Below are 112722 nucleotides of genomic sequence, written 5' to 3'. Positions count from 1 at the left end.
GGCGCCGCCGGCGTCCGGGTTCGCCCTCGGCGATCGAGCGTCGCAGCCGTTGAACCCCGCCCCGCGGCGGGGCTATCATCGATCCTGGTTGAGCCGGTATGACTCAACTAAATGTCAAAGGCACTGCTCATGTAGTTGAGGAGATGATGGACGTGGCCACGATGTTCACGCCGTTCAACGATTTCGACCGCCTCGCCGCCTCGCTGTTCGCCCGCCAGGGCCTGCGCGAGATGCCCATGGACCTCTACCGGGACGGCGACCGCTACATTCTGCGGGCCGATCTGCCGGGCATCGACCCGGAGAGCGTCGACGTCGACGTGGACGGCCAGCTGCTGACCATCCGGGCCGAGCGGAAGCTGCCCGAGGTCCGGGACGTCCAGTGGATCACCCGGGAGCGGCAGAGCTCCTCGTTCGTGCGCCAGCTCAACCTCGGCCAGGGCATTGACATCCAGGGCATCGCCGCGAGCTACGACAACGGCGTGCTCACGGTGACCATCCCGGTCTCCGCGCAGGCCAAGCCGCGCAAGATCCAGGTGGTCTCCGGCCAGGGCGAGCAGCAGGCCCTGGGCGAGGGCACGGAGGGCGACCGCGTGATCGGCGAGGGCGAGCTCGTCAACGGCACCCGCTCGACCCAGCCCACCGAGGGCTGATCTCGGCGGTCCCGGCGCGCGGGCGCCCGGGCACCGCCGCGGCCGCGGGCCCGTTCCTCCCGGGGAGCGGGCCTGCGGCCGTGTCCGGCGGCGTCCACGGGCGGGCGCCGGTCACCGGGGCGGGCGCGGGCTCGGGTATCTTGGCACCAGGACACACCGACCCGCATCCGTCGACACACATGGGAGACAGCCCGCACATGGCAAAGATCATCTACACCCGCACCGACGAGGCGCCCCTGCTCGCCACCTACTCCCTCAAGCCCGTCATCGAGGCCTACGCCTCGACCGCCGGCGTCGAGGTCGAGACCCGGGACATCTCCCTGGCCGGGCGCATCCTCGCGGCCTTCAGCGACCGGCTGCCCCAGGAGCAGCGGGTCGACGACGCCCTCGCCGAGCTGGGCGACCTGGCGAAGACGCCCGAGGCCAACATCATCAAGCTCCCCAACATCTCCGCCTCCGTGCCGCAGCTCAAGGCCGCGGTGCGGGAGCTGCAGGAGCAGGGCTTCGCGCTGCCGGACTACCCGGACGAGCCGGAGACCGACGAGCAGAAGGACGCCCGGGCCCGCTACGACAAGATCAAGGGCTCCGCCGTGAACCCGGTCCTGCGCGAGGGCAACTCCGACCGGCGCGCCCCCGCCTCGGTGAAGAGCTACGCCCGCAAGAACCCGCACCGGATGGGCGAGTGGTCCGCGGACTCCCGGACCAACGTGGCCACCATGGCCGCCGACGACTTCCGCGCCAACGAGAAGTCCGTGGTCGTCGACTCCGACGACACGCTCCGGATCCGCCTGGTGGGCGAGGACGGCAGCACCACGGTGCTCAAGGAGTCTGTGCCCGTCCTCGCCGGCGAGGTCGTCGACGCCACCGTGATGCGCGCCGCCGCCCTGGACGCCTTCCTCGCGGAGCAGGTCCAGCGGGCCAAGCAGGAGGGCGTGCTGTTCTCCGTGCACCTCAAGGCCACCATGATGAAGGTCTCCGACCCCATCATCTTCGGCCACGTGATCAAGGCGTTCTTCCCGGAGGTCTTCTCCGCCTACGGCGCCCAGCTGGAGGAGGCCGGCCTGTCCCCGAACAACGGGCTCGCCGCGATCCTCAACGGCCTCGACGCCCTCCCCGCCGACGTCCGCGAGGACGTGCGGACCGCGCTCGACAAGGGCCTCGCCGAGGGCCCGGAGCTGGCCATGGTGAACTCCGACAAGGGCATCACCAACCTGCACGTGCCCTCGGACATCATCGTGGACGCCTCGATGCCGGCCATGATCCGCTCCTCCGGGCACATGTGGGGCCCGGACGGCGAGGAGGCCGACACCCTGGCCGTGCTGCCGGACAGCTCCTACGCCGGGATCTACCAGGTCGTGATCGACGACTGCCGCGCCCACGGCGCCTTCGACCCGCGCACCATGGGCTCCGTCCCGAATGTAGGGCTCATGGCGATGAAGGCCGAGGAGTACGGCTCCCACGACAAGACGTTCGAGATCCCCGCGAAGGGCACCGTCCAGCTCGTCGACTCCTCCGGCGCCGTCCTGCTCGAGCACGAGGTCTTCCCCGGCGACATCTGGCGCGCCTGCCAGACCAAGGACGTCGCGATCCGGGACTGGGTCAAGCTGGCGGTGACCCGCGCCCGGGCCTCCGCGACGCCGGCCGTGTTCTGGCTGGACCGCACCCGCGCCCACGACACCAACCTCGTCGCCAAGGTCGAGCAGTACCTCGCGGAGCACGACACCGAGGGCCTGCAGATCGAGATCATGTCCCCCGTGGAGGCCACCGCCTTCTCCATCGAGCGGATCCGCCGCGGCGAGGACACCATCTCCGTCACCGGCAACGTGCTGCGCGACTACCTGACCGACCTGTTCCCCATCCTGGAGCTGGGCACCTCCGCGAAGATGCTCTCCGTGGTCCCGCTCATCAACGGCGGCGGCCTCTTCGAGACCGGCGCCGGCGGGTCCGCCCCCAAGCACGTCCAGCAGCTGGTCGAGGAGAACCACCTGCGCTGGGACAGCCTGGGCGAGTTCCTCGCCCTGGCCGCGAGCCTGGAGCACCTGGCCACCACGGCGGACAACGCCCGGGCCCGGATCCTCGGCGCGTGCCTGGACCGCGCCACCGGCACCTTCCTCGAGGAGAACAAGTCCCCGAGCCGGAAGGTCGGGGAGATCGACAACCGCGGCAGCCACTTCTACCTGGCCCTGTACTGGGCCCAGGAGCTGGCCGGCCAGGACGAGGACGCCGAGCTGGCCCAGGCCTTCACGTCCGTGGCGGAGCAGCTGGCCGCCCACGAGGACGCGATCAACGAGGAGCTGCTCTCCGTGCAGGGCCGCCCGGCGGACATCGGGGGGTACTACCGCCCGGACGACGCCAAGACGTCCGCGGTGATGCGCCCCTCCGAGACCCTCAACCGGGTGCTCGCCTCGCTGTCCGTGTGAGCCGGTCCCGCGCCGGACGCCCCCGGGCGGCCGGCGGGCACGGCAACGGCCGCACCCCTGAGGGGTGCGGCCGTTGCCGTGCCCGGCGCCGCCGCGCCGGGCGGCGGATCAGTGGAAGAAGTGCCGCGCCCCGGTGAAGTACATGGTCACGCCGGCGGCCTCGGCCGCGGCCACGACCTCCTCGTCCCGGATCGACCCGCCGGGCTGGACGACGGCGCGCACGCCGGCGTCGAGCAGCACCTGCAGCCCGTCCGCGAAGGGGAAGAACGCGTCCGACGCCGCCACGGACCCGTGCGCGCGCTCCGCGCCGTCCTCGCCGAGGCTGTTCGCGCGCTCGACGGAGAGTTTGCAGGAGTCCACCCGGTTGACCTGGCCCATGCCGATGCCCACCGAGGCGCCCTGCTCGGCGAGCAGGATCGCGTTGGACTTCACGGCCCGCAGCGCCTTCCACGCGAAGGCGAGGTCGGCCAGCGTCCGCTCGTCGGCCGGCGCCCCGGCGGCGAGGGTCCAGGCGGCGGGGTCGTCGCCGGCGGCGTCGAGCCGGTCGGCGACCTGGAGGAGGGCCCCGCCGGAGACCTGCCGGTACTCGAGGGCGTCGCGGGCGAAGCCCTCGGGCAGCTCGAGCAGGCGGATGTTCTTCCGGGCCTGCAGGATCTCCAGGGCCTCGGGCTCGAAGCCGGGGGCCACGACGACCTCCGTGAAGATGTCCTTGACCGTCTCCGCCATCGCCCGGGTCACCGTCCGGTTCGCAGCGATCACGCCGCCGTAGGCGGAGAGCGGGTCGCACGCGTGAGCCTTGCGGTGGGCGTCGGCGATGGGGTCCTCGGCGCCGGGGGTGGCCACCGCGATGCCGCACGGGTTGTTGTGCTTGACCACGGCCACGGCCGGCTCGTCGAAGTCGTAGGCGGCGCGCAGGGCGGCGTCGGCGTCCACGTAGTTGTTGTAGGACATCTCCTTGCCGTGCAGCTGGTCCGCCTGGGCGATGCCGGGGGCGGCCGCCTCGTCGACGTACAGGGCGCCCTTCTGGTGCGGGTTCTCGCCGTAGCGCAGGGAGGCGGAACGCTCGAGGGCCAGCCCCGCGTAGGGCGGCCAGAAGGCGGCGTCCTCGTCCTGCTCGAACTGCTGGGCCGTCCACGTGGCCACGGCCGTGTCGTAGGCGGCGGTGTGGGCGAAGGCCGCGGCGGCCAGCCGGCGCCGGGCCGCGAGGTCGAACCCGCCGGCGCCGGCGGCCTCGACCACCGCGCCGTAGGAGGCGGGGTCCACCACCACGGACACGGCCGCGTGGTTCTTCGCGGCCGCGCGCACCATGGAGGGGCCGCCGATGTCGATCTGCTCGACCACCTCGTCCTGGCCGGCCCCGGAGCGCACGGTGTCCACGAACGGGTAGAGGTTCACGACCACGAGGTCGAACGGCTCGATGCCCAGCTGCGCGAGCTGGTCCACGTGCTCCTGCTTGCGGCGGTCCGCGAGGATCCCGGCGTGCACGCGCGGGTGCAGGGTCTTCACCCGCCCGTCCAGGCACTCCTGGAAGCCGGTGACCTCGGAGACCTCGGTCACCGGCACGCCCGCCTCCGCGATCCGGCGCGCGGTCGAGCCGGTGGAGACGATGGCCACCCCGGCCTCGTGCAGACCGCGGGCCAGGTCGTCCAGTCCGGTCTTGTCGTAGACGGACACCAGGGCCCGTCGGATGGGCACGCGGTCAAGTCGGATGGGGCTCACAGATTCTCCAAGCGTCGGGATCGGGGCTGCCGGCGGACACCGCCGGGGACCATTTTACGGACCCGCGACGCGACGCCCCGCCGTGCCGCCCGACCGTGCTGCCCGACCGTGCTGGCGGCCCCGTCCGCGGGCGCCGCGCCCGGCGGCTCAGCGCGCCGGGACGGAGCGGGCGAGCAGGCCCAGGGTGTCCACGAGCAGCTCCCGCTCGGCGGCCTTGATCCGCTCGTGCAGGCGCTCCTGCGTGTCCTCCTCCTGCACCGGCACCGCCGCCTGGGCGAGGATCGGGCCGGCGTCGACGTCGGCCACGACCTCGTGGACGGTCACCCCGGTGACCTTGACCCCGTGGGCGAGGGCGTCCCGGACCGCGTGCGCCCCGGGGAAGGAGGGCAGCAGGGACGGGTGGGTGTTGACGATCCGGCCGCGGAACGCCTCGACGAACTCGGCGTCCACGATCCGCATGAACCCGGCGAAGAGCACCCGGTCGGGGGCGTGGGCGGCGACCGCCTCCTGCAGGGCCCGGTTCCACCGCGCCCGGTCGGGGTGGTCCGCGGGCCGGACGAGGAAGGTGGTGATCCCGGCCGCCTCCGCGCGCTCGAGCCCGCGGCAGGGCGTGTCCGCCCCCACGGCCGCGATCTCGACGTCGATCCGGCCCGCGCCGACGGCGTCGAGGACCGCCTGCAGGTTGGTGCCGGAACCGGAGACCATGACCACGATGCGCATGGGCTCGAGTCTAGTCGGGCCGCGCGGGGCGGTCCGGACGGTGCCCTAGAGTGGGGTGCATGACCCCTCCCCGCCCGCATCCCGAGCCGGCCCCCGCGGACGCCCGGCGTGCCGCCACGACCCGCACGGCGGGAGCCGCGCTGGTGTGCGCGGCGGTGGCCCTCGTGCTGGTGGGCTCCGGGCTGTGGCCGACGGTGGGCGGGCTCGTCGCCGCGGCGGCCGGGCTCGGCCTGGGCATCGCGGCGCTCGCGCGCTCGCGCGGCGCCGGCCGGCGTGCGCTGCTGGTGGTGAGCGCGGTCGCCGCGATCGTGCTGGGCGCCCTGGGCCTGGCCACCGGCGGGGCCCGGCTGCTGCTGTGGCCGGTGGCCGAGGCCTACCAGCAGTGCGTGTCCAGCACGCTGACCCTCTCGGGGACGGCGCAGTGCCAGCAGCAGCTCGAGGACGGGATCTGGAGCTATCTCTCCGGGGACCCCGGGGCCTCGGGAGGCGCCGCGGGCGCGTCCACGTCGAACGCCCCGACCGGCTCCGGGTCCTCCGCGTCGGCCACGCCGCGCCCCTGAGCCGCGCTGCCGCCCGCTCCTCCCGCCGGGCCGGCCGAGCGCATGGCCCGCCGCGCCGCGGCCTCGGCCCGGCGGCGCCGGCGGGCCTCCCGCCGGCCCGCCCGGCCGTGGTCCGCACCGGGCCCGTGGCCGGGCCCCGCTCCGGCGGCGCCCAGCGGCGCGAACGGCGGCTCCCGCTCCAGCCACGGGCCCACCAGGCAGCCCACCGCCGCCCCCACGGCGACCTCCGCCCCGAACCACAGCAGCACGTCCGGCCCGTCCGGGCCGATCACCGTGAGCCGGCCCAGCCCGAGCGAGCCCTGCGCCAGCAGGCTGAGCAGCATCGCCAGCACGCCGGCGACCGCGCCGACGAACAGCCCGGTCAGCAGCGTGGAGAGCGGGAAGGTGATCCAGCGGGCCGGCAGCCGGATGGCCATCCAGTCGTCGAGGTGGTTCTCGCCCTCCCGCACGAACCACCAGCCGGCGAGCACCCCGGCCAGGACCGGCAGCACGACCACGACCGCCGACCAGGACGGCAGCTCGCCGGGCGGCAGCGCGGCCAGGGCCGGGAGCAGCGGGACCGGCCCGGTCCGTGTGCCCAGCGGTGAGGCGTGCGTGCCCTCGCCCACCTCGAAGCCCGCGCCGGTGGCCCACGCGAGGGCGTAGACGGCGAGGTTCGGCAGGTAGCCCAGCTGCAGCCCCGTCAGGGCGGTGTCCCCCGGGGCCCCGGTGCCCAGCCGCTGGTAGACGTTGACCACGTCGTTCCAGTTCCACAGCAGCGCCGCGGCCAGCAGCGCCGCCCCGGCCCCGACCCCGGCGACGACCGCGACGAAGCCCGCCCGCAGCACCGCCCACACGTAGGAGCCGGCCCACCGCGAGTACTGGCTGGTCCGCTCGACCCACGCGGCGGCGTTGACGCCGATCAGCCCGGGCAGGGAGCGGGAGGCCCGGTACGCCCCGACGAACGCGCCCAGGGCCACCGGCACGAGGGGGAACACCGCGGCGGCGGCCGGCCCCGCCGAGACCTCTCCGGTCCCGAAGAGCAGCGCGGCCACGGCCCCCGCGGCGGAGTACACCGCGAGCCCGCTCAGGTACGGCTGCCAGAACTGCCCTTCCCAGCAGGCCCGGGCCAGCCGCCGGCCGGCGTGCCAGGCCAGTACGAAGGGCACGAGCGTCAGGCCCAGCGGGACGAGGGTGACGGCCCCGGTGGTCGCGGGCAGGCCGGCCCCGGGGTCCAGGGCCACCTGCAGCGGGGTGAGGTGGGCCAGCAGCCACACCTGGCCGGAGAGGACGAAGCTGCCGGTCAGCCCGAGCGAGTCGAAGCCGTCGGCGAGCCACACCATGAGCACGGTGAGCAGGATCAGCAGGTAGGAGACCACGGCCACGGAGCCGAGCTCCACCACGCCCTGCAGCCACAGCGGCATGGGCACGCCGCGGCGGTCGGCGGAGGGGGCGGGGGAGGAAGAGCCTTGGGAGTTCATCACCGTCCATCCTCCCACGCCGCCGGCGCCCGGGCCGAGGTTTCACGGGGCCTTCACCGGCGGGCCACGTGCCGATCCCCCCGCGGACGCCCGTGCCCGGAAGGCTCGGCGCCATGAGAGTCGCCGTGGTCGCCGAGCAGTTCCTCCCCCACCTCAACGGTGTCACCCACTCGGTCCTGCGGGTCGTCGAGCAGCTGGGCGCCCGGGGGCACGACGTGGTGGTCGTGGCGCCCTCCTACGCCCCCGCGCCGCTCGGGCGCCTGGCCGAGGACGTCGTCGAGGACCTCGACGGCGTGCCGGTGCACCGGCTGCCGGCCCTGCCGCTCACCGGCTATCCCGACGTGCGCGTGGCCGGCGGGACCGTGGCCCGGGTGCGCCGGCACCTGGAGCGGTTCCGCCCCGACGTCGTCCACGTCGCCTCCCCGTTCGTCCTGGGCCGGCGGGCGATCCTCGCGGCCCAGCAGCTCGGGGTGCCGGCCGTGGCCGTGTACCAGACGGACGTGCCCGGCTACACGGCGAAGTACGGGGCCCCCTTCCTCGAGCAGCTGCTGTGGGGGCACGTGCGGAGCATGCACAACGCCGCGACCCTGACCCTCGCCCCGTCCTCCTCGGCGGTGGGACAGCTCACCGCGCACGGGGTGCGCGACGTCCACCTGTGGCGGCGCGGGGTGGACACCGCCCGCTTCTGCCCGCGGCACCGCGACGAGCGGTGGCGGGCCGAGGTGGGGGGCGGCCGCCGGATCGTGGGCTACGTGGGCCGGATCGCCCCGGAGAAGCAGGTCGAGGACCTCGCCGCGGTCGCGGACCTGCCCGGCACCCGCCTCGTCGTCGTGGGCTCGGGACCGGAGGAGGAGGCGCTGCGGCGCCGCCTGCCGGGCGCGCACTTCACCGGCCGCCGCTCCGGGGCCGACCTCGCCCGCATCATGGCCTCCCTCGACGTGTTCGTGCACCCGGGCGAGTTCGAGACGTTCTGCCAGACCGTGCAGGAGGCCATGGCCTCCGGGGTGCCGGTGGTCGCCACGGGCCGGGGCGGCCCGGTGGACCTCGTCGACTCCTCCCGCACCGGCTGGCTCTATCCGCCCGGGGACCTCGCGGCGCTGCGCGGCCACGTGGCCGACCTGGTCGGCGACGAGGCCAAGCGGGCCGCCTTCGGGGCCGCCGCGCACGCCGCCGTGCAGGGGCGGACGTGGGACGTGCTGGTCGGGCAGCTGCTGGAGCACTACGACCGGGCCGTGGCGCTGGGCGCCCGCGCCCACGGTCCCCGCCACCGACGGACCGCCTGAGGCCTAGCCCCGGGCGGGGACCGCCTCCAGCACGGGAGCGCCCGTGCCGGCGTACCGTCCGGGCTCGGCGCTGAGCACCGTGAGCCCGTGCACCAGCGCGGTGGCGGCGGTCAGCCCGGCCACCGGATCGGCGGTCCCGGCGGCGCCGAGGGCGCCCCACGCCCTGCTCACGGCCGCGTCCACGGGCAGCACGCGGTCCGGGAAGCGCAGCTCCAGCTGCTCGGTCCACCGCGCCTCGTCGGGCCGGTCCGACAGCAGCTCCCCCAGCACCAGGGCGGACAGGAACAGCCGTCGGTGGCCGTGCCGGCGCAGGACCCCGGCGAGCTCGGGCGAGCGCTCCGGGGTGCGCACCCCGAGCAGCACGGATCGGTCCAGGAGCAGGTCCACGGGGTCGGTCCTCCGCCGGTCCTCAGGCCGCGGCGGCGAGGCGGCCGCGGGCGGGGGCCAGCAGGAAGTCCACGAACTCCGTGCGCGCCTGCACCACGCGGGCGTAGTCGTCGATGCTCATCGCCGCGCAGCCGAGCGCGGCCGGGGCGGCGGGACCGGGGGCCGGGCCGCCCGGGCGGGCGGCGACGATGGGAAGGGCGTCTGACATGACCGGGATCCTTCGGGCGCTCTTGCTCGCAGCGGGTGCCGCCACGGCGGCGATGCGAGCCGCTTCGTCATCCGAACCACCCGTGAACATGGGGTTGGTGCCCGGCCAAGTCGGAGCTTGTCGACCGGATCTCTTGAAGCTGCCCCCATTCAACCACATCGCCCCGGCCCGGTCCCGCCCGGCCGGGCGCGTGAGCCGGCATTCCCCGCCCCGTCACCGCGGCGACACCTCGCCGACACATCGCTGCGCTGGAATGGGCCCCGCGCACCCGGGCGAGCCCCGACATTACGGTTCGGTGACACCGGCCATGCCGGTCCTGTCGGTCTGTCGGAGGCGCGCGGTAGCCTGGAGCTGCTTCTCGAGATGCGGCGTCCGCGTGCTCGAACGGAGGGCGGACCGCCCTCCCGAGGGACCGCGGAGGGGCTCCGACCCGCTGCGCGCCAACCCGATGTTCCCGGGTGGATCGGATGACGAAGCGGCGGGCAACGACACCGGATGCCCGCAAGAACGTCAGGAGAAAACATGACCATGTCCGAAGAAAGAACACCCTCCACCGACCAGCGGGAGGAGTGGGTCGACGTCACCGTCACCGCCCTCCCCGATCTGCACCTCGTCCGGCTCACCTCGACCGACGGCGACGTGCAGGAGTACCTCAGCCCGGAGGCCGACGACCTCGCCGCCGCGGCGGAGCACGCTGCGGGCACCGCGCAATGGTGCGCGAAGTACCGCCAGCTCCTCGTCCCCGGCGCCCTGGCCGCGACCGGCCGGCACCCGTTCTTCAAGCTCCACCCCGCGTCCCTCCCGCTGTCGGCGTAGCCGGCGGGCGGGACACGGCGAAGGCCGCAGCCCGGCGGGCTGCGGCCTTCGCCGTGCGGTCGGCGCCCCCGCGGAACGGGTCCCGCGGGGGCAGCGCCTCACTCCAGCCCGTAGTCCCCGGGCGATCCCCAGCCCTCTCCCCCCGCCCCCTCGGCGGGGGCGTCCAGGTCCCACTCGGAGACCTCGAGCTCGAAGGGCACGGAGACGTCGAGCTCGGCGTCGGGGACCCGGTTCACCACGAAGGGGTCCTCCTCGTCCGGCGGGCGGGGCGGGACGGGACCGGTCATGCGCGCTCCTGCCGATTGCGGGGGTACGGCAGAACCGCCGCCGGGCGCAGGCCCGACGGCGGTTCTGGACGATCAACGGGCTCGTGGGCCCGGCGGAGCTAACGTCAGGAGATGACGGTGATGTTCGCGGCCTGGGGGCCCTTCGGGCCGTCCTGGGTCTCGAACTCGACGCGGTCGTTCTCGTTCAGGGAGCGGAAGCCGCTGGAGTTGATCGCGGAGAAGTGGGCGAAGACGTCCTTGGAGCCGTCCTCGGGGGTGATGAAGCCGAAGCCCTTGTCAGCGTTGAACCACTTGACGATACCGGTAGTCATGGTGAGACCTGATCTTTCGTGAGATGTACGTTTCCCGACGTTCGAGAAACACAGGAGTTGCGATGCGCGGAAAACGTCTTCTCAGAAAAACTGCTGCACCCGGATGGGCCGAACTGCTTGAAATACAAAAACGACAACCTCAACAACTCCGATCCACTCTACACGAGTTCCGGCGCCCCGCCACCCCCGCGGCGGCCGCCGCGGGGCGTTGCCGGGTCCGTGCCGCTCAGCCGGCCAGCAGCGCCTCGGCGACGTCCCGCAGCCGGGCCCGCTCCTGCTGGTCGGGGGCGAAGACGCCCGCGGCGTCGGCGAACCACACGCCGTCGGCCAGCAGCCGCACGGCCAGCAGCCGGCTCCGGTGCCCGGGGGGCAGGTCCTCGGGCAGGTCCACCCACGGCGTCACCCGTGCCACCCAGCGCTCCTTGAGCGTCGCGCGCAGCCGCTGGTCCGTGAGCATCACCAGATCCGTCTCGTCGACCTCCCCCGACAGGCACCAGTCCAGGTAGGCGCGCAGCCGCTCGTCGGCCGGCACCTGCTCCGGCGGGGCGCAGAGGCGGCGGGCCATCTGCGCGTCCCAGCCGTCCATCACCCGGTCCACCAGGGCCAGCATCAGGGCCTCCTTGGTGGGGAAGTGGTACATCACCCCGGGCTTGGTGAGGTCCGCCTGCCGCGCGGCCGACGCGAGGGAGACCGTGCCGCCGCTGCGGATGAGCTCGAGGGCGCCGTCGAGGATCCGCTCCCGGGAGGAATTGTTCATGGGAGGGACTTTACCAACCGGAAGGATGGTGTCACGATGTTGCGCACGGCCGGTGTGATCCGCAGCACCGCACCGGCCCACCACAGGAGGACGCCGTCCCACCCCGTCCGGTCCCCCCGGGACCGGTCACCGGGTGCGCTGCGCCCCGGACCACTCTCCACAGGAGGATCCGTCCCATGACCACTGCCGTGCACGACAGCACGTCCCGGAGTGATGCCCCCGCCGGCGCCCGGCGCCCCCGTCCGACCGTCAACCGGAGGGTGTTCGCCGGCTCGGCCGTCACCATCGTCCTGTTCTCCCTGTGGGCGATCCTCGCCCCCGACCAGGCGTCCGCGGCCATCAGCGCCGTGGTCGGCTGGATCGCGACCAACATGGGCTGGTTCTACGTCCTGACCGCCACCGTGGTGACGGTGTTCGTCCTGGTGGTGGCGTTCTCCCGCGAGGGGAGCATCAAGATGGGCCCCGACCACTCCAAGCCCCAGTACAACCTGTTCACCTGGACCGCGATGCTCTTCGCGGCCGGCATCGGCATCGACCTGCTGTTCTTCTCCGTGGCCGAGCCGGTCACCCAGTACTACGGCCCGCCCGCCGGGGACGGCGGCACGGCCGAGGCCACCCGCATGGCCGTGGTGTGGACGCTGTTCCACTACGGCGTCACGGGCTGGGCCATGTACGCCCTGATGGGCATGGCCTTCGGCTACTTCGCCTACCGGTGGAACATGCCCCTGAGCATCCGCTCGGCCCTCTATCCCCTGATCGGCAAGCGGGTGCAGGGACGCACGGGGGACGCCGTGGACATCGCGGCGCTGCTGGGGACGATCTTCGGCGTGGCCACCTCGCTGGGCATCGGCGTGGTGCAGCTAAACTACGGCCTGTACCTGCTGTTCGGGATCGAGGAGGGCGTCGCCGCGCAGATCGGGCTCATCGTCGTGGCCGTGGTGATGGCCACGGCCTCGTGCGTCTCGGGCGTGGACAAGGGCATCCGCCGGCTCTCCGAGCTCAACGTCCTCATGGCGGTGGCGCTGGTCGTCTGGGTGCTCCTCGCCGGCCGGACCTCGTTCCTGCTCGACGCCACGGTGCAGAACCTCGGCGACTACGTGGCCGCGCTGCCCGGGCTGACCCTGGACACCTTCGCCTACACCGGCGCGGCGGAGTGGATGGCGGGGTGGACCCTGTTCTTCTGGGCCTGGTGGATCGCCTGGGCGCCGTTCGTCGGGCTCTTCCTGGCCCGGATCTCCCGCGGGCGCACCCTGCGCGAGTTCGTGATCGCGACCCTGACCGTGCCGTTCCTGTTCATCCTCATCCTGGTCTCGGTCTTCGGCAACAGCGCCCTGGCGATCGTCACGGGAGGCGACGACGCCTTCGGCCAGGCCGCCATGAACACCCCCGAGCGGGCGTTCTACTCGCTGCTCGAGCAGTACCCCGGGGCGCCGGTGCTCATCGCGCTCGCCTCGCTCGCCGGGCTGCTGTTCTACGTCACCAGCGCCGACTCGGGCGCCCTGGTGATGTCCACGTTCACCTCGACCATCCAGGACCCCACCCAGGACGGGCCCAAGTGGCTGCGCGTCTTCTGGGCCGCGGCCACCGGTCTGCTGACCCTGGCGATGCTGCTCGTGGGCGGGGTCCCGACCCTGCAGGCGGCCACGCTGATCATCGGCCTGCCCTTCTCGATCGTGATGTACCTGATCATGATCGGGTTCTGGAAGGCGCTGCGCGCCGAGCGCTCCCAGCGCGAGGGGCGCAGCTCCACCCGCCGCTCCGCGGCCGCCTCCCGCATCCCCGGCCCGGACAGCCACTGGCGCCGCAGGCTCTCCCGGACCGGGTCGTTCCCGGGCCCCAAGGCCGTGCGCCGCTACGAGGACGAGGTGCTGGTGCCCGCGCTGACGGAGGTCGTCGAGGAGTTCCGGGCCCACGGGCGCGACGCCGGGCTGACCAGCTCGGTGGTCGGCTACCAGGACCTGTCCGAGCACACGCTGACCGTGCGCATGGGCGGGGACCGGGACTTCTGCTACCAGGTCTATCCGGTGGCCACCCCCGTGCCGGCCTTCGGCGGGCACCGCACCAACCCCGACTCGGACCTCTACTACCGCCTGGAGGTCTTCAACGAGACCGGCTCCCAGGGCACCGACGTCATGGACTGGTCCCACGAGCAGGTCATCAACGACGTCCTCGACAGCTGGGAGGCGCATCTGGCCTTCCTGAGCATCCACACCGGCCCGTCCGTCCTCCAGGACGGTGAGCAGGGCCACCCCGACTGGTCCACCGACATCCACGACGTGCCGACGGGGCAGCTCCCCGCGGTGCCGAAGGAGGCACACCCGTGAGCGAGACCCTGTTCATCGACGGACGCTGGGCGGCCGCCGCCGCCGGCGGCACCCGCACCATCGTCTGCCCCGCCGACGGCACCGAGGTCGGCGTCGTGGCCGAGGCCACGGCCGAGGACACCGAGCGCGCCATCGCCGCGGCCCGCCGCGCCTTCGACGACGGCCGCTGGTCCTCGGTGCCCGGCCCGCAGCGCGGGGACCTGCTGCTGCGGGTCGCCGCCCGCCTGCGCGAGCGCAAGGACGAGTTCGCCCGCGCCGAGTCCCTCGACACCGGCAAACGCCTGGTGGAGTCGGAGATCGACATGGACGACATCGCCGCCTGCTTCACGTGGTTCGGCAAGAACGCCGCCGAGCAGGCCGGCCGCGTCGTCGACGCCGGGGACCCGGCCGTGGTCTCCACGGTCGTCACCGAGCCGGTGGGCGTGTGCGGGATGATCACGCCCTGGAACTACCCGCTGCTGCAGGCGGCCTGGAAGATCGCCCCGGCGCTCGCCGCCGGGTGCACCTTCGTGCTCAAGCCCGCCGAGCTCACCCCGCACACGGCGATCCTGATGATGCAGGTCCTCCAGGAGGTCGGCCTGCCCGACGGCGTGGCGAACCTCGTGCTGGGCGCCGGCGCCGAGGCCGGCGCACCGCTGTCGAGCCACCCGGACGTGGACCTGGTCTCCTTCACCGGCGGGGTGCTCACCGGCCGGGCGGTCGCCGCCGCGGCCGCGCCCACCGTGAAGAAGATCGCCCTGGAGCTGGGCGGGAAGAACCCCAACGTGGTCTTCGCCGACGCCGACTTCGACGCCGCCGTGGACAACGCCCTCAACGGCGCGTTCGTGCACTCCGGCCAGGTCTGCTCCGCCGGGGCGCGGCTGGTGGTCGAGGAGTCGATCGCCGAGCGCTTCGTCGACGAGCTCGTCCGCCGCGCCGAGCGGATCCGGCTCGGCGGGCCCTTCGACGAGCAGGCCGAGACCGGCGCGCTGATCTCGGCCGCCCAGCGCGAGAAGGTGCACGCCTACGTCGAGCACGCCCGCGAGCAGGGCGCCCGGATCCGCACCGGCGGCGCGTTCGCCGCCGGGGCGTCCGCCGACGGCTCGCTGGACCTCGAGCAGGGCTTCTTCTACCGGCCCACGGTGATCGACCGCTGCACCCGCGAGATGGACTGCGTGCACGACGAGGCCTTCGGCCCCACCGTCACGGTCGAGACGTTCACGACCGAGGACGAGGCGGTCGCCATCGGCAACGACACCATCTACGGCCTCGCCGGGGCCGTGTGGACCTCCGACGCCGGACGCGCCCAGCGGGTCGCCGCCCGCCTGCGCCACGGCACGATCTGGATCAACGACTTCCACCCCTACCTGCCGCAGGCCGAGTGGGGCGGGATGAAGCAGTCCGGCATCGGCCGCGAGCTCGGCCCCACCGGCCTGGGCGAGTACCAGGAGCTCAAGCACGTCTACCAGAACACCGCCCCGGCCGTGACCGGCTGGTTCGCCGCGCACTGACCCGTGCCCGCCCCGGCGCCGTCGTCGCCCCTGGAGGACGACGGCGCCGCCGGGCCCGGGCACCCCTGAGACCACGAGACCCCGAGACGTCGAGGAGAGACATGAGCACGCCCAGCCCCACCCACGCCCCCGAGACCCCGCAGGAGTTCGACTACCTGGTCGTCGGCGGCGGCTCCGCCGGAGCCGTCGTCGCCGCGCGGCTCTCCGAGGACCCCGCCGTGACGGTCGGGCTCGTCGAGGCCGGCCCGCACGACCGGGGCATCGACGAGGTGCTCACCCTCAGCCGCTGGATGGAGCTGCTCGAGTCCGGCTACGACTGGGACTACCCGCTCGAGGAGCAGGAGAACGGCAACTCCTTCATGCGCATGGCCCGGGCCAAGGTGCTCGGCGGCTGCTCCTCCCACAACTCGTGCATCGCGTTCTGGGCCCCGGCCGAGGACCTCGACGAGTGGGAGGAGGTCCACGGCGCCGAGGGCTGGAACGCCGAGACCGCCTTCCGGCTCTACCAGAAGCTCGAGACCAACGACGACGAGGGCGCCCACCACGGCCACGACGGGCCCGTGCACCTCATGCAGATCCCCGACGCCGACCCCTGCGGCGTCGCGCTGCTGGAGGCCTGCGAGCAGGCCGGCATTCCCCGCACGCCGTTCAACACCGGCAAGACCGTGGTCGAGGGCGCGAACTTCTTCCAGATCAACCGCCGGCCCGACGGCACCCGCGCCTCGGCCTCGGTGTCCTACCTCCACCCCGCCGCGGACCGGGCGAACCTCACGGTCCTGCACTCCACCCAGGCCACGCGCGTGGTCGTGGAGGACGGCCGGGCCGTGGGCGTGGAGGTCGTCGACAACGCCTTCGGCACCGCGCGCACCGTGCGCGCCCGCCGGGAGGTGGTCGTCTCCGCCGGGGCCGTCGACACCCCCAAGCTGCTGATGCTCTCCGGGATCGGCCCCGCCGAGCACCTGCGCGAGGTCGGCGTGGACGTGCTCGTGGACTCCCCCGGCGTGGGCTCCCACCTGCAGGACCACCCCGAGGGCGTGATCCAGTGGGAGGCGAGGAAGCCGATGGTCACCGAGTCCACCCAGTGGTGGGAGGCCGGGATCTTCACCCGGATCGACCCCGACGGCGACCGGCCGGACCTGATGATGCACTACGGCTCCGTCAACTTCGACATGCACACCTACCGGCAGGGCTACCCCACCGCGGACAACGCCTTCTGCCTCACCCCCAACGTCACCCACGCCCGCTCCCGCGGCACCGTGCGGCTGCGCTCGCGGGACTTCCGGGACAAGCCGAAGGTCGACCCCCGGTACTTCACCGACCCCGAGGGCTACGACATGCGGATCATGACCGCCGGGATCCGCCGGGCCCGCGAGATCGTGGCGCAGTCCCCGCTGGCCGAGTGGGCCGGGCGGGAGCTGTTCCCGGGCGAGGACGTGCAGACGGACGAGGAGATCGCCGACTACGTGCGCCGCACCCACAACACCGTCTACCACCCGGCCGGCTCCTGCCGGATGGGCCCGGTGGACGACGCCATGTCCCCGCTCGACCCGCAGCTGCGGGTCAAGGGCGTGCGCGGGCTGCGGGTGGCCGACGCCTCGGTGATGCCGGAGCTGGTGACCGTCAACCCCAACATCACCGTCTACATGATCGGTGAGCGGGCCGCCGAGCTGATCGCCGCGGACGCCGTCGACCGGGCGGCCGCCGAGGACCGGGCGGCCGTGCCGACGGCCTAGCCGCGGACGGGAGCGGGCCCCGGGTCGTGAGACCCGGGGCCCGCCGCGCGGGAGCCGCTCAGCTCATCAGCTTGTCGACCAGCGCCTGGGCGAACTCCGGGGAGACGTCCCCGTAGTTCAGCGAGAAATCCTCGTCCACCTTCGCGGGCAGCAGCCCCGAGCACAGCACCGCGGCGCGGGCGTAGAGCCCGGCCAGCTCCGCCCCGATGGGCACGGACAGCAGCTCCAGCTCGGGGTCGTAGGAGACGATCGGCACCCCGGCCTGCCGGGCGGCGAGGTGCTTGCCGATCCCGGAGGCCACGAACCGCGCGTGGCCGGACTCGACGTCGGCCGGGGTGCGGAAGGCGTAGCGCGTCCGGTGGTGGTGGTTGATCCGGTACAGCCCCGGCCGGTTCCGGTCCTCGGTGGACTCCCAGGTGGCGTCCTCGGGCACGAACCGCTCGGCGACCCCGTTGTACTGCATCTCCGCGCGCCGCAGGTGCGCCTCGACCTCCGACAGCGGCGGCAGGGTCTCCAGCATCGCGGGCCCGGCGTCGAGCACCACGTCGCAGAAGCCCGCGGGCAGCGCCGCCTGCAGCCTCTCCAGGTCCACGTCCTGCAGCAGGGTCGTCCCGTGGTCCTCCGGGGAGAGCACCACCACGGAGGCCTCCTGCGCGGCGGCCGCCTCGGCCACCACGGACTCCTTCTCCGGCGTCCACCCGCCGGTGAGCAGCACGGAGCCGTCCACGAGCTGAGTGAGGGACGGCCCGCAGACCTGCCAGCGGCGCACGGTCCAGTGCTCGTCGCGGACCACCTCCAGGAAGCCCAGGGCCTGCAGGTGGCCCACGAACCACTCCTCGAACCGCTCCGAGTCCTCCAGCTGCCGGGCCAGGATCGACAGGCTGGAGCGCTTGCCCCCGCCCAGGAAGGTGAGGGCGTCGCGGAACGGCGCCCAGGACGTGGGGTACTCCCCCTCGTCGGGACCGATGAAGCGCAGCGCCTCCACGGACCCGGTGGAGGTGATCGCGGACGGCTTCGTGAGCCGCCCGGGATAGCGCTTCTGCAGCCCGCACTGGGCGCACTCCCCGAAGATCCAGGGCGCCTTCGCCTTCGGCTCCATGGCGGGCAGCACGATCCGGTGCCGGCCGGTGGCCAGGCAGGAGCGTCCCTCCGGCTCGGGCAGCACGTTGGTGCGCTCGAGCAGCAGCTGCCCCTCGGAGGAGTGCCAGCCAGGGGCACCCGGCACCTCGTGCGCCCCGGGCGCCGGGCGCGCGGGCAGGTTGTCGAAGGCGCCCTGCACGTAATGCTCGGGCAGCCGGCCCACGGTGGAGGCGGTGACCGGCCACAGCGGCTCGTCCGCCACGTGCACCATCTCCCCCTCGTAGCCGAGGGAGCGCTGGGTCAGGTAGAAGGACGAGTCCCGCAGCTTGAACTCCCGGCGCTGCCTGACCGTGCGCCCGGCCTTGAGCACCAGGGTGTAGTCGTTGGGCCGGAGCGTCCCGTCGGCCCGGGCCAGGGGCGTGCCCTGGAGGGAGATCTGGAACGGCGGCACCCGGGCCTCGGCCAGCTTCGCCTTCTCCAGCTTGAAGGAGTGCGGATTGCGCCACTCGCACTCCACGGTCAGTGGCACGTCGGAGTCCGAGGTGATCGTCACCTGCGGGGGCCGCTGCGTGGACCAGCGCACCACGTCGCCGGGGATGCGCAGCCCCCCGGAGAGGGTCACCGCCGGCACCAGCCGCGGCACGAGGCCGGAGAAGTTGTCGTTGGCGGTGAGCTCCGGGTTGCCCGCCCGCAGCACCTGCACGTCGTCGAACATCACCCAGCCCTCCGCGAGGCCGTGCGTGCCGGCCTCCACGAAGCGGTAGTCCGGGGACGCGGAGTCGTCGAGCACGCGCTTGATCTGGGCGATCCACTCCGGCTCGTCCCGGACCATGATCCGGCAGGGCCAGGCCGCGGGGATGTGGTCCACCGAGATGAAGGTGTCCGAGAACCCGTCCTTGGCGAAGACGACGACCGGCCGCGGATTGCGCTCAAAGCGCACGTCCCCGGCGCTGAGGCGCAGCGCCCCGCCGAGCAGCGTCCCCGGGTCCGTGCGGGCGGTGTAGGCCGACACGCCCAGGAAGGCGTCCCCGATGAAGGACAGGAACACGGTGCGGGGACCGGCGGTGGTCTCCAGCTCCACCTCCCGGCCGGACAGGAACCGCTTGGGCACCACGAAGCCGAGCTCGAACACAGGGTTGCCCACGTAGTCGGTGCTGTCCGTCAGGGACAGCGAGCACGACTTGACGGCGCTGCGGCCGGGGCCGCGGACGTGCGCGCGGACCTCGGCGCGGGCCTGCTCGCGGGACTGCTCCCACACGGCGAGCTCGGCCAGGGCGATCTCCAGTCCCGGCTCCCGGGTCAGCGGGTTCGCCCAGACCTGCTTCATGGCCTTCGAGGCCTTGGTCTCGGCCATGTCCAGCCAGAAGTCCAGGTAGACCCCCAGCTCGGCGGCGGAGAGGCCCTGGGCGGTGGTCATCCCCAAGTCCTCGAACATCCGGTGCAGCTGGCGGCGCTCCGCCTCCCCGAACATCGTCTGGGACAGCGCGAGCCCCACGGGCCGCTGGTTCACCGCGTAGGCCGTGGGCAGCCCGATCTCGCCGTCGCGCAGCTCCAGCCAGTAGCGCAGCGCGTCCCAGTACGCCTCGGTGTCCTTCTTGAACGAGGCCTCGAGGGCCTTGGCGTTGTCCGGGCCGGCCTGCAGCAGCACGGTCAGCGGCAGGAAGAAGGTCGAGACGGACTTGTTGCCCGTGCGCGCCGCGAGGGTGGACATGTGCCGCCCGGCGAGCGCGAACAGCGCCAGCAGCGCGACGACGGGCGGCGGCGGGATCTCCGCGATGGAGTCCAGGCTGCGGCGGGTGGCGCGGTACCACTGGCCGTTGAGGCGGTTGAAGACGTCGAACACGGAGCGCCGGCCGTCCCCGGTCACCAGCAGGGGGGTCACGGAGTCCGCGAGCGCCCGCAGCGCGGAGGGCCCGTCCAGCCCGCGCTCCTCGCCGATCGCGGCGAGGATCTTGTCGTCGAGGTCGAGGTAGATCAGCTCTCCCGCCCGCTCCGGGCCGAAGAAGGCCGCGCAGACGGCGTCGTTCCACCGGAGATAGGCGAGCTCCTCGGCACTGTCGGCAATGGCATGGTCTCCGAGGCGGAGCCCAGCAGTGTCGGGCACGAGTCCTCCGTCCGCGGCCGCACGTGGGGCCGCTGTCGTCGTTCGAGGGGTCGCCTCGATTATAGATAGCCCGCGGGGGGCCTCCGCACGCTCGTGGTTCGTCCGCGGGGGCGGATACGGTGGAGGGATGCACTCCCTCCCCGGTCCCCTCGTGGACGCCCGGCGGCTCGTGGCCGCCTCCGGGCCGGCCGTCTTCCAGCGCGGCCAGGAGTACTTCCGCGCCGGGCGCGTCCGGACGGTGCGGTGGTCCCCGGGCAGCCAGGGGGCGGGCAGCCTCTCCGCCGAGGTGGAGGGCTCGGGCTCCGTGTACAGCGTCACCGTGCGCGTGGGCACCGGGGGCGCCCCGGGGCCGGCGTGGTGCAGCTGCCCCGCCGGGGGCTTCTGCAAGCACGCCGTCGCCACGGTGCTGCGCCACAACTTCGAGACCGCCGTGCGCGCCCACCGGCCCGGCGGCGCCGCCGCGCCCTCCTCGCCCGGAGGCAGGGCCGCGACCACGACCGGCAGCACGACCGGGAGCGCGGCGTGGGGCGGCGCGGCGGCGGGCGGCCCGGCCACCGGCCCGGAGGAGCCCGCGGACTGGAAGGACGCCCTGGCCGAGATCCTCGGCGGGGCGGGACCGGCCGCCCCGGAGGACCCGTCCGGGGTGGCGCTGGAGTTCGACCTGCGCCGCGAGCCCTACCGCTACGTGCACGGCACGGGCCGCACCGGCTCCCCGTGGCACCTCTACGTGCGTCCGGTGCGCAGGGGCCGGCGGGGCCAGTGGATCAAGGGCGGCCTGGACTGGGAGACCGTCGGCGGGGAGCCCGGCGCCGGGCCGCTGAGCCCCGGCCAGGCGGACTGGTTCGACGAGCTCCGGGCGCTGAGCGCCACCCGCACCCCCTACGCGGTGCACGACCGGCACTGGATCCGCCTGGACTCCTACGCCTCCCCGCTGCTGTGGGGCATCCTCGCCCGGGCCGAGGACGCCGGGATCACCCTGGTCGGCCGGGAGCACGGGCTGCCGGTGACGGTCGAGGAACCGGGACGCTTCCACGTGGACGTCGTCCGCGGCCCCGGGGAGGACCTGCAGCTGCGGCCCACCGTGGACAGCGGCGGGCGCCGGATCGCCCTGGACACCGCCCGGATCATCGGCGACCCCGGGCACGGACTGTTCGCCCCGGACGGGGACCCCCGGGACGTCGCGGACACCGAGGACCTCAACGCCTTCCCGCTGCGCCTCGTGCCCCTGGCCACCCGGCTCACCCGGGAGCAGCGGCGCTTCCTCGACACCGCGGGCGGGCTGTCGATCCCCCCGGACGAGGTCGAGGAGTTCTTCGACCGCTACTTCCCCCGCCTGCACCGCAGCATGGACGTGGACAGCGGGGACGGGTCCATCGAGCTGCCGCAGGTCGCCGACCCCGAGCTGGTGCTCACCCTGGAGCACCAGGAGCTGACCATCCGCGCCCGGTGGGAGTGGGAGTACCAGAAGGGCCGAGACCGGGTCCGTCTGCCCTTCCGCCCGGTGGACCCCCTCGCCGACGAGCCGGTGCACCGCGAGTCCTCCTGGGAGACCGCCGTCACCGCCGCGGTCCGCCACCGCGCCCCGGGCGTGGACCTGCGCCGCTCCAGCTACGTGGCGGCGGACGCCCTGGTGCTCGTGCGGCAGTGGCTGCCCGCCCTGGAGCAGATCCCGGACCTGCGGATCGAGCACACCGGCGGGCGCCCGGCCTACCAGCAGATCACCGACCCGCCCACCATCACCGTCAGCACCGCCCCCACGGAGCGCCGCGACTGGTTCGACCTGGGGGTCACGGTCAAGGTGGGCGAGTTCTACATCTCCTTCGCCGACGTCTTCCGCGCCCTGGACCTCGGCCAGGACGTGATGCTCGCCCCGGACGGGTCGTGGTTCTCCCTGGACCGGCCCGAGTTCGACCGGCTGCGCGAGCTCATCGCCGAGGCCCGCGCCCTGCAGGAGACCCCCGAGGGCCCGCTGCGCATCCACCGCCACCAGGCCGGGCTGTGGGAGGAGTTCGAGGACCTCGCGGCCGAGACGGACCAGGCCGAGGCCTGGCGGGCGTCGGTGCGCTCCCTGCTGGAGCTCGGGACGGTCGAGGCGCCCGCCGTGCCCGCGTCCCTGCACGCCGAGCTGCGCCCCTACCAGCGCGACGGCTACGCCTGGCTGAGCGTGCTGTGGGACCACGGCCTCGGCGGGATCCTCGCCGACGACATGGGTCTGGGCAAGACGGTCCAGGCGATCGCCCTGATCTGCCGCGCCGTCGAGCGCGACCCGGACCTCCCGCCCTTCCTGGTGGTGGCGCCCACCTCCGTGGTCCCCAACTGGGTCGCCGAGATCCGCCGCTTCGCCCCGTCCCTCACGGCCGTGGGCGTGACCGACACCCAGGCCAAGGCCGGCACCGCGCTCGCGGACACGGCCGCCGGCGCCCACGTGGTCGTCACCTCGTACACGCTGCTGCGCCTGGACGAGAGCGCCTACCGGGGCATCCGCTGGGCGGGGGTGCTGCTCGACGAGGCGCAGTTCGTCAAGAACCCCAGGACCAAGGCGCACCGGGCGGTCCGGGACCTCGAGACCCCGTTCACGCTGGCGATCACGGGCACCCCGCTGGAGAACAGCCTCGTGGAGCTGTGGGCGCTGCTGTCCCTGACGGCGCCGGGCCTGTTCCCGTCGCGGCGGAAGTTCACCGAGACCTACCAGCGGCCCATCGAGCGCGGGGAGGACGCCGCGGCGCTGGCCCGCCTGCGCCGGCGGGTGAAGCCGCTCATGCTCCGGCGGACCAAGGAGTCCGTGGACCTGGACCTGCCGCCCAAGCTCGAGCAGACCATCGAGGTGGAGCTCTCCCCCGCCCACCGCCGGCTCTACGACACCCGGCTGCAGCGCGAGCGGCAGAAGGTCCTGGGGCTGCTGCGGGACCTGGACCGCAACCGGTTCACGATCTTCCAGTCCCTGACCACGCTGCGCCTGCTCAGCCTCGACGCGTCCCTCGTGGACCCCGAGGCGGAGGTGCCGTCGAGCAAGCTCGACCTGCTCTTCGAGCACCTGCCGGAGATCGTGGCCGAGGGCCACCGCCCGCTGGTGTTCAGCCAGTTCACGAGCTTCCTCAAGAAGGCCGCGGCCCGCCTGGACGAGCTGCGGATCCCCTACGCCTACCTGGACGGCTCGACGACCGACCGGGCGCGGGTGCTCGAGCGCTTCACCTCCGGGGAGGCGCCCGTGTTCCTGGTCAGCCTCAAGGCGGGCGGCTTCGGGCTGAACCTCACCCAGGCCGACTACTGCTTCCTGCTCGACCCGTGGTGGAACCCCGCCACGGAGGAGCAGGCCGTGGACCGCACCCACCGCATCGGCCAGCAGAAGAAGGTCATGGTCTACCGCCTCGTCGCCCGGGACACCATCGAGGAGAAGGTCATGGCCCTCAAGGAGCGCAAGGCCCGGCTGTTCACGGCCGTGCTGGACGACGACCGGATGTTCTCCAGCGCGCTCACGGCCGAGGACATCCGGGGGCTGATCGCGCCCTGACCTGCGGTTTTGCCCGCAGGAGCAGCGCCGTCATCCGCCGGTCACAATCCCCCGGGACGCCTGGGCGCCACCCTCCACCGACTAGGATCGGCAGTGCGCACCCTACCTTCCCGAGGGACGCCCCTCCCCGGTCTCCCCGACCGGGCGTCCGACGACCGACCGACCGACCGGAGGACCCTCCGTGCCCACTGCCGTGGCGGGCCTCGCAGCCTTCGTGCAGCGCTATGGCTCCCTGATCCGCGCCATGGCCGACCGCGGCATGACGCGCGGACAGGTGCGGATGCGCTTCCAGCTGCTGTTCCCGGAGGAGCCCACCGTCCTGCTGGACGCGGCGATCGCCGAGCTGGGCCAGCGCTTCCCGCAGGAGTCCGCGGCCCCCGAGGTCACCGACGGCGCCGTGGGCGCCGGCGTCTGGCTCGTCATGGCGCAGCACCTGGGCCTGGGCCCCGCCCGCGACTACGCCGCCCTGCACCTCAGCACCGTGGTGGTGCGCGACGTCACCGCGCTGCTCGCCGGCTCGGACCCCGACGGCACCCTGACGCAGCGGACCCTGGGGCTCATCGGCGCGGCCCAGCAGCACTGCGCCGCGGAGACCGCCGGCGGCCCCCTCAGCGCGCACGCCTACGAGCTCGCCCGGCTGAGCCTGTGCACGGACGCGAACTTCCTGTGCGGGATCGCCCACTACTGGCCCGTCCCCGAGCGCGTGGTCGCCCGGCGCCTGGGCGGTGGGCACTGGGACGCGGCGCTCGAGCGGATCGGCCTGCGGGCCGGCGCCGCGCCCGCCCCCGAGCACGTCTTCACGGAGGACGAGTACGCCGCGGCGGTGACGGCCTTCCTCTCCCACTGCCGCAGCACCGGCCACCACCCCACCACGGCCCGGTACGGCCGCTGGGTGGTCGAGCAGGAGGCCTCCAGCACCCGCCGGCCGTACTTCGACGGCGTCCGGCGGTTCTTCGGCTCCTGGGAGGAGGCCATGCGCTTCGCCTCGACCCGCCAGCCGGCCGGGGAGCCCGTCGGGGAGGGGTTCTCGGACACGCGGACCTGGTCCGACCTGGCCACCCCCGAGGCGCAGGAGATGCTGGGCCGCGCGGGGATCGGCGTGGTCGGCCCCGGCACGGCCTCCGCGGTCGTCGACGAGGACGTGTGGGAGGACCTGCGGCGGCTCATCGCCACCGTGCTCGCCCGGCTGCCCTGGAACGACTTCCTCGTGGTCGAGTACGAGCGCTGCGACGACCACTCGGAGGCCCCGGTCGCGTGGGCCGGGGTGGGGCCCCACGGCGTGGAGTGCTCCGTGGTCTCCGGCGGCCAGCTCACGCACGCGGCCTGGCCCGTGGACGCCACGTTCTTCCACGAGGACGAGTGGAACGAGCCCTCGGCGTGGAACCAGCCCTGGACGACCGGCCCGCTGGGCTTCCCGGAGGCGGCGCAGAAGCTGGTCGAGGGCCTGCGCTTCGGCTGGGGCTGCTCCGACCCCTACCGGTTCCACTGGGGGGTGGGCTCCTTCCCCGCCGAGAACCGGGAGGAGAGCTCCGTGATCGCCCCCGAGGGCCACCGGTGGCCGGCCCCGGACGCCGCGGACAGCATCGACTCCTGACCCGCCGGGGCCGGCGTCCCTTCGGTGCACCGAAACCGGGGGCCGGAGCCGCCGGTCTACACTCGTCGGGAAGCGAAGGGGAGTAGTTCCCGGGTGCCGCGCGCCCGTCGGTCTGCCGCCATCCCGGTCTCGACGAGGAGTCCCGGCAGCCCACCCGCCACGACGGGCGAACGAGACCTTCCGGACCACCTCCCGTCCCCGGCCGGGCCCCGCGCGCCGTGCGCCGCGACGGGCCCGAGGAAGGCCCCATGAGCCCCGAACAGACAGCCCCCTCCCCCGCTCCCGGGCAACGCCCTCCCCGGCCGGGGCCGCCGGAGCGCGGCCAGATCCGGCGCTGGCGCAAGTACCTCGCGGAGGAGCGGGCCGAGGCCCGCATCTACCGCCTGCTGGCCGCCCGCAGCACCGGCCGCGAGGCGGAGATCCTGCTCCGGGTCGCGGAGGCCGAGCAGCGCCACGCCGAGCACTGGGTGCGGCTGCTGGGCCCGCACGCCGCCACCGACGCCCGCCCGTCCCTGTACTCCCGGCTGCTGATCTTCCTCGCCTCCCACTTCGGCTCCGTCTTCGTCCTGGCCCTGCTCCAGCGCGCCGAGAGCCGCTCGCCCTACGACGGGGAGCAGGACGCGTCCGACGCCATGGCCGCCGACGAGGCGGTGCACGAGGAAATCGTCCGGGCGCTGGCCACCGAGGGCCGGCACAAGCTCTCCGGGAACTTCCGGGCGGCGGTGTTCGGCGCCAACGACGGCCTCGTCTCCAACCTCGCGCTGGTCATGGGCGTGGGCGCCACCGGCACGTCCCCCGCGATGGTGCTCTTCGCCGGGATCGCCGGGCTGCTCGCGGGGGCCCTGTCCATGGGGGCCGGGGAGTTCGTGTCCGTGCGCTCCCAGCGGGAGCTGCTCGACGCCTCCCAGCCGACCCAGGTGACCCTGCACGTCGCCCCGAACCTGGACCTGGACGCCAACGAGCTGGTGCTGATCTACCGCGCCCGGGGCATGAGCGAGGAGGCCGCCGAGCACCGGGCGGCGGAGCGCCTGGGCTTCTTCGAGTGCGACTGCGACCCGTCCCGCTCCTTCCAGGACCCGGCCGAGGACGAGCCCGTGCAGCGGGAGCACGTGGCCCTGGGCACGGACCTGGGGGCCGCGGCGTCGAGCTTCTGCTTCTTCGCCTCGGGCGCGGTCATCCCGATCCTGCCCTACCTCGTGGGCCTGACGGGGCTGCCCGCGATGGCCCTGGCGCTGGCGCTGGTCGGCCTCGCCCTGGTGGTGACCGGCGGGCTGGTCGGCCTGCTCTCCGGGGCCTCCCCCTGGAAGCGGGGTCTGCGCCAGCTGGCCATCGGCTACGGGGCCGCCCTGGCCACCTACGCCCTGGGCCTGCTGTTCAACACGACCGTGGCCTGAGCCACGCTCCGGGGTGCCGCGTCCTCGACCGCAGACCCCGGGCGCTGTCCCCACTTGAGCGGACAGCGCCGGGCGGGCCTCGGGCGGCCCGCGCCGGATGAAGTGCACGGACCTGCTGGTCAGGCGCGCATTCCCGCGGCGGCGCCCGGCCGGGAGGACGGGGCCGTGCTCCCCTGGCCGTCCGGCGGCCGGGCCGCGGGACGGCTTCCTGGAGATTTCCTGGGGACACCGGGTGCCGACACGGCGCCGGGTCGGATAAAGTTGCGATCGTGGTGAGAACCACAGCAATGGGGGAAATTGCGCGGGCACGACCGATTCGGACGCACTGGGGGGTGCACCGTCTCCGGCGCCCGCGCTCTGAAAGCCGCTCAGCCCACGGCTCTCCTCTGTTGAGGCGTGCAACGCCTGCCGATGGCCGCGGGTCCTCCGAAGCGAGGCGCATCTCTCCCCGCGCCGGGCGGACTCCTACCGCCCGTTCCCGCGGCCATCGGTCTACACCGCGCCGGCTCGGCTCCGAGCCCGTGGCGCCGCTCCCGCCGTCCCGCGCCTCCGGCCGCCCGGGCTAGGATCGTAGGGCCGCACCGGCCGACGCCGTGCCGTGCGGCCCACCACCCGCCCAGCACCGAGGAGCTCCGCCATGCCCGACCAGGTCCCGGGGACCGTCGAACACGTCCTGACCGTCCACTGCCCCGAGGCCCACGGGCTCGTCAGCGCCATCACGTCGAACCTGACGGAGCAGGGCTGCGACATCTTCGACGTCAAGCACTTCTCCGACCGCTTCACCGACGAGTTCTTCATCCGCTGCCACACCGTCAGCGAGGCCGGCACGGCCACCGTGGAGTCCCTGACGGAGGGCTTCGCCCCGGTGGCCGAGAGGCACGACATGCGGTTCCGCCTGGTCTCGGCGCAGCGCAGGACGCGGGTGCTCGTGCTGGTCTCCCGGTTCTCCCACTGCCTCACCGACCTGCTGCACCGCACCCGGATCGGCGAGCTGCCCATCGAGATCGTGGCCGTGGTCTCCAACCACCTCGACCACAAGAGCCTCGTCGAGTGGCACGACATCCCGTTCCACCACGTGCCCGTCACCGCGGAAACGAAGCCGCAGGCGGAGGCGAAGCTGCTCGGGCTGGTCGACCGCTACGACGTGGAGCTCGTGGTGCTGGCCCGCTACATGCAGGTCCTCTCGGACGAGCTGACCCGCGAGCTGTCGGGCCGGTGCATCAACATCCACCACTCGTTCCTGCCCTCGTTCAAGGGCGCCAAGCCCTACCACCAGGCCTACGCGCGCGGGGTGAAGATGGTGGGCGCCACCGCCCACTACGTGACCTCGGACCTCGACGAGGGCCCGATCATCGCCCAGCGCGTCATCCCCGTGGACCACGCCCACACCCCCGCGGACCTGGTGGCGGTCGGCCGCGACGCCGAGATGCAAGCCCTCTCGCGGGCCGTGCGGTGGCACGCCGAGGGGCGCGTGGTGCTCTCCGGCAACCGCACCATCGTCCTGGTCTGAGCGTGCGGACCCCGCCGCGGCCGCCGGGGTCCCGGTCCGGCCGCGGCGCCGGACCGGGACCCCGGCGGTCCTATCCGCCGCTGCGCACCGGGTCGACGGCCACCCGCACGGGGACCCCGGTGCGCAGCGACTCCTGCGCGGCGTCGGCCACCCGCGCGGCGGCCACGGCGTCCTCCGGGGGGCACGGATTGGGGCGGCGGCCCAGGACGAGCTCCACGAAGGCGACCATCTCCGCCCGGTAGGCCGCGGCGAAGCGCTCCGCAAAGGTCCGGTGCGGGGCCCCGGCGGGAAAGGCCACGCCCGGTTCCGCCGAGCGCACCGCGGTCCGGTCGTCCAGGCCCACGGCCAGCGAGGCCCGGGAGCCCTGGATCTCGAGCCGCACGTCGTGGCCCGCCCCGTTGTAGCGGCCGGCCGAGACCGTGCCCACGGTGCCGTCGTCGAACGTCACCACGGCGAGCGCCGAGTCCACGTCCCCGACGGCCCCGATGGCCGGATCGCCGTTGTTGGAGCCCTTGGCGTAGACCTCGACGATCTCGCGGCCGGTCAGCCAGCGCAGGATGTCGAAGTCGTGCACGGAGCAGTCGCGGAACAGCCCGCCCGACGCGGCGAGGAACTCCACCGGGGGCGGGGCCATGTCGCAGGTGACGGCGCGCAGGGAGTGGATCCAGCCCAGCTCGCCGGCGGCGAGGGCCTCGCGGGCGCGCAGGTAGCCGGCGTCGAAGCGGCGCTGGTGGCCGATCTGCACGGTTCCGCCCGCCGCCCGGACGTGCTCGAGCACGGGCAGCGAGTCCGCCACGTCCAGGGCCACGGGCTTCTCGCAGAACACCGGCACGCCCGCGTCCACGCCCGCCCGGATCAGCGCGGGATGGGTCGCCGTCCCGGTGGCCACGACCAGCCCGTCCACCCCGGACGCCAGCAGCTCCGGCACGGAGAGCACGAACCGGGCCCCCAGCCGCTCGGCCACCGAGCGGGCGTGCGCGGCGGCGACGTCGGTCAGCACCACCCGGAGGTCGATGCCCCGCGGGATCAGCTCCTGCCGGAGGGCGGCGAGGTGCTCGGCGTGCATGACGCCGATCCGGCCGACGCCGACGAGGCCGAGGGTGATCTGCTCCATGGTGCTCCTTCGTACAGGGCTTCGCGCCCGGCTCCGGTGCCGGGCGGTGGATCGGGGAGAGGGGCGGCCGGCCGGGCGGAACGGCACGGCCCGGCGGCCCGCCCCCACCCTGGGTGACAGCGGTCACAGATGTCAATAAAATGTATGGACATATTCACATCTCCACGTGGACAATGGACAGCAGCGCCATCCGTCCCCGCCCGGCCCACCCCTGGAGGCACCCCATGTCCGGCCCACTCCGTCTCACGGTCGACAAGTCCTCCCCCGTCCCGCTCTACCACCAGGTGGCGCAGGGGCTCGAGGACGCGATCCGCAGCGGGGAGCTCCCGCCCGGGACGAAGCTCGACAACGAGATCGACCTGGCGAACAGTCTCAACCTCTCCCGCCCCACCATGCGCAAGGCGATGGACCAGCTGGTCCGCGCCGGGCTGCTGGTGCGCAAGCGCGGGGTGGGCACCCAGGTGGTGGGCACTCAGGTGCGCCGCTCCCTCGAGCTGACGAGCCTGCACGAGGACCTCCGGCGCAGCGGCAGCGCGCCCAGCACCGACGTGCTGGACTTCGACGTGGTGCCCGCCGACGAGGAGGTGGCCCTGCAGCTGGGCCTGCAGGCCGGCGACGAGATCTACCACCTCGTGCGGCTGCGCTGCACGGACGGGGAGCCGCTCGCGCTCATGGAGAACTGGATCCCGCGCGCGCTGTGCGAGCTCGACCGGGATCGGCTGGCCGAGGAGGGGCTCTACTCCCTCATGCGCGGCCAGGGCGTCAACTTCCAGCTGGCCCACCAGCGGGTCGGCGCCGTCTCGGCCGACGCGTTCCAGGCGGAGCAGCTGCGCGTCGACCCCGGTTCCGCGCTCGTCAGCATGCACCGCACCGCCATGGACGACCTGGGCCGTCCCGTGGAGACCGGCCGGCACGTGTACCGGGCGGACAAGTACACCTTCGAGCTGACCCTCGTCCAGCGCTAGGCCCCCGTCCGCACGCCGCACGCCCGGGCCCCATTGCCGGGCCCGCGGCCGCCCCAGGAGCCCGGCCACGCACGCTCCGCCGCGAGCACGCGACGACCGGCCGGCACCCGACGGGCACCGACCGGCCGGCACCGACCGACCCGCACCGACCGACCCGCACCGACCGACGACACCGGAGGACACCGACCGCATGCGCACCGACAGCTCCCGCCCCGAATGGGTCCACCCCAAGGACTCCGCCGCCCAGGACGGCTGGTTCGTCTCCCTCGGCGGCCACGACTCCGCCGTCGAGGTCCCCGGCTGGGCCCACACGGGCCTGCGCGTGGCCGACCTCGGCCCCGGCGACCGGATCACCCTGGACGCCGCCGAGGAGGAGCGCATCGTGGTGCCCCTGGCCGGCAGCTTCACCGCCGAGAGCGGCGGCGAGACCTACGACCTCGGCGGGCGCCCCTCCGTCTTCTCCGGCCCCACCGACGTCCTCTACACCGGGACCCGCCGGGATCTCACCGTGTCCACCGCGACCGGGGGCCGGGTGGCCGTGGCCTCCGCCCCCGCGCGCGAGGAGTACCCGACCCGGCTGGTGGCCCGCGAGGAGATCCCGGTGGAGCTGCGCGGGGCGGGCACCTGCTCCCGGCAGGTGCACAACTTCGGCACGCCCGCGACGCTGGAGGCCGACCGGTTCATCGTGTGCGAGGTGCTCACGCCGGCGGGCAACTGGTCCTCCTACCCCCCGCACAAGCACGACGAGGAGAAGGACGGTGAGACGGCCCTCGAGGAGATCTACTACTTCGAGACGCAGCTCGCCGCCGGCATGCCCGCCGCGGGCGACGGCGGCCCGGACCCCATGGGCTACCAGCGGGTCTACGCCTCCGACGACCGGCCTATCGACGTGGCCGCGGAGGTGCGCTCGGGCGACGTGGTCCTGGTGCCCTACGGTTGGCACGGCCCGGCCATGGCGACCCCCGGCTACGACATGTACTACCTCAACGTCATGGCCGGTCCGGGCCGGGTGCGCGAGTGGCTGATCAGCGACGACCCGCACCACGGCTGGATCCGCCGGACCTGGGACGAGGCGGCGATCGACCCGCGCCTGCCCTTCGGCCGCTGAACCCGTCCGCGCCGCCGCCTCCGGGCGGGCGGGTCCGGTCCGGCCCGGGAGGCGAGGAGCCCGCCCGGCCGTGGAGCCGCCGGCTCGCGCTGCTCGTGGCGGCGGTGCTGTTCATGGAGCACCTCGACGGCACGATCCTCGTGACGGCGGCCCCGCGCATCGCGGCCGACCTCGGCGTGGGCAGCGCCGAGGTGGGTCTGGCGATGACCGTCTACCTCGTCACGGTGGCCACCTTCATCCCCGTGGGTGGGTGGCTGGCCGGCCGCTTCGGGGCCCGGCGGGTGTTCTACGCCTCCATCGCCGTCTTCACCCTCGCCTCCGTCCTGTGCGCGGCCAGCACGAGCCTGCCGGCGCTCGTGGCCGGACGGGCCCTGCAGGGAGCGGGCGGGGCCCTGATGGTCCCGGTGGGGCAGCTCGTGGTGCTGCGGGCCACGGACCGGCGGGACCTGCTGCGGGCGATCGCCTGGATCACGTGGCCGGCGCTGCTCGCGCCCGTGCTCGCCCCGCTCCTGGGCGGGCTGCTGACCTCCTGGGCGAGCTGGCACTGGATCTTCCTGGTCAACGTCCCCGTGGGGGTGGCGGCCCTGGCGGCGGCGCGGTGGCTCGTCCGCGATGGGGAGACCGAGCGGCGGCCCCTGGACGTGCCCGGGCTGCTGTGGGCCACGGTCACCGTGTGCGGGCTGGTGGCCGGTCTGCAGCTGGTCGCGGACCCGGGGTGGGCCCCCGCCGGGGCCGGGCTGCTGTGCGCGGCCGCGCTCACCGGGGTCGCAGGGGTCCGGTGGCTGCGGCGCAGCGCCCACCCGCTGCTGGACCTGCGGGTCTACCGGATCGCCGGCTACCGGGCGGCGAACTCCGGCGGTCTCGTCTACCGCGCGGTCGTCAGCTCGGTCCCGTTCCTGCTGCCGCTGCTGCTCCAGGACGGCTTCGGCCGCTCGCCCGTGGAGTCGGGGCTGCTGGTCACCGCGGTGTTCCTCGGCAACGTGGCCGTCAAGCCGGCCACCACACCGCTGCTGCGCCGGTTCGGCTTCCGCGCCGTCCTCCTCGGCTCCGTGGCCGGCGGCGCCGCCTGCGTCGCGGCGTTCCTGCTCCTCACCCCGGCGACGCCCCCGGGGCTCGCGGCCGCCCTGCTGCTGCTCAGCGGGGCGCTGCGCTCGGTCGGCTTCACCGCCTACAACTCCCTGCAGTTCGCCGACGTGGGCCCGGAGCAGCTCTCCTCGGCCAACACCCTGTCCGCCACCGGCGCGCAGCTGGCCACCGGTCTGGGGATCGCCGTGGGAGCGCTGCTCCTGCAGCTGGCCGCGAGCGCGGCGCCGGCCCTGCCCGCGGCCGGCGACCTGTTCCCGTACCGGGCGGCCTTCGCCGTCATGGCGGCCCTGCTCCTGGTTCCCCTGCTCGGTGCGCTGCGGCTCCCGCCCGGGACCGCCGCGCACGTCGCCGGGCGGCGCCCCCGCACGGCGGCGTCCCGGCGTGCGGGCTGACCGGGGGCCCGTGGCCCGCCGGGGCACCGGCACGCGGGACGCCCTCCCCCGTGCCGCACACGCTCGCCCCAGGACGCCCCGCCGCAGGAGCGCCCCTGTCCCGGGACGCTGCGCCGTGGCGAGGACCGGGTCAGCCCAGCACGCCCGCCGCCCGGGCGGCCTCCCGCAGGACGCCGGCGGCGACCTCCAGGCCCTCGACCCGGCCGAGGGAGACGTCCTCGTGCTCGATGTTGACGGCCATGTCCGGGTCGACCTCGTGCAGGGCGGTGAGGAACTGCGCCCAGTACGCGGTGTCGTGGCCGCGGCCCAGGGCCACAAAGTCCCACGCGGAGTCCTTCGGCCACTCGTTGGCCCACTCGTCGCCGCCGAGGTTCGTGCGCTCCTCCTCGGGGGAGAGCCGGCGGAAGCTGTTGTCCAGCACGCCGTGGAGCGCGGCGTTGCCGGGGTTGATCCGCACGTCCTTGGCCGCGGCGTGGAGGACCAGGGGGCCGAGCTCGCGCACCACGGCCACGGGGTCCATCTGCTGCCAGAACAGGTGCGAGGCGTCGAGCTCCACGCCCACGTGGGTGGCGCCGGTCAGCTCGATCAGCCGGCGCACGTCGGCGGTGTTGAACACGACGTTCTGCGGGTGCAGCTCCAGGGCCACCTTGACGCCGTGGTCGGCGGCCATCCGGTCGGTCTCCCGCCAGAAGTCGGCGACGATCCCCCACTGGTGGTCCAGCACGTCCAGGGCCGCGGAGTTCCAGGCGTTGACGATCCAGTTCGGCACCGTGGCCCCGGGCTCGCCGCCGGGCAGCCCGGACATGGTGACCACCCGGTCCTGGCCCAGCCGCTCGGCCAGGCGGATGGAGCGGCGGACGTCCTCGGCGTGCCGCTCGCCGATCTCGCGCCTGGGGTGCAGCGGATTGCCGTTGCAGTTCAGCCCGGCGATCGAGACCCCGGTGCCCTCGAAGAGGCCCAGGTAGTCGTCGCGGGCGGCGTCGCTGACGAGGATCTCGTCCATGTCCGGCACGTGCACGGCCGGCAGGAACCCCCCGGTGTTGAGCTCGATGCCCGTGAGGCCGAGGCCGGCGATCACCGTCAGGGCCTCGGGCAGGGGGCGGTCGTGCAGGACCGCGTTGTAGACGCCGAGCTTCACAGGACGACCTTCTTCCCGTCGTGGGCGGCCGACTCCACGGCGGCCTCCAGGATCTCCATGTTGTGCACGCCGTCGGCGAAGGAGGCGTTGCGCGGCAGCGAGACGGACTCGTCGAGACCGGCGACCTCCTCCAGGAAGGCGCGGGCCTGGTAGCCGAAGGCGTCGTTCTGGCCGAAGCCGACCCCCGGGGCGTCCATGGCCAGGCCGGCGCCGAGATAGGCGTGGCCGGGACCGAGGTTGACGGTGCGGTAGCCGTTGGTGGCCTCGGGGCCCTCGTGCAGGAACAGCTCGATCTCGGCCGGGCGGAGCTGGTTGAACCGGGCCGCGCCCTTCTCGCAGAACACCTCGAACGTCAGCGTGTTGGGGTGCCCGGCCGCCACCCGGGAGACCTCCAGGCTGCCGGCGCCCTGGGCGAACTCGGCGGAGAAGGCGGCGTAGTCGTCGTTCTCCACCGGCTCGTGGACGTCGCTGACCTCGACGATGTCGTGCCCGACCACTGCACCCAGGGGCAGAGGGCGTTCGGTGATGGTGGTGGCCAGCCGGCCGCCGGACACGGAAGCGATGTCACCGCAGAGGAACTCCGCGACGTAGGAGAGGTGGCTGCCGATGTCGGCCAGGGCACCGGTGCCGGGCCCGCCCTTGTAGCGCCAGCTCATGGGGGCCTGCGGGTTGCACCCGTAGTCGGTCCAGTAGCGGCCGCTGACGTGCAGCACCCTGCCCAGGGTGCCGTCCTGGATCAGCTCGCGGATGGCCGCGATGCCGGGGGTGCGGCGGAAGGTGAAGCCGATCCGGGCGACCGTGTCCGCCCGCTCGGCGGCCCGGGCCATGGCGCGGGCGTCGTCGAGGGTGTCGCTGAGCGGCTTCTCGCACAGCACGTGCTTGCCGGCCGCCAGCAGCCCTTCGACGACCTGGCGGTGGAAGCGGTTGGCGACCACGACGCTCACCACGTCGACGGCCGGGTCCTCGGCGACCGCCTCCCAGGAGCCGACCGCGCGCTCGTAGCCGTAGCGGCGGGCCACGTGGTCGCCGAGCTGCTCGTTGACGTCGCCGATGGCCACGTGGCGCAGCGGGGGCAGGACGGGGTCGTAGAGCGTGGGGGCCACGCGGTAGGCGGCCGCGTGGGCCTGGCCGGCCATGCCGGCACCGATGACGGCGACGCCGATGCTGTCGGGCACTGGTCTCTCCTGACGGGTCGAACGGATGGGGGTGGCGCTGCGGAGCGGGGTCGGACGGAGCCGGATCCGATTTTGGAGCGCTCCAAAAAGCGTAGGGGCGGCCCCGGAGCGCCGTCAAGAGATATGTCAGGACACATTCCGGCGGATAATGGGGCGATGACCTCCCGCCCGCACCGCGCCCCGACGATCTACGACGTCGCCCGGGCGGCCGGCGTCTCGAAGTCGCTGGTCTCCCTGGTCCTGCGCGGGTCCCCCAGCGTGTCGGAGGCCCGGCGCACCGCGGTGCTCGAGGCCATGGCGCGGCTGGACTACCGGCCCAGTCAGGCGGCCTCCGCCCTGGCCGGGGCCACCACGCGCACGATTGGCGTGCTGATCGACGACTACCGCAACCTGTGGTTCGTGGAGCTGCTGCGCGGACTGCAGGAGGGCCTGGCGGAGCACGGGTTCCGGATCGCCGTGGCCGACCACACGCTCAACGCCCACGTGGAGGCGAGCCCGCTGGACGGCTTCCTGTCGATGCGCGTGGACGGGCTGGTCATCGCCACCGAGCCGAGCGCGGCCATGCGCGTGCCGGAGGGGCTGCCTGTCGTCGTCGCCGGCCACCGGCAGGGCGTGGTCCCCGGCGCCGACGTCGTCGCCAACGACGACCGGATGGGGGCCCGCCGGGCGACGGAGCACCTGCTGGGGCTCGGCCACCGCGGGATCGGCCACCTCACCGGCGGCGGCGGAGCGGCGCGCCGGCGGGCGGAGGGCTTCGCGGAGGCGATGTCCGCGGCCGGCGCGGACCCGCGGACGGTCCCCGGGACCGGGGCCACCACCGAGGAGGACGGCTACGTGGCCGCGGCGCGGCTGCTGGACGAGGCGCCGGGGACCACCGCCGTGTTCGCCGCGAACGACACCATGGCCATGGGCGCGCTGGCGGCGGCCCGCGAGCGCGGGCTGCGCGTGCCGCAGGACCTCTCCGTGGTCGGCTACGACGACTCCCCCATCGCCTCCACCCACCTCCTGGGCCTGACCACGGTCGACAGCCGCAACGCCCGGATCGGGGCGATGGCCGCCGAACGGCTCATGGCGCGGATCGCCGGGACCGGGGGCGTGCCGGACTGCTCCCTCCTGCACCCGGAGCTGGTCGTCCGGGGTTCCACGGCCCCGCCCCGCCCCGGGGCCTGAGCGGGTCCGCGGGGGCGGACGGCAGGACCCGCCCTCGCGCGCGGGGGCGGGTCCTGCCGTGTCGGGAGCCGCCGGTCGTCAGCGGGCGGCGCCGACCGGCACGCCGGCGCCGTAGAGCTCCGGCCTGGGCTGGAGCTGCACGGGGACGATCTCCCCGGTGGCCTGCGCCCGGACGCCGGCCTCGCAGCACGCCGCCGTGGCGTAGCCGTCCCAGGCCGAGGGCCCGCCGATCCCCCCGCGGGCGGCCGCGTCCACCCAGGACTGGATCTCGCGGTCGTAGGCCTCGACGAAGCGCTCCTCGAAGCCGGGGGTCACGGATCCGCCCCAGGTGCCGACGGTGCGGACGTAGGGCTCCTGGTCGCCGCCGATGCCGACGACGCCCGTCTCGAAGGACGCCTGTGTGGCGACCTGGTAGCCGAACTGGGCGTTGACGTAGACCTCCACCTGGGCCAGGATCCCGGACTCGGTCTCCAGGAGCACGAGCTGCGGGTCGCGCTGGCCCGCGGGCGCGTTGCGGGTGGAGCGCCCGATCCGGACCTGCACGGAGGTGATCTCCTCGCCGGTGAAGAACCGCACGGCGTCGAACTCGTGGACCACCGAGTCGTTGATGATCATCTCGTTGGTGAACCCGGCCGGGGTGGTGGGGTTGCGGTGCTGGTGGTGCAGGGTCAGCAGCTCGCCGTAGGTCTTCTCCTCGATCATCCGGCGCAGGCTCCGGTAGCCGGCGTCGAAGCGGCGCATGAAGCCGACCTGGACCAGCTGCCGGCCCGCGGCGACCTCCGCCTGGACCACGCGCCAGGAGGACTCGGCGTCCGGGGTGAGGGGCTTCTCGCACAGGGTGGGCAGGCCGTGCTCGATGACGGGCAGCAGCACCTGCTCGTGCAGGAAGCCGGGGGTGGCGATCAGGACGGCGTCGGCGGCGTCCCGGTCCAGGACCTCCTGCAGGTCCGTGTAGGCCGCGGCGCCGGGGATGTGGGCCACGGCGGCCTCGGCGCGGGGCCTGTCGATGTCCACGACGGCGGCGACCTCGGCGCCGTTGATCCGTCGGTGGAGGCGCTCGATGTGGTCGGCGCCCATGCGTCCTGCGCCGACGACGGCGACGCGCAGCGGGGTGTTCATGGTCGGTCTCCTTGGTTCGCCCCGGTGGGGCACGGGTGGTTCGGGGCCGCGCTCCCGCCGGTGCGGGACCGGCGGGAGCGCGGGGGCGGGGTGCGGGTCAGTGGTCCCCGGAGGACGGGAACGCGAAGGACGCCCCGGAGGCGTGGTGCGGCTCGGGCCAGCGCTCGGTGACGGCCTTGCCCCGGGTGTAGAAGCGCACGCCGTCGGGGCCGTAGATGTGGTGGTCGCCGAACAGGGAGGCCTTCCAGCCGCCGAAGGAGTGCCAGGCCACGGGCACCGGGATCGGGACGTTGACCCCGATCATGCCCACGGTCACCCGCCGCTTGAACCGGCGGGCGTACGCCCCGGAGGAGGTGAAGATCGCGGTGCCGTTGCCGTAGGGGTTGGCGTTGATGATGTCGATGCCCTCGTCGAGGCTGTCCACGCGCAGCACGACGAGCACCGGCCCGAAGATCTCCTCCTCGTAGGCCTCCATGTCCTGGCGGACCTTGTCGAGCACGGTGGGGCCCACGAAGAAGCCGTTCTCGTGGTCCTGCACGATCAGGTCGCGCCCGTCCACGACCACCGCCGCGCCGGCCTCCTCGGCCGCCGTCACGATCCGCACCACCCGGTCCCGGGAGGCGGGGGTGATGACCGGGCCCATGTCGGAGGAGGCGTCCATGCCGTTGCCCACGGTGATGTCCTTCGCCCGGGCGGCGAGCTTGTCCACCAGCAGGTCGGCGGCCTCCCCGACGGCCACGGCCACCGAGACGGCCATGCAGCGCTCCCCGGCGGAGCCGAAGGCGGCCGCCGTGAGGTTGTCGGCCGCGGAGTCCATGTCGGCGTCCGGCAGGACGATGGCGTGGTTCTTCGCCCCGCCGAGGGCCTGGACGCGCTTGCCGTGCTTGGTGGCGGTCTCGTGCACGTACTGCGCGATCGGGGTGGAGCCCACGAAGGAGATGCCGTCGACGTCCGGGTGCGTCAGCAGCCCGTCCACGGCCTCCTTGCCGCCGTGCAGGACCTGGAAGACACCGTCCGGCAGGCCGGCCCGCTGCCACAGCTCGGCGAGCAGCAGGGACGGGGAGGGGTCCCGTTCGGAGGGCTTGAGGATGAACGCGTTGCCGGTGGCGATGGCCACGGGGGCCATCCACAGCGGCACCATGACGGGGAAGTTGAACGGGGTGATGCCGGCGACCACGCCCAGGGGCTGGCGGAAGGAGTAGACGTCGATGCCGGTGGAGAACTGGTCGGAGAACTCCCCCTTGAGCTGCTCGGCGATCCCGCAGGCGAACTCGACGACCTCCAGGCCGCGGCCCACCTCGCCCTTGGCGTCGGAGAGGACCTTGCCGTGCTCGGCGGTGATCAGGGCGGCCAGCTCGTCGGTGTGGGCGGCCACCAGCTCGCGGAACCTGAACAGCACCGCGGTGCGCTTGGCCAGGGACACGTCGCCCCACGAGTCGGCCGCGGCGCGGGCCGCGGCCACCGTGGCCTGCAGGTCCTCGTCCGTGGCCAGGTGCAGGATGCCCGAGACCTCGCCGGTGGCGGGGTTGTAGATCTCCTGGGTGCGGTCCCCGGAGCCGGGCGTGCGCGCCCCGGCGATGAAGTGCTCGACGTGCTGGGTCTGCTGCTCGGTCTGCTGCGTCATGGGTTCCTCCTTCAGTTCCCGAGCAGCGGGCGCTGCCGGGCCTTGTGCTGCTGGTAGACCTCGTAGGCCTCGTTCGTGGAGTCGAGGGTGGCGGTGCCCGTGACGGGCACGTCCCACCAGGACTCGGAGCTGGGCGCGTCGATCAGCGGGTCGGACTCGACGTGCACGAGCACCGGGCCGGAGCCCTCGGGCGCCGCCTTGGCCTGCTCGACGGCCGCCTTCAGCCGCTCGATCACGCCGTCGCCGGGCTCGACCCGCAGCACCCGCACGCCGAGGGACTCGGCGTTGGTGGCGAGGTCGATCGGCAGCGTGGCGCCCTCGTCGAAGCTGTGCCGCTGCCCGTCGAGGTAGCGGTACTTCGTGCCGAAGCGCTGGGAGCCCAGCTGCTCGGACAGGGCGCCGATCGAGGCGTAGCCGTGGTTCTGGATCAGCACGACCACGAGCTTGAGGCCCTCGGCCACGGCCGTGACCAGCTCGGTGTGCATCATCAGGTACGAGCCGTCGCCGACCATGACGACGACGTCGCGGGCGTCCTGCGGGGCCCCGGCCTGCTCGGCCTCGGCGACCGCGGCCCGCTTGACGCCGAGCCCGCCGGCGATCTCGTAGCCCATGCACGAGAAGGCGTACTCCACGTGGTAGCCGTACGGGTCCTTCACCCGCCACATCTTGTGCAGGTCGCCGGGCAGCGAGCCCGCCGCGCACACCACGACGTCGCGGTCGTCCATGGCCTCGTTGACGGCCCCGATGATCTCGTTCTGGCTGGGCAGCGGCAGGTGCCGCTCGCCGAAGGCGGCGTCCACGGTGGCGTCCCAGCGCCGCTTCTCGGCCTCGACGGTCGCCGCCAGGTCCCCGCCGACCCGGTACCCGCCGAGCGCGCTCGTCAGCTCGACGAGGGTCTTGCGGGCGTCGGCGACGATCGGCACGGAGCTGCCCTGCTTGTAGGCGTCGAACGCGGCGACGTTGACGTTGACGAAGCGCACGTCCGGGTGCTGGAAGGCGGTGCGGGAGGCGGTGGTGAAGTCCTCGTAGCGGGTGCCGACGCCGATCACGAGGTCGGCCTCGGCGACCACGGCGTTGGAGGCGGTGGAGCCGGTCGAGCCCACGGCGCCCAGGCACAGCGGGTGGTCCCAGTCCAGCACGCCCACGCCGGCCTGGGTGTAGGCGACGGGGATGCCGGTGGCCTCGGCGAACTCCCGCAGCGCCTCGGCGGCGAAGGCGTAGTGCACGCCGCCGCCGGCGATGACCACCGGGCGCTCGGCCGCGCGGATCGCCGCGACGGCCGCGCGGACGTCCTCCTCCTCCGGGGCGGGGCGGCGGATCCGCCACTCCCGCGGGGCCAGGAACTCCTCGGGCACCTCCAGGGACTCCGCCTGCACGTCCTGCGGCAGCGCGATCGTCACGGCACCGGTCTCGGCCGGGTCCGTGAGCACGCGCATGCCGGACAGCAGCGCCGAGAAGAGCTGCTCGGGCCGCACCACGCGGTCGAAGAAGCGCGAGACCGGGCGGAACACGTCGTTGACCGTGATGTCGCCCGCGTCGGGGCGCTCGAGCTGCTGCAGCACCGGGTCGGGCCGGCGGGACGCGAACTGGTCGGAGGGGAACAGCAGCGCGGGCAGCCGGTTCGTGGTGGCCAGCGCCGCCCCGGTGACCATGTTCGTGGCACCGGGCCCGATCGAGGTGGACACCGCGAAGGTGGCCCGGCGGCGGGTGTGCCGGGCGTAGCCGACGGCCTGGTGCACCTGGGCCTGCTCGTTGCGGCCCTGGTAGTAGGGCATCACGGCGGGGTCGGCGGCCTGGTACTGCTTCAGCGCCTGGCCCACCCCGGCCACGTTGCCGTGGCCGAAGATGCCGAACATGCCCGGGATCGTGCGGGCGCGGTACTCATGTCCACCGATCCGGTCCACGGTCCACTGGTTGGCCAGGAACTCCACCAGCGCCTGGGAGACGGACAGGGTGCGGGTGCTCATCGGGCGGCTCCTTCTTCGACGGGGTGTCCCTTCAGCAGGGAGGCTGCGGTGGCCACGGCGCCGGCGACGTCGCCGTCCTCGGGGTACAGCAGGGTGCGCCCGACGGTGAGGCCCTGGACGCCGGGCAGGGCCAGCGCCGCCTCCCAGGTCGCGAAGACCTCGTCCGGCCGCCCGCTCGGGTCACCGCCCAGCAGGACGGTGGGCAGCGTGGTGGCCGCCATGACCCGCTCCATCTCCTCCACCACGGGGAGCTTCATCCAGGTGTGCGCCGACGTCCCGCCGAGCCCCTGGGCGATGGCCACGGACTGGATCACGGCGTCCGCGGAGAGGTCGTTGACGATCCCGCGGCCGGTGACCCGGGAGATGAACGGCTCCACCATCGCGATGAGCCCCAGCTCCGCGAGGGAGTCCACCGCGCGGGCGGTGTTCTCCAGGACGGAGGTGGTGTGCGGGTCCTCGAAGCAGATGCGGGTGAGCATCTTGCCGCCGTCGGCGCCGATCCGGTCCAGTGCCTGCGCGGTGTGCCCGGTGAAGCGGTCGTCGATCTCGTTGACCAGCCCGGGCAGACCGCCGCGGTTCATGGAGCCGAAGACGAGCTTGCCCTCGAGCGCCCCGAGCAGCAGCAGGTCGTCCAGCACGTCCGGGGAGGCCAGCACCCCGTCCACCCGGGGGTCCCTCAGCGCGATCTGCAGCCGGTCCAGCAGGCTGCGCCGGTCGGCCATGGCGTCGGCCTCCTGGCGCACCTTCAGGGCGCCGCGGGCCGCGTGGTCGGCGGCGACCACGAAGTTCTGCCGCCCGTGCACGAGGCCGGGGTGGCGTCGGCGGGAGTCGGCCGCGCGCTGGACCGCCCGGGGGTCCTCGAGCCGGACCCGGGTCAGGTGCTCGTAGCGGCGGGGATCCGTCGTGTCGAGCTCGACGGGGGATGCGGTGGTCATCGGGTGGCTCCTTCGGGAACGGCGCGGCCGCGTTCGCGCAGCAGCTGGAAGACCTCGTCAGGGGTGGGCATGGCGTCGGAGCAGGAGATCCTCGACGCCACGATGGCCCCGGAGGCGTTGGCGTAGTCGAGGACCTGCTCGAGGGTCCAGCCCTGGTTGATGCCGTGGCAGAAGGCGCCGCCGAAGGAGTCGCCGGCCCCGAGGCCGTTGACGGTCTCCACCGGGACGGGGGCGGAGACCACGCGCTCGTCCTCGGTCTTGGCCATCACGCCCTCCGGGCCGAGCTTGACCACGGCGATCCGCACACCGGCCGCGAGCAGCCGGTCGGCCTGCTCGTCGGGGGTGCCCTCCCCCACGGCCACCGCGCACTCCTTGTCGTTGCCGATGGCGATGGTCACGTGCTGCAGCAGCGCGTGGACCTGCTCGCGGGCCTCCTCCTCGGACGCCCAGAACATCGGGCGGTAGTCGAGGTCCAGGATCGTGTGCTGGTCGGCGCGCAGCTGCTCGCGGGGACGGGCCTCGTGCGCCGCCAGGTGGGCGGAGCGGGACGGCTCCTGGCACAGGCCGGTCACCGTCGACCACAGGATGCGCGCCTCGCGCACGGCCTCGGCGTCGATCTCCTCGGGCCGGATCTGCAGGTCCGGGGCCGTGGGGAAGCGGCCGTAGAAGTACAGCGGGAAGTCCTCCGGCGGGCGGATCGCGCAGAACGTGGCGGGGGTCTGCAGGTCCGGCACCGCGCTCACGAACCGGTCGTCCACGCCGTAGCGGGTCAGCTCCCGGTGCAGGAAGGCGGCGAACGGGTCGTCGCCGGTGCGGGTGATCACGGCGGCGGACTCGCCGTGGCGGGCCGCGGCGACGGCCACGTTGGACGGGGAGCCGCCGAGGTACTTGCGGAACGTGGTCACGTCCTCGAGGCCGACCCCGACGTCGTCGGGGTAGATGTCGACGCTGATGCGCCCCAGGGTCACGACGTCGTAGCTCATGCCTTCACCTCCGTCTTCTGCGCCGCGGCGGCGCGCTCGCGCATCTGCTCCAGCTGGTACCGGGAGACCTCCACGGCGTTCTCGTCCTCGGCGAAGACCGAGGAGACCATCACGGTGTCCTCGCGGTCGAGGAAGCCGTTGGCCGCGAGCCCGCCGAAGAACTCGTCCCAGTCGACGTCGCCGTCCCCGATCCGGAGGTGCTGGTGCACCCGGGCCGCGTTGCCCGGCGGGTTGGTGATGTAGCGCAGCCCGTGGGAGCGGTGGTGGTCCATGGTGTCGGCGACGTGCACCACGCGCAGCCGGTGCCCTACGGCGGCCATGATCTCGAGCGGGGCGTCCGCCATGTGGAAGGTGTGCGGCGCCACGTAGACGAAGCCGAGGTTCGGGGAGTTCACGCCGCGGATGACCCGCCACGCGGCGAGGCCCTGCTCGACGAAGTCGTCGGGGTGCGGATCGATCGCGACGTGCACGCCCTCCCGCTCGATCATGGGCAGCAGCTCCTCCATGGAGCGGTAGAACGCCCGCTCGGACTCCTCGGCGAGCTCCGGCCGGCCCTGGAACTCGGTGTTCATCTGGCTCACGCCGAGGTCCACGGTCATCCGGATGGCGCGCTTCCAGTAGCGCACCGCGGCCTCCCGGGCGTCCGGGTCCGGGGAGGACCAGCGCAGCACCGGCAGTACCGAGGCGATCTGCACGCCGGCGTCGCGGCAGGCCCGGCGCAGGTCGGCCACGAGCCGGTCGTCGGCCTTGGGGTGGTTGAAGAAGGGCAGGAAGTCCGCGTGCGGGGTCAGCTGCAGGTACTCGTAGCCGAGCTCGGCCGCGAGCGCGGGGAACTCCAGCAGCGAGTGGGAGTGGTGGAACGGGGTGGGGTCGAGGGCGATCTTCATGGACGGTTCTCCAGGTCTGGGGTGCCGGGGCGGGTCAGCGGACGCTCGTGCGGGAGCCGCAGCCCAGCAGGTAGGAGCGGGTGCGGGTGGCGATGGGCAGCGGGACGTCGAAGGAGGAGACGGGGTACATGTCCTGCTCGACGATGCCGAAGATCGGCCGCTCGAGCTTCTCGACCTCCGCGATCACCGCGGCGAGGTCCGGCAGGCCGGCGGGGGGCTCGACCATGACGCCGGCGAGGTTGGCGGCGGCCCAGGTGAGGTTCTCCCGGCGCACGCGCTCGAGGACCACGGGGTCGATCTGCTTCAGGTGCAGGTAGCCGATCCGCTCGGGGTACTTGCGGATCAGGTCCACCGAGGACGCTCCGCCGTACTCGGCGTGGCCGGTGTCCAGGCACAGGGTCACGAGCTCGGGGTCGGTGCGCTGCAGGAACGTCTCGATGTCGGGCTGGCCGCACACGTGGGAGTCCGCGTGGGAGTGGAACTGCTGCCGGAGGCCGAAGTCCTCGCGCAGCACCCTGCCCAGCCGGTCGTGGCCCTCGCACAGGGCGTTCCACTGCTCGGTGCTCAGCTGCTCGTTCTCGAGCGCCTCGCCCGTCACGTCGTCGCGCCACATGGCGGGGATGACCACGATGTGCTCTCCGCCCATGGCGGCCGTCAGCTCGGCGACCTTACGGGCGGGCTCCCAGGCCTCCTGCCACTGGTCGGCGCCGCGGTGGAAGGCGGTGAAGACGGTGCCCGCCGAGACCTTCAGGTTCCGCTGGGCGAGCTCGTCGGCGAGCCGGGCGGGATCGGTGGGCAGGTAGCCGTAGGGGCCCAGCTCGATCCAGGAGTACCCCGCCTCGGCCACCTCGTCGAGGAAGCGCTCCCACGGGGTCTGCTGCGGGTCGTCGGGGAACCACACGCCCCACGAGTCCGGGGCCGTGCCGATGAGCACGGGGTTCTTCTGCTGTGCCGCCGCGCCGGCGGTCGCGGTGGTCGCGTTTTGCTGCGCCATGATGACCTGCTTCCTGGTTCTGGTACCTGGTCACCGCCACGCTCCGCCGTCCGGGCGACGGGGCGATCAGTGGTCGGGATCACAACCAGAATACCGACCCAGGTCAGTTTGTAAAGACATACCGTCTTATAGGCCTCGGTATCGCCACCACGAGGGGCCGTCTGCCCCACCGGCCGCGCGACGCACCCCGGCGCCGGGGTCGTCATCCGCCCGGTGGCACCGGTGGGAGTCTATGTAAGAATGTCTTGACATAAGGGATGGCGCCGGGCGATGGTGAAGGAGCCCCGGCCGGACGGAGTCCCGCCCACGGCACGTCCGGCCCAGGGAGCACCCTGCCCGCGCATCCTCCGCAGCATCCGACGAAAGGCCCCGCCGTGCCCCTCGTGCGCATCGACGTCACCGAGAACCGCCGTACCCCCGAGCAGCTCCGCGCGCTCGCCGACGTCGTCCAGGACGTCATGCTCGAGACCTTCGCGGCCCCGCCCCGGGACCGCTACCAGATCATCACCGAGCACCGGCCCGGGCAGATCATCGCCGAGGACACGGGCCTGGGCCTCACCCGCACCGACGACCTCGTGGTGGTCCAGGTCGTCCAGCAGGGCCGCAGCGAGGCCCAGAAGCAGGCCATGTACCGGGCCCTGGCCGACCGCCTGGAGCAGCGGACCGGCCTGGACCCGCAGGACCTGATCGTCTCCGTCACCGAGAACACCCGCGAGGACTGGTCCTTCGGCCGGGGCGTCGCCCAGTTCCTCACCGGGGAGCTCTGAGCCGCACGGGCCCGCGCGCACGGGAAGGCCCCGTCCACGGACGTTCGTGGACGGGGCCTTCCCGTGTGCCGGTCGACGGGCCGGGGCCCGCCGGGTCACTTGCCCTCGAAGATCTCCCGCATGAGCTGGGCGGTCTCGGACGGCGTCTTGCCGACCTTCACGCCCGCCGCCTCGAGGGCCTCCTTCTTGGCCTGGGCGGTGCCCGAGGAGCCCGAGACGATCGCCCCGGCGTGGCCCATGGTCTTGCCCTCGGGGGCGGTGAAGCCCGCGACGTAGCCGACGACCGGCTTCGTGACGTTGGCCTTGATGAAGTCGGCGGCACGCTCCTCGGCGTCGCCGCCGATCTCGCCGATCATCACGATGGCCTCGGTCTCCGGGTCCGCCTCGAACGCCTCGAGGGCGTCGATGTGGGTGGTGCCGATGATCGGGTCGCCGCCGATGCCGATGGCGGTGGAGAACCCGATGTCCCGCAGCTCGTACATCATCTGGTAGGTCAGGGTGCCCGACTTGGAGACCAGCCCGATCTTGCCCTTGCCGGTGATGTTGGCCGGGGTGATGCCCACGAGGGACTCGCCGGGGGTGATGATGCCGGGGCAGTTCGGCCCGATGATCCGGGTGGTCTGCGCGCCGTTCTCGTCGGTCCGCGACTTGGCGTAGGCCCAGAACTCCGCGGAGTCCTGCACCGGGATGCCCTCGGTGATGACCACGACGAGCGGGACCCCGGCGTCGATGGCCTCGACGACGGCGTCCTTCGTGAAGGCCGGCGGCACGAAGACGATGGAGACGTCCGCGCCGGTCTTCTCCACGGCCTCGGCGACGGTGCCGAAGACGGGGAGCTCGACGGCGTTGCCGTCCTTGTCCTGGTGGGACACGGTGGTGCCGGCCTTGCGGGCGTTGACGCCGCCCATGACCTGGGTGCCGGCCGCGAGCATGCGCGCGGTGTGCTTGGTGCCCTCGCCGCCGGTGATGCCCTGAACGATGACCTTGGAGTCCTTGTTCAAAAAGATAGCCATTGCTGTTCGTTCCTCAGTTGGTCTCGGCGGATCAGTTGGCGCCGTGGGCGAGCTCGGCGGCCTTGTCGGCGCCCTCGTCCATGGTCTCGGCCAGGGTGACGAGGGGGTGGTTCGCGTCCGCGAGGATGCGGCGGCCCTCCTCGACGTTGTTGCCGTCCAGGCGGACGACGAGCGGCTTGTTGGCCTCGTCCCCCAGGATGTCCAGGGCCTTGACGATGCCGTTGGCCACGGCGTCGCAGGCGGTGATGCCGCCGAAGACGTTGACGAACACGGACTCGACCTGCGGGTCGTTGAGGATGACGTCCAGGCCGGCGGCCATGACCTCGGCCGAGGCGCCGCCGCCGATGTCTAGGAAGTTGGCCGGCTTGACGTTGCCGTGCTTCTCCCCGGCGTAGGCGACCACGTCCAGGGTGGACATGACCAGGCCCGCGCCGTTGCCGATGATGCCGACCTCGCCGTCGAGCTTGACGTAGTTGAGGTCGTGCTCCTTGGCCTTCTCCTCGAGGGGGTCGGCGCTGGACTTGTCGGCGAGCGCGGCGTGGTCGGCCTGACGGAACTCGGCGTTCTCGTCGAGGGTGACCTTGCCGTCGAGGGCGATGACCTGACCGTCGCCGGTCTTGACCAGCGGGTTGACCTCCACCAGGGTGGCGTCCTCCTTCGTGAAGACGTCCCACAGCGTGACCAGGACCGGCACGACCTTGGCCGCGGTCTCCTCGTCGAACTTCGCCTGCGCCACGATCTCGCGGGCCTTGGCCTCGGTGATCCCCTCGGTGGGGACGACCTCGACGCGGGCGAGGGCCTCGGGCCGCTCCACGGCGAGCTGCTCGATCTCCACACCGCCCTCGACGGAGCACATGGCCAGGTAGGAGCGGTTGGCGCGGTCCAGCAGGATCGAGAAGTAGTACTCCTCGGCGATGTCGGCGCCCTGGGCGATCATGACCCGGTGGACCGTGTGGCCCTTGATGTCCATGCCGAGGATCTGCTGGGCGTACTCGTAGGCCTCGTCGGCGGTCTTGGCGACCTTCACGCCACCGGCCTTGCCGCGGCCTCCCACCTTGACCTGCGCCTTCACGACGGTGACCCCGCCGATCTTCTCGGCGGCGGCCCTTGCTTCTTCCGGGGTGGTCGCGACGATGCCCTGGAGCACGGGGACGCCGTGCTTCTCGAACAGGTCGCGTGCCTGGTATTCGAACAGGTCCACGGGTGAATGCCCTTCTTCGTCGAAGTCGTGGATCGGCGACGGCCCGGGCAGTAGGCGGGTCGTCCTCCGACCTGATGGTGAACGGAGTGCCGCGCATCCCCGGGCCGAGGCCTGAGGGATGCGTCCGGACCGTTCCGCGGAGCCGTTCCCGGGCGCGGGACGTGCCGGGGCGCTCCCTGTACGAGACTGTAGTCCATGCTGAATCGGCGGCCACAACCGGGCCCGCGCACGAGCTGCCCGGTGTTTCTTGATTGACTGGCCCCATGAGCTCCGTCGACACCCCCGAGAACCGGGCGTTCGCCCCCGCCGACCCCGGCTTCCTCGTCTCCATCGCGACGATCGCCTTCGTGGCCCTCGGCCTGGAGGCCGTGGTCGACGGGACGGTGCTCACGCTCACCGGGGAGATCCCCGCGGTGTACCCCCTGGGCTGGCAGGTCGTCGCCTGGCTGTGCCTGGGCGCGGCCTGGCTCGGGATCCAGCGCGGGCTCGTGGCGTGGCTGCGCCACCGGGCCGTGGAGCCCACGGTCCCGCAGGCGCCCGGGCCCTCCCCCGCCTCCGACCACCGGCGGACCACCGCCGCGCTCGTGCTGTTCGTGCTGGCCGTGCTGCTCGGGGTGATCCTGCCGGTCTTCCTCGTGGGCCGGTGGCGGCTCCAGCCGGTCCAGCTCTACCTCGACCTCTACGCCGACTACGGCGGGGGCGCCTGGCTGGGCATGGTGGGCTTCGCGGCCTACCACGTGGGCCGGTCCCTGCTGCTGGCCCTCGTGCTGATGTGCGCGCAGCGGGCGGTGGAACTGCTCCGGCCGGGCCGCTGGTCGCGGGCGGCCCCGGTGGGCGGACTCGTCCTCGGGGTCCTGCTCGCCCTGCCGGGCCTCGTGCTGGGCGGATGGGCCGCCGCGGCCACGGCGCTGGTGTGCTGCACGCTGCTGGGGACGGTGCACAACCTCACCGGCCGGTCGCTGCGCTGGACGGGCCCCGCGGCGGTCGTGGTGCTCCTGTTCGTCTAGGCGCTGCCGGCCGGGGAGCGGCCGCCCCCGCCCGGCGGCCCGCCCGCACGCCCCGAATCATCGGCTCCCTGCGCCCCGGTGCGGGCGGCGGTGAGCACGGCGGGCGGCACGCCATGTTGCGGCGATCACAGCAATTTCCCCGAGAGGGTTTCCCCTCCCCCGCATATGTCCTAACATAAGGACATCCACACCAGTGAGACGTGCGTCACTCCGCGCGGCACACGTCGCACCGACGAGATCATCACTGTGCAGAGCGCACCGGCTGCGCACGAACAAAGGAACCTTCGATGGCCACATCGTCACCACGGGAGACAGCGGCTGCGCTGCCTCCCCTGACCCCCGGCCCGTACCGCAAGCGCCTGGGCCTCATCTCCATCGTCGCCTGCTTCGGCGGCCTCCTCTTCGGCTACGACACCGGTGTCATCAACGGCGCGCTGCGCCCGATGACCGAGGAGCTGGGCCTGACCCCCTTCACCGAGGGCGTCGTCACCAGCTCGCTCGTCTTCGCCGCCGCCGTCGGGGCTCTGTCCGGGGGCCGCATCTCCGACGCCTGGGGGCGCCGGCGGACCATCCTGCTGCTGGCGGTGCTGTTCTTCGTCGGGACGATGATCGTGGTCTTCACCCCCGGCTACGAGGTCCTCGTGGTCGGGCGCATCTGCCTGGGCCTGGCGGTGGGCGGCGCCTCGGCGGTGGTCCCCGTCTTCCTGGCCGAGCTGGCCCCGTACGAGATCCGCGGCTCGATCGCCGGGCGCAACGAGGTGGCCATCGTGATCGGCCAGCTCTCGGCCTTCGTGATCAACGCGATCATCGGCAACGTCTTCAGCGAGCACCCGAGCGTCTGGCGCTACATGTTCGCGATCTCCGCCCTGCCCGCCGTGGCGCTGTTCATCGGGATGCTGCGGATGCCGGAGTCCCCGCGCTGGCTCGTGGAGAAGGGCCGCCACCGGGAGGCCCTCGAGGTGCTCAAGACGGTGCGCTCGGAGGAGCGGGCGGTCGCCGAGCTCGGCGAGGTCGAGCACGTGGCGGAGGAGGAGCGGGCCGAGCGCCAGATCGGCCTGGGCGCCATCCTCTCCAACAAGAACCTGGTCCGGATCCTGCTCGTCGGCATCGGCCTGGGCATCGCCCAGCAGCTCACCGGGATCAACTCGATCATGTACTACGGCCAGATCGTGCTGATCGAGTCGGGCTTCAGCGCGAACGCCGCCCTGATCGCCAACATCGCCCCCGGCGTGATCGCCGTGGTCGGCGGTTTCATCGCGCTGTACCTCATGGACCGGCTCGATCGGCGCAAGACCTTCATGATCGGCCTGACCCTCACCACCACCTGCCACCTGCTGATCGGCGCCTCCTCCATGCTGCTCGAGGAGGGCAACCCGCTGCGGCCCTTCGTGATCCTGGCCCTGGTCGTGGCCTTCGTCGGCTCCATGCAGACGTTCCTCAACGTCGCCGTGTGGGTCTACCTCTCCGAGGTGTTCCCGCTGCACATGCGCGGCGTGGGGATCGGCGTGTCCGTGTTCATGCTGTGGGTGGCCAACGGCGTGCTCTCCCTCTACTTCCCCTCCCTGGTCGCCGCGGTGGGGATCACGGGGACGTTCTTCCTCTTCGCCGGGGTCGGCGCGCTGGCGCTGCTCTTCGTCTACACGCAGGTCCCCGAGACCCGCGGGCGCACGCTGGAGGCGCTGGAGGAGGACGTGACGACCGGCGCGATCTACACGGTCAAGGCGCCGAACTCCTAGGCCGCCGTCGGCCGCGAGGACCTCGTGGCACGGACGAGCCCCCGGGACCGGAGTCAGCCGACCTTGGTGAGGGGGGCGTAGCGCAGCAGCAGCCGCTTCTCGTCCCCGCCGAAGCGCACCTTGGCCACGGTCTTGTCCCCGGCCCCCTCGACGGACACCACGGTGCCCTTGCCGAAGGCCTTGTGGTCCACGGTGTCCCCGACGGACAGGCTCGGGATCTCCTTATTGGGCTGCACCCGCCCCGCGGCGGCCCGGGACGGCGCCATCCGCTCGAAGGCGGCGTTCGAGGAGGCCGCGGCGCCCCAGTACGAGCCGCGCATCCCGTCCCGCTGCCCGGAGCCGCCGGCGTGCAGGGAGGAGCCCCAGGAGGCCGGGGCCGAGGATCCCTCGCGCTTCCACTCGAGCAGCTCCGCCGGGATCTCGTCCAGGAACGGGCTGGCCGGGTTGTACTGGGACTGGCCCCACATCGAGCGGAACTCGGAGCGGGTGAGGTACAGGCGCTCCCGGGCGCGGGTCAGGCCCACGTAGGCGAGGCGCCGCTCCTCCTCCATCTCCTTCTCGTCCGTGAGGGAGCGCTGGTGCGGGAATAGCCCGTGCTCCATGCCGGTCAGGAAGACCACGGGGAACTCGAGGCCCTTGGCGGTGTGCAGGGTCATGAGGGTGACCACGCCTTGGGCGCGGGCCTCGGCGACCTCCGCCGCGATCTGCTCGGCGCTCGGCCCGCCCTCCGCGGACCCTGCGGGCCGGTTGGGGATCTGGTCCGCGTCGGCCACGAGCGAGACGTGCTCCAGGAACTCGGGCAGCCCGGCGTCGGGGTTGTCGCGCTCGAACTCCCGGACCACGGCCACGAGCTCGGCGAGGTTCTCCACGCGGGACTCGTCCTGCGGGTCGGAGGACCCGCGCAGCGCGGCGAGGTAGCCGGACTGCTCGAGCACCGCCTCGAGCACCGTGGCGGCCCCCGAGGCCTCGGCGACCGAGGCGAGGTCGTCCATGAGCTGCACGAACGCCCGGACGGCGTTCAGCGAGCGGGTGGCCATCCCGGGGGCCTCGTCGGCGCGGCGCAGGGCGTCCATGAAGGAGATCCGCTCGCGCTCGGCGAGCGCGGCCGCCGCCCCCTCGGCGCGGTCGCCGATGCCGCGCTTGGGCTCGTTGACGATGCGGCGGACGTTGATGTCGTCGTCCGGGTTGACGATGGAGCGCAGGTAGGACAGGGCGTCCTTGATCTCCTTGCGCTCGTAGAAGCGGGTGCCGCCCACCACCTTGTACGGCAGGCCCACGCGCATGAGGATCTCCTCGAGGGAGCGGGACTGGGCGTTGGTGCGGTAGAAGACGGCGACGTCACCGGGGCGGTAGCCGTCCTCGTCCTGGAGGCGGTCGATCTCCTCGGCGATGAACCGGGCCTCCTCGTGCTCGTTCTCCGCGGCGTAGCCGGTGATCTTCGCGCCGTCGCCGGACGCGGTCCACAGCCGCTTGTCCCGGCGTGCCTTGTTCTTGGCGATCACCGCGTTCGCGGCGGTGAGGATGTTCTGCGTGGAACGGTAGTTCTGCTCCAGCAGGATGGTGCGCGCCTGCGGGTAGTCCTGCTCGAAGTCGACGATGTTGCGGATGTCGGCCCCGCGGAACGCGTAGATCGACTGGTCGGAGTCGCCCACGACGGTCAGCTCCGCGGGCGGCACGGGGCTCGCCCCGGGACCGGTCTCGGCACCGGCGCCCGTGCCGACGAGCTCCCGGACCAGGGCGTACTGGGCGTGGTTGGTGTCCTGGTACTCGTCGATGAGCACGTGCCGGTACCGGCGCCGGTAGTACTCGGCGACCTGCGGGAACGCCCGGAGCATGTGCACGGTCTGGCCGATGAGGTCGTCGAAGTCCATCGCGTTGGCCGCGCGCAGCCGCTCGGTGTAGCCGCGGTAGACCTGGGCCACCGCGCTCTCGAAGGGGTCGGTCTCCGAGACGCGGGAGAGGTACGTCTCGTCGTCGACGAGCTCGTTCTTCAGCGCCGAGATCCGGTGCTGGATGCTCTTGGGCGCGAAGCGCTTCGGGTCGAGGTCGTGCTGCTTCGCCACGAGGGTGATCAGCCGCAGCGAGTCCGCGGAGTCGTAGATCGAGAAGCTCGACTTCAGGCCCACGCTGGCGGCCTCGCGCCGCAGCACCCGCACGCAGAACGAGTGGAACGTGGAGATCGACATCGACTTCGCCGACTCCCCCACCAGCTCGACCACGCGCTCGCGCATCTCGGCGGCGGCCTTGTTCGTGAACGTGATCGCCAGGATCTCGCCCTGGTGGGCTCGCCCGGTGGCCAGCAGGTGGGCGATCCGGTGGGTCAGCACGCGGGTCTTGCCGGAGCCCGCGCCGGCGACGATCAGCAGCGGCGAACCGGCGTGCTCCACGGCGGCCCGCTGCGGTTCGTTGAGACCCTCCACGAGGGCGTCCGCGGACACGGCGCCGCGGCGCGGGGCCGCACCGGCGGCGGGGCGCGCCGGGGAGGAGGAGGGCAGGAGCGGGTTGTCGAAGAGGTAGTCCATCGTGGTCCCAGTCTACCGAGGGCAGGTGACACCGGGGCCGGGGCGGGAGCCGGCTCAGACGAAGTGCAGCTCCAGCCGGTGCCGCCCGTTGTCGTCGTCGACCCACAGCTCCGAGTCGGCCACGGTCACCCGGACGGGCCGCTTCAGCCGGATGTCGTCGTCGAACTCCGCGGCCCCGTCCTCGCCGCCGCCGTAGACGGTGTCCAGCTCCCGGTCCGTCAGGTCGAGGTGGCGGATGGCGTCGTTGCCGGTGTCGGCGATCACGATGGACCCGTCGTAGAGGATCTGCAGGTCCTCCGGGTGGTCCAGCTGCGCCACGTCGGCCGGCCCGTCGGTGAAGCCCGGCCCCGCCCGGCCCACCACGGTGCAGACCCGCGGGGCGCCGTCGGGCTTGTCCGTGTCGATCTCGATGCAGCGCAGGGAGGAGGAGTCGCGGTCCACGAACCAGAGGGTCCCGGCGCCGTCCTCGGTGATCGAGACGGTGGCGGCGAACGTGGCCTGTCCCGCCCTGCCGTCCCGCCGCCCGGGCTCCCCCGTGCCCGCGAACTCGTACAGCACGTCGGTGTACGGGTCCCAGCGGAACAGCCGGTGCAGGGACGGCACCGCGACGATCACGGCCGAGAGCTTGTGCGACCACACCATGTCCGCGACGGGGGCGCCGCCGAGGACGGAGCAGTCCACCGTGCGGCGCACCGTCTCGTGGTCCTTCTCGAACAGCCTCAGTGCATTGCCCTCGGTCAGCCGCATGAGCAGGCCGTCCGGGAGTCCGATGGACAATTCCATGACCGGCACCTCCGTGTCGTCCTCGTCGCGCGCCCGGTCGTCGTCGGCCGGACCGTTCCCCCGCGGGCCGTGAGGACCGGTGCGGGTGGCCCCAGCCTACTCCTGGGTCGGGCGCCCGGCGGGGGACGCACAGCCGGATCCGCCACCGGACCGCCCGCCGGACCACGGGCCGCGGCACCGGCCGGGCCACGGGCCGGATAATGGGGGCATGGGACTGACACGGGCGCAGAAGGCACGCAAGCACGGCGGCGCGGCGGTCGCGGCACCGCCGCGGGGAACGCGGCTGCACGAGGCGCGGCCCGGGGAGCTGCGGCCCGAGCCCGCCCGGACGAGCTCCGGGCTCGTGGTCGGGGTGGCCATGGGCGTCTCCGCGCTGCTGTGGCTGTACGTGCACGCGTGGGTGCTCCCCCGGTTCGGCGCGGCCGCCGCGGACGGCCTGCTGCTGCCCGAGTGGATGCCCGGCGGGTTCGGCCCGGCGCACGCCGAACGGCTGGCCGCCGCGCTCGGCACTGAGGGACGGGCCCAGTACGAGGCCGTGCACCGCTCCTCCGGGCTGCTCGCCCCGCTCTTCGTGGGCCTGGCGTGGCTGCTCCTCGTCGCCCTCCACACGGCCTCGCGGGCCCGCCGGTGGCTGCGCTCGGCGGTCGTGCTCGGCTTCGCAGCCGTCTCCCTGGCGGGCAACGCGGCGATCGACGCCGCGCTCGCGGATCCCGGCGACGCCTCGGCCGTGGCCACGGCCTCGGCCCTGGTGGTGGCGCGCTGGGTGCTGCTGGCGCTGCTGCTGGCGGTCACCGCGGCGGTGGCCGTGGAGGCGCTGCGGCGCCGGGTGCCGCGGTCTCCGGCCGGCGAGCGGGGGCGCCCCGCGGACCCGCCGCGCTGAGCGGCGGGGCCCGGACGGCGGGACGCCCCGGACCGGGTGGTCCGGGGCGTCCCGGTGGTGCCCCCGATTGGATTCGAACCAACGACACCGGCTTTAGGAGAGCCGTGCTCTATCCCCTGAGCTACGGGGGCGACGCCGAACAGTCTAGGTGCTGCCCGGGAAGCCCGCGAACCGGGCGCGTCTAGGATCGGTGCCATGCCCGTCTACATCGATCCGCCGCTGTGGCCCGCGCACGGGACGCACTTCTCGCACCTGGTCTCCGACTCCTCCTACGAGGAGCTGCACGCCTTCGCGCACCGGCTGGGCGTGCCCCGGCGCGCGTTCGACCGGGACCACTACGACGTGCGGGGAAGCCTCTACGACCGGGCGGTGGCCGCGGGCGCGCGGCCGGTCCCGGGACGCGAGCTCACCCGGGTGCTGCTGCGCAGCGGCCTGCGCGTGCCCGCCCGGGCGCGCCCGGAGCGGATCGCCCGGGTGCTGCGCCGGCGGTGGGACGGGCGCTTCCCCGGCCTGCCGCAGCTCGGCGCGGAGCTCGTCGACCGCTGGGGGGAGCCGCACCGGCACTACCACGGCCGCGCGCACCTGCTGGCGGTCCTCGAGGCCCTCGAGGAGCTGACCGCCGGGGCCGGGCTGGGCCGGGCGCAGCACGACGCGCTCCTGCTGGGCGCCTGGTTCCACGACGCCGTCTACGCCGGCCGGCCCGGGCAGGACGAACGGGACTCCGCCGACCTGGCCCGGGACCGCCTGTCCGCGGCCGGTCTCGCCCCGGAGGTGGTCGCCGAGGTCCGGCGGCTGGTCCTGCTCACCTTCGACCACGCGGCCGCCCCCGGCGACCTCCCCGGGGCGCTCCTGCTGGACGCGGACCTCGCCGTGCTGGGGTCGGCGCCGGACGGGTACGCGGCCTACACCGAGGGCGTGCGCCGGGAGTACGCGCACGTGCCCGACGCCGACTTCGCCGCCGGGCGGCTACGGGTGCTTGAGGCGCTGCGGGACCGGCAGCCGCTCTACCGCACGCCGGCCGCGCAGCGGCGCTGGGCGGCCCGCGCCGCCCGGAACCTGGAGGGCGAGGTCGAGCGGCTGCGCACCGGCGCGGACCGGGGCTCGCCCGCCGACGTGGAGGTCCTCACGATCACGGCGGTGTGCCTGCGCGACGACGACGGCGCACTGCTCACGGTGCGCAAGCGGGGCACCGACCGGTTCATGCTGGTGGGCGGCAAGCTGGACCCGGGCGAGACCGCCGTCGAGGCGGCCGTGCGGGAGACCGCCGAGGAGGTCGGCCTGGCGCTGCGCCCCGGTCAGCTGCGCCTGCTGGGGCAGTTCCGGGCCCCCGCCGCGAACGAGGCCGCCACGTGGGTGCACGCCACGGTGTTCACCGCGCCGCTCACCGGGCGCCCGGAGGCCCGGGCGGAGATCGAGGAGCTGCGCTGGCTGCGGCTGGACGACGTCCCGCTCGCCGGCCTGCCGGCCGATCTGGCGCCGCTGCTGCGGGAGCACGTCATTCCCGCGCTGCGGGGCTCCCCTTCGCCTCGTCCGACTCCGCCGCGGCACGGTGCCGCCGGTGGAGCAGGATCCCGGTGAGCAGGCCCAGCACGATCCCGGCGCCGCCGAGGACGGACAGCCACATGGCGGCGTGGCCGACGAAGGCGGCCACCACGAAGCCGGCCACGATCCCGGGCACGGCGCCGCCGATCATGCCGTAGGCCATGTAGGCGTACTCACGGTCCAGGCTCGTGCGGGCGTTGCGGCTGAAGTCGGTGGCCATGGGCCCAGTCTATCGGCGCCGGAAGCTCCGGCCGGGGCGTGCAGGCGCCCCGGCCGGTGGCGTGCTCCGGGACCGGAGGGCGGGCGGGCGCCCGGACGAACGACGGGTGCGCGGGACCTGTCTGGCCGACCAGGTCCCGCGCACCCGCAGCGATGCTCTCGCGTGCGCTCAGCGCACGCGGACGTAGACCGGGCCGGAGCCCACGTTGACGCTGTCGATGACCGTGGTGCCGCCGTTCCAGCCGCCGTGCACGGCCTTGCCGCCGCCGATGTAGATGCCGATGTGGGCCATGCCCATGCCGCCGTCCGCGTAGTAGACGAGGTCGCCGGGCTTGGCCTGGCCGGCGGAGACCTGCGTGCCGAGGCTCAGGTAGGAGGCGGGCCAGCCGTGGTGGTTGATCCCGGCGGCGCGCAGGGCGTTGCTGACCAGGGCCGTGCAGTCCTGGCCGACGCCGAGCTGGCCCAGGGCGGCCGAGGAGATGGTGGCGCCCTTGCCGGAGGCGGAGCTCTGCGGGGTGACGGTGCGCTCGGCCGCCGGGGCCGCCTGCACGACGGGCTTCGGAGCGGCCGCGGGCTTCGGGGCCGCCTGCACGACGGGCTGCGGTGCCGGAGCAGGCTTCGGGGCGACCACCGGCTTGGGGGCGGCCACCGGCTTCGGCGCCGGCTGGGCCACGGGGGCCGCGGCGGGGGCCGCCTGGACGGCGGGGGCGGCCGGCTGCGGGGCCGGGGCGACGACCGGCTGGGCGGCCGGCGCGGCCGCCTGCTGCTGGTCGGCCGGACGGACCTGCGGCTCCGCCGTCCTCGGCGCCGCCTTCCGCTCCGCCCGGTGCTCGGACGGCTGGTGGGCCTTCACCACGTGGGCGGCCGGCTCGAGGGAGACGGTCGGGGCGGCGGAGGGGGTCGCGGCGGCCACGGCGGACAGCGGGGCGTCGGCGGCGGCCTCCTGGGCCGGGGCCTCCTGCGCGGAGACGGTGGTGGCCAGGGCCAGGCCGGAGAAGGCGGCGACGGCGGCCACGGTGCGGGCCCGGCCGGAGAGGAGGGAGCGGACGCCGGTGGTGGAGGTCAGGTCACGAGTCATGGGGGATTCAGCAGGCTTTCTGGAGGGCCGGGCGGACCTGCCGGGAGACTGCGGTGACAGCACGGATCACCCCGCGCGAGGGCACGCGGGGTGATCCGATCTCCGGCAGCGCGGCGCCGTCCGGATCCGGAGGGCCGCGCACGGCGGGAAGACAGAGGATGGGGTGCCCAGGGGGCGGTGCGCACCGGGCCCGGGGAGGCGGAGGGGGTGCGGCGGACCCGGGAGCGCGGGTCGCGGTGGTCCGGGACGGACCGGGTGTCCCCCGCGGCGACCCTGGGGTCGCCGCGGGGGACGGGCCGGATCAGCCGATCCGGTAGTAGCCGTCGAGCTGCATGGCGTTGACGGAGTGGATCTGCGTGCCCTGCGCCGGGTTCAGCGCCGAGATCATCTTGCCGCCGCCGATGTAGATGCCCACGTGGCCGCCGCCGTTCTGGGAGACGAGGTCGCCGGGCTGGGGGGTGGTCACGGGGGTGCCGGCGGCGAACTGGGCCCAGGTGGTGCGGGGCAGGTCGATGCCGTTCTGGGCGAAGACCCACTGGGTGAAGCCGGAGCAGTCCCAGGCGCCGAAGGAGGTGCCGCCGTAGACGTAGGCGGAGCCGATGCCCTGGTGGGCGGTGCCCACGATGCCGCCGGCGGCCGCGGGGATCTCGGTCGTGGCGTTGGACTGCGGGGTCACGCTCGCGGTGGAGACCGCCGGCTGCGGGGCGGGGGCCGGGGCCTGGTAGGCCGGGGCCGCGGGCTGCGCGGCGACGGGCGCCTGGTAGGTGTAGGAGGCCAGCGAGGCGGCGGCCGAGGCGGGGGCCGAGTAGGCGGCGCCGGAGGACGCGGGGATCTCGGCGTAGGCCTGGGCCGGGGCGATGGAGCCGACGATCGCGGCACCGGCGGCGGCGGCGATCGTGGTGTTGCGCACGGCGTGCGAGGCGGTCTCGGCGCGGTGGCGGGCAGTGCTCTGCTTGAAAATAGCCATGGGTGTGTTCCTCCCTTTGCCTACGAGGTGAGCTGTCGGATTCGGGTGGGAGTCACCCGGCCGCAGAGCGCGTGCGCTCTGAACGACTTAACCCCAAGGCCCCGGATCACCGGGACCGGAAATGGTTCCCCCGCTTCTGCCAAGCAGTTTCTGTGCATGGGCCCCGGGCACCGGCAGAATTCGGCGATGTGCACGAGGGTGCCGATCCGACCAGTGATCGGCACGCGTTGAACAATACATGACCGGTTACGGAAGTGTCACGTTTTGATCACGGAGGGTCACGGAATTGCATCGCGAGACGCCCCGAAATCCGCGGATTGTGTCGCTTCCGGCTATCAGTGCGACCGGCCGGCGAACGGTGGAGCGAGGGTCCGGAGACCTCGGGGTCGCCCGCTGACCAGGGCGTTCACCGTGGACGGGGCCCGGCCCGGCCGAACTGGCCGAAAGTGCCTTGTGAACGTCCCCACAAGGGCGGCGGGGTCGCTCAGGCGGCGAGGACTCGGATGGCCCCGGCCGTGCGCAGGTCGATCTCCGCGGACCGGCCGGTGCGGGCGACCTCGATGCGCACCCGCTGGCCCTCCACGCGCGCCCGGACCACGGCCCCGGTCAGCACGCCCACGTCGCTCAGCACGCCCAGCAGCGCGGAATCGGCCTGCACGACCTCCGGCAGCAGCGCCACGGTGTGGGTCCCCTCCGGATCGGCCCGGGCGGCGTCGAGCAGGGAGGGGTGCCCCGCCGCCGACGGGCTGTCCCCGACGCCCAGTGCGGCCAGGCCGGGGATCGGTGTGCCGTACGGGGAGTAGCGGGGGCTGTGCAGCAGGTCCACCAGCCGCCGCTCGACCTGCTCGCTCATCACGTGCTCCCAGCGGCACGCCTCGTCGTGGACCTGCGCCAGGTCCAGCCCGATGACGTCGGCCAGCAGCCGCTCCGCCAGACGGTGCTTGCGCATCACCTGCACCGCCCGTTCGCGGCCCAGCTCGGTGAGCACCAGGGAGCGGTCGGGTCCCACCGTCAGCAGTCCGTCGCGCTCCATCCGGGACACCGTCTGCGAGACGGTCGGCCCGGAGTGGTCGAGGCGCTCGACGATGCGCGCCCGCATGGGCGTGATGCCCTCCTCCTCGAGCTCGAGCACGGTCCGCAGGTACATCTCCGTGGTGTCGATCAGATCGCTCATGCCTCAGTCATCCTTCGTCCGGCCGTCCGTCCCCGGGGATCCCGCCCGGTCCTGTCCTCCCGCACGAGCTTAGTCCGCGCGCCCCCGCCGCGGAGGGGGCCGCGCCCCGGCGGCGGGGACCGGCCCCGGGTGGGGCAGAATGGGCCGGGGCCCGGCCGCGCACGCCCCGGCTCCGCCGCCCCGCCCGCCGCCTGCCGCACGTCCGTCACGAGGGAGCACCCGTTGTCCGCACACGTCACCATCCCCCAGCACCTGCTCCCCGCCGACGGCCGGTTCGGCGCGGGGCCCTCCCGGGTCCGCCCGGAGCAGGTCGACGCCGTCGCCCGGGCCGGGGCGGGGCTGCTCGGGACCTCCCACCGGCAGGCGCCGGTCCGGGGGCTCGTGCGCTCCGTGCGCGAGGGCCTGGCGCAGTTCCTCGCGCTCCCCGAGGGCCACGAGGTCCTGCTCGGCGTCGGCGGGGCCACCGCCTTCTGGGACGCCGCCGTCTTCGGGCTGGTCGAGGCCAGGGCCCAGCACCTGGTGTTCGGGGAGTTCGGCGCCAAGTTCGCCCAGGCCACGGACGCCGCGCCGTTCCTGGAGGCCTCCTCGGTGGTCGAGTCCGCCCCCGGCACCCGGCCGGAGCCCCGAGCCGAGGACGGCGTGGACGTCTACGCGTGGCCGCAGAACGAGACCTCCACCGGCGTGGCCGCCCCCGTGGTCCGGCCCGCCGGCATCGCCGACGAGGCGCTGGTGCTGGTCGACGCCACCTCGGCGGCGGGCGGGATGGCCGCGGACCTCTCCGCGGCGGACGTCTACTACTTCTCCCCGCAGAAGAACCTCGGCTCCGACGGCGGGCTGTGGCTGGGGGCGTTCTCCCCCGCCGCCGTCGAGCGGATCGAGCGGATCGGCGCCTCGGGCCGCTGGGTCCCCGACTTCCTCAAGCTGACCACGGCCCTGGAGAACTCGCGCCGGGACCAGACCTACAACACCCCGGCGCTGGCCACGCTGGTGATGCTGGACGAGCAGCTGCGCTGGCTCAACGGCCGGGGCGGCATGGCCTGGGCGGCGGCCCGCACGAAGGAGTCCTCCGACCTGGTCTACGCCTGGGCCGAGGACTCCGCCTTCGCCGCGCCCTTCGTGGCCCGCCCGCAGGACCGCTCCACGGTGATCACCACGGTGGACTTCGACCCCACCGTGGACGCCGCCGCCGTGGCGGCCGTGCTGCGCGCCCACGGCGTGGTGGACGTGGAGCCCTACCGCAAGCTGGGGCGCAACCAGCTGCGGATCGCCACCTTCGTCTCGATCGAGCCCGACGACGTCGCCCGGCTGCTGGCCTGCGTGGACCACGTCGTCGAGCGGCTGCGCGCGGCGGGCGGCGGACGCTAGGGGGCCGTCCCCGGGGACGCCGCCCCGGCCGCGGAGCCCCGGGCGCGCAGCCGCAGCCAGAACAGGGCGCCCACCAGGGCCCCGCCGAGCCCGGCGGCCACGGCCACGCCCATCCCCCACCGCGCCCCGAGGGCGTCCGTGATCCACCCGACCACAGGCGCCCCGACCGGGGTGCCGCCCATGAAGATGGCCATGTACAGGCTCATCACCCGCCCGCGCATGACCGGGGAGGTGGTCGTCTGCACGTAGGCGTTGGCGGTGGTCATGATCGTCAGGGAGGACAGCCCGCACGGGACCAGCCACAGCGCGAACACCGTCAGGGTGGGCGCCGTGGCCGCCCCGAGGCAGCTGAGCGCGAAGACGGCGCTGCCGCCGTAGACGTAGCGCAGCCGGGCGCGGCGCCGCCGGGCCGAGAGCAGGGCACCCGCCACCGTGCCCACGGCGAGGACCGAGTTGAGCGCCCCGAAGGTCTCCGGTCCCCGGCCGAACTCGGGCCCGGCCATGGCGGCCAGGAACACGGCGAAGTTCAGCCCGAAGGTGCCGATGAGGAAGATCGTCACCAGCACCGCCACGATGTCGGGACGGCCGCCGACGTAGGCCAGCCCCTCCCGGATCTGCCCGCGCCCCCGTCCGGAGCGCGGCATCCCGCGCAGCTCCTCGGCCCGGATGGCGAGGATCGCGGCGAGCATGGCGCCGAAGGTCAGCGTGTTGAGCAGGAAGACCCACCCGGACCCGATCGAGGCCACGAGCACGCCCGCGGCGGCGGGACCGATCATCCGGGCCGCGTTGAACGAGGTGGAGTTCAGGGCCACGGCGTTGGAGAGGTACTCGTCGTCGACCATCTCCGAGACGAAGGTCTGGCGCACGGGGGCGTCCAGGGTGGACGCGACGCCGAGGGCCAGGGCGAAGGCGTAGACGAGCCCCAGACTCGCCACCCCGGTCAGCACGACCGCGCCGAGCCCCGCCGCGAGCGCGGCCATGGCCGTCTGGGTGCACAGCAGCAGGCGGCGCCGGTCCATCCGGTCGGCGAGCACCCCGGCCCAGGGCGCCAGGAAGAGCTGGGGCAGGAACTGCAGGGCGGTCACCACGCCCATCGCGGTGGCGTCGTGGTCCGAGAGCTCGTCGAAGACCAGCCACGACTGCGCGGTGCGCTGCATCCACGTGCCGATGTTGGACACCAGGGCGCCCAGGAACCAGACGCGGTAGTTGCGGAAGCGCAGGGACCGGAACACGCCGCGGCCGGGATCGGGCCCGTCCGCGGCCGCGACGCCGCCCCGCGGGGCGCTCAGGGCCGTTCGCCGTCCGGCGACGGCACGGCCCCGTCCTGCGCGCCGGACCCGGCGGCGGCCCCGTCGCCGGGTCCGGCCGGATCCTCGGCGGCGGCCTCCGGGGCGGCGGGGGCCGCCGCGGCGTCCTCCTCGGCGCGCTCCTGCTCCTCCTGGGCCTTCTCCTCGGGGCTCACCCGCTCGGACCAGGGCACCCACTCGGGGGCCAGCAGGGCGTCCGCCCCGGGCAGCAGCCCGACCTCGCACACGGTCACCGTCTTGCTGCGCGGCGCCCGGGCGAGGCTGGCGAACCAGTCCCAGCCGCGGTAGCCGGGCAGGGTGCACTCGAAGAGGTGGACGACCAGCCGGTCCTCCTCCACCTGCACGCGGTGACCGGGGCCGATCTGCCAGGGCTCCGCGATCTGCTCCACGCCGGCCCGGGCGGCGGCGACGTCGGCGATCAGCAGGGCGTCCTGCTTGGGGGCCCGGCGGCGGGCCGGGCGCACCGGGCGGGCAGGAGGCGCGACGGCCGCCTCGGCGGGCGCGTCCTGGACGGTCTCCTCGGTCACTGCTGGTCTCCCTCGTGGTGGGTGCTGGGTGGGGTGCCCGGGGCCCGGGCCGGTCGGCTCAGACGTCCAGGTTGTCGGCCACGGTGCGCAGGATGGCCGCGATCTTCCGGCCGTGCGCGGAGTCCGGGTAGCGGCCGCGGTGCAGGCCGTTGGACATCTCGTCCAGGAGCTTGATGAGGTCCTCGGTGATGACCGCCATCTCGTCGGCCGGTTTGCGGACGTTCTTGGCGATCGACGGCGCCCGGTCCAGGATGCGCGCGGACAGCGCCTGCGCGCCGCGCCGCCCCTGGGCCACCCCGAACTCCATGCGCGTCCCCGGCTTCACCGTGGTGGCGCCGGAGGGCAGCGCCGAGGAGGGCAGGAACACCTCCTGGCCGTCGTCGGTGGCCAGGAAGCCGAAGCCCTTCTTGGAATCGAACCACTTCACCTTGCCGGTGGGCACGCTGTCTCCCTCGTCGTCGTCCTCGTGGCAGGGCGGCCCCGCCGTCCGTGCTGCCGGGCCACCCTGTGGAACCCCCCATTCTAGCCCCGCCGCAGGCCCCGGGACGCCCGCGCACGCGGTCACGGCGGGGTCCTCGGCTCGCTATTCTGGACGCATGCCTTCCCACGACGACTGCACCGCCACGCCCGGGGGCCGCCCCGCCCGCCGACCCGGGATCGACCTCCTCGGCGCCGCCGCGGTGGTGCTGGGCCTGGTCTGCGCGGTGTGCCTGGCGCTGCTGCTGGTGCTGAAGGCCCTCGGCGCGGACCCGTGGGACGGGCTGACGGTCATCCCGTGGTTCGTGCTGCCCGTGGCCTTCCTGCTCCTGTGCGCCACCCTGGTGCGCTCCGTGCTGCGCCGGCGCCGGGCCTGACCCGTGGTCCCGGACGGACTGCTCCGGGACCTGGCGGCCCGCTCCCCCGGTGAGCTGGCCGCGCTGCTCGACGCCCGGCCCGACGCCGTGCGCCCCGGGACGACGACGACCGCCGAGCTCGCCGAGGCCCTGCTCTCCCGGGCCGGTCTGAGCCGGGCCGTGGACGAGCTCTCCCGGCCGGAGCTGGACGCCCTCGAGCGGGCCGTGGTCCTCGGCGTCCCGGACGGGCCCGCCGCAGCGCTGCTGGCCGCCCCGCCGTGGGACCGGCTGCACCGGCTGGGCCTGGTCCACCGGGACGGGGACGCGCTGCGGCTCGTGCCCGGGGCGGCGGAGGCCCTGGGCCGCTATCCCGCCGGACTGGGCCGGCCCCGCCGGGTGCTCGCGGAGCGGGCCGCCCGCCTGCGCGGCGCCGAGCCGGCGGGCCCGGCGGCCCCCGCGGAGATCGCGCACTGGCCCGCGCCGGTGCGGGAGGTGCTCGAGCGGTTCCGGTCCCACCCGGTGGGCCTGCTGCCGGACGCGCTGCGCCGCCCGGACCCGGACGCCGCCGCCCGGCCCGTGGACTGGCTCCTGGCCCGCGGCGTCCTGCTCCCCGTGGACTCCCGCCACGTCGAGCTGCCCCGGGAGGTCGGTCTCGCCCTGCGCGGGGGCGACCCCTGGTCCCGGCCCCCGCAGGAGGCCCCCCTCCCCCCGGGCACGCGGGTGCCCGACCGGCTGCGGGACAACGCCGCCGCGGCGGCCGTGGAGCAGCTGCTGCGCCGGCTGGCGGGGCTGCGCGCCGAGCTGCGCGACCGCCCCCTGACCACCCTGCGCGCCGGGGGGATCGGCGTGCGCGAGCTGCGCCGCCTGCGCACCGCCCTGGCCCTGGAGCACCCGGAGCTCGTGCGCCTGCTAGGCCTGGCCGAGCTCGCCGGGCTCGTGGTGCTCGATCCGGACACCTCCGCGTGGCGGCCCGACCCGGCGCCCTTCGAGGACGCCGAGCGCCCCGAGCAGTGGCGGCACGTGGTGAGCTCGTGGCTGGCCGCCGACGTCGTGCCCTCGGCGGCCGGCCTGCCGCTGGCGGACGGCACCGTCGTGGGGGTCCTCACCCGCGGGGCGCACGCCGCGGAGTCCCCGCCGGTGCGCCGGGCGCTGCTGCGGGCCCACGCCGTCCTCGCCGCGGCCGCGCCGGGCGGGCACGGCCCCGAGGACGTCCTGGCGCTCGCCCGGTGGCAGCGCCCGCGGCTGGCCCGCTCCCTCGACCGGTGGGGGCCGGGCATGCTCACGGAGGCGGCCGAGCTCGGCCTCACGGGCGCCGACGCCCTCACCCCGGCCGGCCGCGCGGTCGCCGCGGGCCGGTCCGAGGAGGCCGCCCGGGCGGTGGCCGGCTGGCTGCCCGCCCCCTCGCGCACGGTGCTGCTGCAGGGCGACCTCACCGCCACGGCCACCGGCTACCTCGCCCCGGCCGTGGCCCGCGCCCTGGGCGAGCTCGCGGAGGAGGAGGGCCACGGCCCGGCGGCCCGGCACCGCTTCACCGAGCGCTCCCTGCACCGGGCCCTGGACGCCGGGTGGGACCCGGCGGGCATCCTGGCGTGGCTGGACGGGCACAGCCGCGGCCCGGTGCCGCAGGCGCTGGCCTACCTGGTCGAGGAGGCCGGCCGGGACCACGGCCGGGTCCGGATCACCCGCGCCGACTGGGTGCTGACCGGCGACGAGGACCTCCTCGAGGCCCTCGCCCGCTCCCCGCGCCTGGCGGGGCGCCCGCTGCGCCGGCCCGCCCCGGGGGTGCTCGTGGTCACCGGGGACGAGCCGGGCCCCGGCCGGCGCCGGCCCGGACCGGCGCGCGAGGGCGCCCTCGAGCAGCTCGTCGCCGCCGTCCGGGCCACCGGCACCGAGCCGGCGGTGGAGGCCGCCCGGCCGGGACCGCCGCCGGCCGCCGGGGACCCCGCCCCCATGCCCCGGGTCCCCGCGCCACGCCACCCGGCGCCCTCCGCCGAGGAGGTCGAGGACCTGCTGGCCCGCCTCACCGGCGCGCACGACGTCCCGCCGCCCGACAGCACCGACCGCACCGATCCCCGAGGAGGACACCGATGGGACCCCTGATCGTGCAGAGCGACCGCACCGTGCTGCTCGAGCTCGACCACGAGGACGCCGACGAGGCCCGCCGCGAGCTCGCCGCCTTCGCGGAGCTCGAGCGCGCCCCCGAGCACGTGCACACCTACCGGATCACCCCGCTGGGGCTGTGGAACGCCCGGGCCGCCGGCCTCGACGCCGAACGGGTGCTCGACGTCCTGCTGACCCGCTCCCGCTTCCCCGTCCCGCACGCCCTGCTCGTGGACATCGACGAGACGATGTCCCGCTACGGCCGGCTCGTGCTCGAGAAGGACCCCGTGCACGGGCTCGTGCTGCGCTGCCACGACGCCCCCGTCCTGGAGGAGATCGCCCGGCACCGGAAGATCGCCCCGCTGCTGGGCCCGCGGATCGACGGGGAGACCACCGTGGTCCACGCCAGCGCCCGGGGCGAGCTCAAGCAGCTGCTGCTGGGCGTGGGCTGGCCGGCCGAGGACCGGGCCGGGTACGTGGACGGCACGCCGCACCCCATCTCCCTGACGGGGACGGACCCCGTCTCCGGCGAGGCCTGGGCGCTGCGGCCCTACCAGCACCGGGCCGTGGAGAACTTCTGGGCCGGCGGCAGCGGCGTCGTCGTCCTCCCCTGCGGCGCCGGCAAGACGCTGGTGGGCGCCGCGGCGATGGCGGCGAGCTCGACGACCACGCTCGTGCTGGTCACGAACACGGTCTCCGCCCGGCAGTGGAAGGCCGAGCTGCTGCGCCGCACCACCCTGACGGCGGACGAGATCGGCGAGTACTCCGGGGCGCTCAAGGAGGTCCGCCCCGTCACCATCGCCACCTACCAGGTGCTCACGGCCCGCCGCGGCGGGATCCACCCCCACCTGGAGCTGCTCGACGGCCACGACTGGGGGCTGATCGTCTACGACGAGGTGCACCTGCTGCCCGCCCCCGTCTTCCGGATGACCGCCGAGCTGCAGGCCCGGCGCCGCCTGGGCCTGACCGCCACCCTGGTGCGCGAGGACCACCGGGAGGGCGAGGTGTTCTCGCTGATCGGCCCGAAGCGCTACGACGCCCCGTGGCGGGAGATCGAGGCCCAGGGGCACATCGCCCCTGCGGACTGCGTGGAGGTCCGGGTGGAGCTGCCCGTCGGGGACCGGATGGCCTACGCCGCCGCGGAGGACGCCGACCGGCACCGCCTCGCCTCGTCCTCCCCCCACAAGCTCGACGTCGTGGCCCGCCTGGTGGCCCGCCACCGCGGGGAGCCGGTGCTGGTGATCGGTCAGTTCCTGGACCAGCTGGACGAGCTGGGCGCGCTGCTCGACGCCCCGGTGCTCAAGGGCAGCACGGGCACGGCCCGGCGGGAGCGGCTCTTCGCCGCCTTCCGGGCCGGGGAGCTGCCGGTGCTGGTGGTGTCGAAGGTCGCGAACTTCTCGGTGGACCTGCCCGAGGCCTCCGTGGCGGTGCAGGTCTCGGGCGCCTTCGGCTCGCGCCAGGAGGAGGCCCAGCGCCTGGGGCGGCTGCTGCGGCCCAAGCGGGACGGCCGCCCGGCCACCTTCTACACGGTGGTGGCCCGGGACACCGTGGACGCCGACTACGCCGCCCGGCGCCGCCGGTTCCTCGCCGAGCAGGGCTACGCCTACCGGATCCTCGACGCCGCCGACCTCGCCGCCTCCGGCGAACTCCCCGGGTGACGGCGTGCTGCGTTCAGACGGCTTTCAGGGTCTTCCGAGAAAATGGTGCCCGTGAAGAACGAGAACCCCGAAGCGAAACTGCTCGTCGTCGACGACGAGCCCAACATCCTCGAGCTGCTGGCCACGTCCCTGCGCTTCGCCGGCTTCGAGGTCGTCACCGCCGCCAACGGCCGTGACGCCCTGGCCAAGGCGGAGTCCGAGGACCCGGACCTCGCGGTGCTCGACGTCATGCTCCCGGACATGGACGGGTTCTCCGTGACCCGCAAGCTGCGCGCGGCCGGGCGGCACTTCCCCATCCTCTTCCTCACCGCCAAGGACGAGACGGAGGACAAGGTCACCGGGCTGACCGTGGGCGGCGACGACTACGTCACCAAGCCCTTCAGCCTCGACGAGGTGGTCGCCCGCATCCGGGCCGTCCTGCGCCGGACCCAGCCCGCCGAGGAGGACGACTCGCGGCTGCGCGTGGACGACCTCGTCCTCGACGACGACGCCCACGAGGTCTTCCGCGGCGACCGGGAGATCGACCTGTCCCCCACCGAGTTCAAGCTGCTGCGCTACCTCATGCTCAACCCGAACCGGGTGCTGTCCAAGGCGCAGATCCTCGACCACGTCTGGGAGTACGACTTCAACGGGGACGCCTCCATCGTGGAGTCCTACATCTCCTACCTGCGGCGCAAGATCGACAACGACCCCGAGCTGCCGCCGCTGATCCACACCAAGCGCGGGGTCGGCTACCTGCTGCGGTCCTCGCACAAGCACCACTGACCCGGTCCGGGATGCAGACCCTGTCCTCCCGGTGGCGCTCGGCGTCGCTGCGCTCGCAGCTGATGGTCCTCACCGGTGTGCTGCTGGCGCTGTCCATCCTGGTGACCAGCTTCGTGGCGATCTCGGTGCTGCGCACCTCGATGCTCAACGGCATCGACGGCGAGCTGCGCGACTCCGTCCGGACGGTCTCCTCGGTGCTGATCGCGGACCTGCAGGGCGAGGAGGGCGTGCAGGTCCCGCACGCGGGCTATCTGCTCGACGCCGACGGCACCGTGGTGGCCGAGGCCGTCAACACCCCGGACGGCGTGCACGGGGTGCGCCCGGATCTGTCCAGGATCGACCTCGACTACGTGCAGGACCACCCCCTCGAGGCGGCGACCGTGGGCTCCGTGGGCGCCCCGGACCGGACCTGGCGGGTGGTCACGGCCAAGCCGCAGCAGCTGGACCTGGTGGTGGCCGTCGCGGAGCCGCTCGACGACACCAACGCCATGCTCAGCGCGGTGACGCTGCTCACGCTGAGCTTCGGGGTGGCGACCCTCTTCGCGGCGATGGCCGTCGGCTGGGTCCTCGTCACGCGTGCCTTCGCCCCGCTGCACCAGGTGGAGCAGACGGCCGCCCGGATCGCCGAGGGCGACCTCTCCCAGCGCATGGAGGGCTACACCCGGCAGACCGAGATCGGCCAGCTCTCCGCGTCCCTGAACACGATGCTCGGCCACATCGAGGACGCCTTCGAGGCCCGCACCCGCTCCGAGGGCAAGCTGCGCCGGTTCGTGGCCGACGCCTCGCACGAGCTGCGCACGCCGCTGGTCACCATCCGGGGCTACTCCGAGCTCTACCGGCACGGCGCCCTGCAGAAGCCCGAGGACGTGGGCAGCGCGATGGCCCGGATCGAGTCCGAGGCCAAGCGGATGACGCAGCTCGTGGAGGACCTGCTGATGCTGGCCCGCCTGGACGAGCGGCGCCCCGCCGAGAACGTCGACGTGGACCTGCTCCACCTCGCCTTCGACGCCGCCGGCGACGCCCGCGCCTCCGCCCCGGAGCGGCGGGTCGAGGTCGTGGGCCTGCAGGGCGCGGCACCCGTCTCGGCCTGGGTGCACGGCGACGAGTCGCGCCTGCGCCAGGTCGTGGCCAACCTGGTGACCAACGCCCTGCGCTACACCCCGGACGGCAGCCCGATCGAGATCGCGGTGGGCGTGGAGCGCTCGGTGGACGAGACCTTCAACGCCGTCCTGCAGGTGCGCGACCACGGCCCCGGCATCCACGGGGCGGACGCGGAGCGAGTGTTCGAGCGCTTCTACCGGGCCGACTCCTCCCGCACCCGGGAGACCGGCGGCACGGGTCTGGGCCTGTCCATCGTGGCCGCGATCGTCCAGCAGCACGACGGCACGGTCCGCCTCACCGAGACGCCCGGCGGCGGAGCCACGATGACCGTGCGCGTGCCGGGCATCGAGCGCTCCGACGACGCCCCTGAGGTCTGAGCGGGCCGCTCAGGACTCCTCGGTGCCCTGGTGGAAGCGCAGCTGCCAGGGCCCGAGCTCGGTGCGGGAGTCCTCCCGCACCCACAGCGAGCTGCGCAGGCTCGCCCGGTCCCCCGCCACCAGCCGGTAGACCAGGTGCACGGCCGCGGGGCCGAGCTCCGTGGCCGACAGGACGTGCACGTCCACCGGGCCGAGCCCCGGCTCGCGGGGAAGCCGGTCGAGGACCTCCGCCCGGGAGCACCACGTCCCCGAGGCGCCGACCTCGGCGAAGGACTCGTGGAGCAGCTGGCCCAGCCGACCGGCGTCGGCGCGGAGCTCCGGGCGCAGCAGGTCCCGCTCGAGGGCTTGGACGGTCTCCGCCGCCGACCGTCCGCGGGCCAGCTCCTCCTCGTGGGCCAGCAGCTCGCTGAGCAGGTCCGGGTCGTGGCGGTCCTCGGGCGCCGCGGGCGCCGGGGTGCGGCCCGCCGCGGGCGCCCGGTCCGGGGACGCGGCGCGGTCCGGGGTGGTGGTGCGGCCGTCCCCGGCGGGCCGGGCCGGGGTGCTCCCGGCGCCCGGGAAGCCCGGTCCCTCCGGCGCCGGCCGGCCGCTCTGGAACGCGGTGGCGACCGCGCGGGCGCGGGCGTCGGCGGCCTCGTTGAGCGCGTGGCCGGCGTGGCCCTTGACCCACTCGAAGTGCACGTCGCGCCCGGCCATGGCCGCGTCCAGGGAGCGCATGAGCTCCACGTTGAGCACGGGCTTGCCGTCCTTCTTCTTCCAGCCCTTCTTCTTCCAGCCCGGCATCCACTTGGTGATCGAGTTGATGACGTACTGGCTGTCGCACAGCACCCGCAGGGGCTCCTCGGGGCGGTGGGCCGTGGACTCGAGCAGGTCGAGCACGGCCTTGAGCTCGCCCATGTTGTTGGTGCCGTGCGGCCAGCCGCCGGCCCGCCAGGTGTCGTCGTCGATGTACCAGGCCCACCCGGCGGGGCCGGGGTTGCCCAGGGCGGAGCCGTCGGCGGCAGCAGTGATCGTCATGGCGTCCATCTTTTCACGGCCCCGGCGGCGCCCCGGACCGTGCTCAGTCGCCGGGGTCCTCCTCGAGACGCTGCTGGGCGACGTCGCGCACCCCGTCGACCCCGGAGAGCTGCACCGCGGCCGTGCGCAGGTCGGTCTTGCCCTCGAGCCGCAGCAGCAGCTCCACCTCCGGCCGCTCCGGGTCGTCGATCCGGCGGCTGGAGACCACGGAGGCACTGAGCTGGAGCTCCTCGACCACGGCCAGCACCTCCCGCAGCACCCCGTGGCCGTCCGCGTAGCGCAGCCGCAGCCCCTGCGGCGCCACCATGCGCGGCAGCCGGCGGGACAGCGGCGTCAGCGCCACGGCGGAGAGCAGGTGCAGCGCGGTCGCCGCGACCGCCAGGGGCACCAGCCCGGCCCCGCAGGCCATGCCGATTGCCGCGGAGAGCCAGACGCTCGCGGCGGTGGTCAGCCCGTGCACCACGTCCCGGTTGGTGAAGATCACCCCCGCCCCCAGGAAGCCGATGCCCGCGACCACCTGGGCCGCCACGCGGGAGGGGTCTGGGCCGGCGTCGATGCCCGGCAGCGTCCCGAAGCCGTAGGCGGAGACCAGGGTGAACACGGCCGATCCCGTGCCGACGAGGGTGTGCGTGCGCAGCCCCGCGCTCTTGCGCCGCAGCCGCCGCTCCAGACCCACGAGCGCGGTGAGCCCGAACGCCGTCACCACCAGGGCCAGCTGGACCGGGACCTGCTCCCAGTCGACGAAGTCCATGGCCGCTCCTCCCCGCGTGGTGACTCGATTGAACACCAAGTCCGTCGCCCGCGGAACGGGCGTCCGCCGGGGCCCGGCAACGGCGACGGGCCGGGCACCCCGGAGGGGGTGCCCGGCCCGTGCCGGATGCGTGGGTCGCACGCTCGACGGGTCAGCCGTCGATCACATCATGCCGCCCATGCCGCCCATGCCGTCGTCGGCACCGGCGCCGGCGCCCGCGGGCTCCGGCTTGTCGGCCACGACGGCCTCGGTGGTGAGGAACAGCCCGGCGATGGACGCCGCGTTCTGCAGCGCCGAGCGGGTGACCTTGACCGGGTCGTTGATGCCGGCGGCCATCAGGTCCTCGTACTCGCCGGTGGCGGCGTTGAGGCCGTGGCCCAGGTCGAGGCCGCGGACCTTGTCGACGACCACGCCGGCCTCGAGGCCGGAGTTGATGGCGATCTGCTTCAGCGGGGCGTCGATGGCGACCTTGACGATGTTCGCGCCGGTGGCCTCGTCGCCGGTGAGCTGCAGCTTGTCGAACGCCTTCTGGCCGGCCTGGATCAGGGCGACGCCGCCGCCGGCGACGATGCCCTCCTCCACGGCCGCCTTCGCGTTGCGCACGGCGTCCTCGATGCGGTGCTTGCGCTCCTTGAGCTCGACCTCGGTGGCGGCACCGGCCTTGAGCACGGCCACGCCGCCGGCCAGCTTGGCCAGCCGCTCCTGCAGCTTCTCGCGGTCGTAGTCCGAGTCCGAGTTGTTGATCTCGGCGCGGATCTGGGCCACGCGGCCCTCGATCTCCTCGGCGGTGCCGGCGCCGTCGACGATGGTGGTCTCGTCCTTGGTCACGACGACCTTGCGGGCCTGGCCGAGCAGGTCCACGGTGGCGGTCTCCAGGGACAGCCCGACCTCCTCGGTGATGACCTGGCCGCCGGTGAGGATGGCGATGTCGGCCAGCTGGGCCTTGCGGCGGTCGCCGAAGCCGGGGGCCTTGACGGCCACGGACTTGATGGAGCCGCGCATCTTGTTGAGCACCAGCAGGGCCAGGGCCTCGCCCTCGACGTCCTCGGCGATGATCAGCAGCGGCTTGCCGGCCTGCATGACCTTCTCGAGCACGGGGACCAGGTCCTTGACCGCGGAGATCTTGGAGTTGACCACGAGGATGTAGGGGTCCTCGAGGACGGCCTCCTGGCGGTCGGCGTCGGTGACGAAGTAGCCGGAGAGGTAGCCCTTGTCGAAGCGCATGCCCTCGGTGAGCTCGAGGTCCAGGCCGAAGGTGTTGGACTCCTCGACCGTGATCACGCCCTCCTTGCCGACCTTCTCCATCGCCTGGGCGATGAGGCGGCCGATCTCGGCGTCGCCGGCGGAGATGGACGCGGTGGCGGCGATCTGCTCCTCGGTCTCGACCTCCTTGGCGGAGGCCAGCAGCTCCTCGGTCACCGCGGCGACGGCCTTCTCGATGCCGCGCTTGAGGCTCAGCGGGTCGGCGCCGGCGGCCACGTTGCGCAGGCCCTCCTTGACGAGCGCCTGGGCCAGCACGGTGGCGGTGGTGGTGCCGTCGCCGGCGATGTCGTCGGTCTTCTTGGCGACCTCCTTGACGAGCTCGGCGCCGATCTTCTCGTAGGGCTCCTCCAGCTCGATCTCCTTGGCGATGGACACGCCGTCGTTGGTGATCGTGGGGGCGCCCCAGGCCTTCTCGAGGACCACGTTGCGCCCGCGCGGGCCGAGGGTGACCTTGACGGCGTCGGCCAGGGTGTTCAGACCCCGCTCGAGACCGCGGCGCGCCTCTTCGTCGAAAGCAATCATCTTTGCCATGTGACTTCGTCCCTCCTGGACGGTAGACAAACGGTCGACCTCCACGGTGCCCGCGACGGACGGCGCGCACGGCGGCGGGCTCTTCCCGACGCCGCACGGCACCTCACCGTGGTGGTTGAGGTGTCACTCCTGTGCCGGTGGCTGCCCGGGCCGGGCCGGGGACCGACCCCTTAGCAGTCCGCACGACTGAGTGCTAATCGCAATCTTGGCACTCGTCCGGGGAGAGTGCAAACCCCCCTGAGCCGGTGTCGCTCAGCCCTGCCACTCCTCGCGCAGCAGGCCGTAGATCATCCGGTCGTAGTACTCGCCGCCGACCTTGCGGGCCCGGCGCAGCCGGGCCTCCTCGGTGAAGCCGAGCTTCACGGCCACCCGGCACATGCCCACGTTGCCGCTCCAGGTCTCGAGGTCGAGCCGGTGGGAGTCCGAGCGGGCGAAGAGGTGGTCGATCCACAGCCGCATGGCCTCGGTGCCGTAGCCGCCGCTCCAGTGCTCCGGGGAGTAGACGGTGATGCCCAGCGAGCGCAGCGGCAGCAGGTGCGTACCGGTCCCGGGGTCCTCGGTGGGCTTCTCCGACCAGTACCAGGACACCTGCCCGATGAACCGGCCGGTGGCGGCGTCCGCGATGACCATGGTCTCCCGCGGGTCCGGCCAGTCCTGCGCGGCCACGTGGGCGCGCAGGGTGGAGAGCCAGCGCTGGGCGCCCTCCGCGGTGAAGTTCGGGTAGAACGGCCCGTCCGTGCGCTGCCACTCGTGCTCGCCGCCGCCCTCGGGCGGCATGATCCACTGCTCGTACGCGGCGAGGTCCTCCTCGGTCCAGTCACGGAGGTGGACTCGGCTGCCTGCGATCTGCACGGTGTGCTTCCTTCCGGGGGCGTTCGGGGGCGGGGGCCCGGGTCGTGGGCGGTGCCGGTCAGGGCTGCGGGGACGAGACGGCCGGGGCAGGCGCCGTGTCCCCGGCGCCCTCGAGGAACGCGTACGCCCCCACGCCGAGGCTGAGCACGCCGGCCACGACGATCGCGATCAGCTCCCCCGAGCCCACCCGGGCGGTCCGCCGCCGGCCGCGGTGGGCGCCCTGGCGCGGGCCGTCCTCGGGGACGTCGTCGAACTCGTCGGGCGGGTACTGGCTCATCCGAGGTCCCCGCGCTGCCGGCGCAGCCGGCCCACGAGCATGGGGTCGTGCTCGAGGGCCGCGCGGCTGTCGATCAGGACGTTGAGCCGCTGGTAGTAGCGGGTCGGGGACAGCCCCAGGCGGCGCCGGATCTCCATCTCCTTGGCCCCCTGGTACTTCCACTGCAGGTTCTCGATCGCGAGGATCTCCCGGTCGGTCTCGTCGAGCCCGGAGCCGGCCGGGGGCCCGTCGGGCGGCGCGTCCGCCGCGGGTTGCTCCTCCGCCGCGGGCGGGTCCCCTGCGACGGCTTGCTCCTCGGCCGCGGGCTGGTCCTCCGCCGCGGCGCCGTCCGCGGTCACCGGGACTCGACCCTCGGCCGCAGGGAGACGGTGGTCATCTGCGCGTCCGCGCCGGCGTCCACGACGGCGCGCACCGCCGCCGCCACGGACTCGGGGCGGATGTAGCGTTCGGGCACGTACTCGTTGCCCAGGCCGGCCTGGATGTCCCGCTGCATCTGGGTGTCCACGGGCCCGGGGTGCACGGAGCTGACCACGATGCCGTCGGCCTCCACCTCCTGGCGCAGGGAGTCGGCGAGCGCGCGCAGCGCGAACTTCGACGCCGCGTAGACCGCGTCCCCGGCGCGTGCGGTGAACCCGGAGCCGGAGTTGAGGAACACCACCGTGCCGCGGGCCGCGCGCAGGGCGGGCAGCAGGAGCCGGGTCAGCTCCGCGGGGGCCACCACGTTGAGCTCGAGCTGGTCCCGCCAGTCGTCCACCGAGGCCGCCGCCACGGTGGTGCGCCCGGCGCGGGCCGCCGAGTGCACGAGGACGTCGACCCGGTCGAGGTCCGCCAGCGCGTCCGGCAGCCGCGCGAAGTCGGTGAGCTCCGCGGCGCGCACGGTGACGTGGGGCAGCTCCGCCAGCTCGGCGAGGCGGGCGGGCTCGCGCCCCAGGGCCACGACGTCGTGGTCCCGGGCCAGGTCCGCCACGCACGCGCGGCCGATGCCTCCGGTGGCCCCGGTGACGACGGCGACGGGTCGGGGATCGGTTGCGCTCATGCGCCCACTCTAACCAGTCCCCCGCCGGTCCCGCCCGCCCCGGCGGGAACCCACCGGGCAGACCGCACCGGGGCGCCGGCGGCCCCGGGCGACCGGCCTAGAGTGGTGCCCGGAGGGGACGCGGCTCCCCGCCGCACCGGCCATGGTCCCGACGCCCCGCGGCACGAGCGGCGATCCGCGCACCGGCACCCGCGCCCACCCCGTCACCGGCCCCGGCACCGACCCCGATAACGACACCGATCCCGATACCGACACCGAGGAGCACCGTGAGCGAGCCCCAGCCCCTGGACACCATCATGGCCCCCGACTGGGCCGAGGCCCTGGCCCCGGTGGAGCCGCAGATCCGGCAGATGGGCCGGTTCCTGCGCGACGAGCACGCCGACGGGCACCGCACGCTGCCGGAGGGCTCGGCGGTCTTCCGGGCCTTCCAGGACCCGTTGGAGCAGGTGCGGGTGCTGGTCGTCGGCCAGGACCCCTATCCCACCCCGGGCCACGCCATGGGCCTGTCCTTCTCCGTGCAGCCGGACGTGCGCCCCGTGCCGCGTTCCCTGCAGAACATCTACAAGGAGCTGCAGGACGACCTCGGCGTCGCCCCGCCCCGGCACGGGGACCTCTCCGCGTGGTCCCGGCAGGGCGTGATGCTCCTGAACAGGGTCCTCACCGTGCGCGCGGGCGCCCCGGCCTCCCACCGCGGCCGGGGCTGGGAGGCGGTGACGGAGCGGGCCATCCAGGTCCTCGCCGCCCGCGACCGGCCGCTCGTGGCGATCCTGTGGGGCAACGACGCCCGCAGCACCGCCAAGTGGCTGGACGGGTACCCCACGGTCGAGTCCGCGCACCCCTCCCCGCTGTCGGCCTCCCGCGGCTTCTTCGGCTCCCGGCCGTTCTCCCGCACCAACCAGCTCCTGGAGGAGCAGGGCACGGACCCCGTCGACTGGCGGCTCTGAGCCGCGGGCCCGGCTAGGGTGGAGCGCATGACGACGACGCCCGGGGCCGCTCCCGCACGCCCCCGCAAGCCGCAGCTGAACCTCACGGTGCGCCGGCGCGAGCAGCTGTCCCCGTCGATGGTCCGGGTGGTGCTGGGCGTCGACGAGCCGGAGCGCTTCCAGGACATCGCCCCGCCGGAGAAGTACGTCAAGCTCGTGTTCCTCGACCCTGCCGCCGGGCACGCGGTGGACGGGCGCCCCGCCCCGGGGCCCAACCCGGACTACTGGGCGCTCAAGGAGTCCCTGCCGCCCGAGCACCAGCCCGTGACCCGCCACCTGACGATCCGGCGCTGGATCCCGGAGCGCGCCGAGCTGTGGATGGACTTCGTGCTGCACGGCGACGAGGGCTGGGCGGGGCCCTGGGCCGCCCGCGCCGAGCCCGGGGACCGGATCGTCGCCCTGGGCCCGGGCGGGCGCTGGACACCGTCGGCGGAGGCGGCGTGGACCCTGATCGCCGCCGACGACGCGGCGATCCCTGCCGCGCTCGCGGTCCTGGAGTCCCTGCCGGCGTCCGCGCGCGGCGAGGTGGTCCTGGAGGTGGACTCGCCGCGCGACGTGCTGCCCGTGACGGCGCCGGCCGGCATGGCGGTGCGCTGGGTGTTCCGCCGGGACGGGGACGGCCCCGTCCCCGCCCTCGTGCGGGCGGTGCAGGAGGCGGGCTGGCCCGCGGTGCCGGAGGGCGTGCAGGTCTTCGCCCACGGGGAGCGGGAGGCCATGAAGGCCGTGCGCGACGAGCTCTTCGGGCGCCGCGGCCTGGAGCGCGACCAGGTCTCGCTGTCCGGCTACTGGGCGCGGGGCCGCACCGAGGACGTGTTCCAGGCGGAGAAGAAGCTGCCCGTCGGCCAGATCCTCTGACGCCGCCGGGCGCCGCCCGCGGGCTCAGCGGCGCCGGTTGCGGCGCGTGCTCGAGCCGTCGAGGTGGCCCACGAAGGGCCGCATGAGGTACTTGCCGAGCACCACGCCCGAGGCCAGGGCCACGATGGAGGCCATCGCGTTGACGAGCCCCACGATCCCGGGCCCGTAGCTGTCCGTCTCCACGGTGAGGGTGTAGAGCCCGCGGAAGATGGACAGCCCGGGCAGCAGGAACGTCATCGCGGGGATCGCCAGGATGAGCTGGGGGATCCGGTGCCGTGCCGCCAGGACGGTCGCCACGCAGCCGCTGGTGACCGCCGCGAGCGCCGTGTCCAGGCGGGCGCCCAGGTCGGCGGCCATCCCCGCGTGGTAGACCACGAGCCCGCCGAGGGCCGCCACCGTGGTGGCCAGCACGTGCCGGGGCTTGGCCTGCATCGTGACCGCGATGAGTGCGGTGGCGATCAGCATGAACACCGCGTGGGTCAGCGGGCCCACGGGGTCGAAGGCGCTCTGCGAGACGTCGACCCGGGGCATCCCCGCGTAGCCGGCGACGGAGATGCCCCCCGCGATGCCGGCCACCAGGCCCAGGAACGCCATGGAGGTGGACAGCAGGCGGCCGGCGGCCGTGACGGGGAAGCCGTTGATCGCGTCCTGCATCGTGGAGACCATCCGGGTGGTGGGCAGGAGCAGGATGATCCCGCCCGCGATGACGCGCGCCGGGGAGAGCTCCAGGCCCGACCAGGACAGCAGCAGCGCCATGGTGGTGAGGATCCCGGACTGGGCGGCCAGCGCGAAGAACTCGGGGATCCGCCAGGCACCCAGCCGGTGGGCGACGAACTGGTTGAGGACCGAGGACAGGCCGGCCACGAGGGCGCCCAGGAGGCCGCCGCCGATGCTCACGGTGATGGTCACGGCCGCGGCCACCGTGGCCGTCCGCACCATCCACCGGGGGTAGGGCTTGGGCTTGGCGTTGATCGCCTCGAGCCGCCGCTCCGCCTCCCCGCGGGGCATCTCCCCGCCCGTGATGTCGGCGACCAGCTGGTGGGTCTCGGCGAGCCCGGCGTAGTTGTCGGTCCAGGACCGCACGACCCGCATCACCGTGTGGCTGTTGGTGTCGGGGTCGTTGAAGACGTCCTCCCGGGTGCGGGTGTCGTCGCCGCCGGCCCGGTCGTCGGCGATGTAGTTGATGGTCACGGCCTGGTTGGTGATGTCCACCTCGACGTTCTCGACGCCGTACGTGGCGCACACCGCGATGATGGCGTTCTCGACGTCGAGGGCGTCCGCGCCGTAGTGGAACATGGTCTCCGCGAGCCGCAGCGCGAAGTTCAGGGTCCGCCGGGCCTCCCGGCCGGTGGACTCCCCGAAGCGGCGCAGGTTGGCGAAGGGCGAGGCGCTGAGCCGCTCCACCACGCGCATGGGGGCGGTCGGGGCCGCCTCCCCCTGCAGCATCGAGCGCAGCCGGGAGCGTCCGCCCGGCCGGGCGCCCTGGGCGCGGGTGGAGGGGTACGTGCCGCGCTGCATCCGGTCGGCGCTCTTGCCCGGGGCGGGGACGGGGCCGATCGTCGTGGTCTCCGGCCGGGAGACGGGACCCGTGTCGGTGCGCCGCCGGCGCCGGGCCGACGTGGTCAGCGGCGCCGTCTGCGCGGCGGAGAGCAGCTCCCGGCGCTCCTCCGGCTCGGGGGTGTCCCCGTACTGGCGGATCAGGCGGGTGCTGAGCACGGGCAGCGCCTGGGGGGCGTCGGGCACCACGTCCACGGCGGCGTGGCCGGCCCGGCGCCGGGCCAGCAGCGCCTGCGCCTCCGTGGGGCGCACGAGCGGGGCCCCGGCGCCGAGGAGGGCGACCGGGCGCGCGGCCCCGGTCAGGGTGGTGTCCCCGCCGGGGCCGAACGGTTCGACGACGTAGGCGTCGGGCTCCTCGCCGCCGTCGGAGGAGGGGTAGGCGGCGAGGGGACGCAGAGCGGTGCGCTGGTCGGTCGCCAAGCGGCGCTCCTCCTTCCGGGGGCGGGGCCGGGTGGGCGGGGACGGATCAGTAGAAGGGCTGCCCCGTGCGCCGGACCCACAGCTGGCGCTGGACCTTCTCGGCCACGTTGGTCCACACGGCGTACTTGGCGGGGCTCAGCACCTGGTCGTGGACGCCCACGAAGTCGACCACGGACTTGGTGAAGCTCGTCTTGAACAGGCCCAGCCCGTAGTAGGGGTGCTCCTTGTCCTTGAGCCGGTCGCTGGGCGGGGTGCCGCAGAAGTCGTACTCCACGATCCCGTGCTCGCGCATCAGGTCCGTGATCGCCGTCCACTGCAGCAGGTGGGAGTCGCCGTACTGGCGCCGCCGGGGCTTGGAGCCGCCGTCCTTGTAGGTCCCCTTCGTCCCGTAGGCGATCACGTAGGCGCCCACGGATGGCTCGCCGTCCTCGTAGGTGAAGTAGAGCCGGCCCTGGCCGGCCTGCTCGAAGGCGGTCCAGAACTTCGCGTAGTACTCGTAGGAACGCAGGTTCACGTTGGCCTCGCCCTGGCCCACGGTGTCCATGAGCGCGTACATCCGCCGCATGTTCTGCTCGGTGAGCTCCACGCGCTGGACCGTGCAGCCCTCGCGCAGCGCCCGCCGGACGGCATTGCGCCCGCGCGAGTGCAGGGACTTCAGGACGTCTTCCTCGTCCCGGTCGGTGGCCAGGACCGCGGTCGAGTCGTTGGGCTGGATGTCGAAGGACTTCTTCAGCCCCGCGCGGGCGAGCACGCCCTTCGCGTAGTCCGAGGCCAGCACGTCCGGCTCGATCTTGATCGCGAAGACGTTCAGCCGCTGCTCGGCCACCAGCCGGGCGTTGGCGGCGACGATCCCGGGGATGTCGTCCACGGAGGCGACGTCGGGGCCCTTGATCATGTACCACAGGCGGCCCAGGGCCGGCACGGTCTTCTCGAGGACCAGGTTGTAGGAGGCCTTCCCGCCGCCGACGGGCTCGTGCACGAGGTGCAGGGGGCGCCAGCCGTGGTCCGCCTTGACGTCCGCGAAGGACGCGGACTGCAGCAGGTTGCCGCCGTGGGGGTTCGCCGTGACATGGGTGTCCCAGTCGGCGATCTCCTGGTCGGTGGCGAAGCGTGCGGTGAACTCTCGCAAGGCTCTCTCAATCGTCGGAAGGGTCGGGGGTGCCGGGCCGGGAGCGGCCACGGGGCCGGCGGGGACCGGCCCGAGCCAGTCTAACCGCGCAGGCCTGAGCCGGATCTGAGCCGTGCGCCCCGCGCCGGGCGCGGCTCGGGCCCCGCCCGGCGCGGGGCGCCGTGCCGCCCGGACAGCACGGCGCCCGCCCACCGGTGGTGGACGGGCGCCGGGAGTTCCGGTGCGGCGGGGGGCCTACTCGGCGTCGTGGTCCGTCTCGAGGATGCGCACGAGGTTCTCGAGCGCGTCCTCGGCGCCCTCGCCCTCGGCGCGGAGGACGACCTTGTCCCCGTGGCCGGCGCCGAGGGACATCAGCGACAGCACGCTGGAGGCGTCCATCGCCTCGTCCGCGGGCTCGCCCTCGGCGGCGATGGTGATGTCGAGGTCGTACTCCCCGGCCGCCTCGGCGAAGATCGCGGCGGGGCGGGCGTGCAGGCCCACGGAGGATGCGATGGTTGCGGTGCGTTCTGCCATGGTGGTTCTCCTTCGGTGTGCGGGGCCCTGGGTTCGGGGCCCCGGTGGGTGGTGTGGTGGCGGCCGGTGCGGGCCGCGGGTCAGAGGCCCAGCTCGGCGAGCACGCCGAGCTCCGCGCGCACGGCGGCGGCGGCCTCCTCGGCGCTGGGCTGCTGGACGGCGAGCGCGGCGAGGGCCTGGGCGGTGCCCATGTCCACGCTGCGCAGGACGGCCGCGACGGGGGCCAGCCCGCGGGCGCTCATGGACAGGGTGTGCACCCCGAGGCCCACGAGCACCACGGCGAGCGCGGGGTCGGCCGCGGCCTCCCCGCACACGCCCACGTTGCGCGGCCCGGCGCCCTCGGCCTCGGCCTCCCGGGCGCCCTGCACGGTGCTGCGGACCATCCGCAGCACGGCGGGCTGCCAGGGGTTGTTGAGCTCCGCGAGGGAGCCCATCATCCGGTCGGCGGCCATCGTGTACTGGGTCAGGTCGTTGGTGCCCAGGGAGACGAACTTCACGTGGCGCAGGATCTGGTCGGCGGTCACGGCCGCGGACGGCGTCTCCACCATGACCCCGGGCACCCGCAGGCCGGCGTCGGCCGCCATCCGGGCGAAGTCCTGGGCCTCGGCGGTCGTGGCGATCATCGGGGCCATGACCCACACCTCGGCGTCCGTGGCCTCCTCGGCCCGCGCGATCGCCTCGAGCTGCCGGGCCAGCACGCCCGGCACCGCGCGGTCCGTGCGGTAGCCGCGCACCCCGAGGGCCGGGTTCGGCTCGGAGGTGTCGGTGAGGAACGGCAGCGGCTTGTCCGCCCCGGCGTCGAGGGTGCGCACGACGACCTTCTTGCCGGGGAAGGAGGCCAGGATGGCGGTGTACTGCTCGACCTGCTCCTCGACCGACGGCTCCTGGTCGCGGCCCAGGAAGCAGAACTCGGTGCGCAGCAGCCCCACGCCCTGCGCCCCGGCCGCGGCCGCGGCCCGGGCGTCCTCGGGGGTGCCCACGTTGGCCAGCAGCGGGATCTCGGTGCCGTCGGCGAGCACGCCGCGGCCGTCGAAGCCGCTGCGCGCGGCGGCGCTGCGCACCCAGGCCTCGACGAGCTCCTGCTCGTCCGCGCCGGGCTGCGTCCGGATCTCCCCGGTGGCCCCGTCCACGTAGACCTCGGTGCCGTCCGGGACGCCCTCGATGTCCCGGGCGGCCACGACGGCGGGCAGCCCGAGGTTGCGGGCGAGGATGGCGGTGTGGGACTGCGGGCCGCCGCCGGAGGTGACGAGCGCGAGCACCTGGGCGGGGTCCAGGGTGGCGGTGTCGGCCGGGGCGAGGTCCTCCGCGGTCAGCACGAAGGGCTCCTCCCGCTGCGGGATGCCCGGCATGGGCAGGCCCTGCAGCTGGCACACGAGCCGCGCCCGGACGTCCTCGATGTCCGCGGCCCGCTCGGCCATGTACCCGCCCAGGGCGCGCATCTGCTCGGCGTAGTCGCTGGCGGCCTCCCACAGCGCCCGCTCGGGGGCGAGCCCGCGACCGGTGATGAGCTTCGCCGCGTTCTTCAGCAGGGCCTTGTCCCCGGCCATGAGGGCGGTGGACTTCAGCACGTCCGCCGCGTCCTTCTCGGTGGCGGCCTCGGCCCGCTGCTTGAGCTCGGCCTTGACCGCGGCCGCGGCCTCCTGCAGGCGCGCCACCGCCGCCTCGGGCTCCTCGTCGCGGAGGCTGAGCCCCGCGGCCGGCTCCGAGACGGGCTTCGGCATGCTCACGAGCTCACCGATCACCCGGCCCGCGCACACTCCCACGCCGGTCAGTGTCTGCATGGTGTTCCTCTTCCTCGAGAAAAAGCTGGTCGGTCCGTGCACGGGGCCCCGGCCGGGGCCCCGTGCACGGGGCTCAGGCGGTGGTCGCCACGGCGGCGGCGTCCTCGCGCGAGCGGGTGGCGTCCGCCACCCGCCCGTGCGCCCCGCCCACGTGCTTGAGGGCGACGACGATGCCTGCTGTGACCACCGTACCGACAACCACCGAGAGCAGGAACATCAGCGGGTTGCCGATCACCGGCAGGATCCAGACGCCGCCGTGCGGGGCGGCGGAGGTCACGCCGGTGGCCATGCTGATCGCACCGGTCACGGCCCCGCCCACCATGGAGGCGGGCAGCACGCGCAGCGGGTCGGCCGCGGCGAAGGGGATGGCGCCCTCGGAGATGAAGGACGCACCCAGCAGCCAGGCGGCCTTGCCGTTCTCCTGCTCGGCCACGGTGAAGTAGCGCTTGGCCACCGTGGAGGCCAGCGCCATGGCCAGCGGGGGCACCATGCCGGCGGCGATGACGGCGGCCATGATCTCCTGCGGAGCGGTGTTCACGGCCGTCGCGGCGCCCAGGCCGGCCGCGGCGAAGGTGTAGGCCACCTTGTTGATCGGCCCGCCCAGGTCCGCGCCCATCATCAGGCCCAGGATCGCGCCGAGCGCCAGTGCGCTGGCACCGGTCATGCCGTTGAGCACCTCGGTGAGCCAGGCCATGAACGTGGCGATCGGCCCGCCCAGGACCAGCAGCAGCAGTCCGGAGGAGAAGATGGTCGCCAGCAGCGGGATGATGACCACCGGCATCAGCGAGCCGAGCCAGCGCGGCAGCCGCGGCTGCGCCAGCCAGTAGGCGGCGAGACCGGCCAGGAGGCCGCCCACGATGCCGCCGAGGAAGCCGGCGCCCATGAAGTTGGCGACCAGGCCCGCGGCGAAGCCGGGGGCGATGCCGGGCCGGTCGGCGAGCCCGTAGGCGATGTAGCCGGCCAGGGCGGGCACGAGCAGGCTCATGGCCAGGTTGCCCATCTTGAACAGCACGGCCCCGATGTACTGGGCGAGGGGGAACTCGCCCAGGTTCCAGATGGTCGAGCCCGTCAGGACGTCGTCGGCGATGTTGGCGATGTCCGCGCCGGCGACCATGAAGCCGAAGGCCATGAGCAGGCCGCCCGCGGCCACGAACGGGATCATGTAGCTCACGCCGGTCATCACGGCCTTGCGGATGCGGGTGCCCCAGCCCTCGCGGCCGCCGGAGGCCTCGGCCTGGTCGGCGCCGCCGGCGGCCCCCTGCACGCGCTTGGCGTTCGGGTTCTGCGCGTTGGCGAGCGCCTCCTCGATCATCACCTTGGGCTCGTCGATGCCCCGCTTGACCGGGGAGGCGACGTAGGGCTTGCCGGCGAAGCGGGAGCGGTCCCGGACGTCCACGTCGGTGGCGAAGATCACCGCGTCGGCCGCGGCGATCGTGGCCGGGTCGAGCTTGGTGAAGCCCGCCGAGCCCTGGGTCTCGACCTGCAGGTCGACGCCCATCTCCTCGGCGGCGTAGGTCAGCCCGTCCGCGGCCATGTAGGTGTGGGCGATGCCGGTGGGGCAGGCCGTGACGGCCACGATCCTCCGGCGCGCCGGTGCCGCGGCGGCCGGTGCGCCCGCGGCGGGCTCCGCCGCGGCCGGCTGCGCGTCCTGGGCCCCGGGCCGGGACTCGACGGAGGCCGGCACCGCCGCGGCCGCCGTGGAGCCGGCGGTCGATCCTGCGGCGGCGCCGGCGGTCGCGCCGTCCTGGGCGGCCGGGCCCAGGCCCAGCGCGTCGTCGACGATCCGCACGATCTCCTGCTCGGAGCGGGCCGAGCGCAGGGCGGCCACGAAGTCCTTCTTCATGAGCGACCGGGCGAGCTTCGCCAGCAGCTTCAGGTGCGTCTGGTCGGCGCCCTCGGGCGCGGCGATGAAGAAGACGATGTCGGCGGGGCCGTCCTTGGCGCCCCAGGGGACGCCCTGCGTCAGGCGGGCCATGACCAGGGTCGGCTCGGTGACGGCCGCGGAGCGGCAGTGCGGGATGGCGATGCCGCCGGGGATGCCGGTGGCCGTCTTGTTCTCCCGGGCGATGGCGTCGGCCAGCAGCCCGTCCAGCTGCTCGGCGCGCCCGGTGCGCTGCACCAGGGCGGCCAGCTGGCCGATGACGGTTTCCTTGTCCCCGCCCAGGTCGCGGTCGAGCGAGACCAGGTCGGGGGTGATGAGCTCGGACACTGTGTCCTCCTTGAGCGGCCGGGTCGGTGCCCGGGTGGTGCGGATGAGGTGGAGCGGATGGGGTGGAGCGGATGAGGTGGAGCGGGTCAGTCGGCGGCGGCGCGCCCGGAGAGCTCGCGCACGGTGACCGCCTCGGGAGTGGTCTCGGGAAGGGACGGGACGCGGGTCCCCGGCAGGGCGGCCGCCGCGGAGCCGGAGGCGACGGCCTGCCGCAGGCACTCCGGCGGCGCGTCGCCGCGCTCCTGGGCGATGAGGTAGCCCGAGAGCGAGCTGTCGCCGGCGCCCACGGTGGAGCGCACCGCCACGGGTTCGTGGACGGCGTGCCAGGAGCCCTCCGGGGCGGTGAGCACCGCCCCTCCGGCGCCCAGGGTGGTCAGCACCGCGCCCAGGCCGCGCGCCACGAGGGCGGCGGCGGTCGCGGCGGCGAGCTCGGGGTCGGCCTCGAGCTGCTCGCCGTCGTGCGTGCCCACCAGCTCGGCGAGCTCCTCGCCGTTGGGCTTGATGAGGTCCGGCAGGGCGTCGTCGGCGGCGGTGGCGCCCCGGAGGGCCGCCCCGGAGGTGTCGACGGCGAACCGGGGCGCCCGCTCCCCCAGCGCCGAGCGGACCCGGCGGACGATGCGCGCGTAGACGTCCTCGGGGGCGCCCGGCGGCAGCGAGCCGGCCAGGACCGCCCAGGAGGCGTCCGCCCCGTGCTGGACCAGCAGCTCCACCACGGCGTCGAGGTGCTCGGGGAGCAGCGGCGCGCCGGGGGCGTTGATCTTGGTGGTGGTGCCGTCGGGCTCGGTGATCGTGATGTTGGAGCGGATCGGCGCGCCGGCGGGAACGGTCTCGTAGGGGACCTGCGCGGCGGCGAGCTCCGCGAGCAGCGGGTCGCCGGGGTCCCCAGGCAGCACGGCCAGGGTCGGGACGCCGCTCACGCGCAGGGCCCGGGAGATGTTCACGCCCTTGCCCCCGGCGTCCTGCCGGGCGCCGTCGGCGCGCTGGACCGCGCCGCGGCGCAGCGGGGAGGTCAGCTCCACGGTGCGGTCGAGGGACGGGTTGAGGGTGACGGTGAGGATCACGCGACGATCACCTCGACGTCGGCCTCCTCCAGGGCGGCCGCCAGCTCGAGGCCGGGGGCCCGGTCGGTGATGAGGGTGTCGATGTCCTCGAGGGACGCGAAGCGCATGAGGGTCTCCTGATCGTGCTTGGCGGAGTCGCAGAGGACCACGACCCGCCGGGAGGTCTGGATGATGGCGGTCTTGACGACCGCCTCGATGGGGTCGGGGGTGCTCAGCCCGAAGGTGGCGTGGATGCCGTTGCAGCCCACGAATGCGAGGTCGGGGCGCAGCCGGGTGTAGTGCTCCGCCGCCCGTCCGCCGGCGGCGGCCCAGGTGAGCTTGCGGACCCGCCCGCCCACGAGCTCGAGGCCGATGCCGCTGGCGTCGGCCAGCTTGGCCGCGATGTGCAGGGCGTGGGTGATGATCAGCTGCTCCTGCCCGTCGGCCAGGCTGGAGTCGGTCCGGACGATGAGGTCGGCCAGCGCCTCGACCGTGCTGCCGGCGTCGAGGACGACCGCGCCGGCCCCGCTGTTGCGCAGCAGGGTGAACGCCGCGTCCGCGATGCGCCGCTTCTCGGGCGTGTTGAGGTGCTGGCGCGAGTGGATGGCCTTCTCGTCGGAGGTGGACTGGTCCACGGAGACGGCGCCGCCGTGCACCCGCCGGAGCCGGCCGGCGGCCTCCAGCGCGGCGAGGTCGCGGCGGACCGTCTCCATGGTGACGTCGAAGCGGCGCGCCAGCTCGGCGCCGTTCACCCGGCGGGTGGTGCCCACCAGCGCCGCGATCTCGGCCTGGCGCTCCTCTGCGAACATGACATCCACCTCACGAACTGCGACGACATCGGGACCCTGCGTTCCTTTGAGTTTATGTGAGTTCGTGTGGTTTTACCAGGGGTTGTCGTGATCCAGTTCACGGAGCGCCACACAGCCGCGCGCTCCGCGGCCCGCGCCCCTCCGGGCCCGGGCGCGGAGGGGCGCCGGGGGCCTCGGCGCGACCGGGCCGCCGATGCGGCGGGGCCCACGGGACGCCGATATCATCCTGGGGACGGAGGACGGGCGGGGCCTCGAGCACGGCGCCGGCCCGGTGGGGCGGCCCCGTGGACGCCAGCGCCGGCGCGTCCTCCGCCCCCCGGGGATCCCGACGGGACCCCCGCCGCATCCGACCTGCAGGAGAGCACCCCCATGACACCCCGTGAGCTCTACGGCCGCTTCGCCCTCGCAGAGGCGGTGACCTGGACCCTGCTGATCCTCGGCATGGTGCTCAAGTACACGGGGGTCTCGGAGTCCTTCGTCCCGGTCTTCGGGATGCTGCACGGGGTCGTGTTCCTCGGCTACTGCGTGGTGACGTGCTTCGTGTGGGTGGACCAGCGGTGGTCGGCGGGCTTCGGCGTGCTGGGCCTGGCCAGTGCCGTCGTCCCCTGGGCCACGATCCCCTTCGAGCGCCGGGCGCAGCGCTCCGGGCGGCTCGCCGGCGGCTGGCGGCTGGCCCCGGGCGGGGAGCGCCCCGCCACCGTGCCGGAGCGGGTGCAGGCGTGGTCCCTGCGCAGCCCCCTGCTGGCCACCCTGGTGGGCCTGGTCGCGGTGGCGGCCCTGACCTCGGTGCTGCTCCACCTGGGCCCGCCGGTCCCCCGCGGCTGAGTCGCGGCCGGGTCGCGGCGCGGCTGGTTCCGGCCCCCCGGGCCCCGGTATAGCGTGGTCCCCGGGACGGCACCGCCGACCGTCGGCGGGCCACGAGGAGGAACCACGTGACCAATTTCGCCAATGTCGAGCGCCGCCACCTCGCCGCGCTGCTGCGCCGGGTGGGCCCCGACGCCCCCACCCTGTGCGAGGGCTGGACCACCCGAGACCTCGCCGTGCACCTCGTGCTGCGCGACGGCCGCCCCGACGTCCTGGCCGGCCGGGCCCTGCCCCGGGTGCCGGTGCTGCGCGACCGGGCCCGGCGCGCCGAGGAGGCCGTGGCCCGGCAGCCGTGGGAGGAGCTCGTGCGCAAGGTGGAGCACCCGCCGCTGTACTCGCCGGCGCGGCTGGGCCCGCTGGACAAGCGGCTGAACACCGTGGAGTTCTTCGTCCACCACGAGGACGCCCGCCGCGCCCAGCCCGAGTGGCACGACCGTCCGCTGCTGCACGACGAGGAGCAGGCGCTGTGGCAGGGCCTGGGCCTCATGGCCAAGGTCGTGCTCAAGGACGAGGAGGACACCGTGGTGCTCATCGCACCCTCCTACGGCGCCGTGCGCGGGGGCCGGGGCCGGACGGGCACGGTGCGGGTGCTGCGCGCCGTGCCCAGCGAGCTGCTGCTGTGGGCCTTCGGCCGGCGCGGGCAGGCCCGCGTGGAGGAGACGGTCGAGTAGACCGGCTCCCGACCCGGACGGTCAGCGGAACAGGTCCGCCCGGACGCCCATGATGATCCGGTCACCGGGGCGCGCGGTGCGCATGTACCGGGCGACCTCGTGCTCGTGCAGGGCGATGCACCCGGCGGTGGGCTTCTTGTTGGCGTGCAGGAAGATCGCGAAGCCGTTGCCCTGGACGATCGGCGAGTCGGGCGGGCGGTTGTAGTTGATGACCACGCCCAGCCGGTAGTCCCCGGACTGCGCGAAGTACCACATGTTCTCGTCCGGCCAGGTGTAGCCGGTGGACTCGAAGTACTTGTTGTACAGGGTGCCCGGACGGCCGCCCCACCGGGAGTTCGGGTTGAGCGGGCGGTAGGGCAGCGCGGTGCCGGGGTTGTAGACCCCGAAGGACTCCGTGACCGAGTACGAGCCCTGCGGCGAGTACAGGTACTGCGTGTGCCCGGAGGGGACGCCCGGGCGCTTGAAGCCGCTGGCGCCCACGTAGGCCGACGTGCGCCAGTCCTCCACGTAGCTGCCGCCGATCCGCACGCAGTTGACGAACGTGGCCTCGGACCGGCCGTAGCCCTCGGCGATGGTCAGGGACACCCGCCCCGCGTTGCGGGTGGGCTGCACCGAGCGGCCGTTGTTGAGGTTCTGGCACTCGCCGCGGAACAGGTGCGTCCGGGATCCTGCGGAACGGCTCCAGGTGACGAGACCGCGCTGGAACTTCTGGTGCACGGTCCCGGACCCGACCTCGTCCGTCACGGGGTAGCCCAGGCTCCCCCGCTCCCGGCCGGTCGCGATCCAGCGCTGCCCGATGGCGCCGCCGGTCTTCACCGCCCGCGCGCCCGTCCCCGGGCTCCAGTAGATGGTGTGGGCCTTGGTGAAGGACTGCCGGCACCCGCCCCCGGCCATGCCGCACACCTCGTCGGTGGACGGGTACCCGTAGGACCCGGTCGTGCGCCCGCCGCGGACCCACTTGTCCCCGATCGCCCCCCGGGTGTTCACCGTGTGCGCCCCGGTGGCGGGCGTCCAGTAGACCGCGCGGTGGCCGGTGAAGGACTGCCGGCACCCGCCCCCGGCCATGCCGCACACCTCGTCGGTCGTCGGGTACCCGTAGGGACCGCTCTCGCGCCCGCCGCGGACCCATTTGTCCCCGATCGCCCCCCGGGTGTTCACCGTGTGCGCCCCGGTGGCGGGCGTCCAGTAGACCGTGCGGTGGCCGGAGAACGACTGCCGGCACCCGGCCGGGGCGCAGGCCTCGTCGCCGAGCGGCCAACCCAGCACGTCCACGGCTCCGGAGCGCAGCCACTTCTGGCCGATGGCGCCCCGCAGGTGCACGTAGTGCGCCCCGCGCGCCTCGTGCCACAGGACGACGCCGTTCCGGTGCGGCCACTCCCAGCCGCCCTTCCACGGGCGCATGCCGGCGGTCGGCTCCCCGGAGCGCGCCGCCACCCGGGCGGCGGCGGCCTCCAGCGCCTGCCGGACCTCGACCGGGACGTCCGCGGCCGCATCGGCCTCCGCCTCCGCGGCGGCCGCACGGCTCCCCGCGGAGGGCTCGGCCGTGGGCTCGCCCGACGGCCCGGCGCTCGCCTCCCCCGTGGGCTCCGCCTTCCCCGTGGGCTCCGCCTCGGCGGTGGGCTCCGCCTCCGTCGTGGGCTCCGCCTCCGTCGTGGGCTCCGCTCTCGCGGAAGGTCCTGCGGTGCCGACCGGGGTCACGGTGAGCACCGCGCGCGCCTCGGCGCCCGTGGCGTCCCGCACCGCGTAGCCGACCGCCACGGCACCGGCCGGGGCGTCCTCCGCCGCGGTCAGGGCGAGCACGGGGTGCTCGGGCGGCAGCCACCCCTCGGGCAGCTCCGCGGGCGCCGTGCCCGGGGTGATGACGCGCAGCGACCCGGCGTCCGTGCGCAGCTCGGCCGCGAGCGCGTCGTCACCCCGGGCGGCGGAGGGGTCCACCAGCAGCAGCCGCACCTGCGCGGGGTCCGGGAGCCCGTCGTTGGCCAGGACGTCCACGGCGACCGTGCGCCCGCGGCCCGCCGGGGCCGCGGTGTCGTCGACCGGTGCGAGCGGGGCCGCGGCCGTCGCGCTCGCCTCCGCCGCCGTGGGGGCCGCCGCGTCGGGCGCGGGGGACGACGGAGCAGCGGACGCGCCCGGGGCGCCGGCGAGGACGACGGCGAAGCAGGCCGCCAGAGCGGCGGGGATGCGCAGAGCTGAGATCTTCATGGGGGTCCCTCGCTGGGGGTCAGTCGGTGAACTCGACGTAGTGGTCGGGGGTGGTGTTGTCGAAGACCCGCACGGCGAGGTCGGCGTCGTGCGCCGCGCCGAAGGCGACGTCCAGCGAGGCGGACCCGCCGGGGGCGATGGTCGGGAAGGTCTCCATCCGCACGCCGAGCGACTCGTCGTAGGCGGGCGGCACGGGCTCGTCGCCGGCGACGGCCACCGGGAAGGACCAGGGCACCGCGTCCACCGGATCGGCGCCCGTGTTGGTGAGGGTCACGGTGAACACCTGCACGGGGGTGCCCGGAGCGGCGCGGACCGGGCGCTGTCCGGTGGTCGCCGGCCGCGGCCCCTCGACCGTCCCCGTCAGGGACTCGGTGAGCTGCTGGGTGGAGCCGAACGCGGCGGCGGCGTCCCGCGTGGCGGTGTCGTCGTAGGGGGCCACGTCGTTGCCCGGGGGCACGGGACGGTCCGTCCCGGCGGTGCCGGGCTCCTCGGTCCCCGACCCCGCAGGGGCGCTCGCGGCCCCGGACGCCGCCGTCGCGGGTGCTGTCGCCCCGGCCTCCGCCGCCGCGGACGCCCCTGCGGACGCCCCTGCGGACGACGGCGCCGCGGAGGCGGCCGCGCCGCCGCCCTCCGGGGTGCCCGAGCAGCCGGCCAGGGCGAGAGCGAGCAGCGCCGCGCCGAGGGTCCCGGCGCGCCGGGCGCGCGACGGGGGGAACAGGGCTGTCATGGGGGGCTCCTCTACACGGTCCTGGGGGGAGGGACCCGACCGGGCCGGTCGTTGGAGCTCACGCTACACGGTGATTTGCATTCGCGATCAGGATGACGTGGTGTGGCGCGCAGCGCCGCCGGGGCCGGCCCGCCGACCCCTCCCGGGAAGGTCTCAGCGGGGGACGACCCCGAAGAGGAACCGGGTCCGGACCATGGTCCACAGCACGCCCAGGACGGCGACGTAGGCCAGGGTGTTGACCCACAGGTCGCCCTGGCGGAGCGCCGGGATGTTGGCCACGGCCAGGATCAGGAACACGTGCATGATGAAGACGTACAGGCTGGCCTGCCCCAGCGGGATGAGGAACCATCCCAGCGCACGCCGGAGCACCGCCCAGTAGGCGCTGAGCAGGGCGTAGCCCGCCACCACCACCAGGAGCACGTTGACCAGCCGGCCGATCCCCAGGTAGGTCCGGCCGAAGTAGCCGTCGTAGACGGCGCGGAAGACGGACTCCGGCAGCAGGGCCAGCCGGACGTCGTAGTCGTTGCTGGCGTACGGGCTGGACCAGGAGAACAGCGCGAGGGCCACGGCCAGCAGCAGGCAGGCGACGAGCAGCGGCCGCCGGCGCCGGTCGGCGAACCAGCCGACGATCTGTCGCCGGTAGAACCCCGCCACCATGCCGAGCACGAAGAGCACCTGCCACACGAGCAGCGGGAACGAGTCCTCGAACTGGGAGGGCAGCAGCCGGATGCGGAAGACCGTGCCCACGGTGTACAGCCCGGCGCTGACCAGCAGGACCAGCCAGGCGCGGCCGCGGGCGAGCGCGGCCAGCACCAGCGGGCTCACCAGGATCAGCACCACGTACAGCCCCATGACGTTGAACTGCCACGGCCCCACCTGCAGCAGGAGCACGGCGGGGATCAGGTGGGCCTGGACGGGGAAGGCGAAGAGCCCGTCCATGCCCGCGTAGAGGTCGTACGTGCTGCCGGCGGCCCCCGCGCCGGCGGCCCCGGTGCCCTGGTCCGTGAACGTGGTGACGGCCCCGGACTCCAGCAGGGGGATCCTGCTGAGCGCGTAGACGAGGAGCACCACGACCAGGGCGGTCACGTACAGCTTCCACGCCCGCGCGGTGGTGCGGTCCACGACCTCGCCGAGCTCGCCCCGCACCCGGGGCCCGTAGACCATGCCCAGCACGGCCCCGGAGAGCAGCACGAACAGCTCCGCCCCCGAGACGACGCCCACGGCCTCCTGCGTGAGCGACTGGAACAGCGAGGTGAGGCCCACGTGGTTGACGACGACGAAGACGATCGCGACTCCGCGCAGCATGTCGATCCGGCTGTCGCGCGGCGAGGGCTCCGCGTAGCGCCACGACTGCGCGGACCGCGCACGGGGCAGCAGGCACAGGAGCAGCCCCGCGCCGAGCACGGCCGCCGCCGCGCCCCACGCGACGGGGCCCTGCAGGACGATCCCCGGGGCGGCGGAGGCCGCGCCCGGCAGCGCCGCCCGCTCGGTCACCGGCCCCGCCACGAGGGAGGAGGCGTGGACACGCTCCCGGAACGCGGCGGCCAGGTCGGGGTCGGCGGTGGAGCGCCAGTCGACCGCGACCGCCCCGCCCGCCCGCTCCTCGACGGTCTCGTTCCACACGACCGCGCCGCCCGCCCGCTCCTCGACGGTCTCGTTCCACACGACCGCGCCGATCCGGTCGTAGGCGTCGGAGGAGGCCGCCGCGAGCACCTGGTCCCACCAGGGGGCCTTGACCTCGAGGGCGGAGGGGCCGCCCGCCTCCGGGCTCCAGAAGGACCCCGTCTCCACCATGAGCGGTTTGTCGTGCCCGACGGCGTAGGCGGCGTAGAAGCCGCCCGCTCCGGCGCCGGACCCGCCCAGCAGCGCGCTGAACCCGTCCGGGTCCGGGACGGTGTTGCGGGCCTCGCCGCTGCCGGTCTCGTCGTGGTAGGCCGACAGCCCCACCCAGTCCACGACGTCGTCGCCCGGGTAGTAGGGGCTGTAGGCGTCGTCGCCCCGGTCCCAGGTCCCGTTCCCGTCGGTGTCCAGGCTCGCGAGGTCCGCCCCCGCCGGGACGGAGGTCGTCGGCCCGCGGAACGGGTAGTCGGTCCCGACCGTGGGGGACCACACCAGCACCGGGTCCTCGAGCTCGTCGTCCACCGCGGCGGCCACGGCCCGGAACGCCCGGGTGTAGGCCTCGGGCTGCTGGCCCCACGGCACCCAGGACGCGTTCATCTGCGGCGCGAACCGGACGAACACCGTGCCGTCGAAGTCCTGCGCCACGTCGGCCAGCTGCCCGGCGAGGACGGCGGCCCGCGCCTCGTCCACCCGGTCGAGCGCGATGTCGGGGCGGACGGTGAGCAGGGCGTGCCCGCCCTGCTCGGCGACCTGGGACAGGAAGTGCCGCAGGTGGCCCTGCTCCCGGTCGTCCATCGGCAGCGGCACCGGCCGCCCGTAGACCGCGGCCGGCGCACCGAGCCGGTCGGCGTACCCGGCGGCGGAGTCGGTGCCCCAGTCCAGCATCGCCCCCAGGTACGGGGCGCCGGGATCCGGGGCCTCCGCCGCGCGCGCCGGACCGGCCGGCAGCAGGGCGAGGGCGAGGAGCGCCAGCAGCGCGGCGACGACGGCGGGCAGGTGCGGGCGGCGGCGGCCGATGGGCATCACGGGGGAACTCCGATGGGGGGGTGCGGAGGGGGGTCCCACCCATTGTTCCCGGAGCCGCCGCCCGGGGAGGTGAACCCCGGCGGCGACTCGCCGGGCGCGCGTCGGAGGCCGTCCCGCGCGGCGGATCCCCCGCCCGGCGTCCGCGCCGGCGGACGCCGGGTCCGATGGAGCCCCCTACCGGATTCGAACCGGTGACCCCCTGTTTACAAGACAGGTGCTCTGGCCAGCTGAGCTAAGGAGGCGGGCTGTCCCCGGGGCGCCGCGAGCGGCCCCCGGCGAACGGGGTCCCAGGATATCGGACGTCTCCGAGGACCCCGAAATCCCTGCGGCCCCGGACGCACGGGCGGCCTACTTCCGATCCGCCACGGCCTCGTCGAGGGCGTCCTGGAACGCCTCGTTGCCGAGCCGCTCACCGTCGATGAAGACCGTCGGGGTGCCGGAGATCCCGTTGGCCAGGGACTCCTGCGAGACCACGTTGACCAGGGGGCGCCAGGTGTTCTCCTCCAGGGCGGCCGCGATGTCCGCGCCGTGCGTGGAGGCGATCTCCACGAGCTGCTCGTCGTCCAGGCCGCCGGTGCCCTGGTGCGAGAACACCTCCTGGACGAAGGCGAGGTACTGCTCGGTGGAGACCTGGTTGCCCACCTCATAGGCGGCGGCCGCGGCGCGGGAGGAGTACTGCGTGGGCGTGGCGCGGTCCAGGAAGTTGAGGTTGCGGTACTCCAGGGTGATGTCCCCGTTCGTCACGGCCTCCTCGAGGGCCTCGCCGTTCTCGGTCTCGAAGTCGGCGCAGTGCACGCACTCGAAGTCCTGGAAGATCACGACCGGCACGGGCTCGCCCTCCGCGGCGGGCTCGACGCCCGGCGGCACCGCGGTGTCGTCCGGGGTCTCCGGCGCCTCGGGGACCTCGCCCAGGTCGCGCTGGTCCACCTCCGACTCGCCGGTGCGGATGCCGTCCGCGGTCAGGACGGTGCCGCCCCACTGGTTGGCGGAGGCGGGCACCGGGCCGGCCTCGGGGATCTGCTGGGACCGGTTCTGCGCCACGACCACCCCGATCACTGCGAGGATCACGAGGACCAGGGCGAGGATGCCGAACTGCAGCAGCCGGCGGGACCGCTTGTCCTGGCGGGCGTGCTGGTCGGCGAGCTGCCGGGCGCGCTCGCGGGCGGCGTCGCGGTTCCGGGGGTCGGGGGTCGTGCTGCTGGATGCCATGGGTCCTCTTCGAAGAATCCTCGGGGGCGGATGCGGACGTGTCGTCGCCCAGATTATCGGACCCCCTCACGGCCCGCCGACTCAGGAGATCCCCAGGCGGAAAGGTGAGCACACTGATGAATAGACTGGGCGGCAGGACGACGACGCCCCACCGGAAGGACCCCTCGTGAGCGCAGAGCAGACCCCCACCGCCTCCTCGGCCGACCTGGAGGAGGTGCCCGCGCCGCGGACGGACGTGCCGCAGGACACGGGCTACGACTTCGTCGTGGTCTCGAACCGGCTCCCGGTCGAGCGCGTGGTCGAGGACGGCGAGTCCTCCTGGCGCCGCTCCCCCGGGGGCCTCGTGGCGGCCCTGTCCCCGGTGATGGCCCGCAACACCGGCGCCTGGGTGGGCTGGCACGGCGCGGCCGACGAGACGCTGGAGCGCTTCGACCACGACGTGTTCCACCTGGCGCCCGTCCCGCTCTCCGGCGCGGAGGTCGAGGCCTACTACGAGGGGTTCTCGAACGCGACCCTGTGGCCGCTGTACCACGACGTCATCGCGCCGCCGGAGTTCCACCGCGCCTGGTGGAACACGTACCGCCGGGTCAACCGCCGCTTCGCGGAGCGGACCGCCGAGGTCGCCGCGCGGAACGCGACCGTGTGGGTGCAGGACTACCAGCTGCAGCTGGTGCCCAAAATGCTGCGGGATCTGCGCCCGGACCTGACCATCGGGTTCTTCAACCACATCCCCTTCCCCCCGCTCGAGATCTTCGCGCAGCTCCCCTGGCGGCGGGCGGTCCTCGAGGGCCTCTCGGGCGCCGACCTCATCGGCTTCCAGCGTCCCGGGGACGCCCAGAACTTCCAGCGCTGCGTGCGCCGCTTCCTGGACGTGCCGTTCCGTCAGGGCCGCGCCCGGTTCGGCTCCGAGGACGCCGCCTGGACGGTGCGCGCCCACTCCTACCCGATCTCCATCGACGCGGAGGCGATCCAGGAGCTGGCCGCCCGCCCGGAGGTCAAGGAGCGCGCGCGGGAGATCCGGCACGAGCTGGGCGACCCGGAGACCGTCTTCCTCGGGGTCGACCGGCTCGACTACACCAAGGGCATCCTGCACCGCATCAAGGCCTACGGGGAGCTGCTGCAGGACGGGGCGCTGACGGTGGGCCCGTCCGTGCTGGTGCAGGTGGCCAATCCCTCGCGGGAGCGGGTGGAGTCCTACGTGCAGCTGCGCGAGGACGTGGAGGGCCTGGTGGGCCGGCTCAACGGCCAGCACGACACGATCTCGCACACCGCGGTCCGGTACCTGCACCACGGGTATCCGTTCGAGGAGATGGTGGCGCTCTACCTCGCGACCGACGTGATGCTGGTGACCTCGCTCCGGGACGGGATGAACCTGGTGGCCAAGGAGTACGTCGCGGCGAAGACGGACGGGTCCGGGACCCTGGTCCTCTCCGAGTTCACCGGGGCGGCCGAGCAGCTCCGGCAGGCGCTGCTGGTGAACCCGCACGACATCGACGGGCTGAAGGACGCGATGCTGCGGGCCAAGGACATGCCGGCGGCCGAGGCGAAGAAGCGGATGCGCGCGATGCGGCGCCAGGTGCTGGGCAACGACGTCAACGACTGGTCGGAGGCGTTCCTGCGGGACCTCGCCGGCACCCGCCCCGGCCGCACCGCCGGCGACAGCATCGCCGACGGCACGCACGACAGCACCGAGGAGGAGCAGTGACGGACACGCACGACGACGCCCGGCCGGCGCTCGAGCAGGCTCTCGACCGGGCGGCGGCGGCCGGGACGCTGCTGGTCGCACTGGACTTCGACGGCACGCTGGCCCCGTTCACGGACGACCCCGGCGACAGCCGGGCGCTGCCGGAGGCCCAGGCCGCCCTCGAGCAGCTGCTGGCGCTGGAGCGGACCTACGTGGCCGTGATCTCGGGGCGGCCCATGCACTTCCTGCGCAGCGTCGTGGACCCGGACGGCCGGATGCTGCTCTCCGGCTCGCACGGGGCCGAGCTGCACCTGGACGCGCTCGGGGCCGCGGCGGCGGACTCGGAGCTGCGGCTCTCCCCGGCCCAGCAGGACCTGCTCGGCCGGGCGACCGCACTCGTGGAGGCGCAGGTGGCGCGGCACCCGGGGTCCCGGCTCGAGCGCAAACCCACGGGGGCGGCGTTCCACACCCGCACGATGGTGGACCAGTCGTCGTGCGCCCGCGCGGAGCAGGAGATGCTCGAGGCCTTCGAGCAGCTGGACGGGCTGAAGATCACCCCGGGGCAGCACGTGGTCGAGTCCTCGGTGCACTCGGCCACGAAGGGCGAGGGCATCACGGCGTTCATGCAGGCGACCGGGGCGGAGGTCACCCTCTTCGCCGGCGACGACGTCACGGACGAGAACGCCATGCGCGAGCTCGGCCCGGACGATCTCGGCATCAAGGTGGGCCGCGGGGAGACCATGGCGGCGCACCGGGTCGCCTCCCCGGCCGCGCTGGCCGGGGTGCTCGCCCGGCTGGCGGAGCTGCGGCGGGCCGCCCTGTCCTGAGCGCGCGCCGCCGCGGCGGCGCGCCGGCCGGTCGCCGATGGCGCCGGACGATCGCAAGTGATTAGGATCACTGTGGTCCCCGTCACGCGCGGGGATCGCTCTTCTCCTTCGGATCGTCCGGCACGTGCCTGCCGGGAAAGAGGCTTGGACCCATGTCTGCTGTGCGCTACGCCCATGTCACCTGTCAGTACCCCGGGGCCGCCCGCCCCTCGGTCACCGACCTGGACCTGACCGTCGCCGACGGGGAGTTCCTCGTCCTGGTCGGGCCCTCCGGGTGCGGCAAATCCACCACCCTGCGGATGCTCGCCGGACTGGAGGAGGTCACCGCCGGGAACATCTACATCGGCGACCGCGACGTCACCGAGGTCCCCTCCCGGGACCGCGACATCGCGATGGTCTTCCAGAACTACGCCCTCTACCCGCACATGACCGTGGCCGAGAACATGGGCTTCGCCCTGAAGATCGCCAAGGTCCCCGCCGAGGAGCGCCGCACCCGGGTGGAGGAGGCCGCCAAGATCCTGGATCTGACCGACTACCTCGACCGCAAACCCAAGGCCCTGTCCGGCGGGCAGCGCCAGCGCGTGGCCATGGGCCGGGCCATCGTGCGCTCCCCGCAGGTGTTCCTGATGGACGAACCGCTCTCGAACCTCGACGCGAAGCTGCGGGTGCAGACCCGCACCCAGATCGCCTCCCTCACCCGCCGCCTGGGCGTCACCACCGTCTACGTCACCCACGACCAGGTCGAGGCGATGACCATGGGCGACCGGGTCGCGGTGCTCAAGGACGGACACCTCATGCAGGTCGACACCCCCCGGGCCCTCTACGACCGGCCCGCCACCGAGTTCGTCGCCGGATTCATCGGCTCCCCGGCCATGAACCTCTTCCGGGCGCCGGTCACCAACGGGGCCGCGACCCTGGGCACCCTGCGCATCGAGCTCACCCGCACCCAGCAGACCGCCCTCACCGGGTCCCAGGTCACCATCGGGATCCGCCCCGAGGACCTCACCCCGGCGCCCGAGGGCACCGGGCTGCCGATCGTCGCCGACGTCGTGGAGGAACTCGGCGCCGACGCCTTCGTCTACGGCCACCTCGCCCCGGTCACCGCCGCCAACACCATCGTCCAGATCGACCCCACCGCCGAGGACCCCGCCCACGCCGAAGGCCCCGGCGCCCACGAGATCGTCGTGCGCGCCGAGGGCCGCACCCCACCCACGGCCGGGACCACCCTGTGGGTCACCCCCACCCGCGAACACCTCCACCTCTTCGACACCACCACCGGCACCCGCCTGCCCGACTGACCACCGGCACCACTGCACGCCGCGGCGCCCTCCCCCACCGGGGAAGGGCGCCGCGGCGTGTGCGGATCAGCCGGCCGGGTGGCGGGCGAGGATCTCCTCCACGACCCCGGGATCGGCGTCGCGCAGGTCCCAGTTGCCCGTGCGCTCGTGGTACTCCTCCGCCGCGGCCGTGACGTTGAACCGGCTGGCGTCACGGGGCGGGTCCGAGTGCTCGAGCACATGGATGAGGTGCGTCTCCGCCTGGGCGAGAGCCTGAGGGTCATGCATGGCGTGTTCCTTTCGGTGTGGACCGGGACGCGGTGCGTGCCCGGCCCGGAATTGACAGCCGACTGATGGATTCTATCCGACCTCTCGTCCGGGCGCACCGGGCGGCCTCCCCTGACGGCGGAACGGGACGCGGCGCGCGGCCGCGGGGCGCCCCGGCCGAAGGTTTACAGATGCGTAACCCCGGCGCACCCCGATGCAACACACGTTGCATAGCCTCGGTCGCACGATCACGGGATTCCACACCGGGCGGCATCCCGCCGCCGCGCCGTGGGCCCGTGCTCCCGCCCGTTGCCCGACGCGCGCGCTCGCGCGTCCTCCAGGAAGAAGGTCCGCCGTGCACCCTGATCCGGTCACCACCTCGTCCGCCCGCCGCCTGCCGGTCGCGGCCGTGGCACTCGCGTCCTCCCTCGCGCTCACCGCGTGCGGCGCCGCGGCGGAGCCCCCGGCCGGGGACGGCGCGGGCGAGCTGGGCACCCTGGACGTGAACCTGTCGTGGATCAAGAACGCCGAGTTCGCCGGTGAGTACTTCGCGGACGCGGAGGGGTACTACACCGAGGCGGGCTTCGAGTCCGTGAACCTGATCTCCGGCGGCCCCTCCGGGGCGTCGACCGAGAGCATGGTGCTCGCCGGCAGCGCCCTCGTGGGCACGTCCTCGCCGCTGGGGGTGGCCCCGCCCATCGCGGAGGAGGGCGCCCCGCTCAAGATCATCGGCACCACCTACCAGAAGAACCCGTTCACGATCATCTCCCTGGGCGACGACCCGATCGAGACGCCCGGGGACCTGGTGGGCAAGAGCATCGGCGTGCAGTCCGGCGTGAACGAGACCCTCTTCGACGCGCTGCTGGAGGTCAACGACATCGACCCCGGGGACGTCGAGAAGGTCCCCGTGCAGTACGACCCGCAGCCCCTCGTCAACGGCGAGGTGGACGGGTTCTTCGGGTACTCGACCAACGAGGCGATCACCCTGGAGCTCGCGGGCGAGGACGTCGTCGGGCTGCCCTTCGCGGACCACGGGCTGCCGTTCGTCGCGGAGTCGTTCGTGACCACCCAGGACGCCATCGACAACGACCGCGAGGCGCTCAAGGCGTTCCTGGCGGCGACCGTGCGCGGCTGGAAGGACGCCGTGGCCGACCCGGAGGAGTCGGCGCGCCTCGCCGTGGACGAGTACGGCGCGGACCTGGGCCTGGACATGGCCAAGGAGACGCGCCAGGCGGAGATCCAGAACGAGGAGCTGGTCGTCTCCGACGAGACCGAGGCGAACGGCCTGTTCACCATCTCCGACGAGCTCGTCGCCCAGAACATCGAGATCCTCGGCGTGGCCGGCTACCCCGGTCTCACCGCCGAGGACGTCTTCGACCTCTCGCTGCTCGACGAGGTGTACGAGGAGAACCCGGAGCTGCTCGGATGAGCAGCCCGGCACCCGTCCGCAGCCCCGGACCCCGCACCGCCGCGGCCGACGGCATCGACATCGACGGCCTCACCAAGGTCTTCCGGTCGGGCCGGAGCACCGTCACGGCGCTCGACGACACCTCCCTGCGGACCGCGCAGGGCTCGTTCCTGTCCCTGCTGGGCCCCTCGGGGTGCGGGAAGTCCACGATCCTGCGCATCCTCGCGGGCCTCGAGGAGCCCACCGCGGGAGAGGTGCTCGTCGACGGGCAGAGCCCGGCCGAGCTGCGCCGCTCGCACCAGCTGGGCATCGCCTTCCAGGACGCCGCGCTGCTGCCCTGGCGGTCGGTCGAGGCCAACGTCCGCCTGCCGCTGGAGGTCTCCGGCCAGCCGGTGCGCAGGGAGTACGTCCAGGAGCTCATCGAGCTGGTCGGGCTGAAGGGCTTCGAGCGCGCCAAGCCCGCCCAGCTCTCGGGCGGGATGCGGCAGCGGGTCTCGATCGCCCGGGCCCTGGTCGTCCAGCCCTCCGTGCTGCTGCTGGACGAGCCGTTCGGCGCACTCGACGACATGACCCGGCAGCGGCTGAACCTGGAGCTGCTGCGGATCTGGACGGAGAAGCCCGCCACGACGCTCATGGTCACCCACGGGATCTCCGAGGCGATCTTCCTCTCCGACGTCGTCGCCGTCATGTCGGCCCGGCCGGGTCGGATCAAGCAGGTCATCGAGATCGACCTGCCCCGCCCGCGCACCCCGGCCATGATGCGCACCCCGGAGTTCCACGCCCTGCACGACCGCGCCTCCGAGCTGCTCTTCGGCACGCCCGGCGGGGAGGAGTGAGATGACCGCGCACGTGCCGCCGCCCTCCTCCCCGCGCGCCCCGGGGACGACCGTGACCGCGCCCGTGCTCCCTGCCGCCCGCCGGGGCGCGGCGGCCGCCGGGCGGCGGAGGCTCCCGCCGTGGGCCGTCGCCGCCCTCGGCGTGCTCTCGACCGTCGCGGTGTGGTGGCTGGGCGCGGCCACCGTCCTGCGGGGCGTGGGGGCGGCGGACGGCGCCGGCAGCGGGGCGATCCCGACGCCCCTGGCGATCGGGCAGCAGATCGCCTCCGACGGCGCCGGCTTCTACTGGACCAACGCCTGGGTGACCACCGTGGAGGCCGCCCAGGGATATCTGGGCGGCAACGCCGCCGCGGTGTTGCTCGCCGCGGCGGCCCTGCTGCTGCCGTTCACGGAACGCCTGGCCACGCAGATCGCCGTGGTCAGCTACTGCCTGCCGATCGTGGCGGTCGGGCCGATCATCTTCATCGTCGTGGGCCCGCCGCGCTCGGGCGAGGCCTCGGGCACCGCCGTGGCCCTGGCGGCGATCTCCGTGTTCTTCACCACCTACGTCAGTGTCCTCGCCGGCTTCCGCACCGCCGAGCGCTCCGCGCTGGACGTCGTCACCGTGGCCGGGGGCTCCCGGTGGCACCGGCTGGTCAAGGTCCAGCTGGTGTCGGCCCTGCCCGCGGTGTTCTCCGCCCTGAAGATCGCCGCGCCCGCGGCGCTGCTCGGCGCGATCCTCGGCGAGTACGTGGGAGGCGTGGACCGGGGCATGGGACCGGCCATGGTCAACGCCCAGCAGTCCCTGGAGATCGCCCGGGTCTGGGCCGTGGCCCTCGTCTCCGGCGGGCTGGCCCTCCTGGCGTACGCGGTCGTGGGGACCGTCGCGCGCCTCGTGACGCCGTGGTCCTCCGGCGGCCGGGAAGTGGGGCGCTGACATGTCCGTGGCCACCACCGCCGCCCGCGCCGGCCGGGACCTGGCCCGGGGACTGGCGAACCTCGTCGTCCCGCTGCTGGCCGTCGCCGCCGTCTGGCTCCTGCTCCTGCGGGTCTTCGGCGTGACGTCCTTCATCGGCAAGACGCCGCTGGACGTGTGGGCGTTCCTCGTGACCGAGCCCGACGCCCCGGCCCACCGGGAGGTCGTCCTCGGGCAGCTCGCGACCACCCTGGCGGACGCCGCGCTCGGCTTCGTCACCGGCCTCGTCGCGGCGCTCGTCGTCGCGACCGTCTTCACGCTCTTCCGCGGGGTCGAGCACGCCATGATGCCGATGGCCATGCTCCTGCGCTCGGTCCCGCTGGTGGCGATGGCGCCGATCATCATCCTGGTCTTCGGCCGCGGCGAGGCCTCCGTGGCCGCCATGGGCGCTGTCGTGGTGCTGTTCCCGGCGCTGGTGACCATCGTCCAGGGCCTGCGCTCGGCGAACCCGATGGTCGTGGAGGTCGTGAAGGTCTACGGCGGGTCCTCGTCCGACGTGTTCCGCACCGTGGCGCTGCCCTCGGCGCTGCCGAGCCTGTTCACCGCGCTGCGGGTCTCCGTTCCCGGGGCGCTGACGGGTGCCCTGCTGGCGGAGTGGCTGGCCACGGGCGACGGGATCGGGTACGCCATCGTGTCCGACGTGGCCCGGGCGAGGTACGACGAGGTGTGGGCCGCGGTGGTCGTCGTGACCGTGGCGTCCATCCTGCTCTACGGGCTCGTCGCGCTGCTCGAGGGCGCCGTGATCACCCGGCGGGAAGGAGCACGGTGACGCGCACGGGGCTCCCCCGCCGGGGCCCCCGCGGCACGGCCCGGGACCCGCGGTGCCCCGCACTCCCGCCCGCGGCTCAGCGCAGGTCGAGCTCGTCGAGCTCCGCGTAGAGCTCGGCCGCGCGGCCGACCCGCTGGCGGCCCTGCGTCCCGCTGGCCGCCAGCACCCCGTCCGCCAGCACGGCGACCAGGCTCATGGCGGCCGCGTAGGAGTCGAAGGGCCCCACGCTGTCGAGGGGGCACTCGATCCACAGGTCCACCGCGGCGGCGTGCCGCCGCGCCGTGCCGTCCGCGACGAGGACGGTACGCGCCCCGGTCGCGGCGCACACCGCGACCAGCCGCTCGAACCCGCGGGGCCGCCGCCGGAAGCCCAGCAGCACGACCACGTCGTCCGGGCCGATCCCCACGAGCTCCTCGCCGAGCGTCTGGCCGGGCAGCGGCGCGAGCCGGACCTCGTCGCGCGCCTGCTGCAGCTGCTGCTTGAGGTGCAGGGCGACCGGATAGCTGTTGCGCATGCCGATCACCAGCACCCGCCGCGCCCCGGCGAGCGCCTGCACGGCCCGGGCGGTGCGGTCCTCCCCGGACGGTTCCAGCGCCTTGCGCAGGTTGCGCAGCTCCTGGTCGAGGTGCTGGCCGAGCTCCGGGTCGCCGTCGGCGCCCAGGGGCACGCCCTGCTGGCGCAGCGTGCGGGCCGTCTCGCGCAGCTCCGTGAAGGACTCGAAGCCGAGGTGCCGGTACAGCCGGGACAGGGTGGCGCGGGAGACCCCGCTCATCTGCGCCAGCTCCGCCGAGCTGTACAGCGCGAGGTCGTCGAGGTGGTCCAGGATGAGGTCGGCGGCCCGCCGCTCCTGGGGCGAGAGCCCGGCGTAGTGCGCGTGGATGCGCTGTTCGATCGACACGCCTCCCACCCTAGCGACCCGGGGCGGGAGGCCGGAGGGGCCCGGCCGTCCGGCCGGCGGACGGGACCCGGTTGCTAGCATTGCCCCCTATGAAGGCTCCTCTCAGCACACCCGCCCCTCCGGCGCCGCAGGAGGGGCCGGGGCCCGGTGGGGGAAGCGGCCGGGTCTCCATCCAGACGGCCTTCCTCGACCCCGTGCTGCTGGAGCTGCCCTGGCACCTGCCCCTGGAGCAGTGGCCGGACGACGTGCTGGTGGCCTACCCCCGCGGGCTCTCCCGGCACGTGGTGCGCTTCGCCCGGGCCGGCGAGAAGGTCGTGGCGATCAAGGAGACCGTGCCGCACTACGCCCGGCACGAGTACGCCACGCTGCGCCGGCTGCAGCGCATGGGTGCCCCGTCGGTGGTCCCCGACTCCGTGGTCACCGACCGCTACACCCCCGAGGGCGAACCGCTGCCCGCCGCTCTCATCACCGACCACCTGAGCTTCTCCCTGCCCTACCGCGCGATCTTCTCGGCGGGGCCGAACGCCCAGACGGTCACCCTGCTCGTCGACGCGCTCGCCTCGCTGATCGTGCAGCTGCACCTGTCCGGGTTCTACTGGGGCGACGTCTCGCTGTCGAACACCCTGTTCCGCCGGGACGCCGGGGCCTTCGCCGCCTACCTCGTGGACGCGGAGACCGGCGAGATCCACCCGGCGCTGAGCCGGGGGCAGCGCGAGTACGACATCGAGCTGGCCCGCACCAACGTGGCCGGGGAGATCATGGACCTGCTCGCCGGGGCGGCCGAGGATGGCCACGAGCTCGAGGAGCCCATCGACCCGTTCGAGGTCTCCGACCGGCTCGTGACCAGCTACGCCTCCCTGTGGAGCGCGCTGATGGACGAGGAGTCCTTCAGCATGGACGAGCGCTGGCGCGTGGTCGAACGGGTGCGCCGGCTCAACGAGCTCGGCTTCGACGTCGAGGAGGCGTCCATGGACACGGTCGACGGGCGGATCCGGCTGCGCCCCCAGGTCGTGGAGCCCGGCCACCACACCCGGCGCCTGCAGCGGCTCACCGGTCTGCGCACGCACGAGAACCAGGCGCGGCGGCTGCTCACGGACATCGACCAGCTCGGCCAGACCCTCTACCCCGGCCTGCCCGACGAGCTCGTGGCGCAGCTGTGGATGCGCGAGGTCTTCTCCCCCGTCATGGAGGCGGTCACCCCGCCGATGCGGCGCAAGCTCGAGCCCGCGGAGATCGTGCACGAGGTCCTGGAGCACCGCTGGTTCATGTCCGAGCGCGCCGGCAAGGACGTGCCGACCCTCGCGGCCGTCGAGGACTACGTGGCCTCGCAGCTGGCCCGGCGGCCGGACGAGCGCGAGATCTTCTGAGCCCGCGGCGTCACGGACGGTGCGCCTCCAGGACCCCCGTCAGGGTGCGGTGCACCCGCTGGGGCCAGTCCTCCCCCAGGGTGCCGTAGCGGGCCACGTGGGCGTAGGCGGAGCCGAGCACGAAGTCCAGGACGACGTCCACGTCCAGCTCCGGGCTGAGCCGCCCCGCGGCGGTCTCGGCGGCGAAGAGCTCCTTGAGCCGCTCCACGCGCGGGCGGACCAGGTGCGTGCGCAGCACCCGGGAGGTCTCCGAGTGCGGCTCGCTCAGGAGCGAGACGGCCACGCCGATGCCCATGTCGTGCAGCAGGAAGTGCAGCGCCTCGGCGAGGCCCTCGTCCCAGCCGGCGGGCGCGCTCGGGCGCTGCGGGGAGTACGTGGACACGGCGACCTCGAGGGCGCCCTCGAGCATCTCCAGGCTGTTGGCGTAGCGGCGGTAGATCGAGGTCTTGGCCACGCCCGAGGCGGCCGAGACCGCCTCGATGCTCACCCGCTGCGGCCCGCCCTCCCGCAGGAGGGCGAGCGCCGCGGCGGTGATCTTCTTGTCCGTGCTGACGGTGCGCGGGTCGGCCCGGTCGTCGTCGGCCATCGTGGCCCCTCCTGCTCGCCGCCCCTCGACGGAGCGCTCAGACGGTCTTCCAGTCCTCGATGGGCCAGTGGTTCTTCTTCGCCAGCCGGTAGAGCGGCAGGTCGGGGTTGACGGTGTAGGGGTGGCCCATGAGCACCAGCCAGCTGGCGTCCGAGTGGGAGTCCCCGTAGCCGTAGGAGCGGGTGAGGTCGTACCCGCCCTGCTCCGCGTACTTCTTCAGCCACTGGGCCCTGGCCTCGTCGACCAGGGGCGGGGTGGCCAGGTACCCGGTCATCACGCCCTCGCGCTCGTCCATCCGCCCGGCCACGACCTCGTCGAACAGGTGGGCGAGGGGCTCCACGAGCAGGTCGATGGAGCCCGTGACCAGGACCGTGCGGTGCCCGGCGGCGCGGTGCTCCTCGATCCGGGCCAGCGCGCCGGGGCGCAGCAGCCGCCGCATGTCCCGCCCCAGCGGCCCGGCCACCTGCTCGCGCACGGTCCGGGCCGGGACGCCCTCGTAGCGGCGCATGAAGGCGCGGATGAACTCGCCGCGGTCCCGCTTCTCCGCCTTCAGGTAGGTGGGGGCGCTGGAGACGAGGTCGACCGCCTCCGCGGGCCACTTCGCGAGGCCCAGGGTGCGTCGGCGCAGCTGCAGGTACTGGTGGATGACCGTGGAGTTGAGCACGGTGCCCTCGAGGTCGAAGACGGCGAGCACGTCGGTGCCCTCGCTGAGCGTCCGCCGGGTCGCGCTGCGCCGCCGGGACGCGGCGCGGAGCCGGCCGTAGGCCTTGGTCATCTCGGTCAGCGCGGGCAGGTGCACGTTCTGCCAGTAGTCGGTCCAGTCGATGGACCGGACGTCGAAGGTGCGGTCCTCGGGCGTGCCGGCCGGCAGGGAGTCGTTGAGCTGGCGGGTGCGGGCGTCGTCGAAGATCATCTCGGTGCGCGTGTAGGACTGGTACAGGTCCACGTAGGTGCGCAGCGAGCCGAGCCCGGACTGCATCTTGTGCATGGAGTTCGCCCACTCCCGCGTGCGGGAGGTGGCCGGCAGGGCCGCGGTCAGCCTCCCGCCCACCGCGGAGAGCTTCTCCTTGACCGCCAGCGAGCGCTCCACGGCGTTGTTCGCGGGGAACTTCCACTCGGGCACCCGGATCGGGTTGCCGTCGTCGTCCTGGATCGGGTGCGCCGTGAAGAACGCCAGCACGTTCTCGTACATCTGGTGGAACGGCAGCGGGTTCGAGGCGCCCGAGCACACCTGGTAGAAGCCGGGTTCGGGGGCCTCGGCCCCCGCGGGGGTGGGCCGCCCGGACGCGTCGCGGTGCCCGCCCACGGCCAGCGCCACGATCGCGTTGACCACGAAGTCGACCGGGATGACGTCCAGCACCGAGTCCGGCAGGCCGGGGAACTCCGGCAGCGCGCCCTTGGCGTAGGCCATGATCAGCGGGTCGGCCACCTTGTAGCCGTCGATCCAGCCCGGGTACGGGTGGCGCAGGGCCGACTCGATGATGGAGGGCCGCACCACGGAGAGCCGGTGCCCGGCGCCGGCCCACTTCTGCTCGGCGACGCGCTCCCCCAGGGCCTTGGTGAAGGTGTAGATGTCGGTCCACCCCAGGGACTGGGCCCGGGTGCGCCCGTACTCGACGAGCCGGGTGCGTACCCACTCCTCCCGGGCCGCCTCCGCGGCACGGGCCACGGACTTGGGGCCCTCCTTGCCGTGGCCGGCGGTGGCCTCGTCGATGAGGGCCTGGAGCCGCTCGGGCGTGCGCGAGGCCATGTCGGCCTCCTCCCGGGCCCGCAGGGCGGCGTCGAACTCCGCCGCCCAGTCCACGTCGTGGTCCACGGGGGACTCGGGGCGCAGCCCCTTCGCGATCCCGCCCACGTAGCAGGTGGACACGTGGACGACGTGCGGGTCCTGCCCGGAGGCCAGCAGCGCGTCGTAGAGCCCGATGGCCCCGCCGACGTTCGTGCTGAACGCCTCGTGGATCGGCGGGTCGAAGGACACGGTGGAGGCCGAGTGGATCACCACGTCGAACGGCTCGGTGATTCCCGCGAGCGCGGACAGGTCCCCCTCGAGCACCGCGGTGCGCTCCGCGAAGACCTGCTCGGCCCGCTCCCCCATCGCCTCCCGCCAGGTGCGGAAGGCCGGCTTGCGCAGCAGCTGCCGCAGGCGCTGCGCACCGCTGATGCTGCCCTTGGGCCGCACGACGGCGGTGACGTGCACGCCGTCGTGGGCGGAGAGCAGCCGTTCGAGCACGGCCTGCCCCAGGAAGCCGGTGGCTCCCGTCAGCAGGACGCGCGTGGTGGGGGTCTCGGTCAACGGGGTTCCTCCGGATGGTGTGCTGGCCCGCCGACGGTGCGGACGGGGGCCGGGGCGGAACAGCACGGCGGGCGACGACGGCGACCCGCGTGCGGACCGCACCCGGTTACGCTACGGCTACCGTAGTGTAGCCTAGATCTCATGCTTACCGCTCTCGTCACGGGGGGGACGTCCGGCATCGGCGCCGCGTTCGCCGATGCCCTGGCCCGCCGTGGAAATGCCCTGGTTCTGGTCGCCCGCGACGCGGACCGCCTCGAGCAGACGGCGGCCCGCCTGCGCGCGGAGCACGGTGTGCCCGTCGAGGTGCTGCCGGCGGACCTCGCGGACCGCGCCGACGTCGACCGGGTGGCCGCCCGCGTCGAGGACCCGCTGCGCCCGGTGGACGTGGTCGTGAACAACGCCGGCTTCTCCGTGAAGACCCCGTTCACCGCCCCGGACACCGCCGCCCACGACCGCGCGTTCGAGGTCATGTGCCGGGCCGTGCTGGTCCTGTCCTCCGCCGCGGCCCGGGCCATGACGGCGCGCGGGTCGGGCTGGATCATCAACGTCTCCTCCACCGCGGGGCTGATCACGATGGGCTCGTACTCGGCGATCAAGGCCTACACCACCGCGTTCACCGAGGCCCTGGCCGTGGAGCTGCACGGCACGGGCGTGCACGTCACCGCGCTGCTGCCCGGCTGGGTGCGCACGGAGTTCCACGAGCGCGCCGGCATCACCGGCTCCTCGATCCCCTCCTTCATGTGGCTGACCCCCGAGCGCGTCGTCGAGGAGGCCCTCGACGACGTCGCGCGCGGCAGGGTGATCTCCATGCCGACCAAGCGCTACCGGACCCTCGGGTTCGTCCTGCGGCACCTGCCGCGCCCCGCGGTCCGCCGGATCTCCGGGATGGTCGCCTCCGTCCGCCAGAAGGAACGGGCGGCCGGGTCGTGAACCGCCGCAGGCACCATGACCAGGTCCCGGTCCGGCGCTCCATCGACGGCGGGGGCGAGACCTCCGCCGAGCCGGCCCCGCCCGCCCCGCCCGCCTCCTCCGCGCAGCTGGACCCCGCGCGGTTCCGCGACCCCCGGCGCCGGCTGGCCCGCCGGATCGCCCAGCGGGTGTTCCTGCACGGCCTGGCCTACCGCACGGTGCGCCGCACCGTGGTGACCCACCCGGCGGCCGAAGCCCTCGACGGCCCCTGCATCGTGGTGGCCAACCACTCCAGCCACCTCGACGCCCCCCTGGTGCTCGGCTCCGTGCCCCGGCGCGTCCGCCGCAACCTGGCGACCGGGGTGGCCGCGGACTACTTCTTCACCGCCCCGCACAAGCGCCTGTTCACCGAGCTGATCTTCAACGCGTTCCCGGTGGACCGCACCGGCACGGGGGCCAACCGCGGGCTGTCCAAGCAGCTGCTGAAGGCCGGCGTCCCCCTGCTCGTCTTCCCCGAGGGGACCCGGTCCCGCACCGGCCGGATGGCGCCCTTCAAGATCGGCGCCGCGGGCCTGGCCAAGGCCGTGGGCGTGCCGGTGCTCCCGGTCGCCCTGATCGGCGCGCACGAAGCCATGCCTCACGGCAGCAAGTGGCCGCGCCCTGGCCGGCCCCGCGTCGTGGTGGCCGTCGGCGAACCCCTCGTGGCCGCGGACAAGGAGCCCACCGCGGCCTTCAACGAGCGCATCGAGTCGTCGGTGCGCGCGCTCTACGCCGAGCACCGTCCGCGCATCGACGCCTGAGCCCCCACCCCCCCGAGAACCAGGAGAGTACTGCGCAGATGGCACACGTGAAGCACATGAAGTGGTGGGGCTGGGGCGAGGAGGGCGTGCACTTCGAGTACGCGAACAAGCCGGCCTTCGCCCCCTTCGTGAAGAAGGCCCTGGGCGTCGACCTGCGCCCGCGGCAGCGGGACACCATCGACTTCGCGACGGTGAGCGTCCCGGCCTCCCGCGCGGAGGACGACGTCCTGGCCGCCCTGCGGTCGGTCGCCGGTACCGAGCACGTGAGTCTCGACGACGAGCTGCGGGTCGTGCACTGGGCCGGCAAGTCGGTGACCGAGCTCCTGCTCACCCGGGCCGGCGACTTCGCCCGCGTGCCCGACGTCGTCGTCTATCCCGGTACCGAGGAGGAGGTCGCCGCGGTGCTGCGTCTGGCCGTCGAGCAGAACCTCGTGGTCATCCCCTTCGGCGGTGGCACGAGCATCTCGCGCAGCCTCCAGGCGGACCCGGCCGAAGAGCGAACGATCGTTTCCCTGGACCTCGGGCGGATGAACCAGGTGCTCTCCATCGACGAGACCTCGGGCCTGGCGACCATCGAGGCCGGTGTCCTGGGCCCGGACATGGAGGACCAGCTCAACGCCCGCGGCTGGACCCTGGGCCACTTCCCGGACTCCTTCACGCACTCCACCCTCGGCGGCTGGGCCGCCACCCGGTCCTCCGGGATGCAGTCGGACAAGTACGGGGACATCGCCGACATCGTGCGCGGGCTGCGCGTCGTCCGCCCCGGCGGCACCGTGGTCCTGCGCCCCCTGCCCTCCACCTCCACGGGGCCGAGCCTGCGCGAGATGATCCTCGGCTCCGAGGGCCGGCTCGGCGTGATCACCCGGCTGGACGTGCACGTCCACCGCATCGCGGAGCACCGCGAGGTCATCGCGTACATGTTCCCCACGTGGCAGCAGGCGCTCACCGCGATGCACGACCTCGCCCGGTCCGACATCCGCACGACCTTCGCCCGGGTCTCCGACGCGCACGAGACGGCGTTCTCCCTGTCCACGCAGAAGGCCCCGACCACGCTGAAGAAGAAGGTCACGGCCAAGGGCCAGGACCTGCTGTGGGAGGTCATGCGCCGCCGCGGCTGGGACACCGACGCCATGTGCATCGCCTACGTGTGCTTCGAGGGCGACAAGGCCGAGGTCGAGCGCCGGAAGAAGGCCGTGGCCGGCCTCGTGAAGAAGCAGGGTGCGCTGGTCCTGGGCTCGGGCCCCGGCGCCCTCTACGACCAGAAGAAGTTCGACACCCCGTACCTGCGGGACTTCCTGCTCGAGCAGAACACCATCGGCGACGTCTCCGAGACGGCCGCCCCGTGGTCCAAGCTCACCACCGTGCACAAGGCGGCCTACGACGCCGCGCACCGGGCCTTCGCCGCACAGGGGAAGACCGGGTGGATCATGTCCCACATGTCGCACTCCTACCACGCCGGGGCCTGCCTCTACTTCACCTTCGGGTACGAGATCGGCGAGGACCCGCACGGCGAGTACGCCGCGATCAAGGGCGCCGTCCAGCAGGCCTTCATCGACGCGGGCGGGACCCTCTCCCACCATCACGGCGTGGGCCTGGAGCACAGCCCCTGGATGGAGCAGGACGTCTCCGCCGAGGGGGTCGACCTCATGCGCCGCCTCTTCGACGCCACCGACCCGGGCGGGAACCTCAACCCGGGCAAAATCGTCAGCTGATCCCCCGGACCCGGTCGGACAGCAGGCCCCCACCCGCGCGGGTGGGGGCCTGTTCCACGACCGGGGCCTGGCACCGCCCACGACGCCCGACCGCGTCGGCACGGCAGCACGTCGGCACGTGCGAGGTAGTGTCGGGCAGGTCGAGGTCCACCCGCGGCGGGGAGCAGAAGAGCTCCTGCCGTCGAGGAACCGCCCTGGAGGACGAGATGGAATGGTGGGCCGTGGCGACGTGGTGGAGCGCGGCCTGGCCCGTGCTGGTGGGGGCACTCGTGACCCTCCTGCTGCTGTGGCTGGTGCTGCTCGTGGTGCTGTGGCGGGCCGCACCGGACCGCACGGCGCTGCGCGACGCGCTGCGGCTGCTGCCGGACGTGCTCCGGCTCGTCACCCGGTTGGCCGGTGACCGTTCCCTCCCCCGCGGCGTGCACTGGAAGCTGATGCTGCTGCTCGCCTATCTCGCGCTGCCCGTCGACCTGGTCCCGGACGTCGTCCCGGTCCTCGGCTACGCCGACGACGCCGTGGTCGTCCTCCTCGTGCTGCGTGCAGTGGTCCGCTCTGCCGGCCCCCAGGCCCTGGAGCGGCACTGGCCGGGCACCCCGGAGGGTCTGGCCGTCGTACGCCGCCTCGTCGGGGTCCACGGGGACGCGCACACGGAATGAGAAGGACTCCGGAGGAGGGGCCCATGAGGGAGTACCGCCCCGATCCGCCCGGGCTGTTGCGGCATGAGGAAAGGCCCCGCACGGGTGGGTGCGGGGCCTGGGGTGGTACTGAGGGGATGTGGGGAGCCCCCGCACGTGGTGTGCGGGGGCTCGACCCTTGTGGTGTGGTCCGGCGGTGTCCTACTCTCCCACACCCTGGCGGGTGCAGTACCATCGGCGCTGTGGGTCTTAGCTTCCGGGTT

General features: G+C 73.9%; 95 protein-coding genes, 2 tRNA genes, 1 rRNA gene, 1 pseudogene and 3 riboswitches. Of the genes and pseudogenes, 44 read left to right on the top strand and 55 right to left on the bottom strand.

What is annotated here, in order from left to right; translation table 11 throughout:
• Positions 1 to 146: 146 nt before the first annotated feature.
• Together ACWCOM_RS09590 and ACWCOM_RS09585 are read left to right on the top strand one after the other, a co-directional pair.
• Positions 147 to 650 carry an Hsp20/alpha crystallin family protein gene (locus ACWCOM_RS09590; RefSeq protein ID WP_454548524.1) on the top strand — a complete coding sequence of 168 codons (504 nt, stop codon included), beginning with the start codon at positions 147 to 149 and terminating at the stop codon, positions 648 to 650.
• 197 nt (positions 651 to 847) lie between these two features.
• Complete coding sequence (locus tag ACWCOM_RS09585) at positions 848 to 3070, top strand: NADP-dependent isocitrate dehydrogenase (protein WP_454548512.1); 2223 nt, start codon at positions 848 to 850, stop codon at positions 3068 to 3070.
• 108 nt (positions 3071 to 3178) lie between these two features.
• Here the strand turns inward: ACWCOM_RS09585 and purH are convergent, their stop codons facing one another.
• Together purH and purN are read right to left on the bottom strand one after the other, a co-directional pair.
• The gene (gene purH / locus ACWCOM_RS09580) at positions 3179 to 4789 is read right to left on the bottom strand and encodes a bifunctional phosphoribosylaminoimidazolecarboxamide formyltransferase/IMP cyclohydrolase (protein ID WP_454548511.1); all 1611 of its coding nucleotides are present in this window, start codon (positions 4787 to 4789) and stop codon (positions 3179 to 3181) included.
• A gap of 147 nt (positions 4790 to 4936) precedes the next feature.
• On the bottom strand, positions 4937 to 5509 hold the full coding sequence (purN, locus tag ACWCOM_RS09575) for a phosphoribosylglycinamide formyltransferase (protein WP_454548510.1): 573 nt from the start codon (positions 5507 to 5509) through the stop codon (positions 4937 to 4939).
• 59 nt (positions 5510 to 5568) lie between these two features.
• On the opposite strand from purN, the gene ACWCOM_RS09570 reads away from it, so the two are divergent.
• Complete coding sequence (locus ACWCOM_RS09570) at positions 5569 to 6069, top strand: hypothetical protein (protein ID WP_454548509.1); 501 nt, start codon at positions 5569 to 5571, stop codon at positions 6067 to 6069.
• On the opposite strand, the gene ACWCOM_RS09565 is transcribed toward ACWCOM_RS09570, so the two are convergent.
• Positions 5964 to 7529, bottom strand: coding sequence for a cell division protein PerM (locus ACWCOM_RS09565; protein WP_454548508.1), 1566 nt, complete (start codon positions 7527 to 7529; stop codon positions 5964 to 5966). The genes ACWCOM_RS09570 and ACWCOM_RS09565 overlap by 106 nt on opposite strands.
• A 113-nt stretch (positions 7530 to 7642) precedes the next feature.
• Between ACWCOM_RS09565 and ACWCOM_RS09560 the strand changes: the two genes are divergently transcribed.
• Positions 7643 to 8812, top strand: coding sequence for a glycosyltransferase family 4 protein (locus tag ACWCOM_RS09560; protein ID WP_454548507.1), 1170 nt, complete (start codon positions 7643 to 7645; stop codon positions 8810 to 8812).
• 3 nt (positions 8813 to 8815) lie between these two features.
• On the opposite strand, the gene ACWCOM_RS09555 is transcribed toward ACWCOM_RS09560, so the two are convergent.
• Positions 8816 to 9199, bottom strand: coding sequence for a PIN domain-containing protein (locus ACWCOM_RS09555; protein ID WP_454548506.1), 384 nt, complete (start codon positions 9197 to 9199; stop codon positions 8816 to 8818).
• A 22-nt stretch (positions 9200 to 9221) separates the two neighbouring features.
• Positions 9222 to 9407 carry a hypothetical protein gene (locus tag ACWCOM_RS09550; protein WP_454548505.1) on the bottom strand — a complete coding sequence of 62 codons (186 nt, stop codon included), beginning with the start codon at positions 9405 to 9407 and terminating at the stop codon, positions 9222 to 9224.
• 13 nt (positions 9408 to 9420) lie between these two features.
• Positions 9421 to 9546, bottom strand: a riboswitch (SAM riboswitch).
• A 261-nt stretch (positions 9547 to 9807) separates the two neighbouring features.
• Positions 9808 to 9921: riboswitch (SAM riboswitch) on the top strand.
• A gap of 8 nt (positions 9922 to 9929) precedes the next feature.
• Between ACWCOM_RS09550 and ACWCOM_RS09545 the strand changes: the two genes are divergently transcribed.
• Positions 9930 to 10223 (top strand): hypothetical protein, encoded by a 294-nt coding sequence (locus ACWCOM_RS09545; protein ID WP_454548504.1) that lies wholly within the window; start codon positions 9930 to 9932, stop codon positions 10221 to 10223.
• Between the two features lie 98 nt (positions 10224 to 10321).
• On the opposite strand, the gene ACWCOM_RS09540 is transcribed toward ACWCOM_RS09545, so the two are convergent.
• The 3 genes from ACWCOM_RS09540 to ACWCOM_RS09530 all read right to left on the bottom strand — a co-directional run bounded on the left by ACWCOM_RS09540 (position 10322) and on the right by ACWCOM_RS09530 (position 11578).
• Positions 10322 to 10510, bottom strand: coding sequence for a hypothetical protein (locus ACWCOM_RS09540; RefSeq protein ID WP_454548503.1), 189 nt, complete (start codon positions 10508 to 10510; stop codon positions 10322 to 10324).
• Between the two features lie 104 nt (positions 10511 to 10614).
• Positions 10615 to 10821 (bottom strand): transcription antiterminator/RNA stability regulator CspE, encoded by a 207-nt coding sequence (gene cspE, locus ACWCOM_RS09535; protein WP_454548502.1) that lies wholly within the window; start codon positions 10819 to 10821, stop codon positions 10615 to 10617.
• A 226-nt stretch (positions 10822 to 11047) separates the two neighbouring features.
• Positions 11048 to 11578, bottom strand: a complete 531-nt coding sequence (locus tag ACWCOM_RS09530; RefSeq protein WP_454548501.1) for a TetR/AcrR family transcriptional regulator — start codon at positions 11576 to 11578, stop codon at positions 11048 to 11050.
• 176 nt (positions 11579 to 11754) lie between these two features.
• Here ACWCOM_RS09530 and betT point away from each other — a divergent pair, with 176 nt between their 5' ends.
• The 3 genes from betT to ACWCOM_RS09515 all read left to right on the top strand — a co-directional run bounded on the left by betT (position 11755) and on the right by ACWCOM_RS09515 (position 17125).
• Positions 11755 to 13902, top strand: a complete 2148-nt coding sequence (betT, locus tag ACWCOM_RS09525; RefSeq protein WP_454548500.1) for a choline BCCT transporter BetT — start codon at positions 11755 to 11757, stop codon at positions 13900 to 13902.
• Positions 13899 to 15392 carry an aldehyde dehydrogenase family protein gene (locus ACWCOM_RS09520; RefSeq protein WP_454548499.1) on the top strand — a complete coding sequence of 498 codons (1494 nt, stop codon included), beginning with the start codon at positions 13899 to 13901 and terminating at the stop codon, positions 15390 to 15392. The genes betT and ACWCOM_RS09520 overlap by 4 nt, the downstream gene beginning before the upstream one ends.
• Positions 15393 to 15493: 101 nt before the next feature.
• Positions 15494 to 17125: a GMC family oxidoreductase gene (locus ACWCOM_RS09515; RefSeq protein WP_454548498.1), complete on the top strand. Its 1632-nt coding sequence runs from the start codon at positions 15494 to 15496 to the stop codon at positions 17123 to 17125.
• Positions 17126 to 17183: 58 nt separating this feature from the next.
• On the opposite strand, the gene ACWCOM_RS09510 is transcribed toward ACWCOM_RS09515, so the two are convergent.
• Positions 17184 to 20309 (bottom strand): hypothetical protein, encoded by a 3126-nt coding sequence (locus tag ACWCOM_RS09510; RefSeq protein WP_454548497.1) that lies wholly within the window; start codon positions 20307 to 20309, stop codon positions 17184 to 17186.
• Between the two features lie 127 nt (positions 20310 to 20436).
• On the opposite strand from ACWCOM_RS09510, the gene ACWCOM_RS09505 reads away from it, so the two are divergent.
• From ACWCOM_RS09505 to purU, 4 genes are all read left to right on the top strand, one after another.
• Positions 20437 to 23820: a DEAD/DEAH box helicase gene (locus ACWCOM_RS09505; protein ID WP_454548496.1), complete on the top strand. Its 3384-nt coding sequence runs from the start codon at positions 20437 to 20439 to the stop codon at positions 23818 to 23820.
• A gap of 181 nt (positions 23821 to 24001) precedes the next feature.
• Positions 24002 to 25414 carry a TY-Chap domain-containing protein gene (locus ACWCOM_RS09500; protein WP_454548495.1) on the top strand — a complete coding sequence of 471 codons (1413 nt, stop codon included), beginning with the start codon at positions 24002 to 24004 and terminating at the stop codon, positions 25412 to 25414.
• 248 nt (positions 25415 to 25662) lie between these two features.
• A complete protein-coding gene (locus tag ACWCOM_RS09495) occupies positions 25663 to 26808 on the top strand; it encodes a VIT1/CCC1 transporter family protein (protein WP_454548494.1) in 1146 nt (381 codons plus the stop codon).
• A gap of 637 nt (positions 26809 to 27445) precedes the next feature.
• Entirely contained in the window at positions 27446 to 28318 is an 873-nt protein-coding gene (gene purU, locus ACWCOM_RS09490) for a formyltetrahydrofolate deformylase (RefSeq protein ID WP_454548493.1), read from the top strand.
• A 70-nt stretch (positions 28319 to 28388) separates the two neighbouring features.
• Here purU and ACWCOM_RS09485 read toward each other — a convergent pair whose 3' ends face one another.
• Positions 28389 to 29432 carry a Gfo/Idh/MocA family oxidoreductase gene (locus tag ACWCOM_RS09485; RefSeq protein ID WP_454548491.1) on the bottom strand — a complete coding sequence of 348 codons (1044 nt, stop codon included), beginning with the start codon at positions 29430 to 29432 and terminating at the stop codon, positions 28389 to 28391.
• Positions 29433 to 29656: 224 nt separating this feature from the next.
• Here ACWCOM_RS09485 and ACWCOM_RS09480 point away from each other — a divergent pair, with 224 nt between their 5' ends.
• From ACWCOM_RS09480 to ACWCOM_RS09470, 3 genes are all read left to right on the top strand, one after another.
• Positions 29657 to 30397: a GntR family transcriptional regulator gene (locus tag ACWCOM_RS09480; protein ID WP_454548490.1), complete on the top strand. Its 741-nt coding sequence runs from the start codon at positions 29657 to 29659 to the stop codon at positions 30395 to 30397.
• Between the two features lie 190 nt (positions 30398 to 30587).
• Positions 30588 to 31505 carry a 5-deoxy-glucuronate isomerase gene (gene iolB / locus ACWCOM_RS09475; protein WP_454548489.1) on the top strand — a complete coding sequence of 306 codons (918 nt, stop codon included), beginning with the start codon at positions 30588 to 30590 and terminating at the stop codon, positions 31503 to 31505.
• Between the two features lie 113 nt (positions 31506 to 31618).
• Entirely contained in the window at positions 31619 to 32983 is a 1365-nt protein-coding gene (locus ACWCOM_RS09470; RefSeq protein ID WP_454548488.1) for an MFS transporter, read from the top strand.
• A 130-nt stretch (positions 32984 to 33113) separates the two neighbouring features.
• On the opposite strand, the gene ACWCOM_RS09465 is transcribed toward ACWCOM_RS09470, so the two are convergent.
• Entirely contained in the window at positions 33114 to 34121 is a 1008-nt protein-coding gene (locus tag ACWCOM_RS09465; protein WP_454548487.1) for a sugar phosphate isomerase/epimerase family protein, read from the bottom strand.
• On the bottom strand, positions 34118 to 35296 hold the full coding sequence (locus ACWCOM_RS09460; RefSeq protein WP_454548486.1) for a Gfo/Idh/MocA family protein: 1179 nt from the start codon (positions 35294 to 35296) through the stop codon (positions 34118 to 34120). The genes ACWCOM_RS09465 and ACWCOM_RS09460 overlap by 4 nt, the downstream gene beginning before the upstream one ends.
• Before the next feature lie 156 nt (positions 35297 to 35452).
• Between ACWCOM_RS09460 and ACWCOM_RS09455 the strand changes: the two genes are divergently transcribed.
• A complete protein-coding gene (locus ACWCOM_RS09455; protein ID WP_454548485.1) occupies positions 35453 to 36466 on the top strand; it encodes a LacI family DNA-binding transcriptional regulator in 1014 nt (337 codons plus the stop codon).
• A 78-nt stretch (positions 36467 to 36544) separates the two neighbouring features.
• Here the strand turns inward: ACWCOM_RS09455 and ACWCOM_RS09450 are convergent, their stop codons facing one another.
• The 7 genes from ACWCOM_RS09450 to ACWCOM_RS09420 all read right to left on the bottom strand — a co-directional run bounded on the left by ACWCOM_RS09450 (position 36545) and on the right by ACWCOM_RS09420 (position 44975).
• Positions 36545 to 37585, bottom strand: coding sequence for a Gfo/Idh/MocA family protein (locus tag ACWCOM_RS09450; protein WP_454548484.1), 1041 nt, complete (start codon positions 37583 to 37585; stop codon positions 36545 to 36547).
• Between the two features lie 97 nt (positions 37586 to 37682).
• Positions 37683 to 39209, bottom strand: coding sequence for a CoA-acylating methylmalonate-semialdehyde dehydrogenase (locus ACWCOM_RS09445; RefSeq protein ID WP_454548483.1), 1527 nt, complete (start codon positions 39207 to 39209; stop codon positions 37683 to 37685).
• A gap of 11 nt (positions 39210 to 39220) precedes the next feature.
• Complete coding sequence (gene iolD / locus ACWCOM_RS09440) at positions 39221 to 41176, bottom strand: 3D-(3,5/4)-trihydroxycyclohexane-1,2-dione acylhydrolase (decyclizing) (protein ID WP_454548482.1); 1956 nt, start codon at positions 41174 to 41176, stop codon at positions 39221 to 39223.
• Complete coding sequence (locus ACWCOM_RS09435; protein ID WP_454548481.1) at positions 41173 to 42111, bottom strand: Cgl0159 family (beta/alpha)8-fold protein; 939 nt, start codon at positions 42109 to 42111, stop codon at positions 41173 to 41175. The genes iolD and ACWCOM_RS09435 overlap by 4 nt, the downstream gene beginning before the upstream one ends.
• Positions 42108 to 43094: a 5-dehydro-2-deoxygluconokinase gene (iolC, locus tag ACWCOM_RS09430; RefSeq protein ID WP_454548480.1), complete on the bottom strand. Its 987-nt coding sequence runs from the start codon at positions 43092 to 43094 to the stop codon at positions 42108 to 42110. The genes ACWCOM_RS09435 and iolC overlap by 4 nt, the downstream gene beginning before the upstream one ends.
• Positions 43091 to 43981, bottom strand: coding sequence for a sugar phosphate isomerase/epimerase family protein (locus ACWCOM_RS09425; protein ID WP_454548479.1), 891 nt, complete (start codon positions 43979 to 43981; stop codon positions 43091 to 43093). The genes iolC and ACWCOM_RS09425 overlap by 4 nt, the downstream gene beginning before the upstream one ends.
• Positions 43982 to 44015: 34 nt before the next feature.
• The gene (locus ACWCOM_RS09420; RefSeq protein WP_454548478.1) at positions 44016 to 44975 is read right to left on the bottom strand and encodes a sugar phosphate isomerase/epimerase family protein; all 960 of its coding nucleotides are present in this window, start codon (positions 44973 to 44975) and stop codon (positions 44016 to 44018) included.
• 374 nt (positions 44976 to 45349) lie between these two features.
• On the opposite strand from ACWCOM_RS09420, the gene ACWCOM_RS09415 reads away from it, so the two are divergent.
• Positions 45350 to 45742, top strand: coding sequence for a tautomerase family protein (locus ACWCOM_RS09415; RefSeq protein WP_454548477.1), 393 nt, complete (start codon positions 45350 to 45352; stop codon positions 45740 to 45742).
• Positions 45743 to 45837: 95 nt separating this feature from the next.
• Here ACWCOM_RS09415 and sucD read toward each other — a convergent pair whose 3' ends face one another.
• Positions 45838 to 46755 (bottom strand): succinate--CoA ligase subunit alpha, encoded by a 918-nt coding sequence (gene sucD / locus ACWCOM_RS09410; RefSeq protein WP_454548476.1) that lies wholly within the window; start codon positions 46753 to 46755, stop codon positions 45838 to 45840.
• 31 nt (positions 46756 to 46786) lie between these two features.
• Positions 46787 to 47956, bottom strand: a complete 1170-nt coding sequence (sucC, locus tag ACWCOM_RS09405; RefSeq protein WP_454548475.1) for an ADP-forming succinate--CoA ligase subunit beta — start codon at positions 47954 to 47956, stop codon at positions 46787 to 46789.
• Positions 47957 to 48219: 263 nt separating this feature from the next.
• Between sucC and ACWCOM_RS09400 the strand changes: the two genes are divergently transcribed.
• Positions 48220 to 48963, top strand: a complete 744-nt coding sequence (locus ACWCOM_RS09400) for a hypothetical protein (protein ID WP_454548474.1) — start codon at positions 48220 to 48222, stop codon at positions 48961 to 48963.
• A 200-nt stretch (positions 48964 to 49163) separates the two neighbouring features.
• Positions 49164 to 50699, top strand: coding sequence for a sugar porter family MFS transporter (locus tag ACWCOM_RS09395; RefSeq protein WP_454548473.1), 1536 nt, complete (start codon positions 49164 to 49166; stop codon positions 50697 to 50699).
• 53 nt (positions 50700 to 50752) lie between these two features.
• On the opposite strand, the gene pcrA is transcribed toward ACWCOM_RS09395, so the two are convergent.
• Entirely contained in the window at positions 50753 to 53221 is a 2469-nt protein-coding gene (gene pcrA / locus ACWCOM_RS09390) for a DNA helicase PcrA (protein WP_454548472.1), read from the bottom strand.
• Between the two features lie 54 nt (positions 53222 to 53275).
• Positions 53276 to 54004 (bottom strand): integrase, encoded by a 729-nt coding sequence (locus ACWCOM_RS09385; RefSeq protein WP_454548471.1) that lies wholly within the window; start codon positions 54002 to 54004, stop codon positions 53276 to 53278.
• A gap of 208 nt (positions 54005 to 54212) precedes the next feature.
• On the opposite strand from ACWCOM_RS09385, the gene ACWCOM_RS09380 reads away from it, so the two are divergent.
• On the top strand, positions 54213 to 54884 hold the full coding sequence (locus ACWCOM_RS09380; RefSeq protein WP_454548470.1) for a hypothetical protein: 672 nt from the start codon (positions 54213 to 54215) through the stop codon (positions 54882 to 54884).
• A 55-nt stretch (positions 54885 to 54939) separates the two neighbouring features.
• Here the strand turns inward: ACWCOM_RS09380 and ACWCOM_RS09375 are convergent.
• Positions 54940 to 55015 (bottom strand) — tRNA-Arg (locus ACWCOM_RS09375).
• 64 nt (positions 55016 to 55079) lie between these two features.
• On the opposite strand from ACWCOM_RS09375, the pseudogene ACWCOM_RS09370 reads away from it, so the two are divergent.
• Together ACWCOM_RS09370 and ACWCOM_RS09365 are read left to right on the top strand one after the other, a co-directional pair.
• Positions 55080 to 55955 (top strand): annotated as a pseudogene (locus ACWCOM_RS09370) (DUF4031 domain-containing protein); the annotation flags it as partial.
• A gap of 42 nt (positions 55956 to 55997) precedes the next feature.
• Positions 55998 to 56462, top strand: a complete 465-nt coding sequence (locus tag ACWCOM_RS09365) for an NUDIX hydrolase (RefSeq protein WP_454548523.1) — start codon at positions 55998 to 56000, stop codon at positions 56460 to 56462.
• Here the strand turns inward: ACWCOM_RS09365 and ACWCOM_RS09360 are convergent.
• The 4 genes from ACWCOM_RS09360 to ACWCOM_RS09345 form a co-directional block, all read right to left on the bottom strand.
• Positions 56380 to 56646, bottom strand: a complete 267-nt coding sequence (locus ACWCOM_RS09360) for a hypothetical protein (RefSeq protein ID WP_454548469.1) — start codon at positions 56644 to 56646, stop codon at positions 56380 to 56382. The genes ACWCOM_RS09365 and ACWCOM_RS09360 overlap by 83 nt on opposite strands.
• A gap of 168 nt (positions 56647 to 56814) precedes the next feature.
• A complete protein-coding gene (locus tag ACWCOM_RS09355; RefSeq protein WP_454548468.1) occupies positions 56815 to 57723 on the bottom strand; it encodes a C40 family peptidase in 909 nt (302 codons plus the stop codon).
• A gap of 301 nt (positions 57724 to 58024) precedes the next feature.
• Positions 58025 to 58690, bottom strand: a complete 666-nt coding sequence (locus tag ACWCOM_RS09350; protein ID WP_454548467.1) for a C40 family peptidase — start codon at positions 58688 to 58690, stop codon at positions 58025 to 58027.
• Between the two features lie 5 nt (positions 58691 to 58695).
• Positions 58696 to 58886, bottom strand: a riboswitch (cyclic di-AMP (ydaO/yuaA leader).
• Positions 58887 to 59174: 288 nt separating this feature from the next.
• Complete coding sequence (locus ACWCOM_RS09345; protein ID WP_454548466.1) at positions 59175 to 59864, bottom strand: metal-dependent transcriptional regulator; 690 nt, start codon at positions 59862 to 59864, stop codon at positions 59175 to 59177.
• A gap of 222 nt (positions 59865 to 60086) precedes the next feature.
• Here ACWCOM_RS09345 and serC point away from each other — a divergent pair, with 222 nt between their 5' ends.
• On the top strand, positions 60087 to 61229 hold the full coding sequence (gene serC / locus ACWCOM_RS09340; RefSeq protein WP_454548465.1) for a phosphoserine transaminase: 1143 nt from the start codon (positions 60087 to 60089) through the stop codon (positions 61227 to 61229).
• Here the strand turns inward: serC and ACWCOM_RS09335 are convergent.
• The 3 genes from ACWCOM_RS09335 to ACWCOM_RS09325 are packed head-to-tail and all read right to left on the bottom strand — an operon-like array spanning position 61226 to position 63505.
• Positions 61226 to 62461, bottom strand: coding sequence for an MFS transporter (locus ACWCOM_RS09335; protein WP_454548464.1), 1236 nt, complete (start codon positions 62459 to 62461; stop codon positions 61226 to 61228). The two genes, serC and ACWCOM_RS09335, sit on opposite strands and share 4 nt — an antisense overlap.
• 53 nt (positions 62462 to 62514) lie before the next feature.
• Positions 62515 to 63063, bottom strand: coding sequence for a DUF3027 domain-containing protein (locus ACWCOM_RS09330; protein WP_454548463.1), 549 nt, complete (start codon positions 63061 to 63063; stop codon positions 62515 to 62517).
• A 58-nt stretch (positions 63064 to 63121) separates the two neighbouring features.
• Positions 63122 to 63505 (bottom strand): cold-shock protein, encoded by a 384-nt coding sequence (locus ACWCOM_RS09325; protein WP_454548462.1) that lies wholly within the window; start codon positions 63503 to 63505, stop codon positions 63122 to 63124.
• A 154-nt stretch (positions 63506 to 63659) separates the two neighbouring features.
• On the opposite strand from ACWCOM_RS09325, the gene ACWCOM_RS09320 reads away from it, so the two are divergent.
• From ACWCOM_RS09320 to ACWCOM_RS09300, 5 genes are read left to right on the top strand one after another with little or no spacing between them, the layout of a single operon-like run.
• On the top strand, positions 63660 to 63917 hold the full coding sequence (locus tag ACWCOM_RS09320) for a hypothetical protein (RefSeq protein ID WP_454548461.1): 258 nt from the start codon (positions 63660 to 63662) through the stop codon (positions 63915 to 63917).
• Positions 63918 to 63920: 3 nt separating this feature from the next.
• On the top strand, positions 63921 to 65996 hold the full coding sequence (locus ACWCOM_RS09315; protein WP_454548460.1) for a helicase-associated domain-containing protein: 2076 nt from the start codon (positions 63921 to 63923) through the stop codon (positions 65994 to 65996).
• On the top strand, positions 65984 to 67654 hold the full coding sequence (locus ACWCOM_RS09310) for a DNA repair helicase XPB (protein ID WP_454548459.1): 1671 nt from the start codon (positions 65984 to 65986) through the stop codon (positions 67652 to 67654). Before ACWCOM_RS09315 ends, ACWCOM_RS09310 begins: the two co-directional genes overlap by 13 nt.
• A 42-nt stretch (positions 67655 to 67696) precedes the next feature.
• A complete protein-coding gene (locus tag ACWCOM_RS09305; RefSeq protein ID WP_062736432.1) occupies positions 67697 to 68419 on the top strand; it encodes a response regulator transcription factor in 723 nt (240 codons plus the stop codon).
• Positions 68420 to 68430: 11 nt separating this feature from the next.
• Complete coding sequence (locus tag ACWCOM_RS09300; RefSeq protein ID WP_454548458.1) at positions 68431 to 69897, top strand: ATP-binding protein; 1467 nt, start codon at positions 68431 to 68433, stop codon at positions 69895 to 69897.
• A gap of 9 nt (positions 69898 to 69906) precedes the next feature.
• Here ACWCOM_RS09300 and ACWCOM_RS09295 read toward each other — a convergent pair whose 3' ends face one another.
• From ACWCOM_RS09295 to ACWCOM_RS09265, 7 genes are all read right to left on the bottom strand, one after another.
• Positions 69907 to 70911, bottom strand: coding sequence for an RNase H family protein (locus ACWCOM_RS09295; RefSeq protein ID WP_454548457.1), 1005 nt, complete (start codon positions 70909 to 70911; stop codon positions 69907 to 69909).
• Between the two features lie 43 nt (positions 70912 to 70954).
• Positions 70955 to 71662: an MgtC/SapB family protein gene (locus ACWCOM_RS09290; RefSeq protein WP_454548456.1), complete on the bottom strand. Its 708-nt coding sequence runs from the start codon at positions 71660 to 71662 to the stop codon at positions 70955 to 70957.
• Between the two features lie 162 nt (positions 71663 to 71824).
• Positions 71825 to 73456 carry a chaperonin GroEL gene (gene groL / locus ACWCOM_RS09285; RefSeq protein WP_454548455.1) on the bottom strand — a complete coding sequence of 544 codons (1632 nt, stop codon included), beginning with the start codon at positions 73454 to 73456 and terminating at the stop codon, positions 71825 to 71827.
• 252 nt (positions 73457 to 73708) lie between these two features.
• Positions 73709 to 74308 carry a GNAT family N-acetyltransferase gene (locus tag ACWCOM_RS09280; protein ID WP_454548454.1) on the bottom strand — a complete coding sequence of 200 codons (600 nt, stop codon included), beginning with the start codon at positions 74306 to 74308 and terminating at the stop codon, positions 73709 to 73711.
• Positions 74309 to 74366: 58 nt separating this feature from the next.
• Positions 74367 to 74585, bottom strand: a complete 219-nt coding sequence (locus tag ACWCOM_RS09275) for a hypothetical protein (protein ID WP_454548453.1) — start codon at positions 74583 to 74585, stop codon at positions 74367 to 74369.
• Entirely contained in the window at positions 74582 to 74923 is a 342-nt protein-coding gene (locus ACWCOM_RS09270) for a DUF3263 domain-containing protein (RefSeq protein WP_454548452.1), read from the bottom strand. The genes ACWCOM_RS09275 and ACWCOM_RS09270 overlap by 4 nt, the downstream gene beginning before the upstream one ends.
• On the bottom strand, positions 74920 to 75621 hold the full coding sequence (locus tag ACWCOM_RS09265; protein ID WP_454548451.1) for an SDR family oxidoreductase: 702 nt from the start codon (positions 75619 to 75621) through the stop codon (positions 74920 to 74922). The genes ACWCOM_RS09270 and ACWCOM_RS09265 overlap by 4 nt, the downstream gene beginning before the upstream one ends.
• Before the next feature lie 266 nt (positions 75622 to 75887).
• Here ACWCOM_RS09265 and ACWCOM_RS09260 point away from each other — a divergent pair, with 266 nt between their 5' ends.
• Positions 75888 to 76565, top strand: coding sequence for a uracil-DNA glycosylase (locus tag ACWCOM_RS09260; protein ID WP_454548450.1), 678 nt, complete (start codon positions 75888 to 75890; stop codon positions 76563 to 76565).
• A gap of 27 nt (positions 76566 to 76592) precedes the next feature.
• Entirely contained in the window at positions 76593 to 77459 is an 867-nt protein-coding gene (locus tag ACWCOM_RS09255) for a siderophore-interacting protein (protein WP_454548449.1), read from the top strand.
• A gap of 24 nt (positions 77460 to 77483) precedes the next feature.
• Here ACWCOM_RS09255 and ACWCOM_RS09250 read toward each other — a convergent pair whose 3' ends face one another.
• The 7 genes from ACWCOM_RS09250 to ACWCOM_RS09220 form a co-directional block, all read right to left on the bottom strand.
• Positions 77484 to 79436, bottom strand: a complete 1953-nt coding sequence (locus ACWCOM_RS09250) for a threonine/serine exporter family protein (RefSeq protein WP_454548448.1) — start codon at positions 79434 to 79436, stop codon at positions 77484 to 77486.
• Positions 79437 to 79482: 46 nt separating this feature from the next.
• The gene (locus ACWCOM_RS09245; protein WP_454548447.1) at positions 79483 to 80565 is read right to left on the bottom strand and encodes a lipid II:glycine glycyltransferase FemX; all 1083 of its coding nucleotides are present in this window, start codon (positions 80563 to 80565) and stop codon (positions 79483 to 79485) included.
• A 234-nt stretch (positions 80566 to 80799) separates the two neighbouring features.
• Positions 80800 to 81078, bottom strand: a complete 279-nt coding sequence (locus ACWCOM_RS09240) for an HPr family phosphocarrier protein (protein ID WP_454548446.1) — start codon at positions 81076 to 81078, stop codon at positions 80800 to 80802.
• An 80-nt stretch (positions 81079 to 81158) separates the two neighbouring features.
• A complete protein-coding gene (gene ptsP / locus ACWCOM_RS09235) occupies positions 81159 to 82859 on the bottom strand; it encodes a phosphoenolpyruvate--protein phosphotransferase (protein WP_454548445.1) in 1701 nt (566 codons plus the stop codon).
• A gap of 73 nt (positions 82860 to 82932) precedes the next feature.
• On the bottom strand, positions 82933 to 85068 hold the full coding sequence (locus tag ACWCOM_RS09230; RefSeq protein WP_454548444.1) for a PTS fructose transporter subunit IIABC: 2136 nt from the start codon (positions 85066 to 85068) through the stop codon (positions 82933 to 82935).
• An 86-nt stretch (positions 85069 to 85154) separates the two neighbouring features.
• Positions 85155 to 86129, bottom strand: a complete 975-nt coding sequence (locus ACWCOM_RS09225) for a 1-phosphofructokinase family hexose kinase (RefSeq protein ID WP_454548443.1) — start codon at positions 86127 to 86129, stop codon at positions 85155 to 85157.
• Positions 86126 to 86917: a DeoR/GlpR family DNA-binding transcription regulator gene (locus ACWCOM_RS09220; protein WP_454548442.1), complete on the bottom strand. Its 792-nt coding sequence runs from the start codon at positions 86915 to 86917 to the stop codon at positions 86126 to 86128. The genes ACWCOM_RS09225 and ACWCOM_RS09220 overlap by 4 nt, the downstream gene beginning before the upstream one ends.
• Positions 86918 to 87286: 369 nt before the next feature.
• Here ACWCOM_RS09220 and ACWCOM_RS09215 point away from each other — a divergent pair, with 369 nt between their 5' ends.
• Together ACWCOM_RS09215 and ACWCOM_RS09210 are read left to right on the top strand one after the other, a co-directional pair.
• Complete coding sequence (locus ACWCOM_RS09215; RefSeq protein WP_454548441.1) at positions 87287 to 87742, top strand: DUF3817 domain-containing protein; 456 nt, start codon at positions 87287 to 87289, stop codon at positions 87740 to 87742.
• Positions 87743 to 87849: 107 nt separating this feature from the next.
• A complete protein-coding gene (locus ACWCOM_RS09210) occupies positions 87850 to 88452 on the top strand; it encodes a TIGR03085 family metal-binding protein (protein WP_454548440.1) in 603 nt (200 codons plus the stop codon).
• A 21-nt stretch (positions 88453 to 88473) separates the two neighbouring features.
• Here ACWCOM_RS09210 and ACWCOM_RS09205 read toward each other — a convergent pair whose 3' ends face one another.
• The 5 genes from ACWCOM_RS09205 to ACWCOM_RS09185 form a co-directional block, all read right to left on the bottom strand.
• A complete protein-coding gene (locus tag ACWCOM_RS09205; protein ID WP_454548439.1) occupies positions 88474 to 90654 on the bottom strand; it encodes a L,D-transpeptidase family protein in 2181 nt (726 codons plus the stop codon).
• A 19-nt stretch (positions 90655 to 90673) separates the two neighbouring features.
• On the bottom strand, positions 90674 to 91381 hold the full coding sequence (locus ACWCOM_RS09200) for a hypothetical protein (RefSeq protein WP_454548438.1): 708 nt from the start codon (positions 91379 to 91381) through the stop codon (positions 90674 to 90676).
• A 153-nt stretch (positions 91382 to 91534) separates the two neighbouring features.
• Complete coding sequence (opgC, locus tag ACWCOM_RS09195; protein ID WP_454548522.1) at positions 91535 to 94024, bottom strand: OpgC domain-containing protein; 2490 nt, start codon at positions 94022 to 94024, stop codon at positions 91535 to 91537.
• A gap of 168 nt (positions 94025 to 94192) precedes the next feature.
• Positions 94193 to 94269: transfer RNA gene (locus tag ACWCOM_RS09190), tRNA-Thr, on the bottom strand.
• 106 nt (positions 94270 to 94375) lie between these two features.
• A complete protein-coding gene (locus ACWCOM_RS09185; protein ID WP_454548437.1) occupies positions 94376 to 95236 on the bottom strand; it encodes a DsbA family protein in 861 nt (286 codons plus the stop codon).
• 166 nt (positions 95237 to 95402) lie between these two features.
• Between ACWCOM_RS09185 and ACWCOM_RS09180 the strand changes: the two genes are divergently transcribed.
• The 3 genes from ACWCOM_RS09180 to ACWCOM_RS09170 all read left to right on the top strand — a co-directional run bounded on the left by ACWCOM_RS09180 (position 95403) and on the right by ACWCOM_RS09170 (position 99045).
• A complete protein-coding gene (locus tag ACWCOM_RS09180; protein ID WP_454548436.1) occupies positions 95403 to 96941 on the top strand; it encodes an alpha,alpha-trehalose-phosphate synthase (UDP-forming) in 1539 nt (512 codons plus the stop codon).
• A complete protein-coding gene (otsB, locus tag ACWCOM_RS09175; RefSeq protein WP_454548435.1) occupies positions 96938 to 97747 on the top strand; it encodes a trehalose-phosphatase in 810 nt (269 codons plus the stop codon). Before ACWCOM_RS09180 ends, otsB begins: the two co-directional genes overlap by 4 nt.
• 152 nt (positions 97748 to 97899) lie before the next feature.
• Entirely contained in the window at positions 97900 to 99045 is a 1146-nt protein-coding gene (locus tag ACWCOM_RS09170) for an ABC transporter ATP-binding protein (protein ID WP_454548434.1), read from the top strand.
• A gap of 66 nt (positions 99046 to 99111) precedes the next feature.
• Here ACWCOM_RS09170 and ACWCOM_RS09165 read toward each other — a convergent pair whose 3' ends face one another.
• Entirely contained in the window at positions 99112 to 99312 is a 201-nt protein-coding gene (locus tag ACWCOM_RS09165; RefSeq protein WP_454548433.1) for a hypothetical protein, read from the bottom strand.
• A 334-nt stretch (positions 99313 to 99646) separates the two neighbouring features.
• Here ACWCOM_RS09165 and ACWCOM_RS09160 point away from each other — a divergent pair, with 334 nt between their 5' ends.
• The 4 genes from ACWCOM_RS09160 to ACWCOM_RS09145 are packed head-to-tail and all read left to right on the top strand — an operon-like array spanning position 99647 to position 103259.
• Positions 99647 to 100720 carry an ABC transporter substrate-binding protein gene (locus ACWCOM_RS09160; protein ID WP_454548432.1) on the top strand — a complete coding sequence of 358 codons (1074 nt, stop codon included), beginning with the start codon at positions 99647 to 99649 and terminating at the stop codon, positions 100718 to 100720.
• On the top strand, positions 100717 to 101535 hold the full coding sequence (locus ACWCOM_RS09155; RefSeq protein ID WP_454548431.1) for an ABC transporter ATP-binding protein: 819 nt from the start codon (positions 100717 to 100719) through the stop codon (positions 101533 to 101535). Before ACWCOM_RS09160 ends, ACWCOM_RS09155 begins: the two co-directional genes overlap by 4 nt.
• Before the next feature lies 1 nt (position 101536).
• Positions 101537 to 102451 (top strand): ABC transporter permease, encoded by a 915-nt coding sequence (locus ACWCOM_RS09150; RefSeq protein ID WP_454548430.1) that lies wholly within the window; start codon positions 101537 to 101539, stop codon positions 102449 to 102451.
• Between the two features lies 1 nt (position 102452).
• Positions 102453 to 103259, top strand: coding sequence for an ABC transporter permease (locus ACWCOM_RS09145; protein ID WP_454548429.1), 807 nt, complete (start codon positions 102453 to 102455; stop codon positions 103257 to 103259).
• 76 nt (positions 103260 to 103335) lie between these two features.
• On the opposite strand, the gene ACWCOM_RS09140 is transcribed toward ACWCOM_RS09145, so the two are convergent.
• A complete protein-coding gene (locus ACWCOM_RS09140) occupies positions 103336 to 104157 on the bottom strand; it encodes a MurR/RpiR family transcriptional regulator (protein WP_454548428.1) in 822 nt (273 codons plus the stop codon).
• A gap of 89 nt (positions 104158 to 104246) precedes the next feature.
• Here ACWCOM_RS09140 and ACWCOM_RS09135 point away from each other — a divergent pair, with 89 nt between their 5' ends.
• Positions 104247 to 105524: a DUF4032 domain-containing protein gene (locus tag ACWCOM_RS09135; RefSeq protein ID WP_454548427.1), complete on the top strand. Its 1278-nt coding sequence runs from the start codon at positions 104247 to 104249 to the stop codon at positions 105522 to 105524.
• A 10-nt stretch (positions 105525 to 105534) separates the two neighbouring features.
• On the opposite strand, the gene ACWCOM_RS09130 is transcribed toward ACWCOM_RS09135, so the two are convergent.
• Positions 105535 to 106110: a TetR/AcrR family transcriptional regulator gene (locus ACWCOM_RS09130; protein ID WP_454548426.1), complete on the bottom strand. Its 576-nt coding sequence runs from the start codon at positions 106108 to 106110 to the stop codon at positions 105535 to 105537.
• A gap of 37 nt (positions 106111 to 106147) precedes the next feature.
• Positions 106148 to 108403: an HAD-IB family hydrolase gene (locus ACWCOM_RS09125; protein ID WP_454548425.1), complete on the bottom strand. Its 2256-nt coding sequence runs from the start codon at positions 108401 to 108403 to the stop codon at positions 106148 to 106150.
• A gap of 141 nt (positions 108404 to 108544) precedes the next feature.
• On the opposite strand from ACWCOM_RS09125, the gene ACWCOM_RS09120 reads away from it, so the two are divergent.
• The 4 genes from ACWCOM_RS09120 (at position 108545) to ACWCOM_RS09105 (ending at position 112480) form a co-directional block, all read left to right on the top strand.
• On the top strand, positions 108545 to 109333 hold the full coding sequence (locus ACWCOM_RS09120; protein WP_454548424.1) for an SDR family NAD(P)-dependent oxidoreductase: 789 nt from the start codon (positions 108545 to 108547) through the stop codon (positions 109331 to 109333).
• Complete coding sequence (locus ACWCOM_RS09115) at positions 109330 to 110112, top strand: lysophospholipid acyltransferase family protein (RefSeq protein WP_454548423.1); 783 nt, start codon at positions 109330 to 109332, stop codon at positions 110110 to 110112. Before ACWCOM_RS09120 ends, ACWCOM_RS09115 begins: the two co-directional genes overlap by 4 nt.
• 38 nt (positions 110113 to 110150) lie before the next feature.
• Positions 110151 to 111824, top strand: a complete 1674-nt coding sequence (locus ACWCOM_RS09110; RefSeq protein ID WP_454548422.1) for an FAD-binding oxidoreductase — start codon at positions 110151 to 110153, stop codon at positions 111822 to 111824.
• A gap of 206 nt (positions 111825 to 112030) precedes the next feature.
• The gene (locus tag ACWCOM_RS09105; RefSeq protein ID WP_454548421.1) at positions 112031 to 112480 is read left to right on the top strand and encodes a DUF1232 domain-containing protein; all 450 of its coding nucleotides are present in this window, start codon (positions 112031 to 112033) and stop codon (positions 112478 to 112480) included.
• 167 nt (positions 112481 to 112647) lie between these two features.
• Here ACWCOM_RS09105 and rrf read toward each other — a convergent pair.
• A 5S ribosomal RNA gene (rrf, locus tag ACWCOM_RS09100) occupies positions 112648 to 112722 on the bottom strand; the annotation flags it as partial.

Source organism: Kocuria sp. KH4, from assembly GCF_053711175.1.
This window is presented reverse-complemented; position numbering and strand designations above follow the sequence as displayed.

What these genes read in the sequence shown, in the direction of transcription:
- ACWCOM_RS09470 (WP_454548488.1), top strand. Translation starts at nt 31,619, where the DNA reads ATGGAGCACCTCGACGGCACGATCCTCGTGACGGCGGCCCCGCGCATC.
- ACWCOM_RS09345 (WP_454548466.1), bottom strand. Translation starts at nt 59,864, where the DNA reads ATGAGCGATCTGATCGACACCACGGAGATGTACCTGCGGACCGTGCTC.
- ACWCOM_RS09170 (WP_454548434.1), top strand. Translation starts at nt 97,900, where the DNA reads ATGTCTGCTGTGCGCTACGCCCATGTCACCTGTCAGTACCCCGGGGCC.
- groL (WP_454548455.1), bottom strand. Translation starts at nt 73,456, where the DNA reads ATGGCAAAGATGATTGCTTTCGACGAAGAGGCGCGCCGCGGTCTCGAG.
- ACWCOM_RS09355 (WP_454548468.1), bottom strand. Translation starts at nt 57,723, where the DNA reads ATGACTCGTGACCTGACCTCCACCACCGGCGTCCGCTCCCTCCTCTCC.
- ACWCOM_RS09570 (WP_454548509.1), top strand. Translation starts at nt 5,569, where the DNA reads ATGACCCCTCCCCGCCCGCATCCCGAGCCGGCCCCCGCGGACGCCCGG.
- ACWCOM_RS09360 (WP_454548469.1), bottom strand. Translation starts at nt 56,646, where the DNA reads ATGGCCACCGACTTCAGCCGCAACGCCCGCACGAGCCTGGACCGTGAG.
- ACWCOM_RS09545 (WP_454548504.1), top strand. Translation starts at nt 9,930, where the DNA reads ATGACCATGTCCGAAGAAAGAACACCCTCCACCGACCAGCGGGAGGAG.
- ACWCOM_RS09200 (WP_454548438.1), bottom strand. Translation starts at nt 91,381, where the DNA reads ATGACAGCCCTGTTCCCCCCGTCGCGCGCCCGGCGCGCCGGGACCCTC.
- ACWCOM_RS09220 (WP_454548442.1), bottom strand. Translation starts at nt 86,917, where the DNA reads ATGTTCGCAGAGGAGCGCCAGGCCGAGATCGCGGCGCTGGTGGGCACC.
- ACWCOM_RS09400 (WP_454548474.1), top strand. Translation starts at nt 48,220, where the DNA reads ATGAGCTCCGTCGACACCCCCGAGAACCGGGCGTTCGCCCCCGCCGAC.
- ACWCOM_RS09205 (WP_454548439.1), bottom strand. Translation starts at nt 90,654, where the DNA reads ATGAAGATCTCAGCTCTGCGCATCCCCGCCGCTCTGGCGGCCTGCTTC.
- ACWCOM_RS09135 (WP_454548427.1), top strand. Translation starts at nt 104,247, where the DNA reads ATGAAGGCTCCTCTCAGCACACCCGCCCCTCCGGCGCCGCAGGAGGGG.
- iolB (WP_454548489.1), top strand. Translation starts at nt 30,588, where the DNA reads ATGCGCACCGACAGCTCCCGCCCCGAATGGGTCCACCCCAAGGACTCC.
- iolD (WP_454548482.1), bottom strand. Translation starts at nt 41,176, where the DNA reads ATGAGCACCCGCACCCTGTCCGTCTCCCAGGCGCTGGTGGAGTTCCTG.
- ACWCOM_RS09445 (WP_454548483.1), bottom strand. Translation starts at nt 39,209, where the DNA reads ATGACGCAGCAGACCGAGCAGCAGACCCAGCACGTCGAGCACTTCATC.
- ACWCOM_RS09145 (WP_454548429.1), top strand. Translation starts at nt 102,453, where the DNA reads ATGTCCGTGGCCACCACCGCCGCCCGCGCCGGCCGGGACCTGGCCCGG.
- ACWCOM_RS09105 (WP_454548421.1), top strand. Translation starts at nt 112,031, where the DNA reads ATGGAATGGTGGGCCGTGGCGACGTGGTGGAGCGCGGCCTGGCCCGTG.
- ACWCOM_RS09495 (WP_454548494.1), top strand. Translation starts at nt 25,663, where the DNA reads ATGAGCCCCGAACAGACAGCCCCCTCCCCCGCTCCCGGGCAACGCCCT.
- ACWCOM_RS09305 (WP_062736432.1), top strand. Translation starts at nt 67,697, where the DNA reads ATGGTGCCCGTGAAGAACGAGAACCCCGAAGCGAAACTGCTCGTCGTC.
- ACWCOM_RS09485 (WP_454548491.1), bottom strand. Translation starts at nt 29,432, where the DNA reads ATGGAGCAGATCACCCTCGGCCTCGTCGGCGTCGGCCGGATCGGCGTC.
- ACWCOM_RS09560 (WP_454548507.1), top strand. Translation starts at nt 7,643, where the DNA reads ATGAGAGTCGCCGTGGTCGCCGAGCAGTTCCTCCCCCACCTCAACGGT.
- ACWCOM_RS09185 (WP_454548437.1), bottom strand. Translation starts at nt 95,236, where the DNA reads ATGGCATCCAGCAGCACGACCCCCGACCCCCGGAACCGCGACGCCGCC.
- ACWCOM_RS09565 (WP_454548508.1), bottom strand. Translation starts at nt 7,529, where the DNA reads ATGAACTCCCAAGGCTCTTCCTCCCCCGCCCCCTCCGCCGACCGCCGC.
- sucD (WP_454548476.1), bottom strand. Translation starts at nt 46,755, where the DNA reads ATGGCTATCTTTTTGAACAAGGACTCCAAGGTCATCGTTCAGGGCATC.
- opgC (WP_454548522.1), bottom strand. Translation starts at nt 94,024, where the DNA reads ATGCCCATCGGCCGCCGCCGCCCGCACCTGCCCGCCGTCGTCGCCGCG.
- ACWCOM_RS09590 (WP_454548524.1), top strand. Translation starts at nt 147, where the DNA reads ATGGACGTGGCCACGATGTTCACGCCGTTCAACGATTTCGACCGCCTC.
- ACWCOM_RS09310 (WP_454548459.1), top strand. Translation starts at nt 65,984, where the DNA reads ATGGGACCCCTGATCGTGCAGAGCGACCGCACCGTGCTGCTCGAGCTC.
- ACWCOM_RS09385 (WP_454548471.1), bottom strand. Translation starts at nt 54,004, where the DNA reads ATGGAATTGTCCATCGGACTCCCGGACGGCCTGCTCATGCGGCTGACC.
- ACWCOM_RS09380 (WP_454548470.1), top strand. Translation starts at nt 54,213, where the DNA reads ATGGGACTGACACGGGCGCAGAAGGCACGCAAGCACGGCGGCGCGGCG.
- ACWCOM_RS09110 (WP_454548422.1), top strand. Translation starts at nt 110,151, where the DNA reads ATGGCACACGTGAAGCACATGAAGTGGTGGGGCTGGGGCGAGGAGGGC.
- ACWCOM_RS09420 (WP_454548478.1), bottom strand. Translation starts at nt 44,975, where the DNA reads ATGGCGCAGCAAAACGCGACCACCGCGACCGCCGGCGCGGCGGCACAG.
- ACWCOM_RS09585 (WP_454548512.1), top strand. Translation starts at nt 848, where the DNA reads ATGGCAAAGATCATCTACACCCGCACCGACGAGGCGCCCCTGCTCGCC.
- ACWCOM_RS09300 (WP_454548458.1), top strand. Translation starts at nt 68,431, where the DNA reads ATGCAGACCCTGTCCTCCCGGTGGCGCTCGGCGTCGCTGCGCTCGCAG.
- ACWCOM_RS09350 (WP_454548467.1), bottom strand. Translation starts at nt 58,690, where the DNA reads ATGGCTATTTTCAAGCAGAGCACTGCCCGCCACCGCGCCGAGACCGCC.
- ACWCOM_RS09150 (WP_454548430.1), top strand. Translation starts at nt 101,537, where the DNA reads ATGACCGCGCACGTGCCGCCGCCCTCCTCCCCGCGCGCCCCGGGGACG.
- ACWCOM_RS09425 (WP_454548479.1), bottom strand. Translation starts at nt 43,981, where the DNA reads ATGAAGATCGCCCTCGACCCCACCCCGTTCCACCACTCCCACTCGCTG.
- ACWCOM_RS09215 (WP_454548441.1), top strand. Translation starts at nt 87,287, where the DNA reads ATGACACCCCGTGAGCTCTACGGCCGCTTCGCCCTCGCAGAGGCGGTG.
- ACWCOM_RS09515 (WP_454548498.1), top strand. Translation starts at nt 15,494, where the DNA reads ATGAGCACGCCCAGCCCCACCCACGCCCCCGAGACCCCGCAGGAGTTC.
- ACWCOM_RS09480 (WP_454548490.1), top strand. Translation starts at nt 29,657, where the DNA reads ATGTCCGGCCCACTCCGTCTCACGGTCGACAAGTCCTCCCCCGTCCCG.
- ACWCOM_RS09320 (WP_454548461.1), top strand. Translation starts at nt 63,660, where the DNA reads ATGCCTTCCCACGACGACTGCACCGCCACGCCCGGGGGCCGCCCCGCC.
- ACWCOM_RS09540 (WP_454548503.1), bottom strand. Translation starts at nt 10,510, where the DNA reads ATGACCGGTCCCGTCCCGCCCCGCCCGCCGGACGAGGAGGACCCCTTC.
- ACWCOM_RS09120 (WP_454548424.1), top strand. Translation starts at nt 108,545, where the DNA reads ATGCTTACCGCTCTCGTCACGGGGGGGACGTCCGGCATCGGCGCCGCG.
- ACWCOM_RS09165 (WP_454548433.1), bottom strand. Translation starts at nt 99,312, where the DNA reads ATGCATGACCCTCAGGCTCTCGCCCAGGCGGAGACGCACCTCATCCAT.
- ACWCOM_RS09290 (WP_454548456.1), bottom strand. Translation starts at nt 71,662, where the DNA reads ATGGACTTCGTCGACTGGGAGCAGGTCCCGGTCCAGCTGGCCCTGGTG.
- ACWCOM_RS09295 (WP_454548457.1), bottom strand. Translation starts at nt 70,911, where the DNA reads ATGACGATCACTGCTGCCGCCGACGGCTCCGCCCTGGGCAACCCCGGC.
- ACWCOM_RS09275 (WP_454548453.1), bottom strand. Translation starts at nt 74,585, where the DNA reads ATGAGCCAGTACCCGCCCGACGAGTTCGACGACGTCCCCGAGGACGGC.
- ACWCOM_RS09240 (WP_454548446.1), bottom strand. Translation starts at nt 81,078, where the DNA reads ATGGCAGAACGCACCGCAACCATCGCATCCTCCGTGGGCCTGCACGCC.
- ACWCOM_RS09130 (WP_454548426.1), bottom strand. Translation starts at nt 106,110, where the DNA reads ATGGCCGACGACGACCGGGCCGACCCGCGCACCGTCAGCACGGACAAG.
- pcrA (WP_454548472.1), bottom strand. Translation starts at nt 53,221, where the DNA reads ATGGACTACCTCTTCGACAACCCGCTCCTGCCCTCCTCCTCCCCGGCG.
- ACWCOM_RS09155 (WP_454548431.1), top strand. Translation starts at nt 100,717, where the DNA reads ATGAGCAGCCCGGCACCCGTCCGCAGCCCCGGACCCCGCACCGCCGCG.
- ACWCOM_RS09435 (WP_454548481.1), bottom strand. Translation starts at nt 42,111, where the DNA reads ATGACCACCGCATCCCCCGTCGAGCTCGACACGACGGATCCCCGCCGC.
- ACWCOM_RS09550 (WP_454548505.1), bottom strand. Translation starts at nt 9,407, where the DNA reads ATGTCAGACGCCCTTCCCATCGTCGCCGCCCGCCCGGGCGGCCCGGCC.
- cspE (WP_454548502.1), bottom strand. Translation starts at nt 10,821, where the DNA reads ATGACTACCGGTATCGTCAAGTGGTTCAACGCTGACAAGGGCTTCGGC.
- ACWCOM_RS09265 (WP_454548451.1), bottom strand. Translation starts at nt 75,621, where the DNA reads ATGAGCGCAACCGATCCCCGACCCGTCGCCGTCGTCACCGGGGCCACC.
- betT (WP_454548500.1), top strand. Translation starts at nt 11,755, where the DNA reads ATGACCACTGCCGTGCACGACAGCACGTCCCGGAGTGATGCCCCCGCC.
- ACWCOM_RS09450 (WP_454548484.1), bottom strand. Translation starts at nt 37,585, where the DNA reads ATGAACACCCCGCTGCGCGTCGCCGTCGTCGGCGCAGGACGCATGGGC.
- ptsP (WP_454548445.1), bottom strand. Translation starts at nt 82,859, where the DNA reads ATGCAGACACTGACCGGCGTGGGAGTGTGCGCGGGCCGGGTGATCGGT.
- ACWCOM_RS09255 (WP_454548449.1), top strand. Translation starts at nt 76,593, where the DNA reads ATGACGACGACGCCCGGGGCCGCTCCCGCACGCCCCCGCAAGCCGCAG.
- purN (WP_454548510.1), bottom strand. Translation starts at nt 5,509, where the DNA reads ATGCGCATCGTGGTCATGGTCTCCGGTTCCGGCACCAACCTGCAGGCG.
- ACWCOM_RS09505 (WP_454548496.1), top strand. Translation starts at nt 20,437, where the DNA reads ATGCACTCCCTCCCCGGTCCCCTCGTGGACGCCCGGCGGCTCGTGGCC.
- ACWCOM_RS09455 (WP_454548485.1), top strand. Translation starts at nt 35,453, where the DNA reads ATGACCTCCCGCCCGCACCGCGCCCCGACGATCTACGACGTCGCCCGG.
- iolC (WP_454548480.1), bottom strand. Translation starts at nt 43,094, where the DNA reads ATGAGCTACGACGTCGTGACCCTGGGGCGCATCAGCGTCGACATCTAC.
- purU (WP_454548493.1), top strand. Translation starts at nt 27,446, where the DNA reads ATGCCCGACCAGGTCCCGGGGACCGTCGAACACGTCCTGACCGTCCAC.
- ACWCOM_RS09530 (WP_454548501.1), bottom strand. Translation starts at nt 11,578, where the DNA reads ATGAACAATTCCTCCCGGGAGCGGATCCTCGACGGCGCCCTCGAGCTC.